This window comes from Nocardia alba NBRC 108234 (assembly GCF_001612665.1).
In the GTDB taxonomy this organism is placed as follows: domain Bacteria; phylum Actinomycetota; class Actinomycetes; order Mycobacteriales; family Mycobacteriaceae; genus Nocardia; species Nocardia alba.
In genome coordinates this window covers 57,179-172,521 of sequence record NZ_BDAX01000023.1, presented here as the reverse complement: position 1 = coordinate 172,521, position 115,343 = coordinate 57,179, and the positions used below count along the sequence as shown (strand labels likewise).

General features: G+C 67.6%; 93 protein-coding genes and 1 tRNA gene (1 of these 94 cut by a window edge). 48 read left to right on the top strand and 46 right to left on the bottom strand.

Translation table 11 applies throughout. The features are described 5' to 3' along the window. Positions 1–19 precede the first annotated feature (19 nt). On the top strand, positions 20–721 hold the full coding sequence (locus tag NA12_RS24465) for a DUF8020 domain-containing protein (RefSeq protein ID WP_067455846.1): 702 nt from the start codon (positions 20–22) through the stop codon (positions 719–721). 173 nt (positions 722–894) lie between these two features. On the opposite strand, the gene NA12_RS24460 is transcribed toward NA12_RS24465, so the two are convergent. Beyond that, entirely contained in the window at positions 895–1,938 is a 1,044-nt protein-coding gene (locus NA12_RS24460) for an alpha/beta hydrolase (RefSeq protein ID WP_084473068.1), read from the bottom strand. 243 nt (positions 1,939–2,181) lie between these two features. On the opposite strand from NA12_RS24460, the gene rfbA reads away from it, so the two are divergent. Further along, positions 2,182–3,054 (top strand): glucose-1-phosphate thymidylyltransferase RfbA, encoded by an 873-nt coding sequence (gene rfbA, locus NA12_RS24455; RefSeq protein WP_067455845.1) that lies wholly within the window; start codon positions 2,182–2,184, stop codon positions 3,052–3,054. Between the two features lie 3 nt (positions 3,055–3,057). Beyond that, positions 3,058–3,609, top strand: coding sequence for a dTDP-4-dehydrorhamnose 3,5-epimerase family protein (locus NA12_RS24450; protein WP_067455844.1), 552 nt, complete (start codon positions 3,058–3,060; stop codon positions 3,607–3,609). Positions 3,610–3,664: 55 nt separating this feature from the next. Here NA12_RS24450 and NA12_RS24445 read toward each other — a convergent pair whose 3' ends face one another. Further along, positions 3,665–5,140 (bottom strand): MFS transporter, encoded by a 1,476-nt coding sequence (locus NA12_RS24445; RefSeq protein ID WP_067455843.1) that lies wholly within the window; start codon positions 5,138–5,140, stop codon positions 3,665–3,667. A gap of 85 nt (positions 5,141–5,225) precedes the next feature. Between NA12_RS24445 and NA12_RS24440 the strand changes: the two genes are divergently transcribed. Then, the gene (locus tag NA12_RS24440) at positions 5,226–5,648 is read left to right on the top strand and encodes a MarR family winged helix-turn-helix transcriptional regulator (protein ID WP_067455842.1); all 423 of its coding nucleotides are present in this window, start codon (positions 5,226–5,228) and stop codon (positions 5,646–5,648) included. Here NA12_RS24440 and NA12_RS24435 read toward each other — a convergent pair. Continuing rightward, complete coding sequence (locus tag NA12_RS24435; protein WP_067455840.1) at positions 5,632–6,477, bottom strand: helix-turn-helix domain-containing protein; 846 nt, start codon at positions 6,475–6,477, stop codon at positions 5,632–5,634. The two genes, NA12_RS24440 and NA12_RS24435, sit on opposite strands and share 17 nt — an antisense overlap. Before the next feature lie 123 nt (positions 6,478–6,600). Beyond that, on the bottom strand, positions 6,601–7,185 hold the full coding sequence (locus NA12_RS24430) for a DUF4282 domain-containing protein (RefSeq protein ID WP_067455836.1): 585 nt from the start codon (positions 7,183–7,185) through the stop codon (positions 6,601–6,603). A gap of 192 nt (positions 7,186–7,377) precedes the next feature. On the opposite strand from NA12_RS24430, the gene NA12_RS24425 reads away from it, so the two are divergent. The 3 genes from NA12_RS24425 (at position 7,378) to NA12_RS24415 (ending at position 10,932) form a co-directional block, all read left to right on the top strand. Beyond that, positions 7,378–7,872 carry a hypothetical protein gene (locus NA12_RS24425; RefSeq protein WP_067456024.1) on the top strand — a complete coding sequence of 165 codons (495 nt, stop codon included), beginning with the start codon at positions 7,378–7,380 and terminating at the stop codon, positions 7,870–7,872. 106 nt (positions 7,873–7,978) lie between these two features. Beyond that, positions 7,979–10,138: a molybdopterin oxidoreductase family protein gene (locus tag NA12_RS24420; RefSeq protein WP_067455834.1), complete on the top strand. Its 2,160-nt coding sequence runs from the start codon at positions 7,979–7,981 to the stop codon at positions 10,136–10,138. Between the two features lie 167 nt (positions 10,139–10,305). Further along, on the top strand, positions 10,306–10,932 hold the full coding sequence (locus tag NA12_RS24415) for a pyridoxamine 5'-phosphate oxidase family protein (protein WP_067455832.1): 627 nt from the start codon (positions 10,306–10,308) through the stop codon (positions 10,930–10,932). Here NA12_RS24415 and NA12_RS24410 read toward each other — a convergent pair whose 3' ends face one another. Further along, on the bottom strand, positions 10,933–11,388 hold the full coding sequence (locus NA12_RS24410) for a GtrA family protein (RefSeq protein ID WP_084473066.1): 456 nt from the start codon (positions 11,386–11,388) through the stop codon (positions 10,933–10,935). A 69-nt stretch (positions 11,389–11,457) separates the two neighbouring features. Here NA12_RS24410 and dprE1 point away from each other — a divergent pair, with 69 nt between their 5' ends. The 3 genes from dprE1 to NA12_RS24395 all read left to right on the top strand — a co-directional run bounded on the left by dprE1 (position 11,458) and on the right by NA12_RS24395 (position 15,713). Beyond that, entirely contained in the window at positions 11,458–12,885 is a 1,428-nt protein-coding gene (gene dprE1 / locus NA12_RS24405) for a decaprenylphosphoryl-beta-D-ribose oxidase (protein ID WP_067455831.1), read from the top strand. Then, positions 12,882–13,661: a decaprenylphospho-beta-D-erythro-pentofuranosid-2-ulose 2-reductase gene (gene dprE2 / locus NA12_RS24400; protein WP_067455829.1), complete on the top strand. Its 780-nt coding sequence runs from the start codon at positions 12,882–12,884 to the stop codon at positions 13,659–13,661. The genes dprE1 and dprE2 overlap by 4 nt, the downstream gene beginning before the upstream one ends. Before the next feature lie 114 nt (positions 13,662–13,775). Continuing rightward, the gene (locus NA12_RS24395) at positions 13,776–15,713 is read left to right on the top strand and encodes a galactan 5-O-arabinofuranosyltransferase (protein WP_067456019.1); all 1,938 of its coding nucleotides are present in this window, start codon (positions 13,776–13,778) and stop codon (positions 15,711–15,713) included. 21 nt (positions 15,714–15,734) lie between these two features. Here the strand turns inward: NA12_RS24395 and NA12_RS24390 are convergent, their stop codons facing one another. Beyond that, entirely contained in the window at positions 15,735–16,364 is a 630-nt protein-coding gene (locus NA12_RS24390; RefSeq protein WP_067455827.1) for a TIGR03086 family metal-binding protein, read from the bottom strand. Positions 16,365–16,447: 83 nt separating this feature from the next. Between NA12_RS24390 and NA12_RS24385 the strand changes: the two genes are divergently transcribed. From NA12_RS24385 to NA12_RS33845, 5 genes are all read left to right on the top strand, one after another. Beyond that, entirely contained in the window at positions 16,448–17,410 is a 963-nt protein-coding gene (locus NA12_RS24385) for a helix-turn-helix transcriptional regulator (protein WP_067455820.1), read from the top strand. A 175-nt stretch (positions 17,411–17,585) separates the two neighbouring features. Then, positions 17,586–18,128 (top strand): protein kinase family protein, encoded by a 543-nt coding sequence (locus NA12_RS24380; RefSeq protein ID WP_067455817.1) that lies wholly within the window; start codon positions 17,586–17,588, stop codon positions 18,126–18,128. A 193-nt stretch (positions 18,129–18,321) separates the two neighbouring features. After that, positions 18,322–18,834, top strand: a complete 513-nt coding sequence (locus NA12_RS24375; RefSeq protein ID WP_067455815.1) for a hypothetical protein — start codon at positions 18,322–18,324, stop codon at positions 18,832–18,834. Positions 18,835–18,973: 139 nt separating this feature from the next. Continuing rightward, complete coding sequence (locus NA12_RS24370; RefSeq protein WP_243654791.1) at positions 18,974–22,324, top strand: arabinosyltransferase domain-containing protein; 3,351 nt, start codon at positions 18,974–18,976, stop codon at positions 22,322–22,324. 162 nt (positions 22,325–22,486) lie between these two features. Continuing rightward, the gene (locus NA12_RS33845) at positions 22,487–22,648 is read left to right on the top strand and encodes a hypothetical protein (RefSeq protein ID WP_156677619.1); all 162 of its coding nucleotides are present in this window, start codon (positions 22,487–22,489) and stop codon (positions 22,646–22,648) included. A 70-nt stretch (positions 22,649–22,718) separates the two neighbouring features. Here the strand turns inward: NA12_RS33845 and NA12_RS24365 are convergent, their stop codons facing one another. Then, the gene (locus NA12_RS24365) at positions 22,719–26,051 is read right to left on the bottom strand and encodes an arabinosyltransferase domain-containing protein (RefSeq protein ID WP_067455811.1); all 3,333 of its coding nucleotides are present in this window, start codon (positions 26,049–26,051) and stop codon (positions 22,719–22,721) included. A 78-nt stretch (positions 26,052–26,129) separates the two neighbouring features. Here NA12_RS24365 and NA12_RS24360 point away from each other — a divergent pair, with 78 nt between their 5' ends. Together NA12_RS24360 and NA12_RS24355 are read left to right on the top strand one after the other, a co-directional pair. Beyond that, complete coding sequence (locus tag NA12_RS24360) at positions 26,130–26,627, top strand: peptidylprolyl isomerase (protein ID WP_067455807.1); 498 nt, start codon at positions 26,130–26,132, stop codon at positions 26,625–26,627. Positions 26,628–26,789: 162 nt separating this feature from the next. After that, the gene (locus NA12_RS24355; RefSeq protein WP_132369748.1) at positions 26,790–27,374 is read left to right on the top strand and encodes a hypothetical protein; all 585 of its coding nucleotides are present in this window, start codon (positions 26,790–26,792) and stop codon (positions 27,372–27,374) included. A 200-nt stretch (positions 27,375–27,574) separates the two neighbouring features. Here NA12_RS24355 and NA12_RS24350 read toward each other — a convergent pair whose 3' ends face one another. The 21 genes from NA12_RS24350 to NA12_RS24250 all read right to left on the bottom strand — a co-directional run bounded on the left by NA12_RS24350 (position 27,575) and on the right by NA12_RS24250 (position 56,645). Beyond that, entirely contained in the window at positions 27,575–29,119 is a 1,545-nt protein-coding gene (locus tag NA12_RS24350; RefSeq protein ID WP_067455804.1) for an acyl-CoA carboxylase subunit beta, read from the bottom strand. 4 nt (positions 29,120–29,123) lie between these two features. Continuing rightward, positions 29,124–34,382 carry a polyketide synthase Pks13 gene (gene pks13 / locus NA12_RS24345; protein ID WP_067455802.1) on the bottom strand — a complete coding sequence of 1,753 codons (5,259 nt, stop codon included), beginning with the start codon at positions 34,380–34,382 and terminating at the stop codon, positions 29,124–29,126. Positions 34,383–34,478: 96 nt separating this feature from the next. Continuing rightward, positions 34,479–36,389 (bottom strand): long-chain-fatty-acid--AMP ligase FadD32, encoded by a 1,911-nt coding sequence (gene fadD32, locus NA12_RS24340; RefSeq protein WP_067455798.1) that lies wholly within the window; start codon positions 36,387–36,389, stop codon positions 34,479–34,481. 182 nt (positions 36,390–36,571) lie between these two features. After that, positions 36,572–37,591: an LLM class F420-dependent oxidoreductase gene (locus NA12_RS24335; protein WP_067455793.1), complete on the bottom strand. Its 1,020-nt coding sequence runs from the start codon at positions 37,589–37,591 to the stop codon at positions 36,572–36,574. Between the two features lie 140 nt (positions 37,592–37,731). Then, complete coding sequence (locus NA12_RS24330) at positions 37,732–38,724, bottom strand: cutinase family protein (protein WP_371856020.1); 993 nt, start codon at positions 38,722–38,724, stop codon at positions 37,732–37,734. After that, positions 38,718–39,221, bottom strand: coding sequence for a DUF732 domain-containing protein (locus tag NA12_RS24325; protein ID WP_067455788.1), 504 nt, complete (start codon positions 39,219–39,221; stop codon positions 38,718–38,720). Before NA12_RS24325 ends, NA12_RS24330 begins: the two co-directional genes overlap by 7 nt. Positions 39,222–39,334: 113 nt before the next feature. Continuing rightward, positions 39,335–41,167: an alpha/beta hydrolase-fold protein gene (locus NA12_RS24320; protein ID WP_243654841.1), complete on the bottom strand. Its 1,833-nt coding sequence runs from the start codon at positions 41,165–41,167 to the stop codon at positions 39,335–39,337. 169 nt (positions 41,168–41,336) lie between these two features. After that, positions 41,337–42,341: an alpha/beta hydrolase gene (locus NA12_RS24315; protein ID WP_067455778.1), complete on the bottom strand. Its 1,005-nt coding sequence runs from the start codon at positions 42,339–42,341 to the stop codon at positions 41,337–41,339. A 391-nt stretch (positions 42,342–42,732) separates the two neighbouring features. After that, positions 42,733–43,794, bottom strand: a complete 1,062-nt coding sequence (locus tag NA12_RS24310; protein ID WP_084473065.1) for an alpha/beta hydrolase — start codon at positions 43,792–43,794, stop codon at positions 42,733–42,735. Positions 43,795–44,094: 300 nt separating this feature from the next. Continuing rightward, the gene (locus NA12_RS24305; protein ID WP_067455773.1) at positions 44,095–45,165 is read right to left on the bottom strand and encodes an alpha/beta hydrolase; all 1,071 of its coding nucleotides are present in this window, start codon (positions 45,163–45,165) and stop codon (positions 44,095–44,097) included. A gap of 219 nt (positions 45,166–45,384) precedes the next feature. Beyond that, positions 45,385–47,280 carry an arabinofuranosyltransferase AftB family protein gene (locus NA12_RS24300; protein ID WP_067455771.1) on the bottom strand — a complete coding sequence of 632 codons (1,896 nt, stop codon included), beginning with the start codon at positions 47,278–47,280 and terminating at the stop codon, positions 45,385–45,387. Positions 47,281–47,284: 4 nt separating this feature from the next. Next, positions 47,285–48,217, bottom strand: coding sequence for a decaprenyl-phosphate phosphoribosyltransferase (locus NA12_RS24295; protein WP_067455770.1), 933 nt, complete (start codon positions 48,215–48,217; stop codon positions 47,285–47,287). 26 nt (positions 48,218–48,243) lie between these two features. Then, positions 48,244–48,804 (bottom strand): phosphatase PAP2 family protein, encoded by a 561-nt coding sequence (locus NA12_RS24290; protein WP_243654840.1) that lies wholly within the window; start codon positions 48,802–48,804, stop codon positions 48,244–48,246. Between the two features lie 26 nt (positions 48,805–48,830). Then, positions 48,831–50,753, bottom strand: coding sequence for a glycosyltransferase (locus tag NA12_RS24285; RefSeq protein WP_067455766.1), 1,923 nt, complete (start codon positions 50,751–50,753; stop codon positions 48,831–48,833). Beyond that, positions 50,750–51,988, bottom strand: coding sequence for a UDP-galactopyranose mutase (gene glf / locus NA12_RS24280; RefSeq protein WP_067455763.1), 1,239 nt, complete (start codon positions 51,986–51,988; stop codon positions 50,750–50,752). Before glf ends, NA12_RS24285 begins: the two co-directional genes overlap by 4 nt. A gap of 109 nt (positions 51,989–52,097) precedes the next feature. Continuing rightward, positions 52,098–52,748 carry a hypothetical protein gene (locus NA12_RS24275; protein WP_067455762.1) on the bottom strand — a complete coding sequence of 217 codons (651 nt, stop codon included), beginning with the start codon at positions 52,746–52,748 and terminating at the stop codon, positions 52,098–52,100. Between the two features lie 81 nt (positions 52,749–52,829). Further along, positions 52,830–53,375 carry a hypothetical protein gene (locus tag NA12_RS24270; protein WP_067455759.1) on the bottom strand — a complete coding sequence of 182 codons (546 nt, stop codon included), beginning with the start codon at positions 53,373–53,375 and terminating at the stop codon, positions 52,830–52,832. 80 nt (positions 53,376–53,455) lie between these two features. Next, positions 53,456–53,866 carry a hypothetical protein gene (locus NA12_RS24265; protein WP_132369746.1) on the bottom strand — a complete coding sequence of 137 codons (411 nt, stop codon included), beginning with the start codon at positions 53,864–53,866 and terminating at the stop codon, positions 53,456–53,458. A gap of 110 nt (positions 53,867–53,976) precedes the next feature. Beyond that, entirely contained in the window at positions 53,977–54,732 is a 756-nt protein-coding gene (locus NA12_RS24260; protein WP_067456010.1) for a MerR family transcriptional regulator, read from the bottom strand. 71 nt (positions 54,733–54,803) lie between these two features. Continuing rightward, the gene (locus NA12_RS24255; RefSeq protein ID WP_067455752.1) at positions 54,804–55,517 is read right to left on the bottom strand and encodes an SDR family NAD(P)-dependent oxidoreductase; all 714 of its coding nucleotides are present in this window, start codon (positions 55,515–55,517) and stop codon (positions 54,804–54,806) included. Between the two features lie 165 nt (positions 55,518–55,682). Then, entirely contained in the window at positions 55,683–56,645 is a 963-nt protein-coding gene (locus NA12_RS24250; RefSeq protein WP_067455749.1) for a helix-turn-helix domain-containing protein, read from the bottom strand. 375 nt (positions 56,646–57,020) lie between these two features. Here NA12_RS24250 and NA12_RS24245 point away from each other — a divergent pair, with 375 nt between their 5' ends. The 8 genes from NA12_RS24245 to NA12_RS24210 all read left to right on the top strand — a co-directional run bounded on the left by NA12_RS24245 (position 57,021) and on the right by NA12_RS24210 (position 64,749). Beyond that, on the top strand, positions 57,021–57,986 hold the full coding sequence (locus NA12_RS24245) for a helix-turn-helix domain-containing protein (RefSeq protein WP_067455747.1): 966 nt from the start codon (positions 57,021–57,023) through the stop codon (positions 57,984–57,986). A 94-nt stretch (positions 57,987–58,080) separates the two neighbouring features. Continuing rightward, positions 58,081–58,917 (top strand): alpha/beta fold hydrolase, encoded by an 837-nt coding sequence (locus NA12_RS24240; protein WP_067455745.1) that lies wholly within the window; start codon positions 58,081–58,083, stop codon positions 58,915–58,917. A gap of 132 nt (positions 58,918–59,049) precedes the next feature. Continuing rightward, on the top strand, positions 59,050–59,994 hold the full coding sequence (locus NA12_RS24235) for an AraC-like ligand-binding domain-containing protein (RefSeq protein WP_132369745.1): 945 nt from the start codon (positions 59,050–59,052) through the stop codon (positions 59,992–59,994). Next, positions 59,984–60,943, top strand: a complete 960-nt coding sequence (locus tag NA12_RS24230; protein ID WP_067455732.1) for a helix-turn-helix domain-containing protein — start codon at positions 59,984–59,986, stop codon at positions 60,941–60,943. Before NA12_RS24235 ends, NA12_RS24230 begins: the two co-directional genes overlap by 11 nt. Before the next feature lie 84 nt (positions 60,944–61,027). Further along, on the top strand, positions 61,028–61,861 hold the full coding sequence (locus NA12_RS24225; protein ID WP_067455728.1) for an alpha/beta hydrolase: 834 nt from the start codon (positions 61,028–61,030) through the stop codon (positions 61,859–61,861). Positions 61,862–61,919: 58 nt separating this feature from the next. Then, complete coding sequence (locus NA12_RS24220) at positions 61,920–62,732, top strand: alpha/beta fold hydrolase (protein ID WP_067455725.1); 813 nt, start codon at positions 61,920–61,922, stop codon at positions 62,730–62,732. Between the two features lie 107 nt (positions 62,733–62,839). Further along, positions 62,840–64,030, top strand: coding sequence for a thiolase family protein (locus NA12_RS24215; protein ID WP_067455722.1), 1,191 nt, complete (start codon positions 62,840–62,842; stop codon positions 64,028–64,030). Between the two features lie 92 nt (positions 64,031–64,122). After that, on the top strand, positions 64,123–64,749 hold the full coding sequence (locus tag NA12_RS24210; RefSeq protein ID WP_067455714.1) for a TetR/AcrR family transcriptional regulator: 627 nt from the start codon (positions 64,123–64,125) through the stop codon (positions 64,747–64,749). Between the two features lie 5 nt (positions 64,750–64,754). On the opposite strand, the gene NA12_RS24205 is transcribed toward NA12_RS24210, so the two are convergent. Beyond that, positions 64,755–65,750, bottom strand: coding sequence for an EamA family transporter (locus NA12_RS24205; protein WP_084473063.1), 996 nt, complete (start codon positions 65,748–65,750; stop codon positions 64,755–64,757). Positions 65,751–65,852: 102 nt separating this feature from the next. On the opposite strand from NA12_RS24205, the gene NA12_RS24200 reads away from it, so the two are divergent. Beyond that, positions 65,853–66,353, top strand: coding sequence for a MarR family winged helix-turn-helix transcriptional regulator (locus NA12_RS24200; RefSeq protein WP_067455706.1), 501 nt, complete (start codon positions 65,853–65,855; stop codon positions 66,351–66,353). Between the two features lie 67 nt (positions 66,354–66,420). Here the strand turns inward: NA12_RS24200 and NA12_RS24195 are convergent, their stop codons facing one another. Continuing rightward, positions 66,421–67,902, bottom strand: a complete 1,482-nt coding sequence (locus tag NA12_RS24195; protein WP_084473062.1) for a SpoIID/LytB domain-containing protein — start codon at positions 67,900–67,902, stop codon at positions 66,421–66,423. Between the two features lie 256 nt (positions 67,903–68,158). Between NA12_RS24195 and NA12_RS24190 the strand changes: the two genes are divergently transcribed. Next, positions 68,159–70,606 carry an N-acetylmuramoyl-L-alanine amidase gene (locus tag NA12_RS24190; protein WP_067455703.1) on the top strand — a complete coding sequence of 816 codons (2,448 nt, stop codon included), beginning with the start codon at positions 68,159–68,161 and terminating at the stop codon, positions 70,604–70,606. A gap of 152 nt (positions 70,607–70,758) precedes the next feature. Here NA12_RS24190 and NA12_RS24185 read toward each other — a convergent pair whose 3' ends face one another. Next, on the bottom strand, positions 70,759–71,586 hold the full coding sequence (locus NA12_RS24185) for a Cof-type HAD-IIB family hydrolase (RefSeq protein WP_067455696.1): 828 nt from the start codon (positions 71,584–71,586) through the stop codon (positions 70,759–70,761). An 86-nt stretch (positions 71,587–71,672) separates the two neighbouring features. Here NA12_RS24185 and NA12_RS24180 point away from each other — a divergent pair, with 86 nt between their 5' ends. The 10 genes from NA12_RS24180 to NA12_RS24135 all read left to right on the top strand — a co-directional run bounded on the left by NA12_RS24180 (position 71,673) and on the right by NA12_RS24135 (position 84,579). Beyond that, complete coding sequence (locus NA12_RS24180; protein ID WP_067455689.1) at positions 71,673–72,650, top strand: ABC transporter permease; 978 nt, start codon at positions 71,673–71,675, stop codon at positions 72,648–72,650. After that, positions 72,647–73,615 carry an ABC transporter permease gene (locus NA12_RS24175; RefSeq protein ID WP_067455685.1) on the top strand — a complete coding sequence of 323 codons (969 nt, stop codon included), beginning with the start codon at positions 72,647–72,649 and terminating at the stop codon, positions 73,613–73,615. Before NA12_RS24180 ends, NA12_RS24175 begins: the two co-directional genes overlap by 4 nt. Further along, complete coding sequence (locus tag NA12_RS24170; RefSeq protein WP_067455682.1) at positions 73,612–75,456, top strand: ABC transporter ATP-binding protein; 1,845 nt, start codon at positions 73,612–73,614, stop codon at positions 75,454–75,456. Before NA12_RS24175 ends, NA12_RS24170 begins: the two co-directional genes overlap by 4 nt. A 23-nt stretch (positions 75,457–75,479) precedes the next feature. After that, a complete protein-coding gene (locus NA12_RS24165; RefSeq protein ID WP_371856019.1) occupies positions 75,480–77,174 on the top strand; it encodes an ABC transporter family substrate-binding protein in 1,695 nt (564 codons plus the stop codon). Beyond that, positions 77,171–78,862 carry an ABC transporter family substrate-binding protein gene (locus NA12_RS24160; protein WP_067455677.1) on the top strand — a complete coding sequence of 564 codons (1,692 nt, stop codon included), beginning with the start codon at positions 77,171–77,173 and terminating at the stop codon, positions 78,860–78,862. The genes NA12_RS24165 and NA12_RS24160 overlap by 4 nt, the downstream gene beginning before the upstream one ends. Further along, a complete protein-coding gene (locus tag NA12_RS24155) occupies positions 78,863–79,501 on the top strand; it encodes a hypothetical protein (protein ID WP_084473061.1) in 639 nt (212 codons plus the stop codon). Positions 79,502–79,614: 113 nt separating this feature from the next. Then, positions 79,615–80,352, top strand: a complete 738-nt coding sequence (locus NA12_RS24150) for a FadR/GntR family transcriptional regulator (protein WP_067455675.1) — start codon at positions 79,615–79,617, stop codon at positions 80,350–80,352. Positions 80,353–80,477: 125 nt separating this feature from the next. Further along, complete coding sequence (locus NA12_RS24145; RefSeq protein ID WP_067456004.1) at positions 80,478–81,104, top strand: sterol desaturase family protein; 627 nt, start codon at positions 80,478–80,480, stop codon at positions 81,102–81,104. 230 nt (positions 81,105–81,334) lie between these two features. Then, positions 81,335–82,261: a DUF8832 domain-containing protein gene (locus tag NA12_RS24140; RefSeq protein WP_067455673.1), complete on the top strand. Its 927-nt coding sequence runs from the start codon at positions 81,335–81,337 to the stop codon at positions 82,259–82,261. Between the two features lie 62 nt (positions 82,262–82,323). Further along, positions 82,324–84,579: a heavy metal translocating P-type ATPase gene (locus NA12_RS24135; RefSeq protein WP_067455669.1), complete on the top strand. Its 2,256-nt coding sequence runs from the start codon at positions 82,324–82,326 to the stop codon at positions 84,577–84,579. A gap of 56 nt (positions 84,580–84,635) precedes the next feature. On the opposite strand, the gene NA12_RS24130 is transcribed toward NA12_RS24135, so the two are convergent. Further along, positions 84,636–86,537 carry an alkyl/aryl-sulfatase gene (locus tag NA12_RS24130; protein WP_067455666.1) on the bottom strand — a complete coding sequence of 634 codons (1,902 nt, stop codon included), beginning with the start codon at positions 86,535–86,537 and terminating at the stop codon, positions 84,636–84,638. A gap of 187 nt (positions 86,538–86,724) precedes the next feature. On the opposite strand from NA12_RS24130, the gene NA12_RS24125 reads away from it, so the two are divergent. Continuing rightward, positions 86,725–88,155 (top strand): lipase maturation factor family protein, encoded by a 1,431-nt coding sequence (locus tag NA12_RS24125; RefSeq protein ID WP_067455662.1) that lies wholly within the window; start codon positions 86,725–86,727, stop codon positions 88,153–88,155. Positions 88,156–88,189: 34 nt separating this feature from the next. On the opposite strand, the gene NA12_RS24120 is transcribed toward NA12_RS24125, so the two are convergent. Next, positions 88,190–88,261, bottom strand: a tRNA-Gly gene (locus NA12_RS24120). Between the two features lie 227 nt (positions 88,262–88,488). On the opposite strand from NA12_RS24120, the gene NA12_RS24115 reads away from it, so the two are divergent. Next, positions 88,489–88,932: a hypothetical protein gene (locus tag NA12_RS24115; protein WP_132369744.1), complete on the top strand. Its 444-nt coding sequence runs from the start codon at positions 88,489–88,491 to the stop codon at positions 88,930–88,932. Positions 88,933–88,958: 26 nt separating this feature from the next. On the opposite strand, the gene NA12_RS24110 is transcribed toward NA12_RS24115, so the two are convergent. Further along, positions 88,959–89,840, bottom strand: coding sequence for an NAD(P)H-binding protein (locus NA12_RS24110; RefSeq protein ID WP_067455657.1), 882 nt, complete (start codon positions 89,838–89,840; stop codon positions 88,959–88,961). Positions 89,841–89,925: 85 nt separating this feature from the next. On the opposite strand from NA12_RS24110, the gene NA12_RS24105 reads away from it, so the two are divergent. Beyond that, positions 89,926–90,717, top strand: a complete 792-nt coding sequence (locus NA12_RS24105; RefSeq protein ID WP_084473059.1) for a helix-turn-helix domain-containing protein — start codon at positions 89,926–89,928, stop codon at positions 90,715–90,717. A 40-nt stretch (positions 90,718–90,757) separates the two neighbouring features. Here NA12_RS24105 and NA12_RS24100 read toward each other — a convergent pair whose 3' ends face one another. Continuing rightward, positions 90,758–91,519: a lysophospholipid acyltransferase family protein gene (locus NA12_RS24100; protein ID WP_067455655.1), complete on the bottom strand. Its 762-nt coding sequence runs from the start codon at positions 91,517–91,519 to the stop codon at positions 90,758–90,760. 205 nt (positions 91,520–91,724) lie between these two features. On the opposite strand from NA12_RS24100, the gene NA12_RS24095 reads away from it, so the two are divergent. Together NA12_RS24095 and NA12_RS24090 are read left to right on the top strand one after the other, a co-directional pair. Then, positions 91,725–92,615 carry a hypothetical protein gene (locus NA12_RS24095; RefSeq protein ID WP_067455653.1) on the top strand — a complete coding sequence of 297 codons (891 nt, stop codon included), beginning with the start codon at positions 91,725–91,727 and terminating at the stop codon, positions 92,613–92,615. Between the two features lie 103 nt (positions 92,616–92,718). Next, positions 92,719–94,254, top strand: coding sequence for a Rieske 2Fe-2S domain-containing protein (locus tag NA12_RS24090; protein WP_067455651.1), 1,536 nt, complete (start codon positions 92,719–92,721; stop codon positions 94,252–94,254). 28 nt (positions 94,255–94,282) lie between these two features. Here NA12_RS24090 and NA12_RS24085 read toward each other — a convergent pair whose 3' ends face one another. From NA12_RS24085 to serS, 9 genes are all read right to left on the bottom strand, one after another. After that, positions 94,283–95,323, bottom strand: coding sequence for a Gfo/Idh/MocA family protein (locus NA12_RS24085; RefSeq protein ID WP_067455648.1), 1,041 nt, complete (start codon positions 95,321–95,323; stop codon positions 94,283–94,285). A gap of 53 nt (positions 95,324–95,376) precedes the next feature. Then, entirely contained in the window at positions 95,377–97,293 is a 1,917-nt protein-coding gene (locus NA12_RS24080) for a protein kinase domain-containing protein (protein ID WP_067455647.1), read from the bottom strand. Continuing rightward, the gene (locus tag NA12_RS24075; RefSeq protein WP_132369743.1) at positions 97,290–99,155 is read right to left on the bottom strand and encodes a serine/threonine-protein kinase; all 1,866 of its coding nucleotides are present in this window, start codon (positions 99,153–99,155) and stop codon (positions 97,290–97,292) included. Before NA12_RS24075 ends, NA12_RS24080 begins: the two co-directional genes overlap by 4 nt. A gap of 17 nt (positions 99,156–99,172) precedes the next feature. Next, a complete protein-coding gene (locus NA12_RS24070; protein WP_067455642.1) occupies positions 99,173–100,339 on the bottom strand; it encodes a DUF7373 family lipoprotein in 1,167 nt (388 codons plus the stop codon). A 78-nt stretch (positions 100,340–100,417) separates the two neighbouring features. Beyond that, complete coding sequence (locus NA12_RS24065) at positions 100,418–102,316, bottom strand: serine/threonine-protein kinase (protein ID WP_165914766.1); 1,899 nt, start codon at positions 102,314–102,316, stop codon at positions 100,418–100,420. Positions 102,317–102,473: 157 nt separating this feature from the next. Next, positions 102,474–103,427: a DMT family transporter gene (locus tag NA12_RS24060; protein WP_243654790.1), complete on the bottom strand. Its 954-nt coding sequence runs from the start codon at positions 103,425–103,427 to the stop codon at positions 102,474–102,476. Positions 103,428–103,533: 106 nt separating this feature from the next. Next, positions 103,534–104,844, bottom strand: a complete 1,311-nt coding sequence (locus NA12_RS24055) for an MFS transporter (protein ID WP_084473057.1) — start codon at positions 104,842–104,844, stop codon at positions 103,534–103,536. 88 nt (positions 104,845–104,932) lie between these two features. Further along, complete coding sequence (locus NA12_RS24050) at positions 104,933–106,765, bottom strand: putative bifunctional diguanylate cyclase/phosphodiesterase (RefSeq protein ID WP_243654788.1); 1,833 nt, start codon at positions 106,763–106,765, stop codon at positions 104,933–104,935. Positions 106,766–106,842: 77 nt separating this feature from the next. Further along, the gene (gene serS, locus NA12_RS24045; protein WP_067455630.1) at positions 106,843–108,099 is read right to left on the bottom strand and encodes a serine--tRNA ligase; all 1,257 of its coding nucleotides are present in this window, start codon (positions 108,097–108,099) and stop codon (positions 106,843–106,845) included. Between the two features lie 55 nt (positions 108,100–108,154). Here serS and NA12_RS24040 point away from each other — a divergent pair, with 55 nt between their 5' ends. The 6 genes from NA12_RS24040 to NA12_RS24015 all read left to right on the top strand — a co-directional run bounded on the left by NA12_RS24040 (position 108,155) and on the right by NA12_RS24015 (position 113,719). Next, positions 108,155–109,837 carry an aldehyde dehydrogenase family protein gene (locus NA12_RS24040; protein ID WP_067455627.1) on the top strand — a complete coding sequence of 561 codons (1,683 nt, stop codon included), beginning with the start codon at positions 108,155–108,157 and terminating at the stop codon, positions 109,835–109,837. 36 nt (positions 109,838–109,873) lie between these two features. Further along, positions 109,874–110,941 carry a septum formation family protein gene (locus tag NA12_RS24035; RefSeq protein WP_067455622.1) on the top strand — a complete coding sequence of 356 codons (1,068 nt, stop codon included), beginning with the start codon at positions 109,874–109,876 and terminating at the stop codon, positions 110,939–110,941. A gap of 14 nt (positions 110,942–110,955) precedes the next feature. Next, a complete protein-coding gene (locus NA12_RS24030; protein ID WP_132369798.1) occupies positions 110,956–111,294 on the top strand; it encodes a metallopeptidase family protein in 339 nt (112 codons plus the stop codon). Between the two features lie 109 nt (positions 111,295–111,403). Then, entirely contained in the window at positions 111,404–111,715 is a 312-nt protein-coding gene (locus NA12_RS24025; protein WP_067455619.1) for a PE family protein, read from the top strand. Positions 111,716–111,761: 46 nt separating this feature from the next. Continuing rightward, positions 111,762–112,886 carry a PPE family protein gene (locus NA12_RS24020; protein ID WP_067455617.1) on the top strand — a complete coding sequence of 375 codons (1,125 nt, stop codon included), beginning with the start codon at positions 111,762–111,764 and terminating at the stop codon, positions 112,884–112,886. Further along, complete coding sequence (locus NA12_RS24015; RefSeq protein ID WP_067455611.1) at positions 112,883–113,719, top strand: ESX secretion-associated protein EspG; 837 nt, start codon at positions 112,883–112,885, stop codon at positions 113,717–113,719. Before NA12_RS24020 ends, NA12_RS24015 begins: the two co-directional genes overlap by 4 nt. 71 nt (positions 113,720–113,790) lie before the next feature. Here NA12_RS24015 and NA12_RS24010 read toward each other — a convergent pair whose 3' ends face one another. Both NA12_RS24010 and pheA read right to left on the bottom strand, forming a co-directional pair. Then, complete coding sequence (locus tag NA12_RS24010) at positions 113,791–114,459, bottom strand: histidine phosphatase family protein (protein WP_067455608.1); 669 nt, start codon at positions 114,457–114,459, stop codon at positions 113,791–113,793. Next, positions 114,456–115,343, bottom strand: partial view of a prephenate dehydratase gene (pheA, locus tag NA12_RS24005; RefSeq protein WP_067455605.1) — the 3' portion only. The gene runs 27 nt beyond the window's last position; the window shows 888 of its 915 coding nt (coding positions 28–915); its start codon lies off the right edge, out of view — the gene reads right to left on this strand; it ends in the stop codon at positions 114,456–114,458. Before pheA ends, NA12_RS24010 begins: the two co-directional genes overlap by 4 nt.

Sequence of the window (115,343 nt, the reverse complement as noted above, 5' to 3'; positions counted from 1 at the left end):
ACTTTGAGGTTCAACGAAAATGCTGATGAGGAAATTCGCCGCCACGTCGGCGCTGCTGATCGCTGCCATGGGCGTCGCCGCCGGCACTGTGAACGCCGCGCCCGCCGAAGAAGCCGAGGCGATCAACTACTCCGCCGAGGTCATCGACTCGAAGGCCGTCATCACCACTGACGCCGGCTCGCTGGTCGAAGAGAACGGCGTCTTCAAGATCAAGGCCGCCAACGGCACCGTCGTCGCCGGCACCCCCCTGAACTTCCGCCTCGACGAGTTCGAGCTGCCCATCGCGGCCGAGATCTCGGGCAACACCGCCACGCTGACCCCGCAGCTGGACCCGGCCAAGGCCGTCTACAAGCCCGTCGCCCTCCCCTACGAGGACAAGGCTCCCTGGAAGACCGAGTACGAGCGTGAGCAGGCCGCCTGGAGCCGTCTGACCTCCACCATCTCCATGGGCGCCACCATCGGCACCCTGGTCGGCGGCCTCAGCGGCGCTGCCATCGGTTGTGTCGCGGGTGCGGCCGGCGGCCTCGTCGCCGGTGGCGTCCTGGGCGCGCTGGTCGGTTCCGTGCCCGGCGGCATCGGTGGCTGCCTCGTCGGCGCCACCACCATCGGCGCCCTCGGCGTCATCCTGGGCCAGATCTTCGTGACCGCCCCGGTCGCGATCGGTGCTGCGATCCAGTACTTCTCCACCATCTCCGCCCCCTTCACCGCTCCGGCCAAGTAATTTCGCCGTAGGACAGAAGGAAAGCGGCCCCCAGCCCGGAGAAATCCGAGCCGGGGGCCGCTTCTGCGTTTCCCGGACCAAGGGCCCGGGGGCCTACGACACCGCAGGCCCTCCGACCCGAGTCGGCTCGTCCGGCCGATCGCGATCAGGACCGTCCGAGCCGGTTCACTGGCCTATGCCGTACGTGCCCGGTGGGCCGGCTCCACCACGGTGCGGACGAACTTCGCCACCCGGCCCAGCGCCGACCGGCTCTCCGGCATGCTCGGCAGAATGCTCATGAACGCGTGTACCTGCCCGCGCCACAGCTCCAGCGTGTTGGGCACGCCCGCGGCGGTGAGCCGGTGGGCCATCAGTTCACAGTCGTAGCGCAGCAGCTCGTCCTCGGCGGCGATGAGCAGCACCGGCGGCAGCCCGGCCAGGTCGGCGTTGACCGGCGACAGCGCCGGGTCGAGCGGACCCTCGTGCTCGGCGCCGAGGTGGACGACCGCCTCGAGGCCCTTCAGCGGGATATAGGCGTCCCGCGCGACATTGACGTACTGCTCCTTGGCTCGGTAGTCCAGGTCGAGCAGCGGGCTGAGGCCGATGAGTCCCGCGGGCAGCGGCAGCCCGATCTCGCGCGCGCGGATCGCGGTCGCGAAGGTGAGGAACCCGCCCGCCGAATCACCGGCGAACACGATGCGCGCCGGATCGGCGCCGTGGCGCAGCAGCCAGCGGTACGCGAGCACGCAGTCATCGATCGAGGCGTCGATCGAACCGGGCAATTGCCGGTATTCGACATTGAGCACCGGCAGTCCGGTACGTCGGGCGATCCCCGCCGCGATCGCGCGGTGGGTGCGCAGACCGCAGACCGCGAATCCGCCGCCGTGCATGTACAGCACCGCACCGTGGCGCAGGGCGCGCGAGCCGCCCGCGGGGCGCAGCATCTCCATGAGGAACCCGGACAGCCTGATCTGCTCGCGTTCGACACCCTGTGGATCGGGCCGCAACCGCGACAACAGGTCGACCGCGACGGCGCCGACCGGAATGGTGGTCCGGTTGATGGGCACGGAGCGCAGCAGCGGTCCGATCACGCCGAGGCACGCACCCATCAGGACCCGCGAGGAGGTACTGGTCCGCCCCGAGTTGACGATGACGCCCGGGTCCGGCGTCTCGGCGGTGCTGATCGGGGCCACGGGCGCGAGCCCGCCCATCACGCCGGTGATCTTCGCGGCTACCATCGCGCACCTACCTCTACAGCTGGCGCGTCGACCCCTGACCAGGCGCTGACCCCCGGTTCGATGTCAACGCTGACATCTAACACAACGATGTTTCACACATCGACGCTCACATAATCAGATGAGGGTGTCGTCTGTCTCAGTTATCGCCCGACACACCCGGTCACGAAACGTTCGTGACCAATTCGTCGACAGGTCGGAACCTCCCCGACTCCGAAGCGGACGGAACTGGCAGACTTGCCACCTATGCGCGGAATCATCTTGGCGGGCGGCACCGGTTCACGGTTGCACCCGATCACGCGCGGGGTGAGCAAGCAGCTCGTTCCGGTCTACGACAAACCCATGGTCTACTACCCGCTGTCCACTCTCATGCTGGCAGGGATCGACGACATTCTGGTGATCACCACGCCGGAGGACGCCGACGCGTTTTCCCGGCTGCTCGGTGACGGCAGTCAGTTCGGCGTCGCGATCAGCTATGTGGTGCAGCCCGAACCCGACGGCCTCGCGAGCGCCTTCGTCCTCGGGGCCGACCACATCGGCAACGAACCGGCGGCGCTGGTACTCGGCGATAACATCTTCCACGGGCCAGGGCTCGGCGCCAGCCTGGAACGCTTCCACGACATCGACGGCGGCGCGGTCTTCGCCTACTGGGTGAAGGACCCGACCGCCTACGGCGTGGTGGAGTTCGATCAGGGCCGCGCGGTCTCCATCGAGGAGAAGCCGAAGGTCCCGCGCTCGAACTACGCCATCCCCGGCCTCTACTTCTACGACAACGACGTGGTCGAGATCGCCCGCGAGCTGAAGCCATCGGCGCGCGGGGAGTACGAGATCACCGATATCAACCGGGCCTACCTCGAGCAGGACCGGCTCAGCGTCGACGTGCTCGCGCGCGGCACCGCCTGGCTCGACACCGGCACCTTCGATTCCCTGCTCGACGCGGCCAATTACGTGCGCACGATCGAGGAACGACAGGGCCTCAAGATCGGTGTGCCGGAGGAGGTGGCATGGCGGCGCGGCCTGATCTCCGACGAGCAGCTGTGCAAGCTCGCCGAACCCATGGTGCGCTCGGGCTACGGCCGCTACCTGCTGGATCTGATCGACCGCGGAAAAGACTGGTAGCGCATGGAATTTCGTGAACTGGCGATCCCCGGCGCCTGGGTGGTCACCCCGCGCCTGCTCGGTGACGACCGCGGCATGTTCTGCGAGTCGTTCAAGGCCTCGGAGTTCGAGAAGGCCACCGGACGCTCGTTCGAGTTGCACCAGGTGAACACCTCGGTCTCGGCGGCCGGGGTATTGCGCGGGATCCACTACACCGACGATCCGCCGGGTCAGGCCAAGTATGTGACCTGTGTGCGCGGCGCGTTCCTGGACGTGGTGGTCGACCTACGGCCCGGCTCGCCGACCTACGGCCGGTGGGACAGCGTGCTGCTCGATGACGTCTCGCGGCGCTCGGTGTTCCTGTCCGAGGGTCTGGGCCACGCCATCCTCTCGCTGGAGAACCGTTCGACGGTGACCTACCTGTGCTCGCTCGAGTACTCCCCCGAATTCGACAGGGACCTGGACGCTTTCGACCCGCGCCTGCGCATCGACTGGCCGACAGAGGGCCGCGACGGTCGTCCGCTGACCTACGTTCGCTCCGCCAAAGACGAAGCAGCGCCGAGATTTTCCGACTGATTCACGTGAAACACGGCACCACCCGCGAGAGGTGGTGCCGTGCCACGTTTTCCGATCAGGCGACCGGTTCGAGCACCTTCGCCTCGACCGGCGCGACCTCGACCGGCTTGCGGAACCGGGGCAGGAAGACCGTGAGCGCGAGCAGCGCGCCGACGATGGTGACGCCCGCCGCGAACTCCAGGCCCGGCCGGTAGGTATCGAGCATCTGCTGGGGGGTGGCGCTCGTGCCGTGCCCGCCGGAGGTGACGATGGCGGTGGTCACCGCGAGCACGATGGCCGCGCCGACCTGCATCGAGGTCTGCAGCACGCCGGCCGCGAGGCCCTGCTCGTCGTCGTCGATACCGCTGGTGGCCTGCACATTGATCGCCGGGAAACCGACCCAGCCGATGCCGATCAGCAGAATCGCGGGCAGCAGCACGGTGAAGTAACCGGGTGCCGTGTCGATCCGCAGGAACAGCAGGTAGCCGATCGCCATCACGCTCATGGTGACCGCGATGACCGGTCCGGTGCCGAAACGGTCGATTAGTTTCTCGGAGAAGAACGCCGACCCGACGACCAGGATGCCGACCGGCAGCAGGGCCATCGCCAGCTTCAGCGCCGACCACTCCAGGGTGTCCTGCATGTACAGGGTCACGATGAACTGCCAGGAGAAGTAGGAACCGGCGACCGCGATGATGGCCAGGCTGGCTCGCACCAGCGAGGCCTTGCGCAGGATGCCGAGCCGGACCAGCGGGTGCTTCACCCGCTGCTCGGTGACGACGAAGGCGGCGAACAGGGCGATCACGGCGAGGAACGAACCGATGGTGCGGCCCGAGGCCCAGCCGACTTCCGGCGCGGTGACCACGGTGTAGACCAGCAGCAACATGCCCGCTGTCGACAGGAGCGCGCCGAGTAGATCGTGGCCGCCTTCCTCCGCCTTACCGTCCTTGGGCACCAGCACGAACGCGGCGGCCAGAGCGGCCAGGGCGATCGGGACGGGCAGCAGGAAGGTCCAGCGCCAGCCGACCCCGGTCATCAGGCCACCGAACAGCAGGCCCATGGAGTAGCCGCCCGCGCCGAAGACGGTGTAGATCGACAGCGCCTTGTTGCGCGCTTTTCCTTCGGCGAAGGTGGTGGTGATGATCGACAGACCGGTCGGCGCGGTGAACGCGGCGGCCAAGCCCTTGATGAAACGGGTGACGATCAGCAGCGCGGGGTCGCTCACCAGACCACCGACCAGTGATGCGACGGCGAAGACCGCGAGGGCGATGAGGAAGACCTTGCGGCGGCCGAGCAGGTCGGCGGTGCGACCACCCAGCAGCAGCAGGCCGCCGTAGCCGAGGATGTAGCCGCTGACGAGCCACTGCAGGGTGGAGGTGGACAGATCGAGTTCGGCGCCGATGGACGGCAGCGCGACGCCGATCATCGAGACGTCGAGCCCGTCGAGGAAGAGGACGATGCACAGAGTGATCAGCATTCCCCAGAGGCGCAGGGGCCACCTGGTGGGATCGGTCGCCTGATCTGCGGCCGAGAGCGTTGCTGGCGAAGTCATGCGGAGGACATTACATGCGTGTGCATTAATTGCCAACACATAAAATGCCGTTGCATGCACAAACACCAACCACTAAGATGAGGCCATGTCGAACCCGGCCATCACGTCAGCTCGGCGCACCGAAGCGCCCTCCGAGCTGGTCGGTCAGTGGCGCGAACTGCTCGAACGGCATGCCGCCGTGAGCTGCGCGCTGGAGAAGGCGCTCCAACGAGACCATGAGATCGGCCTCAGCGAATTCGAAACGCTGGACCGATTGGTCGACGCGGCGTGTCAGAAGTACCGCATGACCGAGCTGGCCCAGGACATCTACCTGAGCCAGAGCGCGCTGTCGCGTACGGTGGCCCGGCTCGAACGCGACGGTCTGGTGGAACGCAGCATGTGCGATATGGACCGGCGCGCGATCTTCGTGCACCTCACCGAGAAGGGCAGGGAGGTCTACGACCAAGCCCTGCCCACCCACCGGTCGGTGCTCGCGGGCTCCTGGGAAACCTCTACAGCGTGCCCGTAGCCGCCGCCGCGATATCGGTGAAAGCGCGCCGGTAGCGGTCACATTCGGCGGGTTTGTCCAGGTAGGTGCTGCCCGCGAAGGTCTCGACGAAGATCACCGGCGGCTCCGGGCGATCCACGGAATCGTCGACGCCGAAATCCAGGATCACGAACCGGCCCGATTCGAGACCGGCGTGGTAAGCGCAATCGCCGGGAACCACCTGGATCCGCACCGTTTCGCGCGCGGCCAGCTCTCGCAATCGCGCGAGTTGGCCCGCGCGCACGCGGTCGTCACCGATGGCGCGGGTGAGCACCGACTCGGCCAGCACCACATCGAGTCGCAACGGCGCGTCGGCCCTGGTGACCAGGGCCTGCCTGGCTGCCATCACGCGCAGCCTGCGCTCGAGTTCCGCGTCGGTCAACCCGGGAATCGTCTGTTCGAGCAGCGCTCTCGCGTAGTCCTCGGTTTGCAGCAGGACCGGGATGAGGCCGTCCTCGTAGAGCGTGAGCCCCGACGCGGCCTCCTCCAGCCCGATGTAGACCTCGAATCCCTCCGCGATCACGTCGCCGTAGCTCGTCCACCAGCCCCTCGCTTTGGTCTCGCGAGCCAAGGCTGCCAGCGGTTCGACCAGATCGGCGGGCGCGCCGTACACCTTGCACATGGCCTCGACGTCGAGGCTGCGCAACGACGTCTGCCCCGTTTCGATCCGCCAGATCTTCGCTTCCGACCACTCCAGTTGCGCCGCGGCGGTTCTCGTTGTCATCCGCGCGCGATTGCGCAGGTCACGCAAGTGCCTGCCCAGTTGCCTGCGCGGCATGGTGGAACCCGTGACGCCCTGCGGTGAAGCCATACTTCCCCCCTGTATCCGAACTCCGGTCCCCGGACGGAACTTTCGGAGATCGCCCTACGCGGCCGACATATCGTCGGATCTGCGTACGGATTGTTTCACAATGAATCCGGCACCGCGCAAGACCTATTTTTTCTTTCGGAACCGCCAGAACTGCACCGCGCGAACATCTTCGGAGAGTTGACTGACCGGTTCGGCGACATCGGACAGCGCCTGGAACAGTCCGTCGGCCAGGTCGCTGATGTGTTCGACACGGCCCGCCAGCCGGGCGGCGTTGTCGGCGAATTCGAGCATCAGCCGGACCGAGGCCGCGATGGTGAGACCGAGCGGGATCGATACCAGCGCGGCCAGTACTCCCAATACCGCGGAGGCCTTCCACATCAGCACGACGAAGGCGATCGGCAGGCCGATGGCGAAGGACACGACGCCCAATACATAGGCCAGGGGCAACAATGTCCTGGTCGCGGGCCTGCGGAACTGCACATCCAGCAGCGAACGGGCGGCTTCGGCGGCCCACTGTTTAGCGGAACCGGTGCTGCGGAACGGTTCATCGAACCCCGCGTCGCGCGCCAGATCGGCCGCATAGGACACTTCATCGGCACGATCGGATCGCTTGCCGTCGGCCGCTTTCCAAGAGAGCCAACGGGATTCGGCGTCGAACTCCTCGGCATCCCCGTCGTTCGACTCGGGTGTGCCAGGCGCTTCGGTCATGTACCGAATCCTGCCCGCTTTCGACCCCGACGCCAACCCGGGCGGCGGGCTACCTGCGATAGCGAAGGTTACCGGACTGAGACGAAGCGAACACTCACGAATATTTTTCGGTAACGGCGTAACGACTCGGCTACCTCAGGCCGATACGCCCATGAACGCAGGAACAGAGCTCTTCGGGGAATGGAGAACACAGTGCGCACGACGTTTCCGACCACCACTACGGGTGCCGACAAGGGTGCCGCCGCGCAGGAGTACGCCGCGCGTGGATGGACGGTCGCTGAAACCACCAACGGCCTCTGCTTGATCACCGACGACGAGGTCTCGGCCATCGAGATCACCGGTGAGATCGCGGGCGATGTTCGCCGCTTCCTGCGCGCCAACAACCTGTCCGGCCCCGTGATCGAGATCCCGGGCCAGGAGCGTCGTGAGATCCACCTGGTCACCGGTGTCCGCAAGGCCGCCATGGCGATCGAGGCCCTGCGCGAGGCAGGCGTCATCGTGCACACCGACGGTGCGAGCATCCCGCTGCCGCCGACCCAGCTCGCCGCGGGCAGCGCCTCCTGGGGCGTGGCGCCCACCGAGGCTCGCTGGATTCCGCCGGTCGTCGCCCTCGGTGCGGCCGTGCGCTCGGCGATGGCCCGCAGGCGGACCGGCGGCAAGCGCGCGAAGCTGACCCTGGCCAGCTGATCTGAACCAGCCCGAACCCGCGAAGCGCGACGCCTCCCCGACGTCGCCGCTCGCGGGTTTTCGGCGTTTCCAGCCACCGCCCCCACCAGTGGCGTAAGCATGAGATATGGCTCCACGTTCGCTGCTGCGTACCTGTCCGTTGTGTGAGGCTGTGTGTGGTCTCACGGTCACCCTCGATGACGCCGATCAGGTGCTGTCGGTACGCGGCGACCGCGACGACCCGTTCAGCAAGGGCTTCCTGTGCCCGAAGGGCGCCAGCTTCGGCAAGCTCGACGGCGATCCCGACCTCGTCACCACCCCGCTGATCCGCGACGGAGACGGTTTCCGTGCCGCGGGCTGGGACGAGGCGTTCGACCTGATCGCGGCCGCCTTCGCCGAGATCCCGCGCGGCGCGGCCGCGGTGTACCTGGGCAATCCCAACGCGCACACCGTCGCGGGCGCGCTCTACCTACCTGTGCTGATTCGCGCGCTGAGCACCCGTCACATCTACAGCGCGAGCTCGGCCGACCAGATGCCCAAGCAGGTCGCGGCCGGGCTCATGTTCGGCGACCCGCTGACGGTGCCGGTCCCCGACCTCGACCGCACCGACTTCCTGCTGATGCTCGGCGCCAATCCGCTCGAATCCAACGGATCGCTGTGCACCGCGCCCGACTTCCCCGGGCGGTTGAAGGCGTTGCGGGCGCGCGGGGGCAAGCTGGTGGTGGTCGACCCGCGCGAGACCAGAACCGCCGCGCTCGCCGACCAGCACCTGTTCATCCGGCCGGGTTCGGACGCGTATCTGCTGTTCGGGATCGTGCACACGCTGTTCGACGAGGGCTTGACCGACGTGCGCGTCGACGTGGCCGGGCTCGACGAGCTACGCGCGAGCGCCCTCGACTTCCCACCGGACGCGGTGACCGAGCGCACCGGCATCCCCGCCGACACCATCCGCGCGCTCGCCCGCGAACTCGCGGCCGCGCCGACCTCGGCCGTCTACGCGCGGATCGGTACCTGCACCGCCGAGTTCGGCACGCTCACCCAGTGGCTCGTCGACGCCGTGAACACCCTCACCGGCAACCTCGACTCCCCCGGCGGCGCCATGTTCGCCGAAGCCGCGGCGGGCGGGGTGCGGCGCAGCAAGCCGTTCCGGCTCGGTCGCTGGACCAGCCGGGTCCGTGAGCTGCCGGAGGCCATGGGCGAACTGCCCGTCGCCACCCTCGCCGACGAGATCGAGACACCGGGCGAGGGGCAGATCAGGGCGCTGGTGACGGTGGCGGGCAACCCCGTGCTGTCCGCGCCGAGCGGTGCGCGCCTCGACCGTGGCCTGGCCGGGCTGGATTTCATGGTGAGTGTGGATCGGTATGTCAACGAGACGACGAGACACGCGAATGTGATCCTGCCGCCGCCACGTTCGGTGCAGTCGCCGCACTTCGATTTCGCGCTGCTGCAGTTCGCGGTGCGCAATTACGCGCGCTACTCCCCGCCCCTGGTCTCGCTGGGCGAGCGGCCGTCGGAATCGGCGGTGGTGGCCCGGCTGGCGGCCGCGGTAAGTGGTCAGCCGCATGCCGGGACGGGTGCCGAGAGCCCGATCGCGATGGTCGACGAGCTCGTCATCGTCGGCACTTTGCACAACGCGGATATGAGCGAGCGCCGCGATGAGCTGACCGGCGAGAACACCACCGAACAGCGCCTCGACCTGATGCTCAAGCTCGGCCCGTACGGCGCCTGGAACGGCGGCGACCTCAGCCTGAAGACCCTGCTCGACAACCCACACGGCCTCGACCTCGGCCCACTGCGGCCCCGGCTGCCCGGCGTGCTGCGCACCGCGTCGAAGCAGGTGGAACTGGCACCGCCGCAACTGGTCGCCGACGTGGCGCGCCTGCGCGCCGGGCTGGCGAGCACCGCGCCCGCGATGGTGCTGATCGGACGACGTCAGCTGCGCTCCAACAACAGCTGGATGCACAACATCGCGGGCCTGGTCGGCGGTTCCAACCGCTGCACCCTGCAGGTCCACCCCGACGACGCGACCCGCCTCGGTCTCGGCGAGCAGGCCGAGATCACCTCGGCGGCCGGCTCGTTGACGGTCCAGGTCGAGCTGACGCCGACGATCATGCGCGGTGTGGTGAGCCTGCCGCACGGCTGGGGGCACGGCGCGAGCACCACCCAGTCGGTCGCGCTCGCGCACGCCGGTGTGAATGCCAATGTGCTGACCGATGATTCAGTGGTCGACCGAGTCAGCGGGACAGCGGTGTTCAACGGAGTGCCGGTGACGGTAGGCCCGGTCTGATCGGTCCCCGCCCGGGAACCGTTGCGCAAACTCGGCATTCACTTCATTCGCAACAATGGACACGCCCCGCCATTGGTGAGAGTCTCCTAGACTGAGTGAGATTGCGGTCACAACGGGGGTTTCGCTAGAAGCCCGCATCAACCGGTACGGCTAGCAGAGGGGGCCCGATGCCCGAAGAATTCGTCGGCAGCGACGGAGAACGCGAGCTACAGGACACGTTGGGCACCTCGGAGAGAGCCGAACGCTTCTACGACGACCAGATGATCGACTATCTGAATCCCACGATGGTCGATTTCGTCGCCCGGATGGACATGGCCTTCATCGCCACCTCGGATTCACACGGTGAATGTGACTCCAGCTTCCGGGCGGGGCCCCCCGGATTTCTGCACGTGATCGACGATCGCACGATTGCGTACCCCGAGTACCGGGGTAACGGGGTGATGGCCAGCCTCGGCAATATTCTCGAGAACCCGCACGTGGGAATCCTGATGATCGACTTCGTTCGCGACCTCATCGGCCTGCACATCAACGGTAAGGCCCGCATGGTCGCCGACAGCGAGTTGCGCGCCGACGTCACCGACCTGCCGCCCGCCGAGCGGGGAAAGACCTCGCAGGTGTGGGTGGTCGTCGAGGTGGAAGAGGCATACATCCACTGCCGCAAGCACATTCCGCAGATGGTCCCGGTGGTGCGGGATCAGCGGGCATGGGGCACCGACAACGTGCGCGCCAAGGGCGGCGACTACTTCGGCGTCAAAGCGGGCAAACAGGCCCCGGCCGTCGCCGAGGCCAGCTGACTACGCGATCTTGAAGATCACCACACGCTGCACGACGAAGTTGATGACGGTCGCCGTGCCCTGCGCGATCACGAACGCGAGGGGCTGACGCCACCACTCGTCGGGCAGCGCGGCGTACAGCGCCGCGTTGATCCCCACCTGCACCGCGAACGTCACCGCGTACAGGGCGACCACCGCGAAGAACCTGGCCCTGCTCGGCTCGGCCTTGAACGTCCAGCGCCGGTTGATCAGGTACGCCGTGGTGGTGCCCGCGACGAAACTGATCGCCTTGGCCAGGCTCACCGGCAACCCGAGCAGATTCAGCAGCAGGCTGTAGATGCCGTAGTCGACGACCGCCGACAGACCACCCGTCAGCGTGAACCGCACGATCTGCGTCTTGAGGTCGACATCGGTCCCGCCGGGCTCGTCGACCAGGGGAATTTCGGCGGGTAGCGGCAGATGCGGTTGGGCTTGCACGTGAGCAGCGTACGAGACCGGCGCACTGTCCTGCCACGTATACCCGCCATGCATGTAGCCTCTTAGCCGATGTCTGAGAACATTTCGACCACCAACGATGACGCGTTCGCGCTCCCTACGCGCACCCGCAAGCTCACCGGTTGGGGTCGCACCGCACCCACCTCCGCCGAAGTGCTCTCGACCAGCGATCCGGAATTGATCGCCAAGGCCGTGAGCATGGTGGCGCAGGACAACGACTCGAAGCCGACGCATCTGCGACGCGGCGTGATCGCGCGTGGCCTCGGCCGCTCATACGGCGACAACTCGCAGAACGCGGGCGGCCTCGTGATCGACATGCCCGCGCTGAACAAGATCCACAGCATCGACGCGGCCACCCGCCTCGTCGACGTGGACGGCGGCGTCGACCTCGACCAGCTGATGAAGGCAGCGCTACCGTTCGGCCTCTGGGTTCCGGTGCTACCCGGCACCCGGCAGGTCACCATCGGTGGCGCCATCGGCTCCGATATCCACGGCAAGAACCACCACAGCGCAGGCAGCTTCGGCAACCACGTGCGCTCGATGGATCTGCTCACCGCCGACGGCGTGGTCCGCACGATCACCGCCGCGTCCGATCCCGAGCTGTTCTGGGCCACCATCGGCGGCTGCGGGCTGACCGGCATCATCCTGCGGGCCACCGTCGAGATGACCCCGACCGAGACGGCCTACTTCATCGCCGACGGCGACGTGACCAGCACGCTCGACGAGACCATCGCCTTCCACAGCGACGGGTCCGAGGACGAGTACGAGTACAGCTCGGCCTGGTTCGACGCCATCAGCCCGCTGCCCAACCTGGGCCGCGCGGCCATCTCCCGCGGCAACCTGGCCAAGGTCGATCAGCTGCCGAAGAAGCTGCAGAAGGACCCGCTGCGCTTCAACGGCAAGACCTTCTTCACGCTGCCCGATGTGTTCCCCAACGGGCTGGCCAACAAGTACACGTTCGGGCCGATCGGTGAGGTCTGGTACCGCAAGTCGGGCACCTACCGGGGCAAGGCGCAGAGCCTGACCGCCTTCTACCACCCGCTCGACATGATGGGTGAATGGAACCGTGGCTACGGCTCCAACGGCTTCCTGCAGTACCAGTTCGTGGTCCCGCCGGAGTCGGTCGAAGAGTTCAAGCGCATCATCATCGACATCCAGAGCTCGGGTTTCTACTCGTTCCTCAACGTGTTCAAGCTGTTCGGCGAGGGCAACCAGGCGCCGCTGAGCTTCCCGATGGCGGGCTGGAACATCTGCGTCGACTTCCCGATCTCGCGTGGACTCAACGAGTTCGTCACCGAGCTCGACCGGCGCGTGCTCGAGTTCGGCGGGCGGCTCTACACCGCGAAGGATTCGCGCACCTCGGCCGAGACCTTCCACAAGATGTACCCGCGGATCGACGAGTGGATCAAGGTCCGCCGCAGCGTCGACCCGAATGGTGTGTTCATGTCCGATATGGCCAGGAGGCTGGAGCTCCAGTGATCAACGCAGTTGGCAACCCGCAGACCATCCTGCTCTTCGGCGGCACCTCCGAGATCGGTCTCGCGATCGTCGGCGAGTACCTGGCCAAGAGCCCGGCCAGGGTCATCCTGGCGAACCTGCCCGGCGATCCGCTGCTCGAGAACGCCGTCACCCAGGTGAAGGCCGCCGGCGCGACCCAGGTCGACGTCATCGACTTCGACGCGCTCGACACCGAGTCCCACCCCAAGGTCGTCGACTCCGCGTTCGCCGCGGGTGACGTCGACGTCGCGATCGTGGCGTTCGGTGTGCTCGGCGATGCCGAGGAGCTGTGGCAGAACCAGCGCAAGGCGGTCATGACCGTCGGCATCAACTACACCGCCGGTGTGTCGGTGGGCGTGCTGGTGGGCGAGAAGTTCAAGGCACAGGGCCACGGCCGGATCATCGTGATGTCGTCGGTGGCCGGTGAGCGCGTTCGCCGCTCCAACTTCGTCTACGGCTCCACCAAGGCCGGCCTCGATGGCTTCTACCTCGGCCTCGGCGAGGCGCTGCGTCCCTTCGGTCCGCGCGTCACCGTCATCCGGCCGATGCAGGTGCGCACCTCGGCGACCAAGGCCCATTGGGAAGCCACCGGCGCCAAGGAAGCCCCGCTCACCGTCGACCCGGAGGACGTCGCCAAGCTCGCCGTCGCCGCGTCGGAGAAGGGCACCGAGATCGTCTGGGCACCGGGCGAGGCCCGCTTCCTGATGTCGGCGCTGCGCCACGTGCCGCGCCCGATCTTCCGCAAACTCCCGATCTGATCGACTGCGTTCGGACTGCCGCATCATCCCCGGATGGTGCGGCAGTTCTGCTTTTCGGCTCCACTAGGCTGGCCCGGACCGTGGAGCACAGTGGAGCCGGAGGATTGCGCGCCGATGACGACCAATGACGAGGCGCGGGCGGGGCGCAAGATCTGGAGCGGGCTCGGTGAGGGGACTGCCGCCGCGGTGGTGGCGCTGGTTGTCGCCGCGGTGGGGCTGTTCGCGTTCTCGGCGGTGCAGTGGCCCGCGTTCAACTCCTCCCATGTGACGCGCGCGCTGACCACGGTGGGACAGGTCGTCGCGATCGCGCTGCTGGTGGTCTCGGTGCTGTTGATCCGGGCGCGCAGGTGGCCGGTGGCGGCGAAACTGCTCTCCTGGGTGGGAATCTCGAGTTTTGTCACGGTCACCTTGGGGATGCCGCTGGCCGCCACGAAGTTGTACCTGTTCGGCGTCTCGGTGGATCAGGAATTCCGGACCGAGTATCTGACGCGACTCACCGACAGCGCCGCACTGCGCGATATGACGTATGTGGATCTGCCGCCGTTCTATCCGGCCGGGTGGTTCTGGATCGGCGGGCGCGTGGGCAACGTGCTCGGGATGGACGGCTGGGAAGTGTTCAAGCCGTACGCGATCGGGCTGCTCGCCATCGCGGCCACGGTGGCGCTGGTGCTGTGGATGCGGTTGGTGCGGGCCGACATGGCGGTGGGCGCCGCCGCCGCGGTCACGGCGATGACCTTGGCCTACGCCTCGCCCGAGGCGTACGGCGCGGTGCTCGTGGTGTTCATTCCACCGGTGCTGGTGCTGGCGTGGGGCGCGCTGCACCGGCGATCCGGTGGTTGGGGCGCGGTGCTCGGAACGGGTCTGTTCCTCGGGGTGGCGGCGTGTTTCTACACGTTGTATCTGGCGATCGCGGCGTTCACCGTGGTGATCATGGGAGTGGTGGCGGCCGGCCTCGCGGTCTACGCGAAGCGAGCTACCTCGAAGAGCGCGTCGTGGCATGCCGCGATCGCGCCCTCGATCAGGCTGGCGGCGATCGGCGGTATCGCCATCGTGCTCGCGCTCGTCGTATGGGCGCCGTATCTGCTGGAGATGGCGTCCGATCCGAAGCTGCCGTCCGGCAACGCCTTCCACTATCTGCCCGAATCCGGCGCCCAGCTCGCGTTCCCGATGCTCGAGTTCTCCCTGCGTGGCGCGTTCTGCCTGCTCGGTGTGCTGTGGCTGGTGATTCGGGCCGGATCGTCGAGGCGCGCACAGGCATTGGGGCTCGGCGTCATCTCGATCTACTTGTGGACGCTGCTCTCGATGGCGGCGACCGCGGCGGGCACGACCCTGCTGTCCTTCCGGCTCGAGCCGGTCCTGCTCGCCGTGCTCGCGGCCGCGGGCGTTTTCGGCTTCGTCGAGGGCGCGACCGCCGTCTACCAGGCATTGAACGAGCCGGCCCCCCTGCGCACCGCGGCGGCGGCGATCGCCGTGCTCGGCGCTCTGGCCTTCGCCCAGATGATTCCCACCGTGCTCACCCACGAAATCGACACCGCCTACACCGACACGGTCCCGACCGACGTGCCGAACGCCGACGGCACCTTCGGCGAACGGGCGGATAAACGCAAGCCCTCCTCGGTCGCGTACTACCACGCGGTCGACGAAGCGATCCTGGCCCAGACCGGCCGCCCCAGGGACGAATCCGTCGTCCTCACCGCTGACACCAGCTTCCTTGCCTTCTACCCCTACTGGGGTTTCCAGGCCCTCACCTCCCACTACGCGAACCCGCTGTCGGACTTCAAGGCCCGGGCCGCCACCATCGCCGACTGGAGCAAACTCCCCGACTCCCCCGCCCTGGTCGCGGCCCTCGCGAAGTCCCCGTGGCGCGCGCCCGACGCCTTCCTCTTCCGCAACGACGGCGACAACTACACCCTGCGCCTTGCCGCGGACGTCTACCCCAACGACCCGAACGTCAAGCGCTACACCGTCGCTTTCCCCAAGTCTCTGTTCACCGACCCGGCTTTCACCGCCACCGAGATCGGCCCCTTCACCCTGATCACAGTCCGCCGCTGAGACCCGCGCGCCGATCTGGACTCACGCCGTGGTCCGGCCCAGGTAGTGGAGGAGTTCGTCGGTGGCACCCGCGGTCGGCGCTTCGACGATGGGAGCATAGGCGCCCCATTGACGAAGGGGTTCGGTGATCTCGGCCGGGACGCCGGAGCCGGGGGCCGGGTGGATGGTGCGGGCGGCGATCAGCAGGTGCGAGGACAGGTCGTCGGTGAGCGGGGACGGCTGGCCGGTGGCGACGGCGATGTCCCAGGCGTGGACGGCCGCGTCGAGGGCGGCGAGGGTGGCGGCGACGGGGGTGGGCAGGTCGCCGTGCGGGAGCGGGGTCGGCACGGTGGCGGTGTCGTCGGAGACGGTGGCCCAGGCCGCGGCGGTCTGGTCGATGGCCGCGCGGACCAGGGCGGCGGCGGTGCCGTCGAGCTCGCCGGAGGGATCGAAAGGGTTGTAGGACGGGCCGGGGCCGACGCCCAGCGCGGCGGCGTAGGCGAGTTGGTCGCCCGCGGCGTGCTGGATGACCTGGGTGACGGTCCAGTCCGCGCAGGGAGTCGGCAGGTTCCACTGGTCGTCGGCGATGCCGGTCACGACGTCGCTGAGCGCCCGGTAGGAGGTGGCGACCACGTCGCGCCAGACGGTTTCGAGGGCTGCGGTGCTGTTCATGATGGTGCCTTCCGTTTCGGTGATGACTCCAGCCTAGAAACCTATTAGGCTCCTTTCTTTCCTGATTTCTGACGAGGTGGAAATTGGCCGCGACAACCCCCCGCGTACTGCGTCTGCTCGCACTACTGCAAGACCGCGCCTACACCGGACGCGAGCTCGCCGACCGCCTCGATATCACCGAACGCACCGTGCGCAACGACATCGCGCGCCTGCGTGAACTCGGCTATCCCGTCCACGCGGAACGGGGCGCGATCGGCGGCTACCGCCTCGGCCGGGGTGCCACGATGCCGCCGCTGCTCCTCGATGACGAGGAGGCCGTGGCGGTCGCGCTGTCCATCGCCGTGGCCCACGACGGCTCGCTCGCCGTCTCCGATATCGGCGACCAGCTCACCAGAGCACTGCGCAAGATCGAACAGATTCTCCCGAAACGCCTGCAGCGCAAGGTCTCCGCGCTGCGCGATGCCACCGAGATCGGGCCGGCCACCACCGGCTCCCGCGAGCCGGACGCGCCGGTCGCCGCGGGCATTCTCACCACGCTCGCCGACGCGGTCCGCCGCACCACCGCCATCACCGTCGAAACCTCCGACGGCACAACCGAACTCGAGCCCTACCGGCTGATCAACTGGCAACGTCGCTGGTACCTGGTGGCCTACAGTATGAGAACCCACGACTGGATGGCGCTGCCCGCCGCCGGGATCACCCGGGCCGAGACGGGTGCGCGGGTGTTCGCGCAGCGCGCTCTGCCCCATCACGACCTCGTCGCCTTCGTCATGCGCCACATCGCGTCCACCGGCTGGCGGGTCCGCGCCCGCGTCACCGTCCTGGAACCCGCGCAGACTGTGATCGCCAGGATCAACCCGGCGGTCGGTGTGGTCGAGCCGATCGACGAGCACAGCTGCGTGCTGCTCACCGGCGCCGACGCGATGGAGACGATCGCGATCTACCTCAGCATGTTGATGATGGATTTCCGCGTCGACGGTCCGCCCGAACTGGTCGCGCACCTGCGCACCCTGGCGCGGCGCTACACCGAATCGGTGGGCGAGTAGGCGGGGCCGATCGTGTCCGATCCGTGCCGGAACCCGGTGTTCTTCCCGCTCCACGGCACTACACTGACGGGTGCGGCTTGGTCGCCGTCGGTGGATTCGAACTCCCCGGCGGCCGGCGTTGGATGAAGATCCCGCACGTCACGGGTCCCGGCGACCCGCTACCGGAGGAGGACGTATGTCCGATCCGTTGCACACGAGGGTGTGCCTCACCGGCCTGAACTGTTCCTGCCCGAGCATCAGCGTGTTCCTGGTGCCGGAACCCCTGGTTCTCGGCGGTCAGATGATGCACCTGCTGGAACAGGCGCCGGTCGCCGGGCGAATACCCCAGCCGACCCCGGACGCCGAGCTGATCGACCTGATCCAGGCCGTGCGCACGCCACTGGACACGCGTGGGCTCGCCCGTGCGGAGCAGGTGTCGTTCGCCGGTCCCCGCCACGATCCGCCGGTGGCGAGGGAGGTGCTGCACGACCATCTCATCGACGAACCCGCGCCGTGGGGGCTCGATGTGGACGATCCCGCGGAACTCACCCGGCTGGCGATGCTGCCCGAGCGGCGCATCGGAGTGCGGCGCATCGACGACTTCCAGGCGCATTCGGTCCGGCAGGCGATGGAGGCCGTCTACCGGTATTTCGCGATAGACCAGCGCATACCGCTGGTCTATCACGGCTTCGCCGACCCGCTCGACGGCTGGTTCGCGCTACGCGCGGCGGCGGCGTAGTCATCGTTACTGTGTCTATCGACACCCGTTAGCCACTGGTGTGCGGAGGAGCGATAGACCACAATATGTTCGGTCAGAGACAACAAACCGCACGGTCGGTGTCGCGGGGCAGGTACGCTGCGAATTGTTGGAAATTCGGCCGACCGAAATCAGTTTTGGTAGTGCTGATCGGTACGGATGCAGAGGTATAGCTATGACGCTCAGCAGACCCGAGCGCAGAGATCTTTTGTTGACCCGCCCGCAGCTCCAGGGCCGTGAACCGGAACCCCGGGCGCAGCTCGACTCGCTCGCCGCGATCGAGCGGGTGGTCATCGACGCCACCATCGCCCTGCTCGCGCCGGGGCAGAAATTCGCCCTGCTGTGGTCACTCCAGGTCGGCGAGCGGACCGTCGCCGGGATTCAGATCAAAGAGCGCAACGGAACAGTCACCAACCTGATGCCGCCCACCGAGGTGCTCGAATACCTCACCGATCACAAGCGCATGTCGTACGACCCCGACGCCGGGGCCTGGCTCAGCGCCGAGATCTTCATCGCCGGTCCCACCCGGTACAAGACGAACTACTCCACCGCCTCGGTCGCCGACTGGATGCCCGAGGTCACCGCCGATGATCTGCGCGCCGAATTCGCCGCCTTCCCGCGCCCCGACACCGAGATCCCCGACTGGGCCCGGACTCAACTCGACTGGGCCGACCGCCGCACGGGCTAGCGTGCCCCGGATTCGCCCTCGACCGGCACATCCACCACCGCCATCGGCCCGCCGTATCCGGGCATGACCGGGGTCGCCCGACCCGTCTGTCCGAGCGGCGCCGACCCGCGCTCAGGTTCGATGGATAGCATCAACCCCCGTGCCGGACCGATCTGAACGTACGTTCACCCGTTACCGCCTGATCGCCCTCGTCTGCGGGCTGCTCGGGTTCGTGCTCGCCCTGCTCGCACCGCTGTTGCCGGTGCGCCAAGACCGCGCGAGCCTGGACTGGCCGCAAGCGGGCGCTACCAGCGTCGAAGCGCCGCTGGTGTCGTATGTGCCGCAGCGACTCGACGCGCGGTTGCCCTGCACGATGCTGAGCGGGCTGCCGGGTCAAGGGGCGGAGAACCCCACCGCGACCACCCTGCTCACGACGATCCCGGTGGCCTCGGGCAAAACCGACCGCGGGCTCAGTGTCACCGTGCGCGACGGCGTGCTGGGGGTGCAGGCGCGCGATGTGCCGATGCTGTCGGCGCCGATCGCCGAGATCGGCGGGTGCTCGCACATCAGCGTCGTCTCGACCATCGAGGCGACGACCGTCGAGTTCGTCGGGGCGGCGCGTCAGGACGGCACGCCGTTCCGCAACACCGTCACCGTCGACAAGCGCCCGCAGATCGTCGGCGTCTACACCGACCTCGACGCGGCCGCCCTCACCGGGGCCGGGCTGCACGCCGACATCGACTCCCGCTTCACCTCGACGCCGACGCCGCTGAAACTGGCGACGATGATCGGGGCGGGCGTGTTCACCCTGATCGCGCTGATCGCGCTGCACCTGCTCGACACCGCCGACGGCCGCCGCGCCCGCCGCTTCCTGCCCCGGCACTGGTGGCGGATCACCCTGCCCGATGTGGTGGTGGTCGCGACCCTGCTCGGCTGGCATCTGATCGGCGCCAACACCTCCGACGACGGCTACATCCTCAATATGGCGCGCGCGTCGGGCCCGTCGGGCTACATGGCGAACTACTACCGCTGGTTCGGCGTGCCGGAGGCGCCGTTCGGCTGGTCCTACGAGCTGCTCGCCTGGATGACGAAGATCTCCGACGCCAGCCCGTGGATGCGCCTGCCCGCGCTCGCCGCCGGGCTGGTCTGCTGGGCGGTGATCAGTCGAGAAGTGCTGCCCCGCTTGGGTGCTCGGGTGCGCCGCGACAAGGTGGCGCTGTGGACGGCCGGGCTGGTGTTCCTGGCCTTCTGGCTCCCCTACGACAACGGCCTTCGCCCCGAGCCGTTGATCGCGGCGGGCGCCCTGCTCACCTGGTGCCTCATCGAGCGCGCCATCGCCACCGCACGGCTGCTGCCCGCCGCCCTGGCGATCCTCATCGCCGCGTTCTCCCTCGCGGCGGGTCCGACCGGACTGATCTGCATCGCCGCGCTGATCGCGGGCACCAGGCCGGTCATGCAGGTCATCATCAAACGCGCGCAGGGTCTGCGCCCGCGCCGGATCGCCGCCGACAACGAGTTCGACGCCGCCGATGACCAACCGCGGACCGTCGCGACCAGTTCCGCTCGTGCGGATCGACTCTCGATCAGCGCCAGGATCTTCCGGTACGCCGCGCTGCTGGCTCCCGGCGTCGCGGCGGGCACGCTGGTGCTCGTCGTCGTCTTCGCCGACCAGACGCTGGCCACCGTGCTGGAGGCCACCCGGGTCCGCACGCTCGTCGGCCCGAATGTCGCCTGGTTCGACGAACGCACCCGCTGGGACTCGCTGTTCATGCTCTCCCCCGACGGCTCGCTGGCCCGTCGCTTCGGCGTCCTGGTGCTGCTGCTGTGCCTGCTCGTCTGCGTCCTGCAGGTGCTGCGCAAGGGCCGTATCCCCGGCACCTCACGCGGCCCGTCGGTGCGCATCCTCGGCATCGTCTTCACCGCGCTGCTACTGATGATGTGGACGCCGACCAAGTGGACCCACCACTTCGGCGTCTATGCCGGTCTGGCGGGTTCGCTGGCGGCACTGGCGGCGGTGGCGGTCGGCACCAACGGAATCAAGGCCCCCCGCAATCGAGCGCTGTTCACGGCCGCGGTGTTGTTCCTGCTCGCGATGACCTTCACCGGTTCCAACGGCTGGTGGTATGTCTCCAGTTTCGGCGTGCCGTTCTGGGACAAGGCGCCGATGGTGGCGGGCAAGGGCGTTTCGACGCTGTTCCTCGGTCTCAGCATCCTCGCGCTGCTGGTCGCCCTGTACTTCCACCTGCGCGCACCGTACCGAACACCGAGCGACACCGGACGTTTCGACCGTTTCGCCACCATGCCGCTCACCATCGCGGCGGCCCTGCTGGTGCTGTTCGAGGTCGCGTCGATGGCCAAGGGCGCTATCACGCAGTACCCCGCCTATTCGATCGCGAAGTCGAATATCAATTCGCTGCGCGGTGATACCTGTGGCCTGGCGAATGACGTACTGGTGGAAACGAATACGGCCGACTCCCTGCTCACCCCGTACACCGGCGCACCCGCCGACGGACTGAACGCCGAATCCACCGGCTTCACCCCCGACGGCGTGGCCGACGACCTCACCGCCGACGCCGACGAGACGGTGGTCGGCGGCGCCAACTCGGTCGACTCCGATTCCGCGAACAAGACCACCGACACCACCGGTGCGGGCACCGGCGGCGGCACCAGCGCCGAGCCCGGCATCAACGGCAGCACCGTCGCGCTCCCGTTCGGCCTCGACCCCGCCCGCACCCCGGTCCTCGGCTCCTTCCAGGACGGTGTGCAGCGCCAGGCGAAGCTGACCTCGCAGTGGTATCGCGTCGACCTCGGCGACAGCGTGCGCGACGATCCCGCCTATCAGGCCCTCGTGGTCACGGCAGCGGGGCGGATCCGCTATGTCGACGCCGACGGCGTCGTGCACTACGGCCAGGAACTGCGCCTGGAGTACGGCACCCGCGCCGCCGACGGATCGGTCGAGGTGACCGGCTCGATCGCGCCGATGGACATCGGCCCGGCGCCCTCATGGCGCAACCTGCGCGTGCCGATCGATCAGCTGCCCGCCGGCGTGAACGCGGTGCGCCTGGTCGCCGCCGACAACGACATCACCGGCAAGCAGTGGCTCGCGGTCACCCCGCCGCGGCTGCCGAAGCTGGCCACCCTCGACTCCGTGGTCGGCCGGACCGCCCCGGTGCTGCTCGACTGGCACGTCGGCCTGGCGTTCCCCTGCCAGCGCCCGTTCGAACACCACGACGGCGTCGCGGAGGCGCCGCAGTGGCGGATTCTGCCTGATAGGGTCGGTTCGGACGCGTCCAACGCCTGGCAGGACGATATCGGCGGCGGCCCGCTCGGATGGACGAATCTGCTGTTGAAGGCTGAAACTGTGCCCACCTATCTCGACCATGATCTGGGCCGTGACTGGGGCTCGCTGGAACGGTTCACGCCGTATCAGCCCGCACCGCCCGCGAAGATCGAGGTGACTGTGATCGATCAGACAGGACGAGCCAAGGAACCGGCAATTCGGGCACAGTAGGACTGCGTAGAGACACTGGCAGCGTAAGGGCAGTGACCGGGCATTGATGCAGGTCTCTCATGAAACCCTCAGCGCCCGTTAGGGTTTCGATTTGATGAAACACCTGTAAATGCCATGGTAAAGGTCCTGTGCCTGCACGTTTGAGCACGTACCCTTGTGGGTATGACAGGAGCCTTCGATGACATGGATCTACGAGATCTCGTCGAGTTGCTCAGCAACGACGAGAAGCAAGAACTACGACCGGCCGTAATGCGGGTACTGGAAAGACTGCCTTCACAAGAGGTATTACGCCGCGACCTGAACCGTCGCATGCTCAACGTCTGACTCCTGTCCCCCATCGACCAAAAGGCGCGGACCACAAACGTGATCCGCGCCTTTTACTGTCCGGCCGAGGTCAGAAGACCCGCAGTGGGCCCGGGGTCCACAGGCCGTTTCGCGAGGCCGTATCGGTCTCGAGCTTCGCGGGGGTGGCCTGCGCGTACTGGTCGTAGCGTTCCAGTGAGCCCCAGTCGCGGGCCCAGTCGTCCTTCAGGTAGGTCGGGATGGTTACCCGGGCCGCCAGCATCTGGGTCATACCGAGCGGGCCACCGAACTCCTGCGCCTGCCAGGTGTCGGTGGACGAGATCGCCAGCGGGCGGTCCGGCAGGATTCGATAGTTCGCCACCTCGGCCACGCCGTTCTTGTGCGCGAACGGGCGCTGGCACGGGAACTGCAGGCCGACGGCCCAGTCCAGCAGCACCGGCTGATCCCGGCCGATGAAGGTGTCAAGGGTTTGCAGCTTCGGCACGCGCGGCGGGGTGAACGCCAACCACTGATCACCGATCAGGATCGGGTCGTTCGCCATCACGCGCACCGCGTTCACCTCGGCGGGCAGGTCGGCCAGCGGCACGCGCAGGTTGCGCCACGACGGCGCGGGGCCGATATCGCGCGGCTGATAGGCGCCGAGCGTGGTGACACTGCCGTCGGGGTTGCGAGTGCCGTACTCGACGAACAGCGCCTGGCCGTACTTGTCGGAGCCGGAGTCGTCCTTGGAGGCGATGCGACCGGCCGCGCTGATCACCACCAGCGGGGAGTCGTCCGAGCGGGCGGGCAGACCGTACCAGGCCGACTCCAGGTGGGCGGGCTGCTGCATGCCCTCCTGGTAGGAGCCGAGAATCGGGGTCCGCGCGGGGTCGAGGCCGAACGGCAGCGCCACGGTGGAACCGTTGATGCCCAGCGCGCCCTCACCACCGCCGGTGCCCGCGCTCTCGCCCTCGGCGAAGGCCGCGCCGACCGACTGGTTGCTGGTGTTGCCGGTGCCCGGCTTCACCTCGACCGCGTCGGCCGACAGGTCGCCCGGCACACCGTTGGGCGTGAACCCGACCGAGCCGGTGCCCGCGAGCGGGTCGTTGGGGTCGGTGAACGGACGGGCCGGGTCGACGATCGGCTCTAGTCTGCCGCCGTTCGGGTCCGATTCGACGAGCACGTCGTTGGCCAGGCCGCAGGAGTTGTTGCTCAGCGCGTCGATGTTGGAGCGGCCGAGCGAGTACCCGGGGTACTGCTGCGTCGCGCCCTTGACCAGCGAGAGCACTTCGAACAGCACCATCAGACCGACCACGATGGTGAGCGGGATCGCGGCGAACTTACGAATCCGCTTGCCGCGCTTGGTCTTCGCCGAAGGCACCGGCTTCACATAGTCTTCGCGCAGCGCGTACCAGCCCACCAGGGCGAGGGCAACGCCGAACAGGATGAGCATCACCGTGTTCGAGTGGATGCCACGCAGGGAGATGGTCTTGTCGAACCACGGCACGCCGTAACTGGACACATACCAGTAGCCGTTGATACCGGAGAACGACAACGCCAGCACGAACAGCAATCCGGCCAGGAAGATCGCCCGGTTCTTGCGCGAGCGCAGCGCGCTCTGCGAGACCGCCACCGCCGTCACCGCCGCGAGCCCACCCGCGATGCCCGCGTAGGCGCCGAAGTGGTGGGTCCACTTGGTGGGGTTGAACATCATGAAGAAGATCGTGCCGAAGACGATCCCCATCAGCCGCCAGGTCGGACCCGACGCGATTCCCGGCACCTGACGGCGGCGCAGCAACACCAGCAACGTCGTGAACAGGCACAGCAGCATCACCAGGAAGGCGAAACGACGGGCCAGCGAGCCGTCGACGGTCTCGACGAACATGTAGTAGTAGCGCAGGTAGTCCTCGTACCAGGCGAGGTTCGGGCCGGTGGCCTGGCGAACCCGGTTGGCTTCCTGGATGCCGGCGAAGGTCTGGTCGCCGTAGACCACCGTGAGCACGAGCACGCCCGCCGAGGCGATCGGGGCCAGTAGCGGGAGCGTGCCGAACTGGCGATGACGACGCACGATGATCCGCACCAGCGGCCGGATACCGGCCAGCAGCGCGGCCACACACATCAGGCCGGTAGGCGCGGCGGCGAGGGTGAACGCCGCGATCAGCACCGCGATACCCGCGGGCAGCAGGCGGCCGGTGGCGATGGCGCGCTCGATGGAAACCCAGGTGAGCAGTGCGCCGAGGGCGACGATCGGCTCCGAGCGCAGGCCGTTGTCGAATGGCAGCCAGAACGCCAGGAACACCAGGCCGCCGGTCCACAGCGCCACCTGCGAGCGCTTCACGGCGTTGCCCAGGCGCGGCACCACCTCGCGGCTGATCACCATCCAGCACAGGATCGCGCAGATCAGCGCGGGTACGCGCACCCACGGGCTGGCCGTGGAGATCTCGGCGAACACCTGGATGACGTAGTAGTACCAGCCGAACGGGGCCTCCGGCACGCCGTACCAGCGGAAGTAGTTGGCCATATAGCCCGCGTCGGGGGCCACGCGCACCATCGACAGGATGTAGCCGTCGTCGGAGGTGTTGGCACCGACGAAATGCCAGACCAGCAGCGTGCCGACGACAGCGCCGTCCGCCCAGGTGGGCTTCAACCAGTTACGCGGCAGGAAGCGGCGGTGCCCACGCCCGTCGCTGCCGTCGAGGCGGCCCAGCGCGGCGAGTGCCAGCAGGGTGCACAGCACAGCCGCGATGATCGCGACCAGCTTGATCACCGACGGGCTCGACGAGTAGCGGGTGTCGATCGTCGAGGTCAGCGAAAGACCCGGCGGCACCTCGCCCTTCAGTTCGGTGAACACGCCGACGATCTGCGGCCGCAGGTCACCGGCGAGCTGGCCCTGCACGGGCACCTGCACGGTTTCCACCGCACCCGGCGCACCGGCGATCGGCCGCTCGACCTGCTTGGTCAACCCGACGAACTCCGCACTCGTACGGTTCTGATCGGACTTGATCACGATCGCCGAGCATCCCGCCATCGCCGACCGGTCCGCCGACGCGACCACCGCGTTGCGATCCACCACATCGACCGCGGTATCGGAGACGCGCACGAACAGCGCCTCCAACGCCGCGCGATCGCCCTGCGGGGGCGCGGTCGCCAGCAGCATGCCGCCCTGCTCGGGCAGCGCCGACACCGCACTACACGGAATCGACACGGTCAGATCGATCGGCACCTGCGACATCAGCGGCGCCTGCACGTTCGCGAGCGAGCCGTTCTGCGGCCAGTTCAGTTGCGCGGTCGTTTGAGTGACCGGCAGAAACGGCGTGGCCACCGCGAACAGCGCGCCGAGGACCCCGGCGACCATCGCAATCCATCGCGCGGTCCGGAAGTCCTTCGCGGCGGCCGCCGGCTCGGCAGCGGGCTTGGAGAGAACAGGTGTAGCGGCGTCTGGCACGGTTCGACATGCTAGCTGTCCCTCGGTACTTGTGAGGGGTCGCACGCCTACGCGGTTCTCTTCCCTAGACTCGACGCCATGACCAAGGTGAATCTCGAAACCAATTACGGACCGATCGTGCTCGAGTTGGACGACCAGGCCGCGCCGAACACGGTCGCCAACTTCGTGAACTACGTGAACTCGGGCCATTACGCCGGCACCGTGTTCCATCGCGTCATCCCCGGTTTCATGGTGCAGGGCGGCGGCTTCGAGCCGGGCCTCAAGCAGAAGCCGACGCAGGCGCCGATTCAGAACGAGGCCACCAACGGCCTGAAGAACGACAAATACACCGTCGCGATGGCCCGCACCAACGACCCCCACTCGGCCACCGCCCAGTTCTTCATCAACATCTCCGACAATGCCTTCCTCAACCACACCGCTCCCCAGGGCCAGGGTTGGGGCTACGCCGTCTTCGGCAAGGTCACCGACGGCTTCGAGGTAGTGGACAAGATCGCCGCCGTCACCACCGGCAGCGCGGGCCCCCACCAGGACGTTCCCGTCGACGACGTCACCATCGAATCCGCCTCTGTCGTTTAATTTCTCGACGCAATGCGCCGGGCCGCCACCGAATTACTCGGTGGCGGCCCGATTTCGATCTGCGCCGGAGCGCGCGGCTGTCGCATGATCGCCGATGCGATCGCGCGGGTTTCACGGACAGCGGTATTGTGTCTCGACTGATCGAAGTTCTTGGGGGAGCAAGTGAAAGACCTTATTTACTCGGTGCTGGGCATAGTGTTCGGCGGCGTTCTCGTTTTCGGCGGAATCGCCACTCTCAACAGCGGTGCCGACTGCAACGGTAAGTCCATGTCGGCGGGCCAGATCTGTGTGACCACCAGCAAGGGCTCATCGGTGGAGCGTGACGCCGCCGAACAAGAAGCCCAGAACAAACGCACCGGATGGCTGATGGTCGGCGGCGGGGCGCTGATGGGCGTGGGCTCCGCGTTCTGGCTGCGGAGCAATCTCCGGTCGCGCCGGGCGCGCCGGGTGGCCGCCACACCGCAGGGTTTCCCGCCCGCTGGGCAGGCGCAGGGCCAGTGGCCCCAGGCCGCCCCGTACGCCGCACCACAGGCCCAAGGCCAGTGGCCCCAGGCCGCCCCGCACGGCGCACCACAGGCACAGGGCCAGTGGCCCCAGGCCGCCCCTTACGGCGCACCGCAGGCACAGGGCCAGTGGCCTCAGGCGACGCCCGGTTACGGCACGCCCGCGTATCAGCCGCCCGCCCCGAATCAGCAGTTCCCGCAACCTGGCTCCGGGTACAACGCGTACCCGAACTACCCGCGCTGACCGGTCGACCCGGCACATCGCCTCGGCGACCTCATCACCGAAGCTGCCGGGTCGGGTCCATCGCACCCTCAGGAGACCGAAGCCTTCAAAGGTTCGGTGTTCACAGTGATGCCCACGGGTCATCGGCCACCTGCCGCGGCCCCGGATACGCGAACGGGCCGCCGCGGAGGTTTTCCGTGGCGGCCCGTTCTCGGTTCGAGCTAGAGCGGCAACACGTGGTGCTTGCGCGGGTTGCGCTGGATCTGCTTGTCCTGGAGCAACTTCAGCGCGCGACGGAGTTCGAGGCGGGTGCTGGCCGGTTCGATGATGGCGTCGATGAAGCCTCGTTCGGCGGCGATCCAGGGGGTGGCGACGTTCTCGTTGTAGAAGTTGATCAGGTTCTGGCGGATGGCGGCGCGCTGTTCTTCGGGGGCGGCGGCGATCTGGGCGGCGCCGAGCAGGCTCACCGCGCCCTCGGCGCCCATCACCGCGATGCGGGCGGTGGGCCAGGCGAGGTTGATGTCGGCGCCGAGCTGCTTGGAGCCCATCACCGCGTAGCCGCCGCCGTAGGACTTGCGGACCACCAGCGTGATCTTCGGAACCGAGGCCTCGACGTAGGAGAACAGGAAGCGGCCACCGCGCTTGATGACGCCGACCTTCTCCTGTTCCACGCCGGGGAGGAAGCCGGGGGTGTCGACGACGAAGATCAGCGGGATCTCGAAGGCGTCGCACAGGCGCACGAAGTGCGAGGCCTTGTCGGAGGCGCGGGCGTCGAGCGCGCCTGCCGCCGACATCGGCTGATTGGCGACGACGCCGACGGTGCGGCCGTCGATGCGGGCGTAACCGGTGATGATGTTCTGGCCGGTGTCGGCGCTGATCTCCTTGAACTCACCGTCGTCGAAGATGCGCAGCAGGATGTCGTACATGTCGTAGCCCGCGTTGTCGGAATCGGGCATGAACGAGTTCAGCTCACGGTCGGAGTCGGTGATCTCCGGCTCGAGACCGGGGTTCACCACCGGCGGCAGTTCCTGGCAGCTGCTCGGCATATAACCCAGGTATTCGCGCACCCAGGTGAAGGCCGCGTCCTCGTCCTTGGCGACGTGGTGGATGTTGCCGTACTGGGCCTGCGTGCGCGCACCGCCGAGCTCCTCGAGGCTCACGTCCTCGCCGGTGACCTCTTTGATGATCTTCGGGCCGGTGACGAACATGTGCGCCGACTCGGTCGCGACCACCACATCGGTGCAGATCGGCTCGTACACCGCGCCACCGGCGCAGTTACCGAGGATCACCGACACCAGCGGAACCATGCCCGACAGCGGCTCGAGGTTGGTCGCCATCCACGCGTACCAGGCCAGCGAACTGATCGCCTCCTGCACGCGCGCGCCGCCGGAATCGTTGATGCCGACCAGCGGAATGCCGACCTTCGACGCGTACTGCATCAGGCCGCACAGCTTGCGCCCGAACGCCTCACCGACCGAGCCGCCGTACACGGTCTGATCGTGGGAGAACACCGCCACGGGGCGGCCCTCGACCTTGCCGTGGCCGACGACCACGCCGTCCCCGTAGAGGGCGGTCGGGTCGCCGGGCTTGCGCACCAGCGCGCCGATCTCGACGAAGGTGCCGGGATCGAGCAGCTGGTTGATCCGGTCACGGGCGCTGGGAATGCCCTTGTGCGCCCGCTTCGCGATGCCCTTCTCGCCCGCGGGTTCCTTGGCGAGCTCGAGCCGCTCGTGTAGATCGGCAAGCTTCTCGGCGGTCGTGCTCACTGACTTATTCTCCCTCAGCGGAAATCGCGGCCAGTTTGGCGGCGAGGTCGGCACCGATCTGGCCGATCCGCGGTTCGTCGACGATCTGCAGGTGGTCGCCCGGAATGTGGACGACCTCGAGATTCGGAACGTACTCGTCCCAGCCGCCGTTCGGCCTGCGATCGGCGAAACGGGGCTCGAGCTCGATCGCACCATCGTGGTAGCGATCGGCCAGGTAGAGCACGACAGCTCCGTCGTACTGTCGCGGCTCCACCGCCAGCAGGGCGCGGTTCTCCAGCCACGAGGTGCGCTGGTGTTCGAGCACTCCGCCGGGGATCTTCGCTCCGGAGAGCTTGATCAGGTCGCTGATCATCGAGAACTGCTCGGTGTCGGACACCGCCGCCAGTTCCTCGATCTGCTCCCGATCCAGGGTGCTGGGAACGTTGTAGGTCTTCTTGGCGAACGCCTGGTAGCGCTCGAGACGACGCACGCGCTCCTCGGGGCTGTTGTCCTCGCCCTCGACCGTCATCGCGAGGTCGATCAGGCCGACATGGCGCACGTCGGCGCCTTCCTCGCGCAGCAACTGGCCCACCTGCATGGCCAGCACCGCACCGAGCGACCAGCCGTACAGCACATACGGACCGTTGCCCTGGATCTTGCGCAGCTCGGGAAGGTACTCGCGCGCACGGTCCTCGATGGAACCCTCGACCCGCTCGAAGCCGTAGACCGGGGTGTCGGCGGGCAGTCGCTTCATCAGCGGCTCGTAGACCAGGGTGTTGCCACCGGCCGGGTGGAAAACGAACAGCGGGACGGTGTCGGAACCCTCGGGACGGACACGCAGCGGGCGGATGAAGCCCTCCACGTCGGCGCCGCTGTCCTGGAGGTTGCGCACGATATCGGAGAGCTGCTCGATGGTCTCGCAGTCGAGCACGTCGTCGACCGTGACCTCGGCACCCACACGCTCGGTGAGACGCGCCGCCACCTTCTCGGCGACCTCCTCCTCGAGGATCGGCAGGGTGTTGAAGAGGCCACCGGGCGAAGCACCCGTGACGACAGCCCAGGTGGCGTAGGTCAGGCGTTCGGGCGCGTCACGTGGCGGAACGTTGTCCTCGCCGCCGGCCGCGGCGTCGGCGAAGTAGTCGATGTCAGCGACAACCGGCTCGGCGGCGGTTTGCTCCGAAACCGATTCGGCCGCAGTCGCGACGTCGGCGGCGGCACCTGCGTCAGCAGCAACCGGAGCAGTGGCATCTGTCGGCGCGGCATCCGAAACCGGTTCGGTAGCAGCAGCTTCCGGCGACAGCGCGGCTTCGGCCTGCTTCGCCACCGCCAGCGGATCCGCACCGGCGGCGATCGCGGCCCGAGCGGCCTCGACGAAGTTGGCGTCGACACCCAGTTCGACATCCTCGCCGGCGGCCTTGGCGGCAGCCTGCTTCTCCGCCATCGCCGCGACCTCGTCGCGATGCTCGATCGCGTAGCGCAGCACCTTCGACACCTCGTGCAGGCTGGCGTCACGAACGGCCGAGATCTGCAACTGCGGGATGTCGAATTCGTATTCGACGCGGTTCTTGATGCGCATGGCCATCAGCGAATCGAGGCCCAGTTCCATCAGCGGGATCTCCATCGGGAGATCCTCGACGGCGTAACCCATGGATTCGGCGACGATCACGCACAGCCGCTGCTCGATGGTCTCGCCGCTGTCGGCGCTCCAGCGGTCGCCGGTGGCGATGGCGATCTCGGCGGCGGTGGGCGCGACTTCGACAGCCGCGACCGCAACGGCGGCAACCGGTTCAGGCAGCGCCGCACCGGAGGTGACCACCGCGTCGAACAGCAGCGTGAACCCGGCGCCGGACTTGGCGTGCACCTGCACCGACGCGCCACCGAGGTGCGGAGTCAACGTGGTGGTCAGCGTGCCCGCTGTGGGCAGTGCGGCGTGCGGATGTGAAACCGAGACCGCGACATCGGAAAGGACCTGTGCGGCAGCGGCTTTCACCAGCGCGGCGAGATCGCTGACCGAGGCTGCCTGGATTTCCCAGGCGTGCCTGCCGTCGGGCATGGCCACGTGCGCGCCGGGAACACGGGTGTTCCCGCCGCCCGAGGACATCGAGACCTTGGGCCAGTACTCCTTGCGCACGAACGCGGTTCGCGGCACATCGGCGTAATCACCCGCCGGCAACAGCGAACTCAGGTTCACGGCATGACCGTGCACGTAGAGCTGGGCGAGCGCGGCGATCACACCGGCGGACTCGTCCTCCTTGCGCTTGAGCGTGGGGATGAGCTGCGCGTCGTGCACGCCCGCCGCGAAGGTGGTGCCCAGAACCTGCATCAGCGCAACGGAATTGGGCGCCAGTTCGAGGAAGGTGGTGTGCCCGGAGTCGACCGCCGCCTTCACCGCGTTGGTGAACCACACGCTGTGGCGCAGGTTCTTCACCCAGTAGGGCTCGTCGTGGATCGGATCGGAACCGGGCTTGAAGTACAGACCCTCGTGCACCGTGGAGTACAGGCCGATCTTCAGCGAGGTCGGCTCGATACCCGCCAGCTCGGCGGCGAGTTCGCCGAGCAGCGGGTCCATCTGGGAGGTGTGGCCCGCGCCACGGGTGGGTAGGATGCGGGCGAACTTGCCCATCGCCTCGACCTCGGCCACGATCTGCTCGACCTGCTCACGCGGACCGCCGATGACGGTGTTGGTCGGCGCCGCGTACACCGCGCACTCCACATCCGGGTACTTCGGCAGCAGCAGCGCCACGTCGTGGGCGCTGAGTTCGACCAGTGCCATATTGCGCACTTCGTCGTCGGTGAGCATCTGCTCGCCCTCGCCCATCAGGCGCGAGCGGGCACAGATCACGCGCACCGCGTCTTCGATCGTCAGGCCACCGGCGATGTAGGAGCCGGCCACCTCACCCATCGAATGACCCACCACCGCAGCAGGTTCCGCGCCGTGGGCACGCAACAACGCGGCGAGGCCGAGCTGGATGGTGAAGATGCCGACCTGGCAGGTGCCGACGTCGTAGTCCTGCTCGTCGTCGAGGAACATCTCGCGGATCGAGTAACCCGCCTCGTCCAGCACCAGCGCGTCGACCTCGTCGACGGTCTCGCGGAAGATCGAGTTCTCGCCGTAGAGCTGCTTGGCCATCTTGCGGTGCTGGGAACCGAAACCGGAGAACACCCAGATCGGACCGTTGGACGCGGGCGAATCGGCGGTGAACACACCGGCGCCCGGCTTGCCCTCGGCGATGGCGCGCAGGCCCGCGACGGCCTCCTCGCGGGTCTTGGCGACCACCACACCGCGCGAGCGCTGGTGGCTGCGCTTGGCCAGCGAGCGGGCGACATCGGTCAGCGGCACCTCGGCGCCAGCGCCCTCCAGCCAGTCGGCCAGCTCGGCGGCGGCGCGCTTGCGACGCGACGGCAGGTAGGCGGAAACGGCGAGGACCACGGGCAGCGGCTCGTCGCGCGCACCGTCCCATTCGATGACCGGCGGCACCGGCTCCACAGCGGCCGCGGTGATCGCGACGGCCTCGGCGACCACACCGGTGGTCTCCTCGCCCTCGACCTGCACGGCGGCGAGCTGCGCGGCGGTGACGTCTTCGACGACCGGGGGCGTCGGCACATATTCCTGGAGCACCACGTGCGCGTTGGTGCCGCCGAAACCGAAGCCGGAGATGCCGACGGTCGCGACGCCGCTGTAGCGCGGGTACTCGGTGGCCTCGTCGACGACCTTGAGATTGGCCTGCTCGAACGGGATGTAGGGGCTCGGGCCCGCGTAGTTGATGTTCGGCGGAATCACGTTGTGCTGGAACGACATCAGCACCTTGGCCAGACTCGCCACGCCCGCGCCGGACTCGAGGTGACCGAAGTTGGTCTTGGCCGAACCGAGCAGGGCGGGCTTGTCGGCGTCACGGCCGCGACCGATCACCCGGGCCAGCGCCTCGGCTTCGATCGGGTCGCCGATCGGGGTGCCGGTGCCGTGCGCCTCGATGTAGTCGACGGTGTTGGGGACGATGCCCGCGTCGCGGTAGGCGGCGCGCAACACGTCGGCCTGTGCGTCGGGGTTGGGCGCGAACAGGCCGTTGGAGCGGCCGTCGGAATTCACCGCGGAACCCTTGATGACACCCAGAATGTTGTCGCCGTCACGCTCGGCGTCGGCCAGACGCTTGAGCACGACCATGCCCGCGCCCTCGGAGCGAACCATGCCGTCGGCATCGGAGGAGAACGCCTTGATGTGCCCGTCCTTGGCGACGGCACCGTTCTGGTCGAAACCGAGGGTGATCACCGGGGCCAGGATCATGTTCACGCCGCCGGCGAGCGCCACCTCGGCCTCGCCGCTGCGCAGCGCGCGCACGGCCTGGTGCACGGCCACGATGGTCGAGGAGCACGCCGTGTCGACAGTGACCGACGGGCCACGGAAGTCGTAGAAGTAGGAGACGCGGTTGGCGATGATGCCGGTCGAGCCGCCTAGCAGCGCGTATCCGCGAGATGAGGCGGGCGCGTCGGGATCGGTGTCGCCGAGACCGAGCGAGGCGACCATCTGGAAATCGTTGGTGGACGAGCCGACGAACACGCCGACCTGACCGCCCTTGAGGTCACTGGCCGGAATGCGCGCGTGCTCGAGCGCTTCCCAGGCGAGCTCCATCATCAGTCGCTGCTGTGGGTCGACCTGCTCGACCTCGATCGGCGACATCGCGAAGAACTCGGCGTCGAAGTCCTTGATGACGTCCTGGTCCAGGTAGCCGCCGAGAGTGTTGGCCTGGTCGATGGATTTGGCCACGGACGGATCGGTGAGGAACTCCGACCAGCGACCTTCGGGCAGCTCCCGGATCGCGTCACCGCGCCCGATGATGAACTCCCAGGTCGACTCGGGCGTGGTGCCCGCACCCGGCAGCCGGGTGGACAGACCGACCACCGCGACATCGTGGGCCTCGGACGGCGCGAACGCGGCGGTGTACTCCGAGGAGTCCTCGGGCTCGGGCTCCGGCTCGCCGTTGACGATGACCTCGGCCAGCGAGGCGATGGTCGGATGCTGGTAAACCACCGTCGGGGTCAGCACCACGCCGGTGAGGTCCTCGATGTCGCCGCCGAGGGCGAGCGCATCGCGCGAGGCGAGCCCGAACTCCTCCATCGGCCGGTCGACGGTGATCGCGTCGACCGACTGACCGGTCGCCTCGGCGACCCAGCGGCGCAGCCATTCGCGCAGCTCGGCCACGGAAAGCTCGCCGCTCGTCGGGGTCGCGTTGTCACCGGAAGGAGTCATCGCACGGTCTTCATTCTGGGCGCCATCGTTGTCAGCCATCAGTCCTCAAGCTACCTGTCTGTGTACAGGGCGCGCCGTGGAACCGACGCCCGGCATGCACAGGGCAGGCCGGGCGTCGTTTCCGTGTCGAGCCAATTACTCTTCCGGTGCATCGGGGAAAGCCTGCTGGGTGTAACCACCGCGCAGCGTTCCCTCGAGGTAGGCGGCCTTGCAGGCGCGCCGGGCGATCTTGCCGCTGGACGTACGCGGGATGGAACCCGCGGGGACCAGCAGGATGTCACGAGCGGTCACGCCGTGACGCATCGAAACCGCGGCACGAACCGCGTCGGCGATCGGGGCCGGGTCGGCCTTACCGGCGCCGGGGCCACGTTCGGCCACGACCACCAGCTGCTCGGACGCGTCGTCCACGTCGAACTTCAGGCCGGAGTGGCTGTCGGCGGCGAAGACCTCGGCGGGCAGCTGGTTGGCGGGCACCGCGAAGGCGGCGACGAAACCGGGCCGCAGCGACTTGGACGCCTCCTGCGCGGAGAACTCCAGATCCTGCGGGTAGTGGTTGCGGCCGTCGACGATCACCAGGTCCTTGACGCGACCGGTGATGTAGATCTCGCCTTCGAAGTACACGCCGAAGTCGCCGGTCCGCATCCAGTCGGCATCGGGATCGGTGCCGTCGGCGTGGCCGCCTTCGATGGGCTCGGTGACCTTGTTGCGGAACGCCTTGGTGGATTCGGCGGGGCGACCCCAGTAACCGATGCCCATGTTGTTGCCGTGCAGCCAGATCTCGCCGACATGACCGTCGGGCAGTTCGCGACCCTGCGCGGTGTCCGCCGATTCCGGATCGACGATCACGGCCCACTGCGACAGCCCGACGTAACCACACGACACCTGCGCGATGGCCGTCTCGTCGGACTGGTCCACGCGCACCATGCGGCCCGCGTTGAGCTCGTTGCGGTCGACGTAGACGTACTTGGCCTCGTCCTCGGCGCGGGTAGCCGAGACGAACAGCGTGGCCTCCGCCATGCCGTAGCAGGGCTTGATCGCGGTCTTGGGCAGCCCGTAGGGCGCGAACGCCTCGTTGAACTTCTTCATCGAGGAGACCGTCACCGGCTCGGACCCGTTGATCAGACCGATCACATTCGACAGGTCGAGTGACTCGCCCGCCTTGGGCACCCCACGCGCGGCGGCGTGCTCGAACGCGAAGTTCGGCGCGGCGGCGAACGTGCCCGCGCCGTCGGAGACGGCGGCCAGCTCGTTGATCCAGCGCGACGGACGGCGCACGAACGCGCTCGGCGACATGATGGTGATGAACTTGCCGCCGACCGCGGGCAGGATCACCGTGAGCAGACCCATGTCGTGGAACAGCGGGAGCCAGGTGACGCCACGCGAGTTCTCGTTCATGTTCAGCGAGTTGATCATCTGCAGCAGGTTGGTGCCGACCGCGCGGTGGGTGATCTCCACACCGGCGGGCACCCGGGTGGAACCCGAGGTGTACTGCAGGTAGGCGATGTCGTCGATCGCGGTGTCGGGGCGCACCCAGGAGTCACCGAGGGTGTCCGGGATGGCGTCGACGGCGATGATGCGCGGGCGTTGCGCGGCGGGCAGCGAGCGGAAGAACTGGCGCACGCCCGCGGCCGAGGAGGTCGCGGTGAGGATCGCCGAGGGCTCGCAGTCACCGAGGACGGCGTGCAGGCGGTCGGTGTGACCCGGCTCGTCGGGATCGAACAGCGGCACCGAGATGGTGCCCGCGTAGATCGCCGCGAAGAAGGAGATCACGTAATCCAGGCCCTGCGGCGCGAGGATCGCGACCCGGTCGCCCGGGTTGGTCACCTGTTGCAGGCGAGCGGCCACCGCGCGCAGCCGTACGCCGAACTCCTGCCAGGTCAGCTCTTGCACCTCGCCGTCGCGTTCCCGCGAATAGTCGATGTAGCGGTACGCGAGCGTATTCGCGTCGTTACGGGTGTGCTTCTCGACGTGATCGACCAGGGTCCGGCCCTCGGGAATGATGATATTCCCGGTTGCGTCCAGGTAGTCGTCGAAAGTCTCTTCCATTCCTTCTTCTCCTTGCGAGGACGCGATGACAAGCTCTGCGGCCTCGACTCGCTATATCGCCACCGGACGTCGAACTCACGTGAACGTGCGTCGACAGCCTGCGGATTTTCGAAGCGGTCTGCGCGGTGACCGCTATCGGCTAAATGTTCTCAAACCAGAGTCATGTTACAGAGAGCCCCCGCTCAGTCCTCCCGCAGCAGCGGAATGACAGGCGCGAAAGCGTCCATCTGGGTGGGAAAGATGCCCACGTACGACATCGAAGTGAGTTGGCGCACACGCTTGACCTGTTCGGCGATTTCCTCGAACGTGCCGATCGCGATGTAGGGCGAGCTCAGAATCTCCTCGACGGTCAGTTCGACGTCGACTTCGAGGTCGGGATGCAACCCGCGTTCGATCGCGCGCAGCGCCATCTCGGCGGTCTTCTCCCGATCGTCGGTGATGACGATGGCGGTGATGGCCCAGTTCAGTTCGATATCGGCGAACCGGTCACCGGCAGCGGCCTTGACGATGTTGACCTTCTCGATCGTCTTCTCGAGCGTGATGCCCGAGAGCAGCCCCTTGCCGTTCTTGGTGGTCTGCGGAACGACCGAGACGATATCGGCGTGCTTGGCCGCCAGTGCCAGCATCTTCGGACCGCCGCCGCCGGTACACAGCGGCGGGCGCGGGCCCTGCCGAGGGCGCGGCGTGCCCTTGATGCCACGGACCTGGTAGTGCTTGCCCTCGAAATTGCACTCCTGACCGCGCAGCAGCGTGTCCAGGATGGTCAGCGACTCGTCGAGCTTCTCCAGCCGGATGCCGGGGCGCTCGAACGGGATGCCCGCGTTGTCGAACTCCTCCTTGATCCAGCCCGCGCCCACGCCGACCTCGAGACGGCCCTTCGACAGCACGTCGAGGGTGGCCAGCTCCTTGGCGACCACGACCGGATGGCGTAGACCGTTGGCCAGCACCGAGGTGCCGAGGCGGATCTTGGAGGTGGCCTGCGTGAGTGCGCCGAGCGCGGCGAGCGGGCCGATCTGATCGCCCAGGTGATCAGGAACGAAGAAGGTGTCGTAACCCATCTCTTCGGCTTCCTGCGCCGTCTGAACGAACTTGCGCGCGCCGCCCTCCTGCTTGTTGCCCTCTCCGGCCGCTCCGAAGCGGAACGGACGCGGCGGCGTACCCAGCGCGGTCAATTCACCGACGGGTGCGGCAGCTTCGGTCATGAACTCTTCGCTCCTGGCTGGTGTGTACTCGGGCGCAATTCCCAGCGCACTTTACAGCGTGTGAGCGATCCGGCGTGCGGATGTCACAGCGAGGCATGATCCATGGCAATCATGCCCCCACTGTGACTGTGACAACTCCATCAGGAATGCGGCGGATGTGGCGCGTTCTCGATGAGCCCCGCAGCCCAATTCACCGTCCATTGCGTGGCCGTGGTGCCGTTGCTGTCCACCCGGTTCGAGGCGTACAGCGCGTGCACCGGATTACCCGCGGACCGGATCAACGCCGCGAGACTGCCCAGCGCGTTGGCCGGGTTCAGCGCCTGGCGCGGCGCGTCGCAGATCATGTCGCCGGGCGCGCAGACCGAATACACCTTCGGCGCCAGCGTGCCGAAACCGCCAGGTCGCGGGCCGGTCATGCTGATCCCGGGCACATTGACGCCCTTGAGCGCCACCTCGGCGCCCTCGCCCGCGGGCGGCGGGTCACCGATCTCGGTGGGCTGACCTGGACCGCTCGCGGTGCGACGGCCGTCGGCGATCACTGTCACGCCGAGCACATTGGCCTCCGGGATCGGGCCGTTGCCAGCGCCGATCTGGGCGGCCACATCACCGGCGATCACCGCGCCCTGGGAGAAGCCCGCGATGACGAAGTTCGTCAACGGGCATTCCTTGTGACGCTGGGCCAGCACGTCGGTGGCACGCGCGGTGCCTTCGGTACGGCTGTTGTTGTAGGAGGCCTGGCCGTCGGGCGGGAACGCGATCGGGTTCGAGAACTGAGCCACGTACGGAACCGTGTACACCTCGAGCCGGTTGTCCGGGAACTGCGCGCGCAGCGGCTCGGAGACGCTGAGCATCAACGAGATCGGATTCGCGTGTGGGTTGTACGGATCGTCGGTGCTCGACGACTCCCAGGTGCCGGGAATCGAGAGCATCATCACATCGGGGCACTCGGCCGACTGCGACGTCGGCGGCGGCGGGCCGGGCGGCGTCGGCCCCGGCTCCTTCAACCGGCCCGCCAGCAGGTACCAGAGCAGCACGATGACGATGATCGCCAGCACGAGCAGCGCCAGCACGGTGAAGCACCCCGCGGGCCAGAACCCGCGGGAGCGTCGCGTCGGTCGGGGCGTCACTAGCAGTAGGTGGCGTTCGCGGCAGCGATGTAGACCTGTGCTGCCTTGTTGACATCCATCTTCGACGCGTCGAATGCCGGGTCGGTCCCGGCCATCGCGGCCACGAAGGTGGCGACGTCGGCCTCACTGGCGCCGGTGCCCTTGGTGGAGCAGATGTAGGTCGCGGTGGTGATCGCGGTCGTCTGGTCGCCCGGGGTGATCCCGTTCTTGGCCAGCTCGTTCAGGAACGCCTTGTCCTTACCGCTCGCGGGCGCGGCGGGGCTGGTCTGCGGTAGGGGCGTCGGCTCCTCGGCGGACGCACTGGTCGGCGGCGCGGAGCTCGACGGGGCCTCGGCCGGCGGCTCGATGACCACGGGCGGCGTTGTGGTCGCCTTCGCGGCGGCGCTGCTGGAGAGGGTGGGCGTCTGCGACGCGGTCGAGTCGTTGCCGCCACAGGCGGACAACAGGGCGACGGCAGCCAGGGCCGCGACCGTTCCGGCTACCGTGCCAGGGATCCGATGCATGAAGATGTCTTTCCTCGATCGTTCGTCAGGGAAGCGGTCGCAGACCAGGCTAGCCGGACAACCGGCGGCGCCGGGCACCGCGCGGGGAAGCTCAGAGAGTTCTCAGCCCGAGCTCACACCCCGTGGACTTCGGATTTGCCGTCCCGCAGCACAATGAACCCGGTCTGGAAGTTCTGCTGGATTCCGCCGGGAACCGCGAACTCGTCGCTCACCGGGTACCCCAACCTGCCGTTCTCGAATCCCTGCGCGCCCCAAGCCTCGGCCATCGCGCCATTGCGCACCGACCAGGCGCCCGAGAGCGGGCTCCAATAGATGTTGCCGCCCTCGAACCGGCTGTAGCGGCCCAGATCCTTCAGCGGCGCCTCCTCGGCGACCGGGAAACCGAGCGGGCTGTTCTCGAAGCCGAGCTGGCTGTACTTGTCGAGGACGAAGCCCTGCACCCGGTGCGCGCCGGTGGCCGCGCTGTAGAACATCGGCCCGTGCTCGAAGGCCTGTACCGAGCCGTCGCGGCTGGGCGTGTGTGCCTCGGCGGCTACCGGATAGCCGGCGGGACCGCCCTCGAAGCCCTGCTTGCCCCACTCGGTCAGGAAGGCGCCACGGATCACCTGCGCGCCGGTCTGCGGGGTCCAGTAGATCGAGCCGCCTTCGAAGGTCTGCATGCGCCCACGTCCGTCGGGCAGGGCGTGCTCGTCGCCGTTGGGCAGGCCGAGCGGTGAGTACGCGCCGCCGATACCGGCATAGGTGCCGCCGATGCGCCCGGCCACCGCGTGGGTGCCCGCCGCGGCGGAATGGAACACCCGGCCGTTCGGGAAGTCCTGCACCACTCCGGCGCCCGCCGGGTATTCGGCGGTGAGGCAGTTACCCAGCCAGTTCGCCGCCTGCGCGACCCCGGCGATCGCCCCACCCAGTGCGCAGGTGGCGCCGCCGGGATCGGTGCCGAGCGCCGCGGCGGCCTGCGCCCACGACTGACGCATCTCGAAATCCCAGTACGGCCACGTATGCGTGCCTGCGGGACGGTAATTCGCCTGGACCGGAATCGCCAGCTTCTCGAGCTTGGCGACGAAATTCTGGGTCGACAGGCGCGAGAGGATCTCCAGGCCGGTGCCCGCCCAGTTCTCGCTCATCAACGGCACTTCGCCGAGCTGATCGTGCGAACCGGCCAGGCCACTGCCGCTGGAGACGTACATGCTCACGCCTTTGAGCTTGTCGGCGAGCAGATACGGGTCGTGGGCCTCCCACTCGGGGCCGCCGGGCGGGCCCCACATCGCGCCCGCGTCGAAGCCGCCCGCGTCCTTGTTGGCGAAGGTGATCGCCTGCGGCATCCCCAGTGTCGTCGTGGTGAGCAGGCCCGAGTACGAGGCCACGTATCTCATCAGCCCCGGATTGCGGCCCGCGAGGTTCATCGCCGCCGTGCCGCCCATCGAAAGTCCCTGTACGCCACGCACATCCGTGGTTCGCCAGTCGCGCTCCAGGATCGGCGGGAGTTCCTTGGTCAGGAAGGTCTCCCACTTGTAGGTGAAGCCGTTGTCGGGCGCGAGCCAGTCCGAGTACCAACTCGACTGACCACCCACCGGCAGCACCACGTTGACGTTCTTGTCGGCGTAGAAGCCCTCGGCGTCGGCGTCTTTGGTCCAGCCGTTCTCGTCGTCCTGCGCGCGCAGACCGTCGAGCATGAGCATCATCGGGAACTTGGCGTCGGGCCGCGCGTTCCAATCCCGCGCCAACAACATCTGCACCTGGATCGGGGTCTTCATGGCGGCCGAGTACACCCACAGCGCCACCCGCCGATCCGAGAGCCAGTCCACCCGCTGCACCGCCGATACGCCGGACTGCGCCTGCGCGGGAACGGTGACGGTCGGCGCGAGCAGAGCCGCTGCTATGGCCGCGATGCCGAGAATCCGCAGCATCGACGCTGACCAGCTATGAACCGAGACACGATGTTCCATCACGCGCGGCCCTACCCTTCCCATCCCGGAATTGGGACACAGCATCACTGTCGGTTGTACCGCAGTGACGACCGATAACTGGGGAGGACACGCGAGCCGTGGAGACAACAAAAAGACCGGCCCACCCTGGGGGTGAGCCGGTCTTCGAGTAGTTGCTGAGCGGAAACTGCTAGGCGCCCAGCGCATTCAGGATGTGCGGACGCGCCTTCCACAGCTCGTCTTCCCAGTACTTCCACGAGTGGGTACCGGAGGCGCCGACGTCGTAGACGGCGTTGATGCCGAGGGTGTTGAGGCGACGCTGGAACGCGAGCGTGCTCACGAACGAGATGGCCTCGATGCCCATCGCGTTGGCGGTGTTGTAGGCACCGCCCAGACCGGCCGGGTTGTCGTGCTGGGCGGGCAGGCCGTTGGCCGAGGAGATGAACATCGGCAGGCCGCGCAGCTCGGGCGCGAACACCATCGGGTCCATCCGCAGCCACGCCGAGCTCCACGGCGAAGCCATGGCATCGACGTTGAACCGGCCCGCGTCGAGCATCATCACGCGGATGGCCTCACGCATGCCGGGGGCGCCCCAGTTCAGCGGGCCCGAGAGCGAGGACGCGTGCTTGAACTGATCGCGGTTCAGCGCCGCGAGACGCAGCGCCGCCGGGCCCGACATCGACAGGCCGAGCACCGCGTTGTTCTTGCGGGACACGCCGTAGCCCTCGAGGAAGGACGGGAGCTCTTCGGTCAGGAAGGTTTCCCACTTGTAGGTGGTCTTCTGGCCGTTGGTATTGCTGGCGGCGGTCCAGTCGGCGTACCAGCTGGACTGGCCACCGACCGGCATCACCAGGGTGACGTTGTCGTTGCTGAACTGCTGCATCGCGTTGGTCTCGAACGACCAGGCGTTGCGGTCGTCACGGGCACGAAGGCCGTCGAGCAGGTAGAGCGCGGCGTTGCCGCCGTTGCGCGCCCACTGCACCTGGACCTTCACCGGGCCCATCTTCGAGGGCACCATGAGTTCTTCGTAGCCACCGGCCGGTGCGCGCAGCACGGGTGCCGACACCGACGGTGCGGCAAGCGCGGTCGGGGCCGCTCCCGCGGCGATCGGCAGCACCAGGGCTGCAGCGCCGACAGCTAGAATTCGATTACGCCAACCACGAGATGCCGGCGCGACGGCCTTGCCGAAACGCATGAGAATTCCGCTCTCTTTCTGCTGTTATGGCATGCCAGACACGTCTACCGCCCTCGACGCTGCCCCGACAGCCCGGTCGATCAGACGGATGAAACAACGATCTGGTCACACTTACGCTCGCTGGAGGATATTCGACCCGCGAATTAACCGCAAGGGCAGGGTTATTGGCGGCTGGCGCCGCGGGATTTTCGGCCCGGGGGGCCTCGAATCCGAGGGGCGATACTGCGCCTTCGGCGTTCCGTCTCGCCCCTCGGATCCGAGGCGGCCGAAAATCCGTGGTCGCGGGGTTGAGGGGGTGGCGTAGTCGGCTCGGGTGCTTATGTGCCGGTCGCTTCGGTGGTCTGGACGTTGTGAACCGGCACCGCGAATTTCGGGTGCAGGTTCTTGATGTTCATCCGATGTTGGCGGACAAATCCGGGATCATCCGTAGTGCTTCGTCATTCCAGTTGTTCCAGGCGTGGATACCGAACGCCGGGAAAGAGTAGGTGACGTTACGGGCGCCCAATGTCGCCATCCTCACTTCGAAAGCCTTGGTGTTGGCCAGGGCCAGGGCTTCCAGCGCCATTCCGTTGACGGTGCCCATGTTCGGGCCGTCGTTACTGGTCGGCAGGCCCGATCCCGCCGCTATCCACAATCGGGTGTTGTTGCCGACCAGGTTGGGGGCGAACACGAACGGATCCATGTGGAACCACTGTGGGCCCCACGGCGGTGCCATGGAATCCACGTTGTAGCCGCCCGCGTCGAGCATCGCGAGCCGGATCGCCTCGCGCATGCCGGGGGCCGAGATGTTCAGATAGCCCGAAAACGCACCGGCGAAGGAGAATTGGTCCGGATGGTAGGCGGCCAGCGTGAGCGCGGCCGAGCCGCCCATCGACAGACCGAACACACCGTTGCGGAAGCGGTTGAAACCGAGGCGGTCGGCGAGGGCATTGCGTAGCTCACCGGTGAGGAACGATTCCCACTGGTAGCGGTAGCTTTTACCCGGCCCGCCTGCCAGCGCGTTGCCCGCGCCGGAACCCGAGGACGGCGCACCACCGGCCGGGATACCGAAGAATTCACTCGGCGCGTTCCAGTCGGCGTAGAAGCTCGACATACCGCCGACCGGCATCACCACATTGATATTCGCCGCGGCGAGCGCGTTGGGGATATCGGTTTCGATCTCCCAGCCGTTGAGGTTCTCGGGTGCGCGCATGCCGTCGAGAACGTAGACGACGCGATTGGTGTTGCCATCGGCGGCGCGCAGCACGCGCGACTTGATGGGCCCCATCCCGGAATCGACCCAGAAGTCGAAGGCGTTGCCGTTGAAACCGGCCGAGGCCGGGGCGATTCCCTCGGTGACGGCCGTCGCGATCGGAACGAGCAGAGCCATGGATACGCCCGCGGCCCAACGCCGAGCCCACGAACCAGGAGCGGCTGTCTTCACGGGTCCACGCGTGCGGCGCAGTGTTCGCATTCGACTAGACCTTTCTCGCAGACCGAACGCGCAAACCCCGAGCTACGCAGTCGGATCCCTCATCGGACGTCGCGAGGAACCAATCCAGGGCAAAACGGACGATTCAACCTCGACGCATGCTCACTGTGAATAAATCGGTGACGAATGGTCTACATGTTGCTGGAAAGTGACCCCTAGCACAACTACCGGTGATCCGTCGGACATGATTCGTCACCGCCCCAGGCTCGGATCGTGACGCAAACGAGAAAACCGCCCGGTGCTGACGAGGCACCGGGCGGTTTTCGGGTCGAGCTGGAGTGACTAGCCGATGTTCGCGGACAGGTCCGGGATCATGCGGTTGACTTCGGTCTCCCAGTTGCGCCAGTTGTGCACGCCGGTGATCGGGAAGTCGAAGTGGGCGTTGCCGCCGCCGAGGGTGGCCATGCGGACCTGGAACGCGCGGCTGTTCACCATCGCGAGCAGCTCCAGCGGGACGCCCTGGACGATCTCCATCGGGTTGGACACATCGCCCGCACCGGGAATACCGCTGGCCGCGGAGACCCAGATACGGGTGCCGTTGCCGACCAGACGCGGGGCGAACACGAACGGATCCATGTGGAACCACTGCTGGCCCCACGGCGGCGCCATCGCGTCGATATTGAACGCGCCGGCCGAGACCATCGCCACGCGCATAGCTTCACGCATACCGGGTGCCGAGATGTTCAGGTACCCGGAGAACGAGCCCGCGAAGCTGAACTGATCGGGGTGGTAGGCCGCCAGCGTGAGCGCGGCGGAACCGCCCATCGACAGGCCGAACACGCCGTTGTTGTTGGGGTTGAAGCCCAGCCGCGCCGACAGCGCGTTGCGCAGCTGGCTCGTGAGGAAGGTCTCCCACCGGTAGGTGTTCTTCTTGCCCGCCACCTGAACGGGGGCGACCGACGAACCGGTCATCGCCGAACCGGTCGCCGCCGAACCGGTGGAGCTACCACCCGAACCGGCGTCGAGGCCGAAGAAGCTGCTCGGCGCGTTCCAGTCGGCGTAGAAGCTGGACTGGCCGCCGACCGGCATCACCACGTTGATATTGGCGTTCATCAGCGCGCGGGCGACATTGGTGTCTTTCTCCCAGCCGCTGAGGTCGTCGCCGGCGCGCATACCGTCGAGCGCGTACACGACCCGATTGGTGTTGCCATCGGCCGCGCGGAAGATCCGCGACTTGATCGGGCCCATCTCCGAATCGACCCAGAAGTCGAAACCGGTCGGGTCGAAGGCCGCCGACGCGGTCCCGGTCGGACCGGCCACCGCCGCTCCGATCGGCAACACGACAGCCAGGGAGAGCAGCACCGATCGTTTGAGCCAACCGGCTCCCCGGGCTCTGAGACGTCCGCCACGCATTCTGTTATGGGCCTTTCCTCATGCGGCTCGCGCGGAGCCGCGGTTGCAATGACCGCCGACTGGATAACCGGCACACCAGTGCGCCGACGGGCCGTTCTTCAGTGACCATATCGCTACATCGATAGCTTGGCGTTACCGAAAAGTGATTTAGCGGCATACACCACTAATTCACCCCTGGTCAGCCGGTGTAGATCATAGGTCGATGGGTATGAACACCCCTCAGCGAGGCGGCTCTGGGAACGGATCGACGAGCCCGCAGCGCTGGATCTCGTACTTCGGTACCCGGTCGATGCGGTACTTCGAGAACGTCATGGCATTGCGCAGGTTGTGCTTGAAACGGTCGAGCGTCATCGGCTCGCGGGTGGAGATCATCAGCGCCTGGGTCTGCGGGCACGACATGGCGGTGCGGGCCTGGGTGACCCATTTCTCGTCCAGGTACCAGGGCATCCACGGGTGGATGTCGACCATGCCCGAGTCGGCCACCACCCAGTCCGGGTAGAGGCTCTTGTCGTGGCCGATGCGCCCGTCCGACAGCCGGTCCGAATGCGCGGCCAGCGGGTAAGCCAGGCCCATCGGGTCGATGACGCGCACATCGAGGGGCACATTCATGCTGGTCATACCCAGGTTCAGGAAGAAAACCGTGTGCCCGGCGCCGCCCTCGGGGATCGGCTCCGGCGGCGGATCGAGGTACCAGAACGTGTACGCCGGCGAGTTCAGCAGCAGGCCGCCCTTGGGATTGGCGGCGATGTCGTTGACCATGGCCCGCATGCGCGGGTAGTCGAGGTAATCCTCGGCCAGGATCGGGTGATCGTGGCCGGTGTTGAGGACGTAGTAGATGCGCTCGTCGACGATGCCGGAGGAGCGGATCTTGGTACCGGTCGTGATGGCGGTGGTGCTCGCCGCGTACATCGACCAGCCCGCCGTCCCGATCAGCGCTACCAGCAGCACCACAACGGACCAGTCGCTCTTGCGCAAGCGCAACGGGATCGGCACGACGGCCACCGGCAACAGCAGCAGGAACAGCTGGGTGAGCAGCATCCGCCCGTGCATGAAGTCGCCACCGACGCGCACCGCGTACACCGTGAGCAGCACGCCGCTGCCGAGCACCATCACCACCACCGCGCTCGGCGAGCGCAGCCACGCGCGCAGACCCGCCACCGAGAACCGCGGCCGGGCGAAACCGCGCGCGAAACCCGCCACCACACCGGCGATCAGCAGTACGAGCAGCGGAATCCACAGGTAGTACGGGCCGACCAGGTCCCACAGGTAGGTGACGCCCTGACTCCACTTGGCGCCGCCCGCGTCCTTGGCGACCGCGGTGTTCGGGTAGGGCAGGCCGTAGTAGCCCATCCGCCAGATCTGGTAGCCCACCGGCACGATCCCGGCGACGAACACGATCAGCGCGCGCAACGCGATCGGTCCGAACCGGAACGCGGGCATCGGCGCCAGGAAGATCATCCCGAGCGCGAGCACACCGACCAGCGTGGCCTCGGGACGAACCAGCGGTGCGAGTCCGGCCAGGAACACCAGACCCAACAGGCTCGGCACCCGGACAACTGCGGCCTGGCTCCAGCGGATCAGCAGCCACCACAGCAGCCCGACCCAGCAGATCACCAGACCGCTCTCCAGCCCGGAGGTCGCGTAGTCACGGGCGGGCGGCAGCGCGATATAGACCAGCACACCGGCCGGAATCAGCAGCTGACCAGCGGTTCCGCCCCACAGCCGCGCGGTGCCGAGCATCGCGAACACCACCGCGAGCACCGACACCACCAGCGCCACCCCGAGCACCACGTACTCGAGGCGGGCCTGGGTGAGCCAGGAGAAGAACCAGACCAGGTAGGTCCACGCGGTGCTGGTGTTCGCCTCGACCCGCTCGTCGGCGTTGAAGACCGGGCCGTTGCCCGCGAGCAGGTTGCGGATCGTGCGCAGCACGATCAGGCCGTCATCGGCGATCCAGCGCCGCTGCCACGCACCAACGGTGAACAGCACGGCGGTGAAGACGATCCCACCGACGAAGATGGCGCGGGACAGCACCGGAAAGCGCGCGTCGCTACGCGGCGACTCGTCGTCGCGTAGCTGCTCGTGTTCGGTTGAATCCTGCTCCGCTACCAACATCTCGTCAGGTGAGATAGACAGCGACACCTACCGCTCCGATCCAGGCAATAGCGAGGAACTGCAGGATGCGGTCCCCCAACGCGATCTCTTCGGGTTCACCGGCCTCGCCACCATCGACGTCGACCGCGTAACGCAGGATTGCGATGGTAAACGGGATCATCGAGATCGAGTACCACTGGGTGTCTCGAGCCGAGTCCTGCTGGAAGGCCCAGAGGCCGTAGAAGACCACGACCGCGGTGGCCGCGAGCGTCCAGATGAAGCGCAGGTAGGTCGGGGTGTAGTACTCGAGCGACTTGCGGATCTTGGCGCCGGTTTCCAGCGCGATCGCCAGCTCGGCGTAGCGCTTGCCCGCTGCCATGAACAGCGAACCGAACGCCATGATCAACAGGAACCACTGCGACAGCGCGATCCCGGCCGCCGCGCCACCGGCGACGGCACGCAGCAGGAAGCCCGAGGACACGATGCAGATATCGAGCACGGCCTGGTGCTTGAGACCGAGGCAGTAGGCCAGCTGGATACCGATGTAGATCGCCATCACCACGGCCAGGTGCCAGGACGCCAGGAACGAACCGGCGATCGAGCCGATCAGCAGCACCGCCGACAGCGCGTAAGCCAGGTTGACAGGCACGACGCCCGCCGCGATCGGCCGGAACCGCTTGGTCGGATGCGCCCGATCGGCGTCGACGTCGAGCGAGTCGTTGACCAGGTAGATGCCAGAGGCCGCCATGCAGAACACGATGAACGCGATCGCGACATGCACGAGCACGCCCGCATCGCCGACCGCTTCCGGCCCGACAGCGAGCGGCGCGGCGAGCACCAGCACGTTCTTGACCCACTGACGTGGGCGCATGGCCTTGATGACACCGCCGAGCAGCGTCTTCGGCGGGCCCTTCACAGCACCCTCGTCGAGGACGGCGGCGGACGGTTCTTCGCTCATCTTGGCCAAAGTTCTTTCAGTTGCGGTCACTGTCGAAGTCTCTTCTCGGCGGCTAGCACGGCAGCAGCCGACGCGGCCCCCAAAGCGGAACCGGCGATCACGTCGGAAGGGTAATGCACCCCGAGCACAACCCGGGACAGCAGCATCGGTGGGACGATCACCGCTGGCAAGGGTAGCCCGGTCAGTCGGCCGAGCAACACCGCCGCGGCCGTAGTGGACGTGGCATGCGAGGACGGGAAGCTCAGCTTGCTCGGCGTCGACACGTTGACCTGCACCGATGGATCGTTGGGGCGCGGACGCCGGACGATCCGCTTGATCACGATGGACGCCGCGTGCGCGCCGACCGCGCCCACCGCGACACCGGCCCACTGGCGGCGGCGCGGCTTGTCGACCAGCCAACCAGCGGCGGCGATGCCGATCCAGCCGAGCGCGTGCTCGCCGAAGTGCGACATGCCGCGCGCGGCGGAGACAACGGCCGGGTTCGTGCCGATGGTGCCCTGCACGGCGTTGAGGATCGCGACCTCGACCGGCACCTCTACGTAGTCGCCGCTGCAATCGCAACCGCCGCAGCAGCCTTCCTCGGCCATCTCGAGCTCGGGCAGTTCGGTATCGGTCACTTCACGGTTCCATTCAGGCCGAAGGTCTTCTCCCACGCCGCCGTGCTGGTGAGCTCGGCGTGCGCGGCCCGGTAGCGCTGCTGCATCTCCGGGAAGCGGGCGGTGAGTTCTTTACGCAGGCGCATGGCTTCCTTGAGCAGGTCGCGGGCCTGACGCGGGTCACGCTTGCGGTAGACGACCCCGCGCCCGTCGGCGGTGGTCACGGTGACGCCGTCGACCTGCGAGAGCAGGTACCAGCGCGCGTCCAACGTCGGGACGTTGAGCTGCGGCGTCTCGTAGGCGGCCGGATCGGCCTTGCGGAAGTTGTGCACCACGCCCTTGGCCAGGCGGGCGACCTTCGCGAGCGGGTTGCCCGGTTCGCCGACCGCGCCGACACCGTGGCGGTTGGCCAGCGGGAGTTCCGTGGACGACGGCACGACGACCGCGTCCGGGAACTCCTTGCGCATGCCGTGGATCTTGCCCAGCGCGCTGGGGAGCAGGTCGAACAGGCCCTCGGGGCCGGCCAGGAAGTCGCGGATCGCCTCGTTCTGAATGGCGACCGTGGAGTACTCGAGGCACAGCAGGTGCTTGAGGGTGGCCTTGATCGTGTTGACGATCATCGGCTTGCCGTCGCCGGGCAGGTACATCGAGGCGACCACGAGACGGTTGCGCAGGTGGAAGTAGGCCTGCCAGTCGATGGCGTCGTCCTTGTCGGACCAGGCCATATGCCAGACGGCCGCACCCGGCAGGGTGATGGTCGGGTACCCGGCCTCGCGCGCGCGCAGGCCGTACTCGACGTCGTCCCACTTGAGGAACAGCGGCAGCGGCTGACCGATCTGCTCGGCGACCTGACGCGGGATCACGCAGGTCCACCAGCCGTTGAAGTCGACGTCGATGCGCCGGTGCAGCAGCTTGGAGTTGTCGCGATCCTTGAGCGGGTACTTCGAGAAGTCGTGGTCGTATTCGACATTCGGCGCCGAGGACCACATGAAGACCCCGCGGTCGACGACCTCGCCCATGCTGTGCAGGTGCGAACGCTCCTGCAGGTTCAGCATCTGCCCGCCCACCAGCAGCGGCGACTTCGCGAACCGGGAGAACGCGAGGGCCCGCAGGATGGAGTCGGGCTCGATCTCGATGTCGTCGTCCATGTAGACGATGTACTCGGCGTCGGTCTTCAGCGCCTCGTACATGACCCGGCTGTACCCGCCGGAACCACCGAGGTTGGGCTGGTCGTGGATCGAGAGCCGGTCGCCGAGGCCGGCGGCGGCCTCGGTGAACCCGGGCTCGTCGACGACCTTGCGGTTGCCCTGATCCGCGACGATCACCGCGGCGATGTTGTCGAGCACCAACGGGTCGGAGCCGAGCGCGCCGAGCGTCTTGACCAGGTCGGTCGGCCGGTTGAACGTGGGCATGCCGACCGCGATCGAGCCCGTGCCGGGCGCTTGCTGCGGTGCGTACCAACCGCCGGACAGCAGCGTGACGACCGTGTCGGTGGTGATGTCGAACCAGATCCAGCCACCGTCTTCGAACGGGCCGAGATCGGTTTCGAACTCCACGACCACCGAGTCCGCACCCTGGGCGACGGCGAACTCTTTGCCCTGCACGTGAATTCGCGAGCCGTCGGCCTTGGACCGGTAGACGTCGGCGCGGCCGTGCCCGGCCAGTTCCAGGCGAAGGACCACCGACTTCAGCACGCTCCACCGACGCCAGTAGCTGGCGGGCAGCGCGTTGAAGTAGGTGCAGAACGACACCTCCGACTCCGCGCCGATCGACAGCGCGGTGCGGCTGGTGGCGTGCGCGCGCCGGGCGTTGGTGGTGGACTCCTCCAGGTAGAGGGTCCGCACGTCGAGTGGCTCACCCGGCCGCGGCAGGATGACCCGCTGCAACAGCGAGATGGCGCGAGTCCGGGTGGTCACGTCTTCGAGCATGGCCGTGGTCATGCCTCGTCCACCAGCGCCGCGCCCGATTCCAGGTGCGGACGCAGCACGTTCTCGAACATGCTCAGCGCCGAACCGATCGCCATGTGCATATCCAGGTACTGGTAGGTGCCGAGACGGCCGCCGAACAGCACCTTCTTCTCGGCGGTCTCCTGCTTGGCCCGCTCACGGTAGGCCAGCAGCTTCGCGCGGTCGTCGGGGGTATTGATCGGGTAGTACGGCTCGTCACCGGTCTTCGCCGACCGGGAGAACTCGCGCATGATGACCGTCTTGTCGGTCGGGTAGTCGCGCTCGGGGTGGAAGTGGCGCGGCTCGATGATGCGGGTGAAGGGGACGTCGGCGTCGTTGTAGTTCATGACGCTGGTGCCCTGGTAGTCACCCTGTTCGAGCACTTCGGTCTCGAAATCGATGGTGCGCCAGCCCAATTCACCTTCGGCGTAGTCGAAGTAGTGGTCCAGCGGGCCGGTGTAGACGATCGGGGCGTCCGGGTTGGCGGCGACGAGCTCGTCGCGCACGTCGAACCAGTCGGTGTTCACCCTGGTCTCGATGAGGTCGGAAGCGGCCATGTTCTCCAGCCACTTCGTGTACCCCTGCTTCGGCAGACCCTCGAAGGTGTCGTTGAAGTAGCGGTTGTCGAAGTTGTAGCGCACGGGCAGGCGGGTGATGTTGCCCGCGGGCAGCTCACGCGGGTCGGTCTGCCACTGCTTCGCGGTGTAGTCGCGCACGAACGCCTCGTAGAGGGGACGGCCGATCAGCGAGATCGCCTTCTCCTCGAGGTTCTGCGCGTCACCGGTCTCGACCTCGGCGGCCTGCTCGGAGATGAGCGCCTTGGCCTCTTCCGGGGTGAAGTAGCGGCCGAAGAACTGCGAGATCAGGCCGAGCCCCATCGGGAACTGGTATGCCTGCCCCTTGTGCATCGCGAACACCCGGTGCTGGTACCCGGTGAACTCGGTGAACTGGGTGACGTAGTCCCAGACCTTCTTGTTCGACGTATGGAACAGGTGCGCGCCGTACTTGTGGATCTCGATACCGGTTTCCGGTTCGGGTTCGGAGTAGGCATTGCCACCCAGGTGGTAGCGGCGGTCGATCACCAATACCCGCTTGCCCAGCACGTTCGCTGCACGCTCGGCGACGGTCAGCCCGAAGAAACCGGAGCCGACCACGATCAGGTCGTACTGGTTTGCCGGGGCGGTGGAATCTGCGTTGACGGGATTACCCTCAGGCGATGCGGCGGTCACGGGTGCCCAGCGTATCCGAAGACCGCAATTTGTCCCGGCGGAGTCTCCGACCACGCCCCGACCAGGGCCGATCCATCCCAGCGGAAGGAGACCGCCCGAACTGCGCCCGTCAGTACCCCGGCGGCGGGTATCCCCCCGGGCGCCCGGCGCGAATCCAGCGACCCGTGGACGGTGCGAGAGCGAGCAGGAAGATCAGCAGCGGTGCCGCGCCGCTCACCGCACCGCCGATCAGCACGACCGTCGCCTCCTCCCCCGCCACGCCGTTGCCACTCACCAGCGGGATCACGGTCGAGAGCACGCTGAACACCACGCCGATCCCGGACAGCAGGATGAGGATCACCCGGCCCGCGGTCTTGCGGCGGAACAGCAGAATCGAGCCGAGCAGCAGCAGCGCGCACGGCACGGCGCCGATCAACATTCCGACCGTCAGCGCAGCGCGGAAATCCTTCTCGGACCTGCTCGTGGCATCGCTGCCCATGATGACGGCGGTGGCGACCCCCATGACGCCCAGCCCGAGAATCGACAGCAGCAGCGCGATCACCGCGGCGGTGATCGCCGTGCCGCCGCCCGCTCGCGGCTCACCGTAACCCGGCCCGTAGGGGTAGGGCGCGACACCGTAAACCGGTGCGCCATAACCATTTTGGACAGGTGCGCCATAGGGCTGCGCATAGCCGTACGGGTCGGGTCCGTAGCCGGGTTGCGCGTATCCCTGCCCCGCGTACGGATCTTGGCCCTGCTGTGGGCCGTACGGATACCCCATGGTGTTCCCCCTCCTGACGAGCGGTGCCCGAACCGTTCCCGGCCGCGTGGCACCCTCCGCAACAATGCTGACCTGCTGAAACTATACGTTCGGACCGACAACATCGTCCGGGCGCGTGAGTGTGTAGGCGGCGGTCCACGGCAGCGCAGCGGACAACAGCACCAGACCACCGAAGGCCGCGCCCGAAAGTGCCGCCGCCCAGCTGTGATTCACGATCGCCGTCACCGCGCCGGGTACTCCGCCGAGTCCGATCAGAATCGAGCGGACCACGGTTTCCTCGGCGAACCAGTGGATTCCGTACCCGGAGTCGTAGTTCACGAGTGTGGCGAGCAGGCCGAGCGCTCCGAGCGCGAGCTGCGCGCCTGCGGCGACCATGATCATCCATCGCCCGGTTTCGTTCCGGCGCGCCAGCAGCAGGGCGCCGTAGGCGAACGCGAACACCGATGCCAGCGCGCCGAGCGTGGCGAACAGGGTCAGTGAGTCGTCGAGTTCGCCCGGATCGTTCACGAACGAGCGCACGAGAATTACCCCGCCAACCAGATTCACCCCGGCGGCGACCCCCGCGAGGCACCCGGCGATGGTCGCCGCCACCTCACCGCTCTTCGACTTCGTCTCCAGCACGACCATCCCCCGACCGTAGCGCCATCGGCCACGGCGCACCGAGTTCGAACACCACGCGCGTCGAACCGGCCCGCGCCGTGGGCGACCTATCGGGTGATGGTCCAGCGCCGCGTCGGCTCGCTCAAACTGAGCGCGAGGATCACCACATTGACCGCCAGCCAAGCGTCCAGCGGCCCGAACCGCCAGCCGTGACTCGCCCCGTTGAGCACGACGACCAGCAGTGTCGCCCCCGACATCACGGCGGCCATGGTGAGCAGCACGCGCCTGCCGAGCATCCGCCGACGCAACAGCAGCACCGCCCCGAGCAGGTACACCACCCCGAGCCCGCCGACGATCCCCGCGCCCACGTAGTCGAGGTCGATCTCGCGTCCGGCCGCCCGCAGTACGGCGGCCGCCGTGCCGACGAAGATTCCCGCCGCGCCGACCAGCACCCCGAGCCACCCCGCGATCCGCGCGGTCACCGCGCGCGAAGGCCGCTCCGGCCGCACCTGTTCCACCACTGCCCCCGCTAACGTCGTCGTCGCCGTCAGTTATACGGCGCGACGCCCGATCGAGCACTGTGTGGACAGTCGCCGCCTCACTACCCGATCGCGCGTCGGCCGATCGCTCAGGCGGGATGAGCTGCGACGTAAGCCCCGAAGGCTTCGAGGATGTACTCGGCCACGCCCTCGCCGTGCACGTCGTAGTTGGCCCGGAAGCGGGGGTCGGCGACGTACATCTCGCCGAGGCCGAGCAGGTACTCGTTCGATACCGGCTTGCCGTGGGTGCCGACGCCGAGCCAGGCGCGATGCCGGGCGACGATCGCCTGGACGACCTCACCTGCCACGGGAAGCCCGGCCGTGAAAGCCTTTCCGAAGTCGGCGGCGATATCGAGCTGAGTCTGCTGGAAGTCCTTCTTCTCGGCGTCGGTCAGCGACCGCCACCAGCGATCCGAGCTCTCGTACGCGTCCCTACCCCAGCGCTCGATGACCTCGTCCTTGTACTGCGTGTGGTCGAAACCATCGAAAACCTCTGCGGCCATGAGTGGTTCACCTCTTTCCGTCTTGCGCAACGTGGTCGACACCGATTCGATCTGCCGCACTACCCGATCCTGCTGTTGCCGAAGCAGTTCCAGGTGGGTGCGCAGCGCACCGGCGGTGTCCTGTTCCCCGGCGAGGACCTCGGCGATCATGGGAAGGCCGAGGCCGAGTTCGCGCAGCAGCAGGATTCGCTGCAGTCGAACAAGAGAGGTCTGGTCGTAGTAGCGATAGCCGTTGGCCCCGGTCCGGCTCGGCTCCAACAGCCCGAGCTGCCCGTAATGGCGCAACGTGCGACTGGTGGTTCCCGCGGCCTTCGCGAGGTCCGCGATGGTCCATTCACCCACCACGACCTGCCCCCTTTCTCGTCGGTACCTCCACTGTGCAACTTGACGCTACGTCAAGGTCAACCCCGAACTCAGAACCCGATCTCGACCTCGACGGTGTCGCGCTCGGTATACATCCGCCAGTACCGCGCGCCGAGTTCGTCGTTGCCGATCCGCGGCAGCGCGACCCCCTCGGGGATCAGCTCGGGATGCGCGTCGATCTCCAGCTGGACGGCGCTGTGCTCGATCAGCGCACCGATCCCGAGCAGCCCGACGTAGACCCCGGTGCCCTCGACCTCGGCGGCCAGCTGACGCACGAAGGCGCGCTGCGCACCGAGCGCGACGCCGACATTGGCCAGGTAGGGCTGCAGATTCTCCTCCGAAGCGCCCGAGGAGAACAGCAACGTGCCGCTACCCCGCTCGATCATCGTGGGCAACAGTGCGCGACTGAGCTCGATCGAGGAGTAGACCTTGAGCGCGAACGGCAGTTCGAGCGCTGCGCGGTCGACGTCGCGGGTCGTCGCGCTGCGGATCGACATCCCCGCGGCCGCCGCGTGCACCGCCACGTCGATCGGCCCGAGTTCGCCCTCGACCCGCGCGATGACCTCGGTCAACCGCCCTGATTCGGTTATGTCGGCCGCGAACGGCGCCACCTCGATGCCCTCGGCGCGCAATGCCGCCGCGCGCTGCTCGGCCCGGTCGAGGTCACGACCGATCACCGCGACCCGAAACCCGTTGCGGCCGAAGGCCCGTGCCGTTCCCGCGCCGAGTCCCGGCCCATATCCGAAGATCGCGAGCGTGCTCATCCGACTACCTCACTAAGTTGAGAGTTGGTTCAAGTTATCGCAACGTAGCACTAACTTGAACCTATGCTCAAGATAATTCGCACCGCTGATTCGATGAGTTCCCCCGAGATGGTCGGTGGGCTGATCTCGCGTCGGTGTCGATGATCGAAGTCGCGTTCAGCCAGTTCACCGTTGGTCGTCGGAGGAGCCTCGGGTGCGGTACTCGCGTGGACTCATGCCATGGGTGCGGCGGAAGGCGCGGGTGAAGTTGGCGTGGTCGGGAAAGCCCCAGGTGTACGCGATCGCGGCGATGCTCTGCTGGGGTGTGGTGGTGCGGGCGAGGTCGGCGGCGGCGCCGTGAAGGCGTTGGGCACGAACCCAATCGGCGAAGGTGATGCCGTTCCTGGCCAGGACCGTGTAGACGTAACGCTCCGAGATGCCGTGTTCGCGGGCCAGCCGGGCCACACTCAATTCGGGGTCGCGCAGATGCATCTCGAGGTATTCGATCAGGCGTACGTCGAGGCTGGCGTGCAGGTGTTCGCGGGCGCGGTCATCATCGCCGGCGGTGGTCGTGAGGAGTGCGCGCAGGAGTTCGAGTGTCGGCCGTTCCAGGGCGCGACGCTCGGCTTCGGGCAGGTAGACCGCGTTCGTGCCGAGGTCGATCAGGTAGCGAGTGACGATGTGGCCCAGTGTGTGCCGACGACTTACACTGCGCCCGAGTTGGTACTCGATGGTGCGCTCGGGCAGTCCGAGGCTCGTGTAGTCGATCATGAAGGTGTGCTTGGCGACGTCGTCGAAGGTGGCGCTGTAAGGCCGCATCGAACTGTAGGGAACGATGTCGCCGCGGGTGGCGTCGGTGATGGTGTCGTTGTGTCGAAAGACTGAGCGGCCCGACGCGACGACCGACAGCATCATGGTCCGTTCGTGGTCTTGTCCGACCCGCTTCTCGTCACGATGCACCATCGCGCCTCGCCCGCTGCACGACACCATGAACAGACTGCCGAAGAAGTCGGCGGTGGTCGCGACACGGAGGCGGTCGACGCTGCCGGTGGAGACGTCGATCGGGACCGGGTTCTGTTCGAGCAGGTCGCGCAGGGCCGGCTCCCGCTGTTCTACGGCGACCGTGTCGAGGTCGAACATGATGGGCATCGGAGCAGCCTTTCGTCCCGGTCGTCACCAGCGCGCTGGTGCGATGGAGATCGATTGTCGATCAAACCCGTACCGGCCGCAATCGAGCGGTTCGGTGGTGGCCGCTGCTTTCCTGTGCGGGAAATGCTCGATTCCGGTGCGGATCCAATCAAGACCGGTCGGCATGGTTACTCATAACGTCGCAGGTAGAGACATACTTCTACCTGGAGAGCGTCAACCTAGTGTCCACTACTTTCCGCAGATACCGCGTGGCGTGGCGAGCACGGCAACCAGCGCCGCGCCCGCATCCACACACCACCGGGTGCCCCTGGGCGTCTGCCCGACGTGTGGGGCGTAGGCGCGGTTTCTGCCCTATGGCGCTGCGCGGGTAGCGCGATGGCGATCGTTTTCCGGTCCGACGCGGTTCCGATCGAGGACCGCGAGGACGCGACTCGCTCGGCCTTTCTCGAGCAGACCTGGCCGATGTCGTTCGGGTTGGCGGATATGACCGCGTCCGATTCCGTGCTGGAGGTATGGCGCTACGGTTCGGCGCGAGTCCTGCGGGCGACGTTCACCGGCCTGCGCACATCACGCCAGAATCGCCATATCAGGGCAGCGGAGAGCGGCATGATGGCACTGATGGTCCAGGACCGGGGCACCGGCCGTCATGTGTCGGCCGGTGCCCAACGCGTCGTCGGCATCGACCGGATGGCTCTCGTCGATCTCGATGTTGCGCACGATGTCGATTGGGACGGACACGGCAGATCCATCACGTTCTATTTTCCGCGTGCGGAACTCGGACTCTCGCGTGCGGTGCTCGACGGTGCCACCTCGTCACTCGCGGCGAGCCCGCTCCACGACCTGGTCCGCACCCAGATCCGTGGACTCGCCGCGGAAGGTGAGCAATCGATCATGTCGACGGTGGCCGAATCGGTCGGCGTCGCCACGGTAGACATCGTCCGCACGCTTCTGGCCTCGACCTATGACGCCCGATACGGGCGCGGGGCGACGACCGAGATGCTGTTGCCTCGGGTCCGCGCCTACGTCCGATCGCACCTGTCCGATCCAGCGCTCAGCGCGGACATGATCGCCCGCGAGCACGGGATCTCGACCAGGCAATTGGTCCGGGTCTGCGCGGAGTCCGAACTCGTTCTCGAGCAATGGATCATCACGCAGCGGCTCGATGGAACCCGTGCCGAATTGGCCCGACCGGAACTTCGGCAGGTCCCCATATCCGCGGTGGCGCGGCGGTGGGGGTTCACCAACAGTTCCTACTTCAGCAGGAAGTTCCGGCAGATGTACGGGGTGACGCCGCGGACTTGGCGACAGCTCTGCGCCGAGACGATGAACCGTTCTCGCTGAGTACACAACCGTGCACGTAGAGACAGTTCGCGCGGTCCACGAAGTTCTACGTTCGTCTTCGACACGATCCCGGTCGCACCGCGAAGGAACACACATGCCGATTCACACCACGAACGATGGCACCGAAATCTATTACAAGGATTGGGGTTCGGGCCGCCCGGTGGTCTTGAGCCATGGCTGGCCACTGAACTCCGACAGCTGGGAGGCCCAGCAGATGTTCCTGGCCGCCAACGGCTATCGCGTCCTCGCCCATGACCGTCGGGGGCACGGTCGATCCACCCAGACCTGGGATGGCAACGAGATGGACACCTACGCCGACGACCTCGCCGGATTGCTCGAATCCCTCGATCTGCGTGAAGTGACCTTGATCGGATTCTCAACCGGCGGTGGCGAAGTCGCGCGCTTCATCGGACGGCACGGTACAGCGCGAGTCGCGCAGATCGTGCTCGTCTCCGCGGTGCCGCCGTTCATGCTCACAACCGACGACAACCCGGGTGGGGTGCCGGTGGAGATCTTCGACGGCATCCGGGACGCCTCGATCGCGGATCGGTCCCAGACCTATCGCGACCTGGCAGACGGACCGTTCTTCGGCAACAACCGCCAGGGGCAGAACCCGTCGCAGGGTATGCGGGACGCGTTCTGGCGGCAGGGCCTGCAGGCGGGCGCGCGCAACGCCTACGAGTGCATCGCCGCGTTCTCGGCCACCGATTTTCGATCCGACCTGGACGCCTTCGATGTGCCGACCTTGATCATCCACGGCGACGACGATCAAGTGGTTCCGTTCGAGGTGGGTGGCAAAGCCTCTGCCGCGCGAATCCGCGACGCCGTACTGGCGGTGTATCCCGGTGCGCCGCACGGCATCACCGACACGCACAAGAATGAGCTGAACAAGGACCTGCTCGTCTTCCTCGACACCTACGCTCCGGCCTGATCGCAGAGCGGACGAGGTGATGAACGATCTTCCTGTCGCCTTCACGATTCGGCATCGAGCGAGCCGACGGCTCCGCTTCGCGGAAGGCGACACATACGGCGCCCCAGCCATCGGTCCAGTCGTGGAGTTGTCGTGGTAGTGGTATTCGACAGTGCGAGCTATCAGCACCGGGACCGACTGGAGATCGCGAAAGTCGTATTCCAGGAGCAGTCCGCGCCGTCGACGGTGCGATTCGACACCACTGGCGCGATGTCCGCTGTGATGGAGGCATGGTCTTTCGGGGGTGCGAGCATGTTTCGCGCCTCCATGACCGGCAACCATCTGCTGCGTTCACCTCGCCACGTTCGCGACGGACCGTCGGGCAAGATCGCCGTGGCCGTCCAGGAACGCGGGATCGGCCGCTTCGAGCAATTCGGTATCCAACGTCTGATCCGGCCGGGCGATCTGATGGTCGTGGACCTGGACATGCCCTACGAGTTCGGTTGGGCGGAGATCGGCAGCTCACGGTGTGTCCATGTGCCGTTCGACAAACTGGGCTTGTCGCACACCGAATTCCTCGATGCCGCGCGACGTTTGCCCGCCAGTCCGCTCTACGACACTGTCCGGCGCCACATCAGCGGATTGCGCATCGACCGAGACGGTGAGATCGGTCGTGCGGCCTGCGATGCGTTGGGTATGTCCACGCTATCGCTCTCGCGTGCCCTGCTCGTCTCCGCCCACGACCCCGACGCAGACCAGCACCGCGACCATGAGGTATCGCTGCCCAGGATTCGCGCCCACATCCGCGAACGGCTCGCGGATCCCGGACTCACGCTCGAATCCATCGCCAGGAATTACGGGTTCACCACCTCGGAACTGCGGCATTGGACACGAGAGCGAGGGCTCGATCTCGAACAGTGGATCCTCGCCGAACGACTACACGGCGTCCGTGACAACCTGCGCCGCGGCCGGACACCGCCGGACGCGGAACTGGCGCTGCGCTGGGGCTTCGTAGATCTCCCTGCGCTGCGCGCGGCTTTCCTCGACAACTACGGCATCAGCATCGGTCAGTGGTGGGAAATTCGTCATGAGCGGTGAATCCGCCTCCGCGCGACTGGTCGAGACGATGACCGACCCGAGCCTCGAACCACGGCGCTGCCTCGGCGTCGCTGCCCACGTGAAACTGTCGAATCACGGCAGCGACCCCGTCACCGTCGACCACTGGCGGATGGGTGACGGGACCTGGTTGATGTGCGGGCGTTACGAGACATTCGCGGTGTCGGCACGCCGCGATCATCGCGCGGACCCCGCCTCGCGACTCATCACCATCGCCGTCATCGCCACCGGCGACTGGACCCTCACCCGTACAGGCGCACACGCGCCGCCGCCACCGGGAGAACCAGCCCTGATAGCCGTGGATCAGTCCCGGGCCTTCGACTTCCGGGCTCACGGCGGCGGGTCCGCTGTCGCCGTACACCTCACCCAGTCACGACTGACCCTGTCCATCGAGACAATCCGGCGCGGCCTCGACCACCTCGACCCGCGCCTGCCCCTCTACCCGCTCGTCCGGGATCACCTGGAACAACTGGGCACGGTCGCCACCACCGCGGAAAGACTTCTTCCCGAGCTGGAGACCTCCACGGTCGCCCTGATCCGATCCCTGCTACTCAACGCCGCGGACAGCGCCCCGGCCGTGGACCAACCCGCCGCCGTGGTCGCCGCGATCGAGCGATACATCGCATGCCACCTCGATGATCCGGGGCTGCACGCGAATGCCATCGCGGGCGCTCACAACATCTCCACTCGTCAGCTCTACAAGATCTGGCCCCACTCTCCGCTGGCGGACTACATCATCGTCCGCCGACTGGAGCGCGCTCGCACGACACTGATCACCCACCCTCACTTGACCATCGCGGCGATCGGACGCCGTCACGGGTTCACCGATCCGACCCACTTCACACACCGATTCCGCGCCACATTCGGGGTAGCGCCCTCGCACTGGCGCCGAGCGCAGAATTCCGTGACCGCACACCGCGCAGGACCCTGACAGCGCGCAATGCGGTGACCACGGCCATCACCGCGACCTGCGAACCCCACCCGCTTCCACCCTATTCGACTGGAGAACACAGCCATGCCTGCATCACTGCCCGCCAAACCGCCCATCGTGCTCATTCACGGACTGTGGATGACACCTTCCAGCTGGGATACCTGGGCCGAGCGCTTTCGTGGCCTCGGCCACGAAGTCATCGTCCCCGGATGGCCCGGGATCGGTGAGCGCACTCCCGCACAGGTCCGCGAAGACCCCTCCGCGCTGGAGGGGATCAGCCTGCTGCAGATCGTCGACTCCTACGACGAGGTCATCCGCGCCATGCCCGAACAGCCCGTCATCATGGGCCACTCGTTCGGCGGCATCTTCACCCAGATGCTCCTCGACCGCGGTCTGGGCATCGCCGGAGTCGGCGTCGCCCCCGGCCAGCCCGCCGGCGTCCTCACCCTGCCGTGGTCGACCCTGCGCACCGGGTTGCCGATCCTGTCCAACCCGTTGCGGATCAACAAGGCCAACCCGCTCTCCAAACGCCACTTCCACTACACCTTCGGCAACGACCTGACCCGCGCGGACTCCGATCGAGAATGGGCCGTCAGCGCCGTGAACTCGGTCAACCGCGTGTTCTTCGAAGGGGTGCTGTCGCTGCCCCGCAGGAAAACCGGTACCACCGCCGTCGACTTCACCAAACCCGACCGAGCCCCGCTGCTGCTGATCTCCGGCGAGATCGACCACGTCGCACCGCCCGCCATCCAGAAAGCCGCACTGCGCGAGTACTCGAAAGGGCCCGCGCTGGTCGAGCGCGTGGAATTCCCCGGACGCACACACCGCCTCGTCAGCCAGGACGGATGGCAAGAGATCGCCGACTACGCCCTCGACTGGGCCCTGCGCCACGCGACCGCGAGCCCGCGAGCCCGGTAACCCTTCGGCCGCACAGTGTGCCGCTCGAATTCACATCCCACTCCGAAAGAGACTCACCATGTTTCGCACTTCTGAGACCGCCGCCCGCCCTCGGCTGCGTCTACTGGCCTTGCTGGCCGCCTCTTTTGTCACGGCCGTCGTCGTACCCGCCAGCGCCACCGCGGCCCCGCCCAACCCGACCGTGGTTCTCGTTCACGGCGCTTTCGCCGACGCCACCAGTTGGGAGGCCGTTACCGCCGAACTGCGCGGTCGCGGCTACCAGGTGGTCGTCGTGGACAACCCGCTGCGTGGACCTCGCAACGACGCCGCCGCTGTGCAGCGCACCCTCGACACCATCGACGGCCCGGTCGTACTCGCGGGCCATTCCTACGGCGGCGCCGTCATCACCAATACCCACGACCCGAAGGTGAAAGCCAACGTCTATATCGCCGCGTTCGCACTTGCCGAAGGCGAGTTCGTCCAACTCCTGCTCGACCCGATCCGATTCCCCGGCAGCCGCCTGCTCCCGCCCGCCCTCCAACTACAGCCCTCCGCGTCAGGGCTGGACGGCTACATCGCCGAACCCTACTTCCACACCATCTTCGCCCAGGATGTCAGCGCCGCCACCGCCGCGACCATGTTCGATCACCAGCATTCGGCCGCGCTGACCGCCAACCTCGAACCCAGCGGCGCGCCGTCCTGGGCCACCACTCCGAGTTGGTACCTGATCTCGCGCGAGGACAACGTCATCCCCGCCTCCGCGCAACGATTCATGGCCTCGCGCGCAGCGCCCGCCCACACCACCGAGATCACCGCTTCCCACGCCTCACCGGTCTCCGCGCCCACCGCTGTCACCGACACCATCGTGGCCGCGATCAACGCGTCCCGATAACCCTCAGCCACAACAACTCCCACCGCGCGCACAGGTGTCGGCATCGCGATCGCCCGAGGCCGACACCTGGACCGCCGACCTACCTTCCAGGATTCAGGAGCCACCCCATGGACGCCGTCATCATCGATGCGGTCCGCACCCCCGTCGGCAAAGGCAAACCCACCGGAGCTCTGGCCGGAGTCCACCCGGTCGATCTCCACGCCCACGCGATCCGCGCCCTGCTCGCCCGCACCGGAGTCGACCCCACACTGATCAGCGACGTCATCGGCGGCGTTGTCGGCCAAATCGGCGAACAAAGTCTCAACACCACGCGCTTCGCCGCACTCGCCGCCGGTCTACCGGAATCGGTACCAGCAGTCACCATCGACCGCCAATGCGGTAGCGGCCAACAGGCCCTCCACTTCGCCGCACAAGGAGTCCGCAGCGGCGACTACACCCTCGCCATAGCCTCCGGCGTGGAATCGATGAGCACCATCCCCATCGGCAGCCAGACCCTGGGCCGCGACGCCCTCGGCCCCCGCATGGCACACCGCTACCCTGACGGACTCGTGCCCCAGGGCATCAGCGCGGAACTCATCGCGGCCCGCTGGAACCTCACCCGCCGACAACTCGACGAATTCGCCGCCGAAAGTCACCAGCGCGCCACTGCCGCATGGAAAGACGGCCGATTCGACACCGAACTGACCCCCACCCGATTCACCCGCACCGACGGTACCGAAACCGAACTGAACGTCGACGAAACCATCCGCCCCACAACAACAGTCGATATCCTGGGCGCGCTCCGACCTGCCTTCTACCACGAACGCCACGCCGCTCGGTTTCCACAGCTCGGTTGGCACGTTACCGCGGGCAACTCCTCACCGATCAACGACGGCGCCGCGGCCATGCTCGTCACCAACACCGAAACCGCCACCGAACTCGGACTGCGGCCGCGCGCCCGCATCCACAGCCTCACCGTCGTCGGCGACGACCCCCTCTACATGCTCACCGGCATCATCCCCGCCACCGCGAAAGTACTCGACCGCGCCGGACTCCGACTCAGCGACATCGATGCCTTCGAAGTCAACGAAGCGTTCACAAGCGTCGTGCTGGCCTGGCTCGCCGAAACCGGAGCCGACCCATCCAAAGTCAATATCAACGGCGGAGCCACCGCCATCGGCCATCCGATCGGAGCCAGCGGCGCCCGCATCACCGCCACCCTGCTCTCGGTCCTCGAGCAGACCGGAGGACGCTACGGACTCCAAACCATCTGCGAAGCAGGCGGCCTGGCCAACGCCATGATCATCGAACGCCTGTAGACAACACGCCACGGCGAACCGCCGCGGAACTACCGACACCGAATCAGCCGCTGGCATTTCAGTGGGAGGTTGCTGATTTGTAGGATCGGCGGATGCCAGAGGACAAGCCGTTGCGCAGCGACGCCAAGCGCAACCGCGACGCGCTGGTCACCGCGGCGCGCGAACTGTTCGAGGAACGCGGGCTCGACGCGCCGCTCAAGGACATCGCCGCGCGCGCCGGCGTCGCGATCGGCACCCTCTACAACCGTTTCCCCACCCGCGACGATCTGATCGCCGCCGCCGTCGCCGACCGGGTCGAGGCGGGCACCGTGATCGCCGAGCAGGCGCTCGCACTCAGCGATCCGTGGGAGTCGTTCACGGTCCTGGTGGAGCGGATCTGCGCACTTCAGGCCAGCGACCGCATCCTGGGCGAACTCGCCCTGCGCGGCCCGCCGAGCGACGCGCTGGCCCGCGCGCGCGAGCACGGGCACGCCCTGATGCGCCGGATCATCACGCGCGCACAGGAAGCCGGTGCGCTGCGCCCGGATTGGACGCTCGAGGACATCGCTTTCATCACCTGGTCGCACTCCAGTGTGGTCGCCGCGACCGCGAGCGTCGCGCCCGACCTCTGGCGTCGCAATCTGGCCCTGATCATGGATGGCTTGCGCGCGAAAGCCGCGCATCCCCTGCCGGTTCCGGCCCTCACCGAGGACCAACTGACGCGGGCGATGCGCGGCTGAGGCTGTCAGCCTTCGACGGTGCGTTCACGAGATGTCGCGCAAACCAATTCCGGCCCAACCGAACTCGACCTGTTCAGCACTGTGTCCGAAACCCGTTGCGCTGGAACGTATTCGGTCTTCACAACCCCCGACTCGGCCGGCATCTGCCCGAAGACCGTAGCCGCCAGCGCCACACCGAGACCAACGACCTGCAGGGCGGTCAACGCCTGGCCGAGCGCGATCCAGCCGATCACGGCGGCCGACACCGGGCTCAGCAAGGCGAGGAAGGACACCGAAGTCGCGGGTAGCCGCGAGATTCCGCGAACCCAGAGCCAGTAGGTCAGCGCGGTGCCGATGACGCCCAGGTACAGGTAGCCGCCGACAGCCTGTCGGTCGAGCGCGGGCGGCGCGCCTTCGATCAGCAGGGCGAGCGGCACGATGAACAGCCCGCCTGCGGTGAGCTGCCACCCGGTCAGCGCCAGTGGGCCGACCCCGTCGGGGCGCCCCCACCGCTTGGTGAGCACGGTTCCCGCCGCCATCGAGGCCGCGCCGACGAGACCGGCGACGATGCCGATCAGATCGAGTTCGACGGTGCCGCGCAGCACGACCAGCGACACCCCGAACACCCCGATGACGCCCGCGATCACCTTCCGCCGCGTCGGCGCTTCGGCCAGCAGCACCGCGGCGAAGGCGAGCGCGAACATCGGCGCGACGGCGCCGAGCACCCCCGCGACACCACCCGGCAGCCGATACGCGGCCAGGAACAGCAGCGGGAAGAACGCGCCGATATTGAGCACGCCCAGCACCGCGGCCCGCCCCAGCCACCTACCGTGCGGCAGCACCCTGGTCAACGCCAGCAGCACCAATCCGGCCGGGAGCGCGCGCAGGAGCGCGGTGAACAGCGGCCGGTCCGGTGGCAGGAATTCGGTGGTCACCGCGTAGGTGGAGCCCCACACGATCGGGGTGAGAGCCGTGAGCGCCAGCGTGCCCATGGTGCCGGTGGAGCGGGTTGCGGTCGTCATGTTCACTCCTGATTGATAATCTCAACGTTGAAATATCTACTCGCCAAGATATCTCTACGTCAAGTAGATGAACGTTAAGAGTTTCAATCGAGAGGGAAAGTGATGCGTGACGCGGTCGACCTGATCACCGAGCACTGGAACATCGAGCGACCGGATGTCGACGTGTCACCGATGGCGATCGTCGGCCGGATCACCCGGCTCTCGCGTGTCCTCGAACAGGATCTGAAACGCTTTTTCGCGGGTCACGGGTTGGAGTTCTGGGAGTTCGACGTGCTCGCCACGCTGCGCCGCTCGGGCGGTGAGACCGGTCTCACCGCGGGCGCGCTCAACCGCGCGGCCATGGTCACCTCGGGGGCCATCACCAACCGCATCGACCGCTTGGCCGCGAAGGGCCTGGTCCGGCGCGTCCCCTCCCCCGACGACCGACGCTCGGTCTTCGTCCAGCTCACCGCCGAGGGCCGCGCACTCGTCGACCGGCTGCTGCCACTGCACGTAGCCAACGAACAGCGCCTGCTCAGCGCCCTCGGCGCCACGGACCGCGAGCAGCTCGCCGATCTGTTGCGCACCCTCGCCGTCGCACTGGACGACACAACGCTCGACTGACCCGACCGCACACCGCTCGGCCATTGTCGACCGGAGCCGACCATCATCGACCGGCGTCGACGTCCGTCTACTCCCCGTCGTGCACGCCGGGAACACTGGGAACGGCGGCGGGGCCGTGCGGTCCCCCGTTCGGCGCACCGGGCGCGGCGGGGTTCACCGGACCGTGCACCGGTTCGCCCCGCACCTCGGCCTCCGAGGGGAACTGCAAGCCCTGCGGCACGCCAGGTGCGGCGATCCGGGGGACACCGCCCTGCGGCATCTTCAACGTGGGCCGACCCGATGCCGTCGCGGGCAACTGGTCACCCACGTCCGGCACGAGGTGGAGCAGCGTGGAGAAGTCGACGACCTGCGCGCCGAGCGTCTGCGTCGCGACGATCACACCGTTCGTGTACAGCCGATACGTGCCCGCCCGCTGCGGCAGCAGCATCTCCGGACCGATCGGCTCGCCCACCGCGCTGTTCGCGCCGCCGATCCGCCGGTACTCGGCATCGATCACCGACTCGCCCGCGAGCGCCTCGATGGTCAGATCCGGCGATGCGGGTGTCGCGGGAACCGCTGGGGCGGGAGCGGATTCGACGAGCTCGCTGGGCGCGGGCCCGACCTCGAAGGTCTCGATGTCGGCGGGCCTGCCGCCGTCCGGAGCCGCCGAGTACTCCGAGCGCAGAATCTGCCCGTCACGTAACAACACCGTGCCCGTGGTGGCGGCGACGGCCTCGGTACTGCGCGAATCCTCTTTCACCGTACCGGGATACGCCTGGCAGTCGGTGGTGTCGCAGGTCCGCGCGTAGTCGTAGCGAGTCTCGGCGAGTGCGTAGGAGCGGGCCGCGATCGCCTGTGCGCGTAGGGCTTCGAAGGCGCCCTGGTCCGCCCAGTTGGCCTGCATCTCCGCGGGCAGTACGCCGGCGAGGTAGTCGTCGAGGTCCACCTGGTTGACGGTGCGGAAGGATTCGCCGTCGAGCGCGACGCCGAGCGCACCGCGATAGGCGGTGCCCCCGCACAGCGTCAGATGTTCGTCGGCGGGTCGGCCCGCACCGGCGCCGATCGGATAGACGAACGGGTCGTCGGTCGCGGCCTGCCACAACACGTCACCGTCGCAGCCCGCGGTCACCACCACGTTCGCGCCGCCGTCGGGCAGCGGGGTGAGATGGGCGGCGTCGCCGGGGCCGATCGTGCGACCGGCGACCTGCGCGCCCGCGGCGGCGAAGGTGTCGAGGGTGGCGTCGTCCTGCGCCTGGAGCCGCACGTCGATCGTTGTCGGCCCGATTTGCCCGAGATCAGCCCCGGGGTAGTAGTGGCCGAGGATCTCCTCGGCCGACCAGCCCGCCCGCGCGTTGTCGAAAGCGCCGACCTGACTCATGCCGCGACCGTGTCCCGCACCGGCGGTCGGGGTGATCTGGCCCGGCAGGATCTGCCACAGACCGATCGCCCCGGCCAGTGCCAGCACGGTGCCGCTGACCAGGACCGGCAGCGGCAAGGTCCGGACAATCGGCGTGGTTCGACGGCGGGTGCCACGGCCGGTACTACGGGTGATCTCGGTGTTCGCTCTCATAGTGCGCTCCCACGGTTTCGCGGTTCGACCGGCGGAACTCGCGTCGGCATGTCGTCGTCGCCTAGCGGGATCCGAGGGCTACATTCGAGCAATCACATAAGTCTCGAGTACAGGTTGAGATGTGTGACGTATGTTAACTAGTGTGATGCGTGAGGTTAGAGGAAGCAAGCATCACATGCGCGGAAAAACACGAGCTCGACCCTGATAGGAGTCGCACGTGCGATACCGAAAGCCGAAACGTTCCTACGTGCTCCCAGTGGTTACGACCCTCGTTGTCGCCGCTCCGATCGGTGCGATCGCCCTGCGCGACTCGGCCGACTACCGCAGCGCGAACGATTCCCAGGTCGCGGCCGTGCCGACGCAGCTAGCCGAGGTCGCGCTCACCGCGATTCCCGACATCACGGTCCCGCTGCGCGACCTGACCGGCCTCGATCTGCCCGACCTGCACCTCGCGGACCTACGCATGTTGCAGCTGCCGAGCTCGATCCCGATTCCCCCGGGATTGCCGGTGCCCCCGGGCGTGGCGCTGCCCACGGAAATCCCGCTGCCGCAACTGCCGACGAAGACGCAGCCGACCCCGAAGGCCGCACCGGGTGCCGCGACACCCGAGGCCCCCGGGGCAGCGACGCCGCCTGCGCGCCCACCGGTCCCGAGCACGTCGGTCCCGACCGCGCCGCCCGCTCCTCCTCCCCCTCCCCCGGCGGCTCCCGCTCCGGGAGCGCCGGCACCCGGAGCGCCGGGAGGAGCACAGGCCCCGGCGGCTCCTGGCGCACCCGCCCCGGCCCCCGCCGCGCCTGCCCCAGCACAGGCAGCTCCGGCTCCGGGAGCTCCCGCTGAAGCCACGCCGCCGGGCGCACCCGTTCCGGCGGCGCCGGCCACCGGCACACCGATCCATCAAAGCCGTTCCGGCGGAGTCGCATTCATCGCCGACCCGGAGAACCTCGAACCCGGCACCACTCCCGAAACCCCCGCCCTCTCGCCGGGCGCGGTGGGCGCGGATGTCATCGACCAGGTGGGCGCGCAGGTCAAGGAACTCACCCAGGACACCCCGTTCAGCATGGTCGCCGTCACCGCCCGCGACATGGCGCACACCACCACCAAGCTGCGGGCTCGCCAGCTCGACGGCAACTGGGGTCCCTGGTACAGCGCCGATCCGGTCGAAACCAGGGCCACCGATCAGACCCCGGCCGACGTACCGACCGGCACCGAACCGATCTACGTCGGCGAGACCACCGCGGTGCAGATGCTGGTCACCCGTAAGCCCACCTCGGGTCCGGACCACGACCCGGCCCATCTCACCGATGCCGCGCTCAAGGCCGTCCTGATCAATCCGGGACGGGCCGCGATCGACGCCGCGCTCACCGATGTCGCCGCGGCGCTGCCCGGTGGCGGACCGAAGGTCATCACCCGCGCGCAGTGGGGCGCCGACGAATCGATCCGCTGCCAGGAACCCACCTACGACGACGGCGTCGGCGGCATCACCGTGCACCACACGGCCGGTCGCAACGACTACAGCCGCTCCGAATCCGCGGGCATCGTCCGCGCGATCTACGCCTATCACGCCGAAACGCTCGGCTGGTGCGACATCGGCTACAACGCCCTGGTCGACCAGTACGGCCAGATCTTCGAGGGCCGCTACGGTGGCCTCGATCGCGCGGTCCAGGGTGCGCACGCGGGCGGTTTCAACGAGAACACCGCGGGTGTGGCGCTGATGGGCAACTACGAGAACGAGGAGCCGAGCAACGAGTCGATCAACGCGATCGGCAAGTTCATCGGCTGGCGGGCCAAGCTCGCCGGGATCAATCCCAAGGGCATGACCACGATGTACTCCGAGGGCACGGAGTTCACCCCGTACGCCTACGACGAAGCGGTCGACCTGCCGGTGGTGTTCGCGCATCGCGATGTCGGCAATACCGACTGCCCCGGCGACGCCGCCTACGACCTGATGGATCGCATCCGTGGGATCGCGGCGGGCAATGCGGGCACCTACACCTCGCCGCCGACGGCGAGTCGTCCGCCCAGCCAGCTGGCGCGCGCGCCGCAGGGCAATATGGCCGAACTGGGCGCGATGGTGGACAGGTTCCTCGGCCTGTCCGCCGACAACGCGATCGCCAAGCACTGGGCGAGGAAGGGCGGGGTGGACGGCCCGCTCGGCGCACCGCAGTCGGACCTGATCTCGGGCGCGCAGGGCCGTCAGTACGCCAAATTCGCCAACGGTTTCGTCTACGCGGGCGATGACGGTCAGGTGTTCGAGGTGGTCGGCGCGATTCTCGACCGGTATCTGAGCCTCGGCGCCGACGCGGGCGTACTGGGCCTGCCGACTGCGGGTTCGTATGTCGTCCCGAACGGTCTTCGCACCGATTTCCAGCACGGTTCGCTGGTGCTCAATGAGCTCACGGGCATCGTCACGACGTTCTGGAAAACCTATGACGAGACCTACAAGCAGGAAATGAACGGTTCGCCGAAACCGGGTCGGACGCTCACCGCGCCGACCCTCGGACTGGCGATTCCGGCGCCTGCGCAGGCCGATCCGCCTGCCCCGCCTGCCGAACCGGCACCGGCCGAACCAGCACCGGCCGAACCGGTCCCCGCCGAATCGGCGCCGGCTGAACAGGCGCCGGCCGAACAACTCCCCCCTGAACAGATCCCCGTCGAACAGGTCCCGGCAGATCCGCCGGCTCCAGAACCCGCCCCGACCGGCTGATCCCGGTCACGGCGAAGAACAGCCGGTGCGCCCTCCGAGTGAGGGGCACCGGCTGTTTTATTGGAGCGCTGGCGCGCTCGAGCGGGGCCCTTCGGGGCCCTGAAGAGACTTACAGAAAGGCGCTCAGGTACTCGGAGTTCACGGAGCGCTGGTCAGCTCCACCAACGTTCCAGGACCATCGCTACACCGTGGTCGATATTGCTGCCGGTCACCTCGTCGGCCGCCGCCCTGGCCTCCGGATGCGCGTTTCCCATCGCGACGCCGTGTCCCGCCATCGACAGCATCGGTACATCGTTGGGCATATCGCCGAAGGCCACGATCGACGAGTGTTCGGCGCCGATCCGGCGCGCGACCTCGGCCAGCCCGGATGCCTTCGTCACCCGCGGCACCGCCAACTCGATCAGCCCGTTCTCGGTGGAGTAGGTGATCTCGGCGCGATCGCCGATGAGCGGAGCCAGGACCGCGCGCATGTCGGAACTGCGGGCCGAACTGAGCCGGATGAGCATCTTGATCGCGGGGGAGTCGATGACCTCGGCGTGCGAGACGACGGTGTCGTCGGGGTTGAGCCAGGCGTGTTCGTAGGTCGGCGAGCTGACGAACTGCTGCGTCACGGCGTCGTGCGCGCTGGCTCCGACCCGCTCGGTCGCCAGGCCGCAACCGGGTAGCGCGTGCTCGGCGACTTCGGCCAGCCAGCTCAGGGTCTCGACATCGAGGGTGTGGCTCGACAGCACCCGATCGGTGGCGCTGTCGTAGATCACCGCGCCGTTTCCGCAGATGGCCAGCGGTGCGTACCCGAGTTCGCTGACGACCGGGTCGATCCAGCGCGGCGGGCGACCGGTGGCGAGCACGAAGGTGGCGCCGTCGGCGACGAGGGCCCCGACGGCGGCCTTGGTGCGTGCCGAGATCTTGTCGGAGTGGTCGATCAGGGTGCCGTCGACGTCGCTGGCCACCAGCATCGGTTTCGGGTGCAGGTGCGTCATCCCATCTATCCTGCCGCACGTCGCCACACGGGGACGCCGGACTGTCCCTATGATCAGGGCCTGATCAACCGATCCAGAGGGGACTGATGACCGGCTTCCTGTTGCGGCGCACACTCAACTACGTTGTGCTCCTTCTGCTGGCATCATTCCTGACTTTCAGCCTCGCATCACTCACATTCAACCCGCTCGAGAGTCTGGAACAACGCAACCCGCGCCCACCGCAGTCGGTGATCGACGCGAAGGCCGACCAGTTGCATCTCGACGAGCCGATCCCACAGCGCTATCTCACCTGGCTCGGCGGCGTCGTGCAAGGGGATTTCGGGACCACCCTGGCCGGGCAGCCGGTGAGCGAGGAATTGGGCAGGCGGGTGGCGGTGAGTCTGCGGCTGCTGATTCTGGGTTCGGTGATCGGCACCGTACTCGGCGTGCTGATCGGTGCGGCGGGCGCGATCCGCCAGTACAGGTTCAGTGACTATTTCACGACGGTGCTGTCCCTGCTGATCATCTCGACGCCGATCTTCTTGCTGGCGACGCTGCTGAAATACGGTGCCCTGCAGATCAATACGATGGCCGGGACGCAGATCTTCCTCTACACCGGCGAAACCTCCGCCACGCAGGTCGACGGGTTCGGAAACCAGATACTCGACCGCGCACAGCATTTGGTGCTGCCCACCTTGGCGCTGGCGCTCGGCGCCATGGCGGGCTACAGCCGCTACCAGCGCAACGCCATGCTCGATGTGCTCGGCAGCGATTTCATCCGAACAGCCAGAGCCAAAGGCCTGACCCGCAATCACGCGCTCTACAAACACGGCCTGCGCACCGCGCTGATCCCGATGGCGACGCTGTTCGCCTACAGTCTCGGTGCGCTGATCACCGGCGCCACGTTCGTCGAGAAGATCTTCGGCTGGCACGGTGTCGGCGAATGGCTGGTCGACTCGATCAATGCCCAGGACCTGTACGTGGTGGTGACAGTGACGGCGTTCGCGGGCCTGGTGGTGCTGGTGTCGGGGTTGCTCTCCGATGTCGTCCTCGCCCTGCTCGACCCGAGGGTGCGTGTCTCATGACCGAAACCGAACTCATCGCCGTCGGCGCGCCCGAGATCGCGGCGGCCGGTCGCCGCAAACTGGTGTGGCGACGCTTCCTGCGCAACAAGCCCGCCGTGGTCGGCGCGGTGATCCTGGTGCTGATGTTCGTGGCCAGTTTCGCGCTTCCGCCGCTGCTGCCGTGGGACTACCAGCAGATGGACTACAAGGCGCTGCTGAAACCGCCGAGCCTCGAGCACCCGTTCGGGACCACTCAGATCGGTCAGGACGTCCTCGCCCAGACCATGCGCGGTCTGCAGAAGTCGCTGATCATCGGGTTCTGCGTGGCGATCTGCTCCAGCGTCATCGCCGCGACGGCGGGCGCGGTGGCCGGGCTGCTCGGCGGCTGGACCGACCGCGCGATCATGTGGTTCGTCGATCTGCTGCTGGTGGTCCCGAGCTTCATCATCATCGCGCTGTTCGCGCCGCGCACCAAGGGTTCCGGGTCGATCGCGATCCTGATCGTGCTGCTGAGCGTGTTCGGCTGGATGATCGCGGCCCGCATCATCCGCGGCCTCACCCTCAGTTTGCGTGACCGCGAATTCGTCCGCGCCGCACGGTACATGGGCGCGCCGACCCGCACGGTGATCCTCAGCCACATCATCCCGAACATCGCCTCGATCCTGATCATCGACACCACGCTGGCGGTCGGTGCGGCGATCAGCGCCGAAACAGGTTTGAGCTTCCTCGGTTTCGGTGTGCAGCCGCCGGATGTGTCGCTGGGTTCGCTGATCGCGGCGGGCACCAAATCCGCGCTCACCTACCCGTGGTTGTTCCTGTTCGCCGGTGGCCTGTTGATCGCGATCGTGTTGTCCGCCAACCTGGTCGGCGACGGTCTGCGTGACGCGTTCGACCCCGGCGCGCGGGGCGCTCGCAAGTCACGCAAGGAATCAGCCGAGCACAAGGACCAGGCGCAGGTGGAGCTGAAGAAAGCCGAGCAGCGATGACCGCGTCGACCGCACCCCTGCTCGAGGTCACCGACCTGCGGGTCTCCTTCCCCAGCGAGGAAGGCCGCGTCGAGGCGGTGCGCGGGGTGAACTACACGGTCGCCGACGGCGAGGTGCTCGCCATCGTCGGCGAGTCCGGTTCGGGCAAGTCGGTGTCCTCGCTGGCGGTGATCGGGCTGCTGCCGGACCAGGCGCGGGTGCAGGGATCGGTGCGCCTGCGCGGTCGCGAACTGCTCGGACTGGGCGACAAGCAGATGTCGAAGCTGCGCGGTTCCTCGATCAGCATGGTCTTCCAGGACCCGCTCTCCGCGCTCACCCCGGTGTATCGGGTCGGTGACCAGATCGCGGAAGCCCTACTCGCGCACGGCAAGATGAGCCGCAAGGATGCCGGGGAACGGGCGATCGAGCTGCTGGAACTCGTCGGTATCACCGACGCGAGGGCCCGCGCGAGGGCCTTCCCGCACGAGTTCTCCGGCGGGATGCGCCAGCGGGTGGTGATCGCCATGGCCATCGCCAACGATCCCGCCCTGATCATCTGCGACGAACCGACCACCGCGCTCGACGTGACGGTGCAGGCCCAGATCCTCGCGCTGTTGCGTCAGGCGCGCGATATCACCGGCGCGGGCGTCATCATGATCACCCACGATATGGGCATCGCGGCCACCGTCGCCGACCGGGTCGCGGTGATGTACGCGGGCAAGATGGTCGAAACCGCGCCGGTCACGGGGCTTTTCGCCGCGCCGCGCATGCCGTACACCGTCGGTCTGCTCGGTTCCATCCCGCGCATGGACGGCCCGCCGCGCACTCCGCTGATCCCGATCCTCGGCGCGCCACCGGCCATGCACGCCCTGCCGCCGGGTTGCTCGTTCGCGCCACGGTGCCCGGTCTCGATCGGCGACTGCACCGCCGCCGAACCCCCGTTGGAGAAGGTGAGCCCCGGTCACGCGGTCGCCTGCATTCGCACCGCCGAGGTCGGCACACACCAGCTCTTCGAGGCCTACCGCGAGGAGATCCCCACTCCAGCCCATCCCGACCGCACCGACGACAACGTGGTCCTGCGCGTCACCGACCTGGTGAAAACCTTCCCCCTCACCTCCGGCGTGCTGCTGCGCCGCCGTACCGGCGAGGTCCGCGCGGTCGACGGCATCAGTTTCTCCGTTCGCGCGGGCCGCACCCTGGCGCTGGTCGGCGAATCCGGTTCGGGCAAGTCGACCACCCTGTCGCAGATCATGGACCTGGCGCGGCCGCAGTCGGGCAGCATCGAGGTACTCGGCAACGACGTCGCCACCCTCACCAAGGCGCGCACCCGCGAGATCCGCCGCAAGATGCAGATCGTCTTCCAGGACCCCAGCTCCTCGCTCGACCCGCGCCTGCCGATCTTCGACGTCCTCGCCGAACCACTGCGCATCGACGGCCGGTCCCGCGACGAGGTGAACCGGCGGGTGCCGGAGTTGTTGCGCCAGGTCGGGTTACGTCCCGAGCACGCCGATCGCTACCCCTCGGATTTCTCCGGCGGCCAGAAACAGCGCATCAGCATCGCCCGCGCGCTGGCCCTGGACACCCAGCTGCTGGTCCTCGACGAACCCGTCTCTTCACTGGATGTGTCGATCCAGGCCGGCGTCCTCAATCTGCTGCGCGATCTCCAGGCCGAGCACGGATTGTCCTACCTGTTCGTCTCCCACGACCTGTCGGTGGTGCGCAACCTCGCCCACCACATCGCGGTGATGTTGCGGGGCAAGATCGTCGAATCGGGCCCGGCCGAGCGGATTTTCGCCGATCCTCAGCACGAGTACACGCGCTCGCTCATCGCGGCCGTCCCGGAACCCGTCGTCAGCGGCTGAACAGAGCCCGTCAAGGAGGCGCCATGAGAACCCGACGAATGCGAGCAGCCCGCACTGCCCGCCTGCGCTGTGCGGCCGTGGTGGTGGCCGCCGGGATGATATTGGCGGGCTGTGGGGGCGGCGACGAGTCGGCAGCCGGGTTGAGCGATGAGATCGGGTCGACCAGCGACATCAACCCCAAGAGCGTTGACGAACTGCGCGAGGGCGGCAATCTGCGCTTGGCGACCACCGCTTACCCCGCCAACTGGAACACCCTGTCCAACGACGGCAACAACGGCGAGATCGGCAATATCGTGCGCGCGATGCTGCCGCGATCGTACGAGATCGACGCGGCGGGCCAGCTCAGCGTCGACACCGATTTCTTCACCGATATCCAGCTCACCAGCACCGATCCGATGCGGGTGACGTATTCGATCAATCCGAAGGCGGTCTGGTCGGACGGTTCGCCGATCACCTGGGAGGATCTGGCCGCCCAGGCGCACGCGCTGAGCGGACGCGACAAGAGCTATCTGATCGCGATCACCAACGGTTTCGAATTCGTCGACAAGGTGGAGCGCGGCGCCGACGACCAGCAGGCCGTCCTCACCTTCAGCAAGCCCTACGCCGACTGGCGCGGCCAGTTCGCCGGCAACTCCGCCCTCTATCCGAAGTCGGTGACCAGCACGCCCGAGGCCTTCAATACCGGCCTCGCGGATGCGATCACGCTCACCGCGGGCCCGTTCATCGTCAGCGCCACCGACCGTGGCCAGGGCCGGATCACCCTCGGCCGCAACCCTAAATGGTGGGGCGACAGACCCGTTCTCGACACCATCACCTACAGCGTGCTCGACTCGACGGCGTGGGTCCAGGCGTTGCAGAACAACGAGATCGACCTCATTCGCCTGACCACCCTCGATGATGTGAAGACGGTGCGCGGCACCGAGGGGCTCGTGGTGCGCCGCGCTCCCGGCAATCGCTGGCGCCACCTTACCTTCAACGGCGCACCCGGCTCGATTCTGGCCGAAGAGGGTGTGCGCGTAGCCATCTCGAAAGCGATCGACCGCCAGGGGATCGTCAACGCGATGCAATACGGGTTGGTCGAGAACCCGAAACCGCTCAACAACCACGTTTTCCTCCAGGGCCAGAAGGGCTACCAGGACAACAGTCTCGGCTTCGACCCCGCCGCCGCGGCCGCGCAACTCGACGCACTCGGCTGGAAACTCAACGGCGAGGTGCGCGAAAAGGACGGCCGGAAACTGGTCATCCGCGACGTCATGTACAACGACCCCACCTGGGTGCAGATCGCGCAGATCATCCAGCAGAACCTGGCCGCCATCGGCGTGCAGCTCAACATCGACACCAAGCCCGCCGCCGGGCTGTTCACCGATGTCATCCAGCCGGGCGACTTCGACGCCGCCCAGTACATCTACGAGGGCGATCCCTTCCCGCTGAGCAGCATTCGCCAGGTCTACTACTACGACCCCACCGACCTCCAGGCCAACTACGGCCGCATCGGCTCCCCCGAACTCAACGCGCTCATCGAACGGACCCTCACCGAACTGGACCCACAGAAATCCATCGAGCTGGCGAACCAGGTCGACCGCGCGGTCTTCGAAGAAGGCCACTCCCTGCCCCTGATGCAGTCCGACGGCAGCTTCGGCGCCCGCACCACCCTCGCCAATATCGGCTCCCCCGGGCTGGCCACCTACGACTACACCAAGATCGGATTCACGAAATGACCACAGTTACTGACTCCGGGCGCTTACGCCTGGCCGGTTTCCGCATCGCGGCACCAGTTCTCGCCTTGACGTTGGTGCTGGGCGGTTGTGGGTCCGACAGTGACGTGCAGGCGGGTTCGAGCACCATCGGCGCGATCAACGACATCAATCCGCAGGACCGCGACGCCGTGCAAGAAGGCGGCAATCTCCGGTTGGCCATTCCCGGATTCCCGCCGACGTTCAACAGCAGCCACGTCGATTCGGACGGCTACGTCAACGATGTGGTCGGCTGGACGATTCCCGGCACCCTCACTTCCGACGCCGCCGGAAATCTCACGACCGACACCAACTACTACACGTCCGTCGAGCTGACCAACACCAACCCGCAGACGATCACCTACACGATCAACCCGAAGGCGGTGTGGTCGGACGGTTCCCCGATCACGTGGAACGATCTGCGGTCCCAGGTCGCGGCGCTGAGCGGGCGCGACCCCGCTTTCAAGGTGTCGGCGACCCAGGCCTACAGCAGTGTCGACAAGGTCGAACGCGGGGTCGACGACCGGCAGGCGATCGTCACCTTCGCCGAGCACTACGCGGAGTGGAAGGGTCTGTTCAACCCGCTCTATCCCGCGCAGAGCACCGCGACACCGCAGGCTTTCGACGAGCTGTACCGCAACGACATGCCGTTGTCGGCGGGCCCGTTCATGATCACGACGGTCGACCGCGCCCAGCAGCGGATCGTCCTGAGCCGCAACCCGAGATGGTGGGGTGAGACGCCCAAGCTCACCAATGTCACCTACAGCATCCTCGATCAGTCCGCACAGCTCAGCGCACTACAGAACAACGAACTCGACGCCGTCGACTACCTGAGCACCATCGACGAGATCAAGACCGCCACGAATTCACCCGGCATCCAGGTGCGGCGCGCCCCGGCCAATCGGTTCTCCCACATCACCTTCAACGGCGCTCCCGGCGCCCTGCTGTCGGATCCGAAACTGCGGATCGCGATCTCCAAGGGCATCAATCGGCAGGTGATCGCGACGGCCATCCAGAACGGCCTGGTCACCGACCCGAAACCATTGAACAACCACCTGTACCTCGTCGGGCAGACCGGGTTCGAGGACAATGCCGAGTCGGTCGCGTTCGACCCCGCGGCGGCGGCCCGCATGCTCGATGAGCTGGGCTGGAAACTCAACGGCGATGTCCGGGAGAAGGACGGCCGCAAGCTCGAGATCCGCGACGCGATGGCTCAGAACGATGTTCAGATCCAGACCGCGACGATCGTGCAGCAGAACCTCGCGGAGATCGGGGTCAAGCTGATCATCGAAACCTACCCCGGCACCAACTTCTTCACCGGCGTCATCGATCCCGGTAACTTCGATCTCGCTCAATTCGCCTGGCAGAAAAGCATTTTCCCACTCGGCGCGCTGCCCCAGATCTACGCCTACGATCCGGCGAACATCCTGAGCAACTACGGCAGAATCGGTTCCCCCGAACTCAACGCGCTGATCGAGGAGACCATCGCCGAACTCGATCCGCAGAAGGCGATCGAGCTGGCCAACAAGGCCGACCGCATGATCTTCGAAGAGGGCTTCTCGCTGCCGATCGTGCAGTCCGCCGGGGCGACCGGCGTGCGCGCGAATCTGGCGAACTACGGCGCTTTCGGCCTCGCCTCGGCCGACTACACCAACATCGGCTTCACCAAGTAGGTGCGCGCACTCACCTATCCGCTGCTCGTCACGGGCGGCACCCTCGCGGTCGTCGCCGCGTGGGTGCCGTTCGCGGATGTCGATCAGTTGAGCGGGCTCGCCGTGGTCGCGCTCGCTGTACTCGCCTATACCGCTTACCAATCGGGGCTCGCGTTCGGCGTTCTCCCGACGGGGCTCGTGGCGACCGGAACGGTGCTCGGTAAGCGGGTTCGGCAGCAGTATCGGCTGGTCAGCCGGTCGTGGTTGGAGATCAGCAGCGGGGATCGGCTGGTGTGGCAGCCCGTTTTCTACGACCCGGCCCTGTCCTCGCTCACTCCGACCGAGCTGGAACTCACCGGCCGCGCGATCCTCGACGAACGTCCTGCGGCATCGGCCCGCTTCTACCCTTCGGGTCGAGTTCGCACCACCGAGCCCTCGGGAAAACTCATCGACAACCCCACCCGGGCGACCGATCCGCCCGCGTACGGGATCTCCCGTCGACTGGTCCTCGACCTCCAGCCCGCGGTCGGCGCACCGCTGGTCGGCCTGCTCTGGGTCTATGTCATGAACGGCGGTCTCGGCGCGTTCGTCGCCGCAACCACGGTCGCCGCTGCCGCCGCCACCTGGCTTTCCGCCATCCGGGGCTCCGACCCCAGCTGACCTGGGCACTCGGCCGTTTCCGCTCGACTGATTCTCACCTCGACGCCGAGACGTCCACAATCAACTGGTCTGACCACTTGACCTCTTACCGCTGAGAGCGCAGTATCAGGGGTATGGCATGGACTCCTGTGGTGAAGCGCTCGGTTTCCGGTGATGTGTTCGAGCAGATCGCCGCCGAAGTGCTGGGCGGGGAGTTGACGGCGGGCAGCACCTTGCCGAGTGAGCGGCAGTTGGCCGAAGCGTTGGGAGTGTCGCGGCCCGCGGTGCGGGAGGCATTGCAGCGGTTGGCCGCGGCGGGGCTGGTCGCCGTTCGGCAAGGTGAGGCGACGACCGTGCTCGACTATCGGCGCAGCGCCGGGCTGGAGGTGCTGCCGCGACTGCTGCTTCGGGGTGATTCGATCGACCCCGCGGTCGCGCGCAGCATTCTCGAGGCTCGGTTGCACAACGGGCCCAAGATCGCCGAGCTCGCCGCCGCTCGGGTTCGATCGCGAGGTACCGCCGAGCCGCGCATCGGAAGCGAGCTCGCACTGCTCGGCGAATCCGTCGATTCCCTTGTCGCCGAATCCGATCCACTCGCCCAGCAGCGGATCGCCCTCGAATTCTGGGATCACATCCTCGACCTCGCCGATTCGATCGCCTTCCGGCTGATGTATTCCATGCTGCGCGCCGCCTACGAACCCGCCCTGGCCGCGCTGGCGCCGATCATGTCCGCCGAGGTGGGCAATGGCGACGCCTATCGAGACCTGGCCGCCGCGATCACCGCGGGTGCGCCGGAACGGGCCGCCGACACCGCCCGAGCACTGCTCGAGCCGGCGACCACCGCCCTGATCCATGCCCTCGACGGGCCATGATCCACCCGAGGAATGACATGACCGATCACCGTCCGACAACGACGTCGCACGACTCCGAGCGATCCCGTGCGACCGGAACCCACCGAACCCCCGACCGCGGCTCACCGCGGGCGATCCGGCGCAGTATGTCCCTGAGCGAGGCGGCCCGCGAGTTCCTCCGGCATCCGTCGCCCTGGATGATCGCCGCGGTCTTCGTGGTCGCGGCGAGCACCCGCGTCGCCATCGGCGACTGGCAGCTCACCGATGCCCTTGTCCCCGTGGTGATCCTGGCCGCGTTCCCGCTCGTCGAGTGGATCATCCATGTCACCGTGCTGCACTGGCGCCCACGACACCTCGGCCCGCTGACCATCGACAGTGAGCTGGCGCGCAAACACCGCGAGCACCACGTGGACCCGCGCGACATCCCGCTGATCTTCATCCCGCCCAAGTCGCTACTGCTCACAATCGTCGCCCTGGTCGCGATCGCCCTGCTCGCCTTCCCCCGCACCGCCCTCGGCCTCACCTTCCTGCTCACCATCACCACCCTCGGCCTGCTCTACGAGTGGACCCACTACCTGATCCACACCGACTACAAGCCGAAACACGCGCTGTACCGGGCGATTTGGCGAAACCACCGCCACCACCACTACAAGAACGAGCACTACTGGTTCACCGTGACCACCTCCGGCACCGCCGACCGCCTCCTCGGCACCGCCCCGGACCCGGCCACGACACCGACCTCCCCCACGGCGCGCAACCTCCACGCAGGCTAGCTCCGAGGCGTCACCTCGGGGCAGTACGCAGACCCGGCTCGCACCATCACGCGAGCCGGGTTTTCGCTTGCCGCGAGGACGGCGCCGACAGCCGTTTGACAAAATACCCTAGGGGGGTATGGTAACAATCAGCGGCGGACCACAGCGGTTCCGTGGTCACCACCGGCCGCCGACGCCAGTCACCTCGATCGGCTTCCAACTCGCCGACTGAACGGATACGGAGCATCGCGATGAACGCAACAGGCAAGTTCGCCGGATTCGTCCTCGGCCTCGCGGCGGTCTTCGGGATCGCGCTGACCGTCGGCGCTGTTGTCGGTCCGGAACCGTCCGAGTCGGCCGGGCACGACGAGCACTCGACCGGGGCAGCGGCGTCCGAATTCCCCGGCGGCCTGCTCGCTACCGATCAGGGCTACACGCTCGCGTTGGACAAGCCGAACACCACTACCGCGCCGCAGTCGCCGACGAGTTTTCGCATTCTCGACGCGAACGGCGCACCGGCGACCCGGTACGTGAACAGCCACGACAAGGACCTGCACCTGATCGTGGTTCGCCGCGACCTGGCGGCCTTCCAGCACGTCCACCCGGTCCTGGATCCGGCCGGGACCTGGACCGTGCCGCTGGACCTCAGCCGCGCCGGCGACTACCGGGTCTACGCCGACTTCACCCCCGCGGGCGGGTCGAACCTGACGCTCGGCGCCGATCTGCGGGTGGCGGGTAACTACGACGTGCAGGCGCTGCCCGCGCCCGCCGCCACCGCGCGGGTCGGCGAGTACACGGTCGCGCTGAACGGCACGGTCACTCCGGGCGCCGCGTCGAAGGTGACGCTCTCGGTCAACCGCGAAGGCACTCCGGTCACCGACCTCCAGCCCTACCTCGGCGCCTACGGTCATCTGGTAGCCCTGCGCGCCGCCGACCTCGCCTACCTGCACGTTCACCCGGAAGGCACGCCCGGCGACGGCGTCACCCCCGCCGGACCGGGCATCGATTTCATCGTGAACGCACCGAGCGCGGGCGACTACCGCCTGTTCCTCGACTTCCAGCACCAGGGCGTGGTGCGAACCGCGGAGTTCACCGTGCGGGTCGCCGCGCCCGATGCCGCCGGTGCGAGCACCCCGGCCCCGCCCGCCGACCACGGCACGCCCGGCCACGGCCACTGACCCCACCTGTCTCACCCGCTGTCACTCAGCGAGAATTGCTATCAGGAACAAAGGAGCACCCCATGACCACCGTGACACACCCACCGGGCACCGGCCAGGTAGAACTGGTGATCGGTGGCATGACCTGCGCTTCCTGCGCGAACCGGATCGAGAAGAAGCTCAACAAGCTCGACGGGGTCACCGCCACGGTCAACTACGCGACCGAGAAGGCGCGCGTCGACTTCACCGGTGACGTCTCCCCCGAGGCGCTGATCGCCACCGTCGAACAGGCCGGTTACACCGCGGCACTGCCCGCACCGAAGCAGCCAGAGACCGAACAGGCGCCGATCGCCGAAGCCGACCCGACCGCCTCGCTGCGCACCCGGCTGATCGTGTCGGCAGTGCTCACCGTGCCGGTGATCGCGATGGCGATGATTCCCGCGTTGCAGTTCACCAACTGGCAGTGGCTCTCGCTCACGCTGGCCGCGCCGGTCGTGGTCTGGGGCGCGCTGCCCTTCCACCGGGCCGCGTTGACCAATCTGCGGCACGGCACCGCCACCATGGACACGCTCGTGTCGATGGGCACGCTCGCCGCGTTCGGCTGGTCGCTGTACGCCCTGTTCTGGGGCACGGCGGGCACGCCGGGAATGACGCACCCGTTCGAGTTCACCATCGCGCGGATGGACGGCACCGGCAGCATCTACCTCGAAGCGGCGGCGGGCGTGACCACGTTCATCCTGGCCGGGCGGTACTTCGAGGCGCGATCGAAGCGACGGGCGGGCGCCGCGCTGAAGGCACTGCTCGAGCTCGGCGCGAAGGATGTCGCGGTGCTTCGCGGCGGCGTCGAGACGCGAATTCCGGTGGAGGAGTTGGCTGTCGGTGACGAGTTCATCGTGCGACCGGGCGAGAAGATCGCCACCGACGGTGTGATCACCGAGGGCACGTCCGCGGTCGACGCGTCCATGCTGACCGGCGAGTCGGTGCCGGTGGAGGTCGGCGTCGACGACGACGTCACCGGCGCTACCGTGAATGTCGGCGGACGACTCGTGGTGCGCGCCACCCGGATCGGCGCCGACACCCAACTCGCCCAGATGGCGCGGCTCGTGGAAGACGCGCAGACCGGCAAGGCGCAGGCCCAGCGACTGGCCGACCGGATCTCGGGCATCTTCGTCCCGATCGTCATCGCGCTCGCCGTCGCCACGCTCGGATTCTGGCTCGGCACCGGCGGTTCCGTCGCCGCGGCCTTCACGGCGGCCGTGGCGGTGCTGATCATCGCCTGCCCCTGCGCCCTCGGCCTGGCCACCCCGACCGCGCTGATGGTCGGCACCGGACGCGGCGCGCAGCTCGGCATCCTGATCAAGGGACCCGAGGTGCTCGAATCCACCCGCCTGGTCGACACCATCGTGCTCGACAAGACCGGCACCGTCACCACCGGCAAGATGACGCTGCTCGACGTGATTCCCGCCGAGGGCGAACTGGGCAGCACCGTGCTGGAACTCGCCGGTGCGCTGGAGGATTCGTCGGAACACCCGATCGCGCAGGCGATCGCCAAGGGCGCGCGCGACGAGTTCGGCACACTGTCGCAGGTGGAGGGATTCGCCAATGTCGAGGGCCTCGGGGTGCAGGGCGTGGTCGACGGGCACGCGGTGATCGTCGGCCGGGCTCGGCTGCTGGCCGACTGGTCGCAGGCGCTCGACGAGAAGCTGGAAACCGCACTGGCACAAGCGGAATCGGCGGGCAGGACGGCGGTCGCCGTCGGCTGGGACGGTAAGGCGCGCGGTGTGCTGGTCGTCGCCGACGCGGTGAAGCCGAGCTCGGCGCGGGCCATCGCGCAGTTCCGTGAACTCGGGCTGACACCCATCCTGCTCACCGGCGACAACGCCCGCGCGGCCCGCGCCATCGGCGACGAGGTCGGCATCGCCGAGGTGATCGCCGAGGTGCTCCCACAGGACAAGGTCGACACCGTCAAGCGGTTGCAGGCCGAGGGCAAGGTCGTCGCCATGGTCGGCGACGGCGTCAACGACGCGGCCGCGCTGGCTCAGGCCGACCTCGGCCTGTCGATGGGCACCGGCGCCGACGTGGCCATCGAGGCCAGCGATCTCACCCTCGTTCGCGGCGACCTGCGCGCCGCCGCCGACGCGATCCGCCTGTCGCGGCGCACCCTGGCCACCATCAAGGGCAACCTGTTCTGGGCCTTCGCCTACAACGTGGCCGCCATCCCGCTGGCCATGGCGGGGCTGCTCAACCCGATGCTGGCCGGCGCCGCCATGGCGTTCAGCTCGGTGTTCGTGGTGAGCAACAGCCTGCGGCTGCGTCGGTTCAAGTCCACCGCGCAGTAGCGGAACAGACCGAGGGGCGGCACCACACGGTGTCGCCCCTTCGGTATTTCCACGGTTCAGGGGGTGACGATATTGAAGGCCGGGTCGAATTCGTCGAGCACGCCACCCAGCGTCGAGAGCTGGCCGCGGTCGCCGTCGAGGGTGATCTCGCCCGCGTCGGCGAGCTGATCGGCCGACTCCGGTTTCAGCAGCACCGCGACCAGCAACGCCTTCGGCCCCGCGACGTTCAGCAGCGCGTCCGCCGACCGGCCGCGCCGCGCGTTGAGCACGCCGCGACGAATCCACATCGTCCACTGCTCACCCGCATCGGTGAAATCCAGATTCATCCGCACCTCGATATCGGCCGCCTTCTCACCGATAACGTGCACGGAGACGAAGTCGAAGAGAATATCGATCGGCATCGCCAGAATCGAATCCCGGCTCGCCGTGGTGTACGGCGGCGGCTGGGTACCGGCGCGCAATTCCAATGCGGCGGAAAGGAAGACACCGCGCCACTGCGGCCCCTCGGCTTGATAGCCCATCTGCTCGTAGGCATCGGCCTGTAAGTCCTTGGCGCGCTGGTTGTCCGGCTGGGCGAAGACCAGATTGTGCAGGATCTCGGCGGCCCAGCGATAGTCCGCCGCGGCGATCGCCCGCTCCCCCTCGGCGAGAATCTTGTCCGCACCGGCGAATTCGACGAAGCGCCGGGCGGACTCCACCGGCGGATGCGGATGCAGCGACACCGGATCGCCGTCCCACATACCCAGTTCCTTGGTGTACACCGCGCGCACATCGTGGTGCAGGGTGCCGTGGTAGCCGCGGTTGGCCCAGTTACGGCCGAGCTCTTCGGGCAGTTCGATCACTTCGGCCGCCTCGAGCGGCGTGTAGCCCTTGTTCGCCAATCGCAGGGCCTGGTCGTGAATGTATTTGTACGTGTCGCGCTGGGATTCGATGAAGGCGGTGATGGTGTCGTTGCCCCATACCGGCCAGGTGTGCGGGCCGTAGTGCACCTGCGCCTCGTCGCCCCAGCGTTCCAGCGTCTCGTCGAGATAGCGGGCGAAATTGCGGGCGTCGCGGGTGCGCGCACCGCGCAGGGTCTGGATGTTGTGCAACGAATGATTGGCGTTCTCGGCGCAGGTCAGCGCCTTCAGGTGCGGAATCCAGATGTGCATCTCCTCGGGCGCCTCGGTGTCGGGGGCATAGAGGAACTCGAATTCGATACCGGCGATCTCGCGCTTGGCGCCGGTCTCGGTGATGAGGTCGGTCGGCGAAATATAGGAGACAGCAGGACCTTTCGTTGCCGCTACGCCGATGCCGCAGGTGATGTGTCCGAGCGGGTTCTTCGGCAGCAGACCACCGAATGCGTAGAAGCTGCGGCGTGCCATGGCATTACCGGCGACCACGTTCTCACCGATGGCGTACTTGTCGAATTGGTGGCCCGGCGCGATGATCGGCACCTTGCCCGAGGCCACGTCGTCGGCCGACACCACACCCTTCACTCCGCCGTAGTGGTCGATGTGGGTGTGGGTGTAGATCACCGCCGCCACCGGCTTGTCGGTGATGTGCTCGCGGATCATCTTCATACTCTGCTCGGCGGACTCCACCCCGGCCATGCAATCGACGACCACGATCCCGTCGTCACCCTCGATCACCGTCAGGTTGGCGATATCGTTGTTGCGTACCTGGTAGATGCCCTTGGTCACCTCGTAGAGGCCGCCGAGTGAGATCAGCTGGGACTGACGCCACAGGCTCGGGTTGACCGAGTCCGGGCACGGGGCGTCCTCGGTGAGGTAGGCGAGTTCCTCCGGGTCGTAGACCACCTTGTCGGGGTCGGCGTCGGAGTACACGAGACCGGGCAGCTCGGCGATCAGACCGCGCCGCGCATCGGTGAAATCGGCTCGGTTGTCCATGTCGTAGCGTTCGGTGGCGGCGACGTTGGCCGCCACCGTCGCCGCGCTCGGATCCTTGGCCTGGCACATGGGAATCCCTCCGCTCGGTTCGAGACGCTCGGTATCGAGCTTGCTCGCGCAACCCGGGCGCGGGGATCACCCGATACGGGTGAAGCGACCGCTCAGAACAGCGTCTGGGCGTCGGTCGAGAAGGTGAAGCCGTGGCCGCCACAAGCGGCTGGGTGGACAATCGAATCGGGGGGCCGGGAGCGGGTGCATGGACTGGTTCACGGCACCGGAGTACTGGCAGGGCAGGCTGATCTTCCAGCGTGGCCTGGCGGTGATCTACGGCCTCGCCTTTCTGGCCGCGGCGCTGCAGTTCCGCGCGCTGCTCGGTGAGCGCGGGATGCTGCCCATCCCGCGCTACCTGGCCCGCACGCCGTTGCGTCGGTCGCCGAGCCTGTTCCACCTGCGCTACTCCGATCGGTTCTACGCCGGTATCGCCTGGTCCGGGGTGGTGCTCGCGGTGGCGGTCGCGCTCGGCATCGCCGATCTGGTGCCGCTGTGGGCGGCCATGGCGCTGTGGGCGCTGCTGTGGGCGCTGTATCTGTCGATCGTGAACGTAGGGCAGGTGTGGTACTCGTTCGGCTGGGAATCACTGCTGCTGGAGGCGGGTTTTCTGGCGATCTTCCTCGGTAACGACACCGTCGCGCCGCCACTGCTCGTGCTGTTCGCCGCGCGCTGGCTGGTGTTGCGGGTGGAGCTCGGGGCCGGGTTGATCAAGATGCGCGGCGATCGGTGCTGGCGAGACCTGACCTGCCTGTATTACCACCACGAGACCCAACCGATGCCGGGTCCGCTGAGCTGGTTCTTCCACCATCTGCCCCGGCCGCTGCACCGGGTGGAGGTCGCCGCCAATCACCTCGCGCAGTTGATCGTGCCGTTCGGGTTGTTCGCGCCGCAGCCGGTGGCGAGCGTCGCGGCGGCCATCATCATCGTCACCCAGCTGTGGCTGGTGCTCTCGGGCAATTTCGCCTGGCTGAACTGGGTGACCCTGCTGCTGGCGACAACCGCCATCAGCGCCTACCCGGTGCTGCCGCACGCGCCGCCGGTGGCCGACCCGCCCGGATGGTTCCTCGGCGCGGTCCTCGCCTTCGTCGCGACGGTGGTGGTGCTGAGCGTGCGGCCGGTGCGCAACCTCCTCTCCGCACAGCAGGCGATGAACGCCTCGTTCGACCCGTTGCACCTGGTCAACACCTACGGCGCGTTCGGCAGTATCACCCGCGTGCGCCAGGAGATCGTGCTCGAGGGCACCGACGCCACCCACCTGACGCCGGACACGGTGTGGCGCGAATACGAGTTCAAAGGCAAACCGGGAGCCCTGCGATCACATCCGCGCCAGTGGGCCCCGTACCACCTGCGGCTGGACTGGCTGATGTGGTTCGCCGCGCTGTCGCCCAGCTACGCGCGAGCCTGGATGCTGCCGCTGGTGCGCCGCCTGCTCGACAACGATCCCGACACCCTGCGCCTGCTGCGGCACTGCCCGTTCCCCGACACGCCGCCGCACTACCTGCGCGCCCGGCTGTACGAGTACCGCTTCAGCACGCCCACCGAACTGCGCCGCGAGCGGATCTGGTGGCGTCGGACCCTGATCGGCGAGTTCCTGCCGCCGCTGAGTCACGAACGCCTCAACCGGCGCCCGGAATGAGAAAAGCCCGGCGCGATGGCCGGGCTTTTCGTTGAGCGGATGACGAGATTCGAACTCGCGACCCTCACCTTGGCAAGGTGATGCGCTACCACTGCGCCACATCCGCGTGCCTTCCGAAGCCGTTCCAGCGACCGCCGGTGACTTCGTCGTGCGAGAAGGAACTCTAGCGCGAATCTCCCGAACTACGAAATCCGTGCTCACTTCCGACCCTGTTCGACGGTGAGAACCGGCGCCGGTCGACCTCGTTAAGCAGGTCACAAGGATGCGGAAAAGGCTGCGGGAGAGGGTTTTCCGCAGGGCGGTTGGTGCCGCGAAGATCATGGGAGGGACAGCGTGAAGAGTCTGGGGATGATCGCGGTGGGCGTCGCGATGACGGCGACAATGTTGGGGGCCGGGCAGGCGCAGGCCGACATCACCGATCCGGCCGAGTTCACCGACAGTGGGGAGGTCGAGTTCACCGACAGCGGGGACAACGTGGAAGACGAAGCGTTCGGGGAGTACGCGGTCAACCGGAACGAGCCGGGTTCGTGCCTGGTGGTGCAGAACCACACGGGTGGACGGGTGACGGTTCGATTGAACTACCCGCCCAGCGGCGGGAAATGGGTGTTCGACCACGATGAGGTCGGGTTGCTGATGCGCAACGGCAAGGTGGTCACCTCACCGTCCGGGAATTGGAACGTACGGACGAACCCGCCGATCAGGTTCAACTGGGTCTACGACGGCAAAAGGAACAACCGCAAGGGTTGCAACGGGTCGTGGGTGATGACGATGAACTGAGCGGCGGAGTCCGATGCGCCCGCCGGTCAGCTCGGCCCTGCTGTGCCGCCTGCGACGACGGGGGCGAAGGCGGCACGGTGGCCGGCGGCCCAGGTGGCGTAGGCGCGGGGTGGTCGGCCGAGGGCTTGCGCGATGTCGTCGGTGATCGTCGCGTTGTGGCCGTGCCGGACGAAGGACTGCCCCACGGCGGCGCCTTCGACGAAGGCGGGCGACAGACCGGCCGCGGTCATGAAGGCGCGGGTGTCATCCTCGGGAATGTCGGTCACCTCGATCGGGCGGCCGATGATCTCGGCGAGAACGGCCGCCTGCTCGTGGCCGGTCAGCAGTTCGGGCCCGGTGAGCGTGAGCGTCCGGCCGACGTGCGCAGGGGCTCGCAATGCCGCGACGGCGACCGCCGCCACATCGCGTGGGTCGACCACCGGCTGGCGGCCTTCGCCGGTGAGATTCGGGACGGGGTCACCGGCACGCAGCGGTTCGATCCAGCTGAACGTATTCGACGCGAAAGTGTTGGGGCGCAGGATCGTCCACTCCAGGCCGGAGTCGCGCACGGCCCGCTCCCCTGGCACGTGCCAGGAACCCGGCACACCGAGGCGTGGGTCGCCGGTGCCGACGGCGGACAGCTTCACCACTCGCCGCACCCCGGCCTCGCGCGCGGCGGTCACCAGTTCGGCATCGGTGCCGGTGCCGTCCGGGCCGGGTATCCCGACGAGGAACGCGGCCTCGACGCCTCGCATGGCGGGTCCGAACGTCGCCGGGTCGCGGTAGTGGACGCGAACCACCTCGACCCCGGCGGGGAACCCTCCCCGCTCCGGGTCGCGGGTCGCCGCCCGAACCGCGACGCCCTCGGCCGCCAACTGCCGGATGACGTCGCTTCCGATGGTGCCTGTGGCACCGGTGATCAGGATCATGGCACGAGCATGGTCGCCCGGCTGCCCGCGAATATAGGAGAAATCGGCACGGACATCGCGGACCGCGCCACCTACAGTCGAGCAGGTGGCGTATCTGACCTCGGCGCACCTCGAGATGCCTGTGACGACCCCGGAATCGTTGCGTCCCTGGCTCGCCGAACTCACCAGCACGCCGCTGTTCGACGACCTCGCTCAGCCGTTCGCCCATCCGCCCCTCGCGACGACCACGGTCGTCCTCCGCACCGAGAAGTCCGGTCGCGGGAGCGCGTTCGTTGTCGGCGCGCAGACGAAGGCGTCCTACTCGAAGCCCGACGAGCCCGCCGGATGCGTGCGGCTGCGCCTGGAACCGGGCGTGACCCGCCAGCTGCTCGGCGTCACCGCGGCCGAGCTCACCGACCGCGTCGTGCGCCTCGACGAATTGCCAGGACCGCTGGGCGGTTTCGCGGCGGACCTGATTCGACTGCCGACCGAGCAGGCGATCGGGTACCTGGACGAACACCTGCCGCGCCATGTCTCGGAATCGACAACCGAGAGCACGCATCGGATCGTGCTCCGCGAGGCGATCTCCGCGCTCACCGCCGACGACGCCCCCGCGCTCGGTGAACTCACCGCCCGCCTCGCCGTCAGCGAACGCCAGATACGCAACCTGTTCACCACGGGAATCGGGCTGTCCCCCAAGCACTTCGCCCGCATCCAACGCCTGCGTCGCGTCCTCGCCCACGCGGGCGATACCCCATGGTCACACCTCGCGGCGAGCACCGGCTACTACGGCCAGTCCCACCTCACCACCGACTTCCGCACCCTCATGGGCGTCCCACCCGCCGCCTACCTCCGCGGCGAGCTACCCACACCGACGCACTGCCGAATCCCACGCTGAGTCAGCCCCGGCGACGAGCCGAACGGGCATGGTGGCGACCTCAGCCCTCGGTCTCCTGCGTTTTCGCGGCCTTGCGGGCGAAGCGTTCGGCTGCTTCGGCTTCGTCGAGGGCGGTTGCCTCCGCGAGGGATGGGGCGCTGCCGCCGAGTCGTTTCGGGACCCAGTAGGCGCCGGGCTCGTGGTTGTAGGACTTTTGCAGGTCGGCGAGCATTTCCTGCATGGTGGAGCGGAGCTGGGCGGTGAGGTCGGCGGCGGGTTCGTAGGGCTGGATGGGGGCGCCGACGGCGATCGAGATGGGGGTGTTGGTGCGGCCGAGGCGCTTGGGGAAGCCCTTGGTCCACACGCGCTGGGCGCCCCAGATGGTGATCGGGATGATCGGGACGTCGGCTTCTAGCGCCATGCGGGCCGCGCCGGACTTGAATTCCTTGATCTCGAAGCTGCGGCTGATCGTGGCCTCGGGGTACACGCCGACGAGCTCGCCGTCGCGCAGGTACTGCACCGCCGATTGGTAGGAGTCCGCACCCGCGGTGCGGTCGACCGGGATGTGCTTGAGGGTGCGCATGATCGGGCCGGAGATCTTGTTGTCGAACACCTCCTGCTTGGCCATGAACCTGATGTAGCGACGAGGGGTACGGACGGGCAGACCCGCGTAGGTGAAGTCCATATAGCCGGTGTGGTTGACCGCCAGCACGGCACCGCCGGTGGCGGGGATGTTTTCCGCCCCCTTGACGGTGAACTTCAGACCTTCGAGGAAGAACAGGGTTCGGGCCACGCCGATGATCGAGAAGTAGAGGGGTTCCACAAGTACGCAAGGGTAGTCGTAGATCTCCCAGTCGGCAGGGGTGCCATCCGCGCGCGCGGCCACCGTAGAATCGCGGCGTTCGCCCGCGCAGCGAATCCGCTTCGCGCACACCGGTCTACACCCCGGCGAGTCCGCTCGCCCCGACAGTCACACCCCGCCGTCTGCGTACGCGGGTGCCACGACCTAGGAATCGAGGAACGTCGTAGTGGAACGCGCCCAGCTTGCCCTGACCCACCCGCCCCGCGCGTACGCGCTGGTCACGGGACTGATCGTCACCGCGGCCCTGGTCGCCGGGTGCGATTCGGTGTCGGGGATCCCGGGCGATCCGGTCGAGGCGAACCCCGCTGCGACGACCACGGCCGCCGCGTCGACGACCACGGCGACCCAGGCCATCGCGCCCGGCGAACCGGCGCCGAACAGCCCACTGCCCGCCGACGCGCCGCCGGTCGGCGCCGTCGCCGGCCACGCCGACGCCGTGACCGCTGTCCGCCGCTGGGCCGTCGACCTACAGAACAGCACGGTGAAAGAGCTCCAGAGCAGCTGCTGGACCATCCCGCCCGCCACCGTCGCCGAGATGTACGCCGAACCCCAGTCGGTGCTCGCCGCCCTCGCCACCCCGGGCACCGCGACCGCCGACACCGTGACCTGGCGTAACCGAACCGTCACCGTCACCGTCGACCGCGAGTCCGTCGCGTCGGGCTATGCCTGCGGCCGCGTTTCCGCGGCGGGTGTCGAGCCCGGTTACGACGACGCCGACGCGCGTCACACCGTCCGCCGCTACCTCGCCCGCGCCACCGGCAAACCTCTCGACGCGGCCGACATCGAAGCAGACCATCCGCTGACCTGCAAGGCCTCGCCCGCTAGCTGGGACCCCGAGGGCACTGGCAATCCCGTAGCACCCCCCTTGACAGGCAACTCGGGCAAAGTAGGCAATGTCACCTCCTACACCGGCGAGGAGCTACGATCCGAGCAGATTCGTGGCGACTACCTGGCAGTTCACGTCCCTGTGACCACCTCGCCCGGCGGCACTCGGACACGCACTTTCACGGTTGTCGCGACCGCTGAGGGCTATTGCATCGGTGACGTAACGATTTAGCCACTACCCTGGTTGGCTGGTCCGCCGAAGCAGTCTCCGGGGCCCCACGGCGGTAGCTCGCCATTGATCCGGCGAATCAGATCCTGGTAGGAGGAAACAGCTCGTGCAGATCACCAGCGTCGGACATGCCGGCTTCCATATCCGCACCGAAGCGGGCACGATCCTGTGCGATCCCTGGGTGAACCCCGCGTACTTCGCGTCGTGGTTCCCCTTCCCGGACAACTCCCAGCTCGACTGGGAGGCCCTCGGCGATGTGGACTACCTCTACGTCTCGCACCTGCACCGCGATCACTTCGACGCCGCCCACCTGGCGAAGTACGTCAACAAGGACGCCACGGTCCTGCTGCCCGACTACCCGGTGCTCGACCTGCGCCGTGAGCTGGAGGCGCTGGGCTTCACCGAGTTCTTCGAGACCGAGGACTCGGTCAAGCACACGATCACCGGACCCAAGGGTTCCGTCGACATCATGATCGTCGCGTTGCGCGCGCCCGCCGACGGTCCGATCGGCGACTCCGGCATCCTCATCTCCGACGGTGAGACCACCTGCTTCAACATGAACGACGCCCGACCGGTGGACATGGACGTCATCCACGACGCGTTCGGCGATATCGACATCCACCTGCTGCAGTACTCGGGCGCGATCTGGTACCCGGCGGTGTACGACATCCCGGCGCGGACCAAGGCCAACTTCGGCAAGCAGAAGCGTCAGCGTGGCATGGATCGCGCGCGGTCCTACATCGAGCAGGTCGGTGCGACCTGGGTGGTGCCCTCGGCCGGTCCGCCGGTGTTCCTCGACGAGGAGCTGCGCTACCTCAACGACGATCGTGGCGACGAAGGCAACATCTTCCCCGACCAGATCGTGTTCCTCGATCAGATGAACATCCACGGCAACCCCGGCGGGATCCTGATGATCCCCGGCTCGGTGGCCGATGTGCGCGGCAAGGAACTCGACCTCGCGCACCCGTTCGACCCGGATCGGATCTACGGCGACAAAGCCGCCTACATCGCGGAGATGGCGCAGCGGTTCGCGCCGGTGCTGGCCGCGGAGAAGGCCTCATGGGAGACCGGCGAGGGTTCGCTGCTCGAACCGCTGCGTGAGCTCTTCGAACCGATCATGAAGCAGAGCGCGCTGATCAGCGACGGCATCGGCTACCCGGTAGGCCTGGTGATCGGCGAGGAGACCGTGGTCCTGGACTTCCCGCACCGCACCGTGCGCGCGCCGCTCGAAGGCGAGGGCCGCTACCGCTACGGCTTCCGCATCGCCCCCGAACTGGTGCGCACCGTGCTGCGCGACAACGAACCGGACTGGGTGAACACGATCTTCCTGTCCACCCGCTTCCAGGCGTGGCGCATCGGCGGCTACAACGAGTTCCTCTACACCTTCTTCAAGTGCCTCACCGACGAGCGCATCGCCTACGCCGACGGCTGGTTCTCCGAGGCACACGACGACTCCGCCGTCACCGAACTCGACGGCTGGGAAGTCCAGCGCCGCTGCCCCCACCTCAAGGCCGACCTCTCCAAATTCGGTGTGGTGGAGGGCAATAACCTCACCTGCAACCTGCACGGCTGGCAGTGGGACCTGGAATCCGGCCGGTGCAAGACCTCGAAGGGCCACGAGCTGCGCTCCCGCAAGCTCTGAGCCGTACGTCGATCAGCGAGCTGCTATATCAGGACGGCGGCTCGGCCACGTGGCGGGCGTATTCGAGGATGCGCAGGGTTTCCACGGCGTCGCGGGGGTCGACGGGGACCGGGGCTCCGTCGAGGAGGGTGGCGGCCATGCCCGCGTAGAAGGCGGGGTAGTCGCCGGGGAGGGTGGGGATGGTGCGCAGTTCGTCTCCCGCGCCGAAGGTGCCCCATCTGTCGGGTGTGACTGTGCCCCAAGGGTTTCCGCCGTTCGGGCGGCGACCCGCGCGCAGGTCGTCTTCCTGGGGGTCGAGGCCGGAGACGGTGTAGCCGTTGGTGGCGCCGAGCACGCGTAGACGCGGGCCGAGTTGCGGCGCGAGGGCGCTCATCCACAGGTGGGAGCGGGTGCCGTTGGCGTGGGTGAGGGCGATGAAGGCATCGTCGTCGGCCGCGACCTCGGGGCGGCGGCGGTCGAGTTCGGCGTAGACCTCGGTAACCGGGCCGAACAGCGTGAGCGCCTGGTCCACCAGGTGAGAGCCCAGATCGAACAGGATGCCCGCGCCGTCCTCGGCGTCGCCCACCTCGCGCCAGCCGCCTTTGGACACCGGCCGCCACCGCTCGAACCGGGACTCGAACCGCCGAACCTCACCCAGCTCACCGGCGTCCATCAGCGCGCGCACAGTGAGAAAGTCGTTGTCCCAGCGTCGATTCTGGAAGACACTCAGCGGCAGATCGGCCCGCGCGGCGGCCTCGACCACTTCCTCGGCATCGGCCGCGGTCACCGCGAACGGCTTGTCCACCACCACGGGCAGCCCCGCGGCCAGCGCTTGCAACGCCAGTGGCGCGTGCGAGCGATTCGGGGTGGCGATCACGGCGAGATCGACGTCCTCGTCCTCGACGAACATCTCCTGAGCCGACCCCCACACCCGCACCCCGGGATGCTCGGCTCGTGCCTGCTCGGCCCGCTCCTGCGACGAGGTCACCACGGCGGCCACTCGCATCCGTGGATCGGCGGCGATGAGCGGGGCGTGGAATACCGAACCGGCCAGGCCGTATCCGACTACCGCAACTGCGAGCTGGTCCATGGCTGCCCTTTCGTGGTGGTCCGCGGAATCGCGGTATTCACCGTAGCCCGGCCTCAGCGTTCGGGCAGATTCCCGACCGCGTGACGCAGGAGGGACGAGGCGATCGGGCAATACTCGTCGCGGAGCCCCTCGGCTCCGTGTACCGAGACCTCGATGGTCTCCTGCCCGGCATCCGGCATCAGGAAGGCGCGGGAACAGATGGCATTCGAACCACCCTTGCCGAGATACATCTGGACCCCGTCGACCGTGACGACCTCCAGGTTCTTGCCCGTAGTGCTCGTACTGGTGCTGACAAGCTCCAGGGTGACACGCACGCGCGCGTCCCACCGGCAGGTGTGCGCGTCGGCGACGGTGGGCTCGGGTGGCAGGGCGCCGATCTTCCCGGCGACGACGTCGCGGTTGAGCAGCGCGCACGGTTCGAGCAGAGCCAGCGAGGAATCCCTGCCCTCGGCGCGCGGCGCGGTCGTCAGTGAACGGGCGAGGTTGGCCGCGACGTAGTCGATACCCGCGCATTCCTTCACCCCGGACGGGTTGTTGAGGACGATGACGATGCCGGATTCGCGCTCGGCGCCCGGGCTCGGGATGACCCGCGTGCAGGAAGCCGAGCTGCCGTCGATGATCGGAACCCCTTCCACCATCGTCTTACTCGGCGTCAGGAATTCGTGCTCGCGCCCTAGGTACAGGTAGAGGCCGTAGCGGTTCGAACTGGCGGTACACCCCCAACTCGGGGACAGACTCAGCTCCCAGGTATCCGCGGCCAGTGGTGTCGGCGCGACCGGTACCGAGTCGCCGAGGGACGAGGCCAGCCAGCGGCAGGCATCGACCTGGCGCAACTGCGCCAGGGTCAGCCCGGTCACCGGCCCCGGCGCGCTTTCCTCGCGGGTCGCGAAGTAGGTGATCCCGACGAGCGCCACGAGTAGCGCTGCAAGTCCACCCGCCAGGCCGCCGCGCGCCCTCGGACTCGCCGCGGCCCACCGACGACGCCCGGATTCCAGTGCACGACTGCCGAATTCGACCACCGCACGACCTACCTCGGCCAAGACCACCGGGAAGGGCCTTGCGGGTGCGGGTTCGGGCGCGATGATCGCGGGCAGGGCGGCGAGCAGTGCCGAGATCTCGTGCTGCTGACGCCCGATGTCATCGAGTACGGAGGCGGGCCACGGCGGCGGGCCACTCGACGGGCCACCGAGATAGTCGAGTATCTGCCCGGGAGTGGGGCGAGCCGCCGGATCCTTGCGCAGGCAGGCGGCCAGCATCTCGAACAGCGGCTCCGGTACGCGGCTCAGATCGGGCTCGCGCTGGGCGATGTTGAACAGCGTGTACGGCACCGACGGCGCGGCGAACGGCGCGACGCCGGAGGCCGCGAACGCGAGCACGGAACCGAGGGAGAACACGTCCGAAGCCGGCGTCAGCGCATATCCGAGCGACTGTTCCGGTGACAGGAAGTCCGGTGTGCCCATGGCCGCCGCGGTCGCGGTTCCGGCGGCCGGGGTGATACCGACTTCACCCAGACGACCACTGTCCCTTGCCAACAGCACCGTGTCGGCGCGGATGCCCTGGTGCACGAGGCCTGCCGCGTGCACGGTCCGCAGCGCCGAGGCCAAGGCCGCGGCCAGGGCGCGAACGGCGGGCACAGGCAGTGGCCCGTGTTCGGCTACGGCGGCGTCGAGGCGCATGCTGGGCACGAATGCCGCTGCCAACCAGGGCTTCTCAGCATCAGCGTCGACGTCGATCACCGTGGTGTTGGCGGGTCCGGAAAAACGCATACCCGCAATCGCACTGTGCCGCAGTTTGATTCGAAACTCCGGCTCGTCGAGGAGTTCCGGTAGCGCCTGTCGCACGACTACCAACGAGTCATCGGGGCCGGTGGCGAGCACGGACCGGAATCCGGCCGCGGCCTCAAGGGTACCGAGTACTCGGTAGCGGCCGATGGTGGGCGGATCGCTGGGGCCGGGTGGATGGATCGTCATGATGGGGGCAACTTCTCGAGTACGGGTTCGAACAAAGCGGCCGCGGTCTCGCAGACACCATCGGCATTCCAGGAGTTCGGGTAGTACGACGCCCGTAGTTGCTCGGCCTGATCGTCCTTGGTCGGCATCACCAGGTGGATGAAGGTGCAGTATGTGGGACCACTGCCGTCGAGGTAGACCGTGTGCCCACCGATCGTGCGGGTGGGCCGAGCCTTTCTGCCCGGGAGGCTGTCCGGCCGGATACCCTCGCCGATGTCGACTACGAAGAGGCCGGTGGCGCTGTTCAACGCGCAGCCGTGGGGAGTCGCTGAGCGCACGAGGTCACCGAGCGACGCACGAACTGTCCTGAGGTCGATCAGCGTGCACGGGTCGAGCGACTGCAGCGAACCCTGCGGGTAGGTCCGCAACGGTGGATTGACCGAAAGGCGCCGGACCACCGCCGCGAGTGCGCGTTCGGACTGCGGGCAGAGGTCGCCCGCGGGCGGAAAGGTGCTAGCACCCATCTTCAGCACCATCGGCAGACCGCTCTGCGTCACCACCATGCGGTCACAGGAGGCGGACTCCTTGTAGCGTCCGAGCACCGGCATCCAATTGATGGTGCTCCCCATCGGCAGATTGTCGTCGCGCACGTCTGCGACACCCTCGCCGGTATTCAGACTGAAGGACATCTTGCGACCGGCCTGATCGCGATACTCGATGGTGCAGCCGCCGAAACTGCTCGGTCTTACTTCACTTGTCGCCGTGCCGAGTTCACCGAGCACCGACGGATCCAGCAGCGCGCAGAGATCGAGCCGACGGGATTCCTCGTGGGTCAACGCCAGTGGCGGATCGTCCATCGCCACCGCGTTGCCCTCGACGCCGACGCCCCAGAACGCGATGGAAGCCAGCACCACCGCCGACACGGCCGCTGCGACGGGAGCCAGTCGCGCCCATCTCGGCTTCGGCGCCTCGGACACGATCGACGCCGCGGCAGCGGCGGTTCCGTCCGCCCAGCGACCCGCCTCGGCCTGACAGTCGGCGATGCGTCGGCGAATCCGGACCGGCCACACGGGTTCGACGTCGATCCGGCTCGCCGCGTCGAGCAACTGCTCGGGAGTCGGTCGCGCCGACGGGTCCTTGGCGAGACAGGCATCGACCAGAGCGCGGATCGGCTCCGGAATTCCGGTCACGTCCGGGGAGCCGTACAACACGTTGTAGAGGACCTGCGGGGTGGAGGCCGCGTCGAACGGGCTCGCGCCGGTGGCCGCCATCGCGAGGACCGCGCCGACGGCGAAAACATCGGAAGCCGGTGTGAGCTGACGACATTCGGCCTGTTCGGGGGACATATACGCCGGTGAGCCGATCACGGCGCCGGTGGCGGTGAGGTTGACGTCGTCCTCGAGCGCCCTGGCGATGCCGAAGTCGATCACGCGCGGACCGTCATTGGTGAGCAGGATGTTGCTCGGCTTGAGGTCGCGGTGCACCAGGCCGGTGCGGTGTATCTCGAGCAGCGCCATCGCCAAGCCGGTGGCAAGGAGTTTCAGCCCGTTCAGGTTCAGGCGGCCGAACTCGCCGATCATGTCCTGCAGGCCGGGACCCGCGATGTATTCGGAAGCCAGCCAGGGTGTTTCGGAATCCGCGTCATGGTCGACCACGCCCGCGGTGTAGGCGCCGGTCACCTGTTGTGACGCCATGACCTCCCGCCGGAACCTGGCACGAAACTCCGGATTGCCGGTGAACTGGCGGTGGATCTGCTTCACCGCCACCAATCGGCCATCTTGACCTTGGCCGAGCAGCACCTGGCCCATGCCACCCTGGCCGATCACGGCCAGGAGGCGATAGCGGCCCAACTGTTCGGGATCCTGTGAACCCAGCGGTTTCATCGCCGCGCCTCCCGTGTTCACCACGACCCGCTCAGCAGCGCGTGCTGCGCGACCGCTTGCTGTCGAATGTCGATTTCCTGGTTGCTGTAGAGGCGGACCACGTACTCGTTGTGGCGCACCAGGCAGGAGAACCGCCGGGCGGGAATGGAACTGTTGTCCGGCCTCGCCGCGCGGTAGCAGGAAATACCGGAGAGCCCCGCCGGACCCGGCATCGGCGTGTAATCAGCTGCCAGCGACTGTTTTTCCTTGGCGTCGGCGTAGGTTTTCGCGGCTTCGCTGTCACGCGCGCGGAACAGGAACTTGTTGTACGACACCGCGACCGCGTCGATCGAGCTCTGCGCGAACTCACCCAGTTCGGCCGACGGGTTGTCTCGCAACAGGGCATAGGAACGCGGTCCGTAGACCATGAAATCCCACTTGTCGGGCCAGTAATCGCCGGTCTTCACCACATGGGTGAGCAACTTGTCGCTGTCGAGTTTCAGCTTCGGCACATCGGCGGCGGGCGTCGGAGCGAAGGTGTCGAGCTCGGCCAGCTGTGCCCGGTAGGTCCGCGTGAGCAGATCGGACAACAGCTCGGGACTCGGCTCGATGATCTTGGCGTACAACCTGATCACCAGGTTCTTCCACACCAGCCAGCTCCCGACCGTCGGCACACCTGGTCGCCAATGTGACAGTGCGGCCGGGTATTCCGGGAGAACCAGAGGCGCGTTCTCGGTGTTCGCGGTGAAATCCGCCGCGGCCATCGCCTGTGCGGCCGCAGTCGCTTGAAGCTCGTCGGGTAGTGACAGGACCACGATCGACAACAGCTTGTGCTTCGCTTCGTTGTCCGACTGGCCATTGCTCGCGATCGCGCCGTAGCCTGCCAGCACGTCGAACGGCCCGAGCGCGCTCCGCTGTACGCCCGAGAGCAGATCGTCGACGCCGAGTATGCCGACGATCAGCCCGCCGCCGTCGCCGCTGGTCAATTCCGGGTCGATACGGTCGGCGAACAGCAAACGCTCGCCGATGCGCGCGGATTCCACCAGTGTTCCGCGCACTGTGTTCGGCGCGTCGTCGTAGTCGCCCACGACCGGTTCGAGGGCATAGTCGCCGTGATCGGGTGCGGCGTCGTCACCACATGCCGCGATGAGCAGGGTGAGCGACAACAACGGCGCCAGCCAACGCAACCGATTACGCACGTACATTCCCCTCCGACCACGGCGTCGAACGCCGGGCCCCTCCCGAACTCTGTCGTGAAACTATCACCCGCGAGTTCGGCGCCGCTACCGCGCGGGCAACCGCCCGACCGCCTGCTTCACGAGCGGATCGGCGATCGCGCAGAGTTGCCCTTCGCGCTGGTTCGGATTGCTGACCAACACTTCGACATCCTCGCGGAAGGTCTCGCCGACCTTGCGGAACTGATACACCCGACGACATTCGTGCAGCCCCAGCATCGCGCTGCCGAGATCGTCGACCAGCACACCGTCGCCGATATCGATCACCTTCTCCTCCAGGGAGGTCGCTCGTCGCCGTGGCTGCGACAACGTGATCCGCACGGTGGAGTCTCCCGACCACTCGCAGGAGTGCGCGGATTTCGTCACAACGGCACCGAGCGCGGCGAAGGCGGAATTGTCGACCAGGACACAGGGGTCTACTGATGACAGCGATTTCTGCGCGGCGGTGTCGGGACGCAATTCGTCGAGCGTGGCGGTGAGCCGGGAGAGAACATGGTCGGCCAGACGGCATTCGCCGCGCGAGAAGGTGTCGACGATGATTCCCCAGCGCGCGGCTTGCTCGCTGCCCTCGATGGCGAATGCGCAGTCATCGCCACGACGGGCGATCGCGTAACCGTTGACCACCTGTTTGCCGGATTCGAATCCGTTCAGCGCGGCACCGACCTCGACGGCGATATGCGCGCCACCCGAGTTGCCATCACATCCCCAACTCGACGTCGCCTGCCAGCGCCAAGCCGAGACATCCGGCGATGCCTTCTCGGCGACCTCGGCGGGCAGGGTGTTTCCGAGTGCCCGCGGCACCCAGGTGCAGGTGTCGGTGCCACGCAGCTGGTCCAGGCCGGGGAGCGTCTCGGTGGGCATCGCCTGCGGTGTGTCCTGAGGTGCTGGCGTGGACTCGTCGCCGCGGAGGGTAACCGCTGTGATCGCGCCGGCGATCACCACCGCGATCGCCGCCACAATTCCCAGCCGAAGAGCGGTCCGGCGCTTCGTGACCGGGATCTCGGCTGGCGCCGATGATGCTATCGGGGTATGCGCCGAAATGATCTGCGTTGCCTCGGGATCCGAAGTGAGTGCAGCCAGTTTTCTTGTCTGGTCTGCGATTTCGGCATGAACAGGCGCGGGCCACGGCTGCGCCTGAACGGGCAGGACGCCCAGATAGTCCAGGATCTGGGCCGGCGTCGGTCTGGCCCTCGGGTCCTTGCGCAGACAGCCCGCGATCAGGTCGCGCAGCGGCGCGGGAACCTGGTCGAGTTGCGGCTCGCTGTGGACGATATTGAACAGGGTGTAGGGAGCCGACGATGACGCGAACGGCGCCGTTCCCGTCGCGGCCATGCACAGCAGCGAGCCGAGCGAGAAGACATCGCTCGCGGAGGTGACCGGTTCGCTGTTCGCCTGTTCCGGCGACATGTACGCCGGCGAGCCGACCACAGCCCCCACTTCGGTGAGGGCTGCGCCGGTCCCCACCGCCTGCGCGATGCCGAAGTCGATCACCCTCGGGCCGTCAGCGGCGAGAATCACATTGGCGGGTTTGAGATCTCGGTGCACAAGACCGGTGCTGTGGATCGAGTGCAGCGCGGAGGCCATGCCGGAAGCCAGGGTGCGCAACGCGGGGACCGGCAGCGGCCCCAGCTCGCGCACTGCTTTGTCCAGCTCGACCCCCGCGATGAATACCGAAGCGAGCCATGGTGTTTCGCCGGTAGTGTCGAAATCGACCACCGCGGCCGTGAAAGCACCCGAAACCCGGGCGGAGATGGCGACCTCACGCTCGAACCGCGCCCGGAACTCACGATCGTCGAGCAGATGCGAATGAATCTGCTTGATCGCGACGAACCGGCCATCGGGTCCGGTGGCCAGCACTACCCGCCCCATGCCGCCCGCACCGAGCACACCGCGCACCCGATAGCGCCCGATCATCGGCGCGTCACTCGTCGACAACGGCTCGATCAATGCGGTACTCCCCCGTTCACACCCGCCACGGCGGGCGAGCCCGAAGCACCCATCCGACGAGCGCCCGGTTCGCCAGCAACCTAGCATCCCGGTTCCGGTCGACCGTCGACGTCTCCACTCACGGGGTACGCGCGATCTCTCCGGTTCCCGCGAGGCGCTAACGTCCCGCCCGGCTCGCCACGACCACCGCGCCCAGCACGATCACACAGCTGGCGATCGCGAGGGGCGAGAGCTTCGCGTCGACCGCGTCGAGTAGCACGGCGGTGACCAGCTGACCCGCCACCGAGGTGAGGCCGAGCAGCAGTACACCGATCAAGCCGACCGTGACAGAGGCCAGTGCGATGAAAGCCACTCCGATCAGACCGCCGGTGTAAAGCCTAGGGTTGGTGGGGAATTCGTCGGGAAGGCCGGTGTCGGACAGGGTGTGGAGGTCGAGGAGCAGCAGTGCGGTCAGACCGACCGCGAAGTTGATCAGGGTGGCGGCGAAGGGACCGCCGGTGGCGCCGACGCGGCCGTTGATCGCCTGTTGCCAGGCCAGGCCGATTCCCGCGAGGGCGGGAAGGACGATGAGCAGGGCGGGGATGTCCGGGACGCCCGTGGCGACCGTAGCCGGCGCGGAACCGCCGCCGACCGAGAGCACCACCCCGGCGATGCCGAGGGCGGCCGCGAAGATCCGCCACGCGGTGATCGGGGTGCGGCCGTTCGGAGCGAGGCCCAGCCGGTCGACGACAAGACTGCTCAGCAGCTGACCCGCGACCACCGCCACCGTGAACGCGGTGACACCGATCGCGGCGATGGTGAGGCCCTGCGCCGCCACGAAGAACGCGCCGCACAGACCACCGAGCAACTGCCACGGCGCCAACCTGCCCCCCGACACCGCCGCACGCACCTCGGCGACCCCCGCACGCAATGCCGGGCTCAGCAGAAAGGCGACCAGCAAAGCGAGTGATCCCGTGGCGAAACTGATGGTCGCCGCCGCGATCCCATCGGCCAGCCGAACCCCCAGCGCACCGTTGATCCGCCCCTGCACCGCGACACCGGCCCCGATACAGAACCCGAACACCAGCCCGATCCCACTGCGCCCGATCGCCCGCTCCTCATTCCGGTCCACGTTCCGCATATCGGTACGAGTGTGCCAGCCCTGGTCGTGCGGCACGCCGTGGGCGGTGGCCGCGCGACCGAAGCACCGCGCACCTGTCGTGCACCCCAGAACCTGACTACTCCGGGCGACGCGGCGGCATCCAGGTCGGCGTCAGTAGCGCTGTCGCGAGCAGGACGGTGCCGAGTAGGGCGATGGTGGTCGACATCGAAAGGTAGTGGGTCGCGGCCGCTACGAAGCCGAAGACGGCCAGGGCGACGATCTCGGAGAGCAGGCCCGAGACCGAGGTCACCGTGGCTCTGGCGGGTCCTTCGATGGCGTCTTGGAGGCGCGCGCCCGCGATGACCTCGATATTGAAGTCGATTCCGTAGGCGATGCCGATGCCGATGAAACCGATCCAGATCATGGCGGGCCCAGCGGTGGCGCCGACGGCGAGCGCGCCTGCGATGAACAGGATTCCGGCCAGGAACAGGGCGGCTGCCAGCGTTCGGGCGGAGAGGGATTCGGTGCGGCCCGCCAGCAGCGAACCGATCAGCGAACCCGCGACCGTGACGCCGACCAGCAGTGCCGAGGTACTGGTCGACGCGCCGCCGGAGACCGCGAGTAGGCCGAAGTACTCGTCGAAGGCGGTGACGCCGTACAGGAGTGCGCCCAGCAGCACGCCCCGGCGGACCCGGCGCACGCGTAGTGCCTCGGAGAGGCCGGTCCCGAGCATGGCGAGGTAGCGCGAGGAGGTGGAGCCGGGCGAAGCCGACGGCGGCGTCACCGCTACCGGTTTGACGTGAGGGCCGAGCGGTCCGGGTGCCGGCTCGTCGTCGAGATCGTCGACGGCCGTCGCGGAGATGGCGACGGGCGCGTTGGGCAGCGCCAGCGCGGTCAGGGTGTGCAGGAGGCTGATACCGACACTGACCCAGCCGACCAGCGGGTAACCGCCGATGGCGAACAGCGGTGCGGCGGCGACGATCGCCACGAGCACCGTGCTCTCCTGCGCACCGCGCGACCAGCCCATGATTCGCGCGTAGGCCGACGGTTCACCCCGTGCGACCAGGTCGTCGTAGATCAGTGCCTCGAAGGTCCCCGACTCCAGCGCGCTCGCGATACCCCAGACGAGGAAGCCGAGCGCGAAGCCCACAAACGACGGCATCAGCATCCACAGTGCGAAACACGTGGCCTGCAACAGACAGCTCAGGACCAGCAGGCGTCGACGCGACACCGTGTCCGCCCACGTACCCGACGGCACCTCGAGCAGGAACGCGGTCACCGACCAGATCGCCAACAGCAGCGAGATCTGGGCGGTACTCAGCCCGTGATCGGCGAAGAGAACACCGTAGACCGCATAGATCGGCAACAGGTCGCGAGTGCCCCTGAACAGGACCGCGCGCACCGTGAGGTCGCCGACACCGGTCGGCTCACGCCTCAACCAGGCCACCGCGTGCCGGAGCGGGGAAGATCAACAGCCGTAGACGAGCATCCGCATGGGTTCCATCGTTCGCGCCGCGACCGGCCGGGTCAAGCGATTATCCGAGCGGAATCCAGCCGTTGGCAGCGAGGGATTCGTCCTCGTCGGTGGCGCTCGCCGACGGACGGCCGTCGTTGAGGTCGTTGATGAGGTCGGCGACCGGGTGTGAGTCGCTGTAGTGGTAGCCCTGAGCGAGGGCGAAGCCGAGTTCGGTGAGGACGGCGGCCTGGTATTCGGTTTCCACGCCCTCGGCGATGACCTGCAGGTCCAGCGACTTGCTGAGCGCGGCGATCACGCTCAGCAGTGGCGGCGCGGGGGAATCCGAGCGGATGGCGGCGACGAATGACTGGTCGACCTTGAGGATGTCGCTGGGGATGGTGGCCAGCCGGCTCAGCGAGGAGTAGCCGGTGCCGAAATCGTCGATGGCGATGCGTACGCCACGGTCGCGCAGGGTGTGCAGGTTGGCGATCGCGGTCTGGGATTCGGCGGCGAGTTCGCTCTCGGTCACCTCGAGCACGAGTTGGTCGGCGGGCCAGCCGGTATCGGACAGGATGGTCGCGACCCGCTCGGCGTATTCGGTTTCGGCCAGCTCCAGGCCGGAGACGTTCACATTCAGGGTGAGGTTCAGCGAGGCGAAACTCTCCTGCAGGCGCGCGGCGTCGGCGCAGGCGCGGCGAAGCACCAGCTCGTCCAGGTCGGAGATGAGGTCGTATTCCTCGGCGACGCGGATCAGGCCCTCGGTGGTGACCTCGGGTTGCGCGCTCGACGACCAGCGCAGCAGCGCCTCGACGCCGACCGCCTGGCCGCCGTCCTCGGTGAGGCTGACGATCGGCTGGTAGTGCACATCGAGCGCACCGCGGTCGATGGCCTCGCGCAGTTCCACCGCCAGCGGGAGCTGACGCGACGATTCGAGCACGGTGCGGTTGCGGCCCGCCTGCTTGGCCCGGTACAGACCGACGTCGGCGCGGCTGACCAGCAGCGAACCGGACTCGCCCGGCTGCCAGGAGGTGACACCGGCCGAACAGCCCATGGTCACCGCGGCACGCAGTTGTTCGGTGAGCAGGATCGCGGCCTGCTCGGTGGTCCCCGGCAACAGCAGCGCGAAAACATCGCCACCGAAACGGGCCAGCACCTGGCCGGGCGCGAGCAGGTCGAGCCAGGTATCGGCGACCCGCTGCAGCACGGCGTCGCCCGCGCGGTGGCCGAGGTGGTCGTTGATCTTCTGGAATCGGTCGAGGTCGACCAGCACCAGGGCCACGCCCTGACCGCCGCGACCGGCGGCGTCGATCGCGGGATTGAGTTGCTTCTCGAAACCGCGCCGGTTCAGCAGGCCGGTGAGCACGTCGATATCGGCTTCCGAGGCCATCCTGGTCAGGATGCCCACCACCACGCCCGCGCCGAAGGTGACACCGGCCGGGATCAGCCCGGACCACCACGGCAACCCGCGCGCGGGCAACACCAGCAGACACAGCACCATCGCGAAACCGATATGCGCGGCGGCCTGGGTCCAGGCGAAGAACAGCGCCGCGTCACAGGCGACGAAGACGAAGAACGAGGCCAGCGTGATGCCGCCGACCAGGTTGGGGAAGTCGTAGACCGCGATCGCGACCAGTACCGCCGCGGTGGCGAGGTAGGCGTGGTGCAGGCGGTGTGGCATCCGCGGGCCCCACGCGAGCAGCGTGAGACCGAGTACCACCGAGATCGCCGCCGCGACACCGACCACGGCACGATTGCCGTCGTCACCCGGTGCGACGGCAGTGATCATCAGGCCGAGGACACCACCGAGAACGTAGAACGCCCCCGTTGTCCTGGCCATGACCTTTGCTGTCGCCAACGCCGATGCCGCCCGCACCCGGGTTCGGGTATCGCCGCGCGCCCCGATTCCTCGCACGAGCACCAGCCTAGATGTTGATGGGTCAGGGTGTTTGCCACATCCACCAAATGGATTGCCAGCAAACACCTAGCATCTTACGGCTTCAGGATATCGGTACCGACGAACGGGACCAGCGCCTCGGGCACCCGCACCGAACCGTCGGCCTGCTGGTGGTTCTCCAGGATCGCCACGATCCAGCGTGTGGTGGCCAGCGTGCCGTTCAGTGTGGCCGCGATCTGCACCTTGCCGTTCTCGTCGCGGTAGCGGACCGAGAGCCTGCGCGCCTGGAAGGTGGTGCAGTTCGAGGTGGAGCTGAGTTCACGGTAGGTCTGCTGGGTGGGCACCCAGGCTTCGCAGTCGAACTTGCGCGCCGCCGAGCTACCGAGATCGCCGCCGGCCACATCGATCACCCGGTAGGGCACGTCGATCGCGTCCAGCATCTCGCGTTCCCACGACAGCAGCCGCTGATGCTCGGCTTCGGCCTGGTCGGGGGTGGTGTAGACGAACATCTCCACCTTGTCGAACTGGTGCACGCGAATGATGCCGCGGGTGTCCTTGCCGTAGCTACCCGCCTCGCGGCGGAAACACGACGACCACCCCGCGTAGCGCTTCGCGCCCGTGCTCAGATCGAGGATCTCCTCCGCGTGGTAGCCGGCCAGCGGCACCTCCGAGGTTCCGACGAGGAAGAGGTCGTCCTCCTCCAGGTGGTAGACCTCGGCCGAGTGCTGACCGAGGAAACCGGTGCCCGCCATGATCTCCGGGCGCACCAGCACCGGCGGGATCATCATGGTGAAGCCGTTGGCGACGGCCTTCTGCGCGGCCAGCTGCAACAGGCCCAGCTGCAACAGCGCGCCGTAGCCGGTCATGAAATAGAACCGCGAGCCCGACACCTTCGCGCCGCGCTCCATGTCGATCAGGTGCAGCGCCTCGCCGAGCTCCAGGTGATCCTTGGGCTCGAAATCGAAAACCGGTGGGGTGCCGACGGTTTCGAGCACCACATAGTCGTCCTCGCCACCCGCGGGCGCGCCTTCCTGCACGACGTTGGAGATCGCGCGCTGCGCGGCGTCCAGGTCGGCGTCGGCGGCGTGCTGAGCGAGCTCGGCCTCCTTGACCTTGGCGGACATGTCGGTGGCGGCGGCCAGCAGCGCGGGGCGCTCCTCTTTGCTCGCCTTGCCGATCACCTTGCCCATGGCCTTGTGCTCGGCGCGCAGATTGTCGGCGGTCGCCACGGCGGCCCGGCGCGCGGCGTCGGCTTCGAGCAGGGCGTCGACGAGCGCGGGGTCCTCACCGCGGGTCCGCTGCGAGGCACGGACGGCTTCCGGGTTCTCGCGCAAAAATCGGAGGTCGATCATGAGGAAACAGCCTAGTTGAAGTGCCAATCGGGCAGCACAGGGGCATAGTTGCGGTGTGAGTACCTCTTTCGACACCGCTGTCATAGATACCGCGCTCGCCGATCTCGCCCAGGGTGAAGCAACCTGGGCTGCGACCGGGCTGCGTCGCCGCCGCGAGCTGCTCGACGAACTGCACGCGCTCACCGCCCGCGACGCCGAGGCCTGGGTCGCCGCCGCCCGCACCGTCAAGAAACTCGATGCCGACAGCCCCCTGCTCGGCGAGGAGTGGATGTCGGGCCCGATGACGATGCTCGCGAGCGCGCGGGCGCTGAGCGAGTCGATGGCGGCGCTGGAAAAGGGCTCCAGCCCACTCGAAGATGTCGACCTCGGCACCGCCCCCGGTGGCCGGGTATCGGTGCCCGCCCTTCCCCACGGAATCTACGACAAGCTGCTGCTGAGCGGATTCAGCGCCGATGTGTGGCTGCGGCCCGGTATCGACGCCGCGACCGCGCGTCGCAAGGCGGGCCTGGCTCAGCTCGACCCCGCGAAGACCAACGGCGTCGGCGCGGTGCTCGGCGCGGGCAACATCATGTCGATCGCGCCGCTGGACACGCTCTACGAGCTCTACGCCAACAACCGGGTCGTCGCGCTCAAGCTCAACCCGATCACCGATCCGATGCTGCCGGTGTTCCAGGCGATCTTCGCGCCGTTCATCGAACTCGGCGTGGTGCGCATCCTCACCGGCGGGGCCCCAGAGGGCGGCTACCTGGTGAACCACCCGCTGGTCGGGCACGTGCACATGACCGGTGGCGCGCCGACCCACGACGCGATCGTCTGGGGACCGGGAGCCGACAAGACCGGCGAGCCCATCCTGGACAAGCCGATCACCAGCGAGCTCGGCGGTGTCGCACCGTGCATCGTGGTGCCCGGTGACTGGTCGGCTGCCGACCTGAAATTCCAGGCCGAGCACGTGGCCACCCAGCGACTGCACAACGGCGGCTACAACTGCGTCGCCGCGCAGACCGTGGTGCTCGCCGCGGATTGGCCGCTCAAGGAGCAGTTCCTCACCGAGCTGCGCGCCGCGATCGACAACGCTCCCGCGCGCACCGCCTACTACCCGGGCAGCGACAACCGGGTGGCGGGCGCGCTGGCGGACTACCCCGACGCCGCCCGCGCCAACGGTCGCCTCCTGGTCGAGAACCTGCCCGCGAGCGACACCGCGCTGCTGCGGACCGAGTACTTCTCGCCGGTGCTCGGCGTGGTCGAGCTGCCCGGCACCGGGGCCGAATTCCTCGGCAACGCGGTCGACTTCGCCAACGACGAGCTGATGGGCACCCTGGGCGCCAACATCATCGCCGACCCCGCGACCATCGCCGCACTCGGCGCGAAGCTCGACACCGCGATCGAGGACCTGCGCTACGGCACCGTCGCCCTCAACGTCTGGACGGCTCTCGCGTTCCTGACCCCGCGCGCGAGCTGGGGCGCCTACCCCGGCCACACCATCGACGACATCCAGAGCGGCATCGGCGTCGTACACAACGCCTTCCTCCTCGACGACGTCGAACGCACTGTGGTCCGCGGTCCCTTCCGCCCCGCTCCCCGATCGATTCTGCGCGGTGAATTCGCCCTGACCCCGAAGCCGCCGTGGTTCGTCTCCAACAAGACCGGCGCCCCCACCGGCCGCAAGCTGACCGATTTCTACGGCGACGGCAAACTGCGTCGCCTACCTGGCATCTTCGTGTCAGCTCTGCGGGGTTGACCCGGCAGTCCGCCACGACAAATACACTCGTCGACGATGTCGAAGAAGCAGAGCAACCCAGCCGAGGGACCCGCCGCGCCCAGTCGCGGCGGCGCCCTGCACCTGTCCGCGACGAAACTGCGTTGGGGGCTGCTGATAGGCGCCCTCGGGGCGATTCTCGCGGCGATGGTCACCATGGCCGTCGCGGGCTTCGACACCGACAAGGTGGAAGCGCACCAGCCAGGCGCCGAACCCGTGGTGCGCGACAAGGAGTTCAGCAGCGCCGCGCGGGGCGACTGCCTGACCTGGTCCAAACCCGACCGCAGCGACCTGGTGAAGGTGGGCTGCGGCGACAAGCACCTCTTCGAGGTGGCGGGCGTCATCGACCTCAGCGCGTATCCGGGGCGTGAGTTCGCCGAAGGCACCCGTCACCCCGATTCGCTGCGCATGACCGAGTTGCGCGACGAACATTGTGTGACCGCCGTGCAGAAATATCTGGGCGGCCGGTTCGACCCGCGCGGCAAGTTCATGGTGAATGTGATGTCGCCGAGCCCGGCCGGTTGGCAGCACGGCGACCGGACGCTGCGCTGCGGCGTCCAGGTGGCGGCCACGGCGACGAGCCCGGCCACCACCGGCAGCCTCGCCGACAGTGATCAGTCCAAGGTCCATGTCACCGGCACCTGCCTCGGCATCAATCAGAACCTGCCGACCGACCCGGTCGACTGCGCTCAGCCGCACTCGGTGGAGATCGTCGGCACCGTCGACCTAGCGGGCGCCTTCACCGGCGGACCACCGTCGGAAGCCGATCAGGACAAGTTCGTCGAGGCCGAATGCAACCGGCTCTCGGGCGACTACCTCGGCAGCCCCGATGCCATCCGCAACAAGACGCTCACCCTGTTCTTCGATTATCTGGAGCCCGCCAGCTGGCTCGCGGGCAGTCACAGGTTGGACTGCTGGCTCGGAAAAGGCTCCGACCGCGAGGGTTTCGCGCCCATCGTGGGCTCGGCGAGGGGCGAGATCCTGATCGACGGACAGGCCCCTGTACCCCCGCCGAACACCGGACGTTCCACTCCGGCGCCGCTGCCGGGCGCCGCGCCGCTGCCGCCGCAGCCCCAGCCGAGGTGACGTTGTCCGAGCGGATGCCGCAGCGGCGTTTCGAGGAGCTGGTGAGCGATGCCCTCGACCAGATCCCGGCCGAACTGTCCAGTGCCATGGACAATGTCGTGGTGCTGGTAGAGCCCCGAAACGACGAGGAACCCTCGCTGCTGGGGCTGTACCACGGCATCGCCCTCACCGAGCGCGACAGCTATTACGCCGGATCGTTGCCGGATACGATCACGATCTATCGAGAGGCTATTCTCGACATCTGCAACACCGACGACGAGGTGGTCGAGGAAGTCGCGATCACCGTGATCCACGAAATAGCACACCATTTCGGGATTGACGACGACCGGTTGCATGAGCTGGGATGGGGATAGCGAAACTGGGTGGGGAATCGATGGAACCGAATGAACCGCTCTCGCGTCCTAGTACTCGTAGGGGGAATTCTCGTGGTTCCCGATAGCCGCCACCAGAAGGAGTCGGGTCATGGTTGGACACGTTCTCGTCGCACCTGAAATCGTCCTCGCCGCATCCGCGGAGTTGGATCTGCTCGCCGAGCGCCTCGCCGCCGCGGCCGGCCTCGCGGGGCCGACCACGCACGTGCTGCCCTCCGGCGCCGAAGAGGTGTCGCTGCTCGCGGCGACCCACTTCAACACCGCGGCCGGCAAGCACGACGGTTCGGTCGCCCAGGCGATCCTCGAGCTGCATCACGCGGCCGCGACCTTGCGCTCGCAGCTGTCCACTCATATCGGGGAAGACGTGGTTCGCGCGGCGACGATCAACGCCGTCCAAGTGTAGTCGCACCGATCCTGTCGACGATCATCAACTCAGGGGAGAAACAAGCATGACCGCAGGGATCACCGGGGTGTTCTGGCTGCCCCGTATGGCCGAAGTGAACTCAACCACCCTCAATACGGGCGCCCATGCGATCCCGATCAGCGCCGCGGCCACCTCGTGGGGCGGGCTGGCCGCCGCGTGGGGCGACGCCGCCTTCACCATCACGCGCGTGATCGCCGAGGTCGGCGTCGGCCTCCAGGGCGTCAACGGCATCGCCGTGCTCGCCCGCCTTGCCCCGTTCGCGGGCTGGGCCAGCCAGCAGGGCATCGCGGCCGCGGCGATCAGCGCCAAGTGCGCGGCCAACGCCACCGCCTACACCGTCGCCTCGATCGCGATGCCGAGTCTGCCCGAGATCATCGGCACCAACGCCGCGGTGACCGCCTCGGCCAACCCGCCGGGTGTCGTCTCCGGCGCCTTCGAGGTCGCCGAAGTCGCGCGCAACGCCATGGACATCCGCGCCGCGCTGGTGATGGAGACCTACGAGGCCGCCACGTCGGCCACCGTCGCCATCCCCAGCGAGTTCACCATGCCGCCCGCCATCGCCAGCGGTGCCGGCACCGCCTCGGAGGGCGACTTCGGCGGCGGCGATCCGCTGCAGACCGCGGTCGCCGCGGCGCAGGCGTTCGTCTCCAACCCCGGCGTGGTCAGCGCCGCCACCCAGGCGGCCAACACCGCAGGCGGCGTGCTCACCAGCGGTGTCAGCACGGTCGGCAACATCGGCGCTTCCGCGATCTCGGCGGCCACGTCCACCGTGCCGGCGGGCACCGTCGCCGCGCCAGTCATGGCGAGCGTCGGGGCAGCGGGCGCCGCGGTGGGTGGTATCTCCACCACGTCGGCCGGTCTCAGCGGCGTCAGCGCGGGGTCGCTGAAGCTGCCCGAGGGCTGGGGTGCGCCCGCCGCGAGCACCTCCGCGAGCGCACCGGTCACGGAATCGGTCATCAGCCGGGTCGAAGGCGGCGCACCCGTGCGCAACACCGGCACCGGCGGCAACCCGCTGATGGGCAACCGGCAGAAGGGCGAGGAGGACGATGAGCACGATGGCATCGACTACATCCGCTCCGACGAGTTCACCGATGGTCGCTACGCGGCCGAAGGTGTGATCGGCGCCAACCACACCGGATCGGCCAAGTGACGGTTCTCGGCACGGGCAGTGGAGGTTCGCTGCTCGGCGCCGTCGTGCTCTCGCTCGACGACATGCAGTTCCTCCTGGAGAAACTGGAATTCGACGAGATGCCCGTGGTGCTCGACGCCATGGGCCGCTATGACAACGTCACCGCGCACGACGCCGCCATGAACGTGGCGGGAGCCGCCCTGGCCGAACGCGATCTGCTGTTCGGCCAAGCGGTGGCACCCGAGCTCGCCGAACGGCTGCGGGTGCTCTACCGGCCGCAGTGGATCATCGCCCTGCGGTGGGTGGTGGCAGGCCAGGTCAACCGATTCTGTCTGGCGCAGGGCGACGACCGCGCGGTCGTCGCCCTGCGCGGGCCGGATTCCTACGTCATCGACGACGCCGGGCTCGATCTGCCCGGCGCGGTGCTGCAGGCACTGGGACCGGTCGACGCGCTCGAGCTGTACGGGATGAACGCTCCCACCGAGCAATTGGCGCCGATCTTCGGTGACACCGGTGACGCCGCCGCCACCACGAAGCGCCTGACCAAGGTGGGCAATCCGACCACCGACGCGCAGGCGCTGGCCTCGGCACTGGTGGAGATCCACTCCTACGCCGAGATCGTCGGCGTGGCCTACGGCGACGGCACCCGCGACATCCAGGACAACCACATCGCCGTATTCAACACGCGCGCGGGCAGATTCATCATCACCGCCAGCGTCGCCGACGACGGTGTGAAGTGGTCGTCCATAGCCAGCGGCACCAGTGCCCGCCTCCGCACCGCGGTAGCCGACCTCATCGAATCCCTACCGGTCCGAATCGAATTCCCTACCGAGGCAGCCGCTAACCCGGCGTAAGCCCACGCCCCACCGTTCACCACCGAACGCCCCCACAACTCAGCCGCAAACCGTAGGCGCAGCCGGAGCGTTTAGCCCATGGGGTCGTCCGCCGATGGGTCGGCTTTGATGGTGAACGGTGGGGTGAATTTTCCCCACCGAAGGCACTCCCAGCCGCCGTCTTCGGTGGGGAGAAGCTCGATGGTCTCGGTGTTGTCGAGGTGGTTGTTCGTCGTGAACGGCGGCGCCACCCCGGCCAGCGCCTTGCCGACCAGGCGCATGGCGGCACCGTGGTTCACCACCAAGACGTCACCGTCGGCGTCGGCGGCCAGGAACTCCTCGCGCAGGCCGTGCAGGACGGGCAGGATGCGGGCCAGCACTTCGTGACCCGATTCGCCGCCGGGGGCCCTCACGTCGAGTTCGCCCAGATGCCAGCCGTGATAGATCTGCTGGAAGAGTTCGTGCGCTTCCCGGTCGGAGCGGCCGTGCAGATCGCCCACCTGCACCTCGAACAGACCGTCGAGGACGTGAGCCGGTGTGCCGGTGGCTTCTTCGATGTGGCTCGCGGTCTGGCGGGCGCGCAACGCGTCCGACGACACCAGCACCTGGGGCGCGCGCACCAGACCGGCGCCGAACGCCTTCGCCTGCGCCACACCACGTTCGGTCAACGGCAAGCCGGGTACGGCGGTGTCGAGGATCTTCGCGACATTGCCCTCGGTCTCGCCGTGGCGCACCAGAATCAGTTTCGCGCGGGTAGTCATAGGTCCGCGACCCCCTTTCGCAATTGCGTCAACCATTCTGCCGCGGGTTCATCCGACGGTGGCGGCGTGCCGACTGCCGCTGTGGCAGGCCATGATCCGAGGAAACGGACATGGGCCGTGCGGTGTAAGGCTTTCAGCGTTTCCGCCACCGCCGGGTCGTCGAGGTGTCCGACACAGTCGAGATAGAACCGGTAGGTGCCCATCCCGGTGCGGGTCGGACGCGATTCGATGCGCGTGAGATCGACTCCACGCGTGGCGAATTCGGCGAACGCGCGCATCAGCGAACCGGGCTCGTTCGGCAGTTCGAGGACGACGGAGGTCCGGTCGGCGCCGGTGGCGGCGGGGGCGATGCCCGGCAGGGTGACCAGCACGAAGCGGGTGATGGCCTGGTCGTGGTCGGCCACACCGGCGGCTAAGGTCTCGAGGCCGAGCCGTTCGCCCGCCAGCGCGGTCGAGATCGCGGCATCGGCGGTGCCCGCGGCCACGTCTTCGGCGGCGGCCGCGTTGGACGCCGAGGTGAACGGGCGCGCCTCGGGCATATTCCGGGCCACCCACTCCCTGACCTGCGCCGCCGCCACCGGATAGGCGGCGAGGGTGCGCACCTGCGCCAGCGAGGTTCCTGCACGTGCCAGGATCGTGAAGGTCACCTCGAGCTCGGTCTCGGCCATGATCTGCAAGCGCGGTCCGATGGCGAGGGAATCCAGGGTCGCCGGGATCGAACCCTCGACCGAACTCTCGATCGGCACCACCGCGCCCTCGACCTCGCCGGTTCGGATCAGATCGAGCGCGGCTCCCTGGCTGGGCGCGGCGATCCGCTCGACCGGCCCGTCGAAGGACCCCGAGTTCTCGAACTTCGCCAAGGCCATCTCGGTGAAGGTTCCGGA

What these genes read in the sequence shown, in the direction of transcription:
- NA12_RS24180 (WP_067455689.1), top strand. Translation starts at nt 71,673, where the DNA reads ATGACCGGCTTCCTGTTGCGGCGCACACTCAACTACGTTGTGCTCCTT.
- NA12_RS24075 (WP_132369743.1), bottom strand. Translation starts at nt 99,155, where the DNA reads ATGAAACCGCTGGGTTCACAGGATCCCGAACAGTTGGGCCGCTATCGC.
- NA12_RS24160 (WP_067455677.1), top strand. Translation starts at nt 77,171, where the DNA reads ATGACCACAGTTACTGACTCCGGGCGCTTACGCCTGGCCGGTTTCCGC.
- NA12_RS24450 (WP_067455844.1), top strand. Translation starts at nt 3,058, where the DNA reads ATGGAATTTCGTGAACTGGCGATCCCCGGCGCCTGGGTGGTCACCCCG.
- NA12_RS24375 (WP_067455815.1), top strand. Translation starts at nt 18,322, where the DNA reads ATGACGCTCAGCAGACCCGAGCGCAGAGATCTTTTGTTGACCCGCCCG.
- NA12_RS24255 (WP_067455752.1), bottom strand. Translation starts at nt 55,517, where the DNA reads ATGAGCACGCTCGCGATCTTCGGATATGGGCCGGGACTCGGCGCGGGA.
- NA12_RS24245 (WP_067455747.1), top strand. Translation starts at nt 57,021, where the DNA reads ATGGCGATCGTTTTCCGGTCCGACGCGGTTCCGATCGAGGACCGCGAG.
- NA12_RS24335 (WP_067455793.1), bottom strand. Translation starts at nt 37,591, where the DNA reads ATGACCGAAGCTGCCGCACCCGTCGGTGAATTGACCGCGCTGGGTACG.
- NA12_RS24035 (WP_067455622.1), top strand. Translation starts at nt 109,874, where the DNA reads ATGTCGAAGAAGCAGAGCAACCCAGCCGAGGGACCCGCCGCGCCCAGT.
- NA12_RS24210 (WP_067455714.1), top strand. Translation starts at nt 64,123, where the DNA reads ATGCCAGAGGACAAGCCGTTGCGCAGCGACGCCAAGCGCAACCGCGAC.
- NA12_RS24200 (WP_067455706.1), top strand. Translation starts at nt 65,853, where the DNA reads ATGCGTGACGCGGTCGACCTGATCACCGAGCACTGGAACATCGAGCGA.
- NA12_RS24145 (WP_067456004.1), top strand. Translation starts at nt 80,478, where the DNA reads ATGTCCCTGAGCGAGGCGGCCCGCGAGTTCCTCCGGCATCCGTCGCCC.
- NA12_RS24395 (WP_067456019.1), top strand. Translation starts at nt 13,776, where the DNA reads ATGACGACCAATGACGAGGCGCGGGCGGGGCGCAAGATCTGGAGCGGG.
- NA12_RS24250 (WP_067455749.1), bottom strand. Translation starts at nt 56,645, where the DNA reads ATGCCCATCATGTTCGACCTCGACACGGTCGCCGTAGAACAGCGGGAG.
- NA12_RS24295 (WP_067455770.1), bottom strand. Translation starts at nt 48,217, where the DNA reads ATGAGCGAAGAACCGTCCGCCGCCGTCCTCGACGAGGGTGCTGTGAAG.
- NA12_RS24220 (WP_067455725.1), top strand. Translation starts at nt 61,920, where the DNA reads ATGTTTCGCACTTCTGAGACCGCCGCCCGCCCTCGGCTGCGTCTACTG.
- NA12_RS24195 (WP_084473062.1), bottom strand. Translation starts at nt 67,902, where the DNA reads ATGAGAGCGAACACCGAGATCACCCGTAGTACCGGCCGTGGCACCCGC.
- NA12_RS24300 (WP_067455771.1), bottom strand. Translation starts at nt 47,280, where the DNA reads ATGTTGGTAGCGGAGCAGGATTCAACCGAACACGAGCAGCTACGCGAC.
- NA12_RS24205 (WP_084473063.1), bottom strand. Translation starts at nt 65,750, where the DNA reads ATGACGACCGCAACCCGCTCCACCGGCACCATGGGCACGCTGGCGCTC.
- NA12_RS24430 (WP_067455836.1), bottom strand. Translation starts at nt 7,185, where the DNA reads ATGACCGAAGCGCCTGGCACACCCGAGTCGAACGACGGGGATGCCGAG.
- NA12_RS24415 (WP_067455832.1), top strand. Translation starts at nt 10,306, where the DNA reads ATGCCCGAAGAATTCGTCGGCAGCGACGGAGAACGCGAGCTACAGGAC.
- NA12_RS24170 (WP_067455682.1), top strand. Translation starts at nt 73,612, where the DNA reads ATGACCGCGTCGACCGCACCCCTGCTCGAGGTCACCGACCTGCGGGTC.
- NA12_RS24225 (WP_067455728.1), top strand. Translation starts at nt 61,028, where the DNA reads ATGCCTGCATCACTGCCCGCCAAACCGCCCATCGTGCTCATTCACGGA.
- NA12_RS24240 (WP_067455745.1), top strand. Translation starts at nt 58,081, where the DNA reads ATGCCGATTCACACCACGAACGATGGCACCGAAATCTATTACAAGGAT.
- NA12_RS24325 (WP_067455788.1), bottom strand. Translation starts at nt 39,221, where the DNA reads ATGCATCGGATCCCTGGCACGGTAGCCGGAACGGTCGCGGCCCTGGCT.
- NA12_RS24310 (WP_084473065.1), bottom strand. Translation starts at nt 43,794, where the DNA reads ATGCGAACACTGCGCCGCACGCGTGGACCCGTGAAGACAGCCGCTCCT.
- NA12_RS24025 (WP_067455619.1), top strand. Translation starts at nt 111,404, where the DNA reads ATGGTTGGACACGTTCTCGTCGCACCTGAAATCGTCCTCGCCGCATCC.
- NA12_RS24360 (WP_067455807.1), top strand. Translation starts at nt 26,130, where the DNA reads ATGACCAAGGTGAATCTCGAAACCAATTACGGACCGATCGTGCTCGAG.
- NA12_RS24380 (WP_067455817.1), top strand. Translation starts at nt 17,586, where the DNA reads ATGTCCGATCCGTTGCACACGAGGGTGTGCCTCACCGGCCTGAACTGT.
- NA12_RS24125 (WP_067455662.1), top strand. Translation starts at nt 86,725, where the DNA reads ATGGACTGGTTCACGGCACCGGAGTACTGGCAGGGCAGGCTGATCTTC.
- NA12_RS24185 (WP_067455696.1), bottom strand. Translation starts at nt 71,586, where the DNA reads ATGACGCACCTGCACCCGAAACCGATGCTGGTGGCCAGCGACGTCGAC.
- NA12_RS24215 (WP_067455722.1), top strand. Translation starts at nt 62,840, where the DNA reads ATGGACGCCGTCATCATCGATGCGGTCCGCACCCCCGTCGGCAAAGGC.
- NA12_RS24110 (WP_067455657.1), bottom strand. Translation starts at nt 89,840, where the DNA reads ATGATCCTGATCACCGGTGCCACAGGCACCATCGGAAGCGACGTCATC.
- NA12_RS24275 (WP_067455762.1), bottom strand. Translation starts at nt 52,748, where the DNA reads ATGGGGTATCCGTACGGCCCACAGCAGGGCCAAGATCCGTACGCGGGG.
- NA12_RS24305 (WP_067455773.1), bottom strand. Translation starts at nt 45,165, where the DNA reads ATGCGTGGCGGACGTCTCAGAGCCCGGGGAGCCGGTTGGCTCAAACGA.
- NA12_RS24150 (WP_067455675.1), top strand. Translation starts at nt 79,615, where the DNA reads ATGGCATGGACTCCTGTGGTGAAGCGCTCGGTTTCCGGTGATGTGTTC.
- NA12_RS24435 (WP_067455840.1), bottom strand. Translation starts at nt 6,477, where the DNA reads ATGGCTTCACCGCAGGGCGTCACGGGTTCCACCATGCCGCGCAGGCAA.
- NA12_RS24020 (WP_067455617.1), top strand. Translation starts at nt 111,762, where the DNA reads ATGACCGCAGGGATCACCGGGGTGTTCTGGCTGCCCCGTATGGCCGAA.
- fadD32 (WP_067455798.1), bottom strand. Translation starts at nt 36,389, where the DNA reads ATGGAAGAGACTTTCGACGACTACCTGGACGCAACCGGGAATATCATC.
- NA12_RS24140 (WP_067455673.1), top strand. Translation starts at nt 81,335, where the DNA reads ATGAACGCAACAGGCAAGTTCGCCGGATTCGTCCTCGGCCTCGCGGCG.
- NA12_RS24390 (WP_067455827.1), bottom strand. Translation starts at nt 16,364, where the DNA reads ATGAACAGCACCGCAGCCCTCGAAACCGTCTGGCGCGACGTGGTCGCC.
- NA12_RS33845 (WP_156677619.1), top strand. Translation starts at nt 22,487, where the DNA reads ATGACAGGAGCCTTCGATGACATGGATCTACGAGATCTCGTCGAGTTG.
- NA12_RS24080 (WP_067455647.1), bottom strand. Translation starts at nt 97,293, where the DNA reads ATGACGATCCATCCACCCGGCCCCAGCGATCCGCCCACCATCGGCCGC.
- NA12_RS24465 (WP_067455846.1), top strand. Translation starts at nt 20, where the DNA reads ATGCTGATGAGGAAATTCGCCGCCACGTCGGCGCTGCTGATCGCTGCC.
- NA12_RS24070 (WP_067455642.1), bottom strand. Translation starts at nt 100,339, where the DNA reads ATGTACGTGCGTAATCGGTTGCGTTGGCTGGCGCCGTTGTTGTCGCTC.
- NA12_RS24030 (WP_132369798.1), top strand. Translation starts at nt 110,956, where the DNA reads ATGCCGCAGCGGCGTTTCGAGGAGCTGGTGAGCGATGCCCTCGACCAG.
- NA12_RS24230 (WP_067455732.1), top strand. Translation starts at nt 59,984, where the DNA reads ATGAGCGGTGAATCCGCCTCCGCGCGACTGGTCGAGACGATGACCGAC.
- NA12_RS24085 (WP_067455648.1), bottom strand. Translation starts at nt 95,323, where the DNA reads ATGGACCAGCTCGCAGTTGCGGTAGTCGGATACGGCCTGGCCGGTTCG.
- NA12_RS24290 (WP_243654840.1), bottom strand. Translation starts at nt 48,804, where the DNA reads ATGGCCGAGGAAGGCTGCTGCGGCGGTTGCGATTGCAGCGGCGACTAC.
- NA12_RS24175 (WP_067455685.1), top strand. Translation starts at nt 72,647, where the DNA reads ATGACCGAAACCGAACTCATCGCCGTCGGCGCGCCCGAGATCGCGGCG.
- NA12_RS24285 (WP_067455766.1), bottom strand. Translation starts at nt 50,753, where the DNA reads ATGACCACGGCCATGCTCGAAGACGTGACCACCCGGACTCGCGCCATC.
- NA12_RS24165 (WP_371856019.1), top strand. Translation starts at nt 75,480, where the DNA reads ATGAGAACCCGACGAATGCGAGCAGCCCGCACTGCCCGCCTGCGCTGT.
- pks13 (WP_067455802.1), bottom strand. Translation starts at nt 34,382, where the DNA reads ATGGCTGACAACGATGGCGCCCAGAATGAAGACCGTGCGATGACTCCT.
- NA12_RS24270 (WP_067455759.1), bottom strand. Translation starts at nt 53,375, where the DNA reads ATGGTCGTGCTGGAGACGAAGTCGAAGAGCGGTGAGGTGGCGGCGACC.
- NA12_RS24440 (WP_067455842.1), top strand. Translation starts at nt 5,226, where the DNA reads ATGTCGAACCCGGCCATCACGTCAGCTCGGCGCACCGAAGCGCCCTCC.
- dprE1 (WP_067455831.1), top strand. Translation starts at nt 11,458, where the DNA reads ATGTCTGAGAACATTTCGACCACCAACGATGACGCGTTCGCGCTCCCT.
- rfbA (WP_067455845.1), top strand. Translation starts at nt 2,182, where the DNA reads ATGCGCGGAATCATCTTGGCGGGCGGCACCGGTTCACGGTTGCACCCG.
- NA12_RS24135 (WP_067455669.1), top strand. Translation starts at nt 82,324, where the DNA reads ATGACCACCGTGACACACCCACCGGGCACCGGCCAGGTAGAACTGGTG.
- NA12_RS24010 (WP_067455608.1), bottom strand. Translation starts at nt 114,459, where the DNA reads ATGACTACCCGCGCGAAACTGATTCTGGTGCGCCACGGCGAGACCGAG.
- NA12_RS24320 (WP_243654841.1), bottom strand. Translation starts at nt 41,167, where the DNA reads ATGGAACATCGTGTCTCGGTTCATAGCTGGTCAGCGTCGATGCTGCGG.
- NA12_RS24420 (WP_067455834.1), top strand. Translation starts at nt 7,979, where the DNA reads ATGGCTCCACGTTCGCTGCTGCGTACCTGTCCGTTGTGTGAGGCTGTG.
- NA12_RS24460 (WP_084473068.1), bottom strand. Translation starts at nt 1,938, where the DNA reads ATGGTAGCCGCGAAGATCACCGGCGTGATGGGCGGGCTCGCGCCCGTG.
- NA12_RS24445 (WP_067455843.1), bottom strand. Translation starts at nt 5,140, where the DNA reads ATGACTTCGCCAGCAACGCTCTCGGCCGCAGATCAGGCGACCGATCCC.
- NA12_RS24130 (WP_067455666.1), bottom strand. Translation starts at nt 86,537, where the DNA reads ATGTGCCAGGCCAAGGATCCGAGCGCGGCGACGGTGGCGGCCAACGTC.
- NA12_RS24315 (WP_067455778.1), bottom strand. Translation starts at nt 42,341, where the DNA reads ATGCGTTTCGGCAAGGCCGTCGCGCCGGCATCTCGTGGTTGGCGTAAT.
- serS (WP_067455630.1), bottom strand. Translation starts at nt 108,099, where the DNA reads ATGATCGACCTCCGATTTTTGCGCGAGAACCCGGAAGCCGTCCGTGCC.